The following is a 111,908-nucleotide window of genomic DNA, read 5'->3' as shown; positions in this document are numbered from 1 at the left end:
GCCTCTCAGCAGCCCAAGGCGGAAGAAGTGCCGCAGCCGGTAGATGATTCCAAGGCCCAGTCGATACCCAGGTAAAAGTGGAAAGAGGCTTTGCGCACCGCGCAAATAGTCGTATAATTATCTAGCTGTAACGAACAGCGAGCCGACGTGGTGAAATTGGTAGACACGCCATCTTGAGGGGGTGGTGGCGAAAGCCGTATGAGTTCGAGTCTCATCGTCGGCACCAGAATACTGAAACGCCCGCGTAAGCGGGCGTTTCTACAGGGACACTGAAAACAATAATGGCGATCTAGATAAATCGCCGGGCTCAAATAGGAGTAAATGGGCATGCTGGAAAATTATTTTCCTGTGTTGGTCTTCATTCTCGTGGGCTTGGGCTTTGGTGTCGCTCCTGTTGTCCTGGGGCGTGTTCTCGCCCCTTATCGCCCTGATGGCGAAAAACTTTCTCCTTATGAGTGCGGATTCGAGGCATTTGAAGATGCCCGGATGAAGTTTGATGTCCGCTACTATCTCATCGCCATTCTCTTTATCCTGTTCGATTTAGAAATCGCCTTTCTTTTTCCGTGGGCGACCGTCTTTCAGGAATTCATTGCCGCCGGCGAACTGGCTTGGTTTGTTTTCGGATCCGTAATGGTTTTTCTGGCCATTCTGGTCATCGGTTATATCGTCGAGTGGAAGAACGGCGCACTCGACTGGGAGTAAGGCATGAGCATTGAAGGCGTCTTTCGCGAAGGGTTTGTCACTACTTCGCTTGATGCGGTCATCAACTGGACTCGTACTGGTTCGTTGTGGCCAATGACTTTCGGGTTGGCCTGTTGTGCGGTTGAGATGATTCACGCGGGCTGTGCCCGTTATGACCTTGACCGTTTTGGTGTCGTTTTCAGGCCGAGCCCCAGGCAGTCCGACCTGATGGTTGTTGCTGGTACGCTCTGCAACAAGATGGCTCCGGCCTTACGCAAGGTCTATGACCAGATGGCAGAGCCCCGATGGGTCATTTCCATGGGCTCCTGTGCAAATGGCGGTGGCTACTACCACTATTCCTATTCTGTCGTGCGTGGTTGCGACCGCATCGTTCCGGTGGATGTTTACGTCCCGGGGTGTCCCCCGACGGCGGAGGCGCTCCTCTATGGAATCATTCAGCTGCAAAACAAAATCAAGCGCACGAATACTATTGCGCGCTGACAGGTAGGCTCGGAAATGAGTGCCAGACTTGAACGGCTCAATGAAAGGCTTCGCGAGGTTTTTGGCGAAGATCTACTTTCGCAAGTGCTCGAATGCGGTGAATTGACGATAGAGGTGTCCGCATCGAACTATCTGCGGCTCGCCTCTGCGCTACGAGACAACCCGGAGTTCAGTTTTGAACAGCTGATTGATTTGTCCGGGATTGATTATTCGGCCTACGGCAATGGTTCTTGGGAGGGGGCTCGTTTTGCTTCCGTAGCCCATCTGCTGTCGATCAAGAATAACTGGCGCTTGAGGCTGCGGGTTTTCGCAGATAGCGACGATTTCCCCGTTCTGGATTCCCTGGTTGACCTGTGGCCCAGTGCGAATTGGTATGAACGTGAATCTTTTGATCTCTATGGAATCATGTATTCCGGGCATCCGGATTTGCGTCGGATTCTGACGGATTACGGTTTTGTTGGTCATCCTTTCCGTAAAGACTTTCCTGTTTCGGGGTACGTCGAGATGCGCTACGACCCGGAATTGGGGCGCGTGGTCTATCAGCCTGTAACGATTGAGCCTCGGGAGAATACGCCGCGTATCGTGCGTGAAGAAAACTACGGGGATGTGGGTCATGGCTGAGATTCGCAACTACACCATTAACTTCGGTCCGCAGCATCCTTCTGCTCATGGCGTATTGCGCCTTGTTCTTGAGTTGGACGGGGAGGTCGTGGAGCGTGCGGATCCCCATATTGGTCTGCTGCATCGAGGAACGGAAAAGCTTGCAGAAACCCGGACTTGGGTACAGTCCGTTCCTTACATGGACAGGTTGGACTATGTGTCCATGATGTGCAACGAGCATGCCTATTGCATGTCCATTGAGCGGCTATTGGGCTTGGAGGTGCCGCTGCGTGCTCAATATATCCGGGTTATGTTTGACGAAATTACCCGGGTCTTGAATCATCTGCTCAATATTGGCACTCACGCGCTGGATATCGGTGCGATGACCATGGTGCTCTATACCTTCCGTGAGCGGGAAGATCTCATGGACGCGTATGAGGCTGTCTCCGGAGCACGCATGCACGCGGCCTACTATCGTCCAGGCGGCGTTTATCGGGACTTGCCCGATCGAATGCCCCAGTATCAGGTCAATAAATTCAAGAATGCAAAGGCGGTCGAGGAGTTGAATGGCAATCGGCAGGGGTCCTTGCTTGATTTCCTGGATGACTTTACGCAGCGCTTCCCGCGTTATTGTGACGAATACGAAACCCTGCTGACAGATAACCGTATCTGGAAGCAGCGCACCGTCGGAATTGGTGTGGTGAGCCCGGAACAGGCACTGGGTTGGGGGTTTTCCGGCCCGATGCTCAGAGGTTCCGGGATTGCCTGGGATCTTCGCAAGAAGCAGCCCTACGAAGTTTATGATCGATTGGATTTCGATATCCCGGTTGGAAAAAACGGGGACTGCTATGACCGTTATCTCTGCCGAATGGAGGAAATGCGCCAGTCGAACCGCATCATTCGTCAATGCATCGATTGGCTCCGGCAGAATCCAGGTCCGGTTATTACCGAAAATCACAAGGTTGCACCTCCTCCCCGTGAGCAGATGAAGGCGAATATGGAGGAGTTGATTCACCACTTCAAGCTCTTTACTGAAGGCATTCATGTCCCCAAGGGCGAGGTCTATGCGGCAGTCGAGCATCCCAAGGGTGAATTTGGTGTCTATGCGGTTTCCGATGGGGCAAACAAGCCATATCGATTGAAGTTGCGGGCCCCCGGTTTCGCACATCTGGCTGCAATGGACGAGATTGCGCGTGGCCACATGATTGCTGATGTCGTCGCGATTATTGGCACCATGGATGTGGTGTTCGGCGAAATCGATAGATAAATCGAGAATAATCCGCAACACGGGAATCGGCAGGCAAACGAGAAGATGAGTACGACATGCTGAGCCAAGAATCGCTGCAACAGATTGACCGAGAGGTCGCCAAATATCCGGCGGATCAGAAGCAGTCCGCGGTCATGGCGGCGCTCCGTATTGCACAGGTCGAGAAGGGATGGCTTCCCCAGGAAGTCATCGCTTTTGTCGCAGATTACCTGCAGATGCCGGCCATTGCTGCTTACGAGGTCGCCAGCTTCTACAACATGTACGATCTTGAGCCTGTCGGCAAACACAAGATCACCGTTTGTACCAATCTCCCCTGTGCCCTCTCCGGCGGCGTACATGCCGCCGACTATGTGAAGCAGAGGCTGGGGATCGGCTTCAACGAAACGACCGCCGATGGGAAGTTCACCTTGAAAGAAGGTGAGTGCATGGGGGCCTGCGGTGATGCTCCTGTGTTGTTGGTCAACAACCATCACATGTGCAGCTGGATGACCAAGGAGAAGATCGACCAGTTGCTGGCCGATTTGGAAAGCAAATGAGTGCGCAAGGAATGATCCTCGCCGGGGTGGACGGCGACCGTGCTTGGCGGCTGCAGGACTACCTCGCCCGGGGTGGTTACGCTGCGCTGAAAAAGATTATCTCCGAGAGGATTCCGCCGGAGACCATCATTGCGGAGCTCAAGACTGCAGTTCTGCGAGGTAGAGGTGGCGCGGGCTTTCCTACTGGGTTGAAGTGGAGTTTCATGCCTCGCTCTTTCCCGGGCGACAAGTATCTGGCGTGCAATTCTGATGAGGGTGAGCCTGGAACTTTCAAGGACAGGGACATCCTTCGCTACAACCCGCATTCAGTGATCGAAGGCATGACCATTGCCGCGTATGCGATGGGTTGTGCCCGTGGATATAACTACATCCACGGTGAAATTTTCGAGATATACCAGCGTTTCGAAGAGGCTCTGGACGAGGCGAGAGCGGCTAATTTACTGGGTACAGATATTCTCGGCAGCGGGTTTTCCTTCGAATTGTTCGCCCATCATGGTTATGGCGCGTATATCTGCGGTGAAGAGACGGCCTTGCTCGAATCCATCGAAGGCAAGAAGGGGCAGCCCCGCTTCAAGCCGCCATTCCCGGCAAGTTATGGTTTGTATGGTAAGCCGACGACCATCAACAATACGGAAACCTTCGCGTCTGTTCCCTTCATCATCAACATGGGCGGCGAAGCCTTCCTAAACCTGGGCAAACCGAATAACGGGGGAATGAAGCTTTTTTCCGTTTCGGGCCACGTCAACCGTCCTGGTAATTATGAGATTCCTCTCGGGACTCCTTTCTCCGAATTGCTAGAGATGGCCGGGGGAATGCGAGGTGGGCGCAAGCTGAAAGCAGTTATCCCAGGCGGGTCGTCCTCGCCGGTTCTGCCCGCCGACGTGATGATGGATTGCACGATGGATTACGACTCGATCTCCAAGGCGGGCTCGATGCTCGGTTCGGGTGCGGTCATCGTGATGGATGAAACCACCTGCATGGTGAAGGCGCTTGAGCGTCTGTCCTATTTCTATTTTGAAGAGTCTTGTGGGCAATGCACCCCGTGCCGCGAGGGTACGGGCTGGCTCTACCGCGTTGTGCACCGCATCGAAAATGGCTTGGGTAGAGCGGATGATCTCGATCTGTTGAATTCCGTTACCGGCAACATCATGGGTCGGACTATCTGCGCCTTGGGTGACGCGGCGTCCATGCCGGTTCAGAGTTTCATCAAGCATTTCGGTGCGGAGTTCCAGTACCACATCGAAAACAAGAAGTGTCTCGTCTCGCCTGAAGTGCAGTACGAAGGCAGCCAAATCTACGTGAGCCCCTCATGCTAGAGATTGAAATCGACGGCCAGCAGATACAGGTACCGGACGGCAGTACGGTCATGGATGCCGCCGCCAAGGTCGGCAGCTATATTCCTCATTTCTGCTACCACAAGAAGCTCTCCATCGCAGCCAACTGTCGCATGTGCTTGGTGCAAGTAGAGAAGGCGCCGAAGCCTTTGCCAGCCTGTGCGACACCGGTCACCAACGGCATGAAGGTGTGGACTCATTCCGAATCTGCGGTCAAGGCGCAGAAGGGGGTGATGGAGTTCCTTCTGATCAACCATCCGTTGGACTGCCCAATCTGCGATCAGGGGGGCGAGTGCCAGTTGCAGGATCTGGCGGTGGGGTATGGTGGAAGCCAGTCGCGCTACCAGGAAGAGAAGCGTGTCGTCCTGAACAAGAATCTCGGGTCCTTGGTGGCGACGGACATGACCCGGTGCATCAATTGCACCCGTTGCGTGCGTTTTACCACCGAGATTGCCGGTGAGATGGAGTTGGGACAGGCATTCCGGGGTGAGCATGCCGAGATCATGCCCTTCGTCGAAAAGACAGTTGATTCCGAACTGTCGGGCAACATTATCGACCTGTGCCCGGTTGGCGCCTTGACCTCCAAGCCTTTCCGTTTTGCCGCCCGTACATGGGAGCTTTCGCGGCGCAAGTCGGTGAGCCCACATGACTCGCTGGGGGCGAACCTGATTGTTCAGACCAAGCATGATGTCGTTAAGCGGGTGCTGCCGCTCGAGAACGAGTCCATCAACGAGTGCTGGCTGTCGGACAAGGACAGGTTCTCCTACGAGGCGCTCAATTGTTCGGAGCGGCTGCTGCGGCCGCAGATCAAGCAGGCAGGGGAATGGCGCGAGGTTGATTGGCAGACAGCACTCGAGTTTGCTGCGAATGGTCTTCGCGGGCTGGCGCAGCAGCACGGCGGTCAGGCGCTTGGTGCTTTGCTGTCTCCCCATTCGACGGTGGAAGAGTTGTATCTCGGCCAGAAGTTGATGCGAGGCCTGGGAGCGGACAACGTGGATTTTCGTCTGCGGCAAGCGGACTTCCGTGCTGACGGCGTGCGGTCCGGGGCCCCGTGGTTGGGTATGCCTATCACTGGGGTCAGCGAACTGGATCGGCTGCTGGTCATTGGGAGTTTTTTCCGCAAGGACGCGCCACTGCTCGCACAGCGGGTTCGTCAGGCTGCGAAGCGCGGCCTTCAGGTCGGCGTGGTCGGCCCGACGGCGGAGGAATGGCTGCTGCCTGTGCGTAGCCGGATGTTGGTCGCTCCGTCGGGCATGATTGCAGCCCTTGGTGAAGTCGTAAGGGCGCTGGCCGAGCAGAAAGGCATGGCTGTTTCGGACGCCGTCATGCCTTTCATGCCTGCTGCCGTTTCGGAAGAGGCTGCAACGCTGGCCAAACTAATTGGCAGCGGCGAGAAAACCGCGCTCTGGCTGGGGAACCTGGCGGTTCAGCATGCTCGAGCGGCGGAGTTGGAAGTCTTGGCTTGCGAGATTGGGCGTTTGTCTGGTGCTTGTGTGGGTGTGATCGGTGAGGCCGCCAACAGCGTTGGTGGCTATCTTGCAGGCGCGACACCAAGCGGGTCTGGGTTGAATGCCAGGGCGATGCTTGAGTCGCCGCGCAAGGGTTATATGCTGTTCGGAGCTGAGCCGGATCTTGATTTTGCTGATGCGCCCCGTACTCAGGCTGCTCTGCAATCTGCCGAGCTCGTGGTCAGCCTATCCGCATTCGATAGTCCGGCCTTACGCGAGTTTGCCGATGTACTGTTACCGGTCGCGCCGTTTTCGGAAACGTCTGGCACTTTCGTGAACTGTGAGGGCCGCGCGCAGAGTTTCAATGCCGTTGCCAGACCTTTGGGCGAGTGCCGCCCGGGCTGGAAAGTGCTGCGTGTTCTCGGCACCTTGCTGGGCCTGGATGATTTTGCATATGAGGATTCCGAGACGGTCTGCAAGGCGGCGCTTGCGGGCGACTATGCGCGCAAGCTGGCTACCGGGGCAGTATTTAAGGTTGCAACAGCGGCGGCTGTGGTTGGTAACGAAGCAGGGCTGGAGCGGGTCGCTGACGTGCCGATCTATTTTGCTGATCCGGTGGTGCGTCGGGCTGCTCCGCTTCAGAAAACGAAGGATGCGGCAGTTCCGGTCGCTCGCCTGAGTCCGGCCACGCTTGCGCAGTTGGGCGTCTCTGCCGGCGAGCGAGTGCGGGTGGGGCAGGGGAGTGAGGCTGTAGAACTGCTTGCAGCTGCGGACGAGACTCTGGCTGCCGGCTGCGTACGGATCGCGGCGGCGCATCGGACTACGGCTGCGCTCGGGGCGCTTGGCGGCCGACTCAGCGTGGAGCGTGCTTGATGGAAGCGATGCTGCAACCGGTGGCAAATTTGTTCGGGCCCGCATGGCCTCTGGTTTGGACCTTGGTGAAGATCATCGCGATCATCGCTCCACTGATGGTTTGCGTGGCTTATCTGACGCTTGCCGAGCGCAAGGTGATCGGTTACATGCAGGTGCGCATCGGCCCCAACCGGGTTGGCCCGATGGGGTTGCTGCAGCCCGTTGCTGATGGCGTGAAGCTCCTGCTGAAGGAGATCGTGATTCCTTCGGGCGCGAGCAAGGGACTTTTCATCGTTGGCCCCATCCTTGCGTTGGCTCCTTCCTTGGTGGCTTGGGCGGTAGTCCCTTTCGATGATGGTCTGGTCCTCGCCGACGTCAATGCAGGCCTGCTTTTTCTGCTCGCGGTGACATCGCTGGAGGTTTATGGGGTGGTTGTCGCCGGCTGGGCTTCCAACTCCAAATACCCCTTCCTGGGCTCGATGCGTGCTGCTGCCCAGATGGTGTCCTACGAAGTGTCGATGGGGTTTGCGCTGATCTGCGTGCTGCTGATCTCGGCCAGCTTGAATCTGTCGGATATCGTGGTTTCGCAGAGCACCGGCCGTTTTGCCAACATGGGGCTGGGTTTCCTGTCCTGGAACTGGCTGCCGCTGCTGCCGATGTTCGTCGTCTATCTGATTTCGGGAATCGCGGAGACCAACCGTGCGCCCTTCGACGTGGTAGAAGGCGAGGCTGAAGTCGTGGCCGGGCATATGGTCGAATACTCTGGCATGACGTTCGCGCTATTCTTCCTCGCCGAATACGCGAACATGATCTTGGTCTCCATCCTGACCTCGGTCCTGTTCCTGGGTGGCTGGCTGTCGCCGTTCGGTTTCCTGCCGGATGGTTTCCATTGGCTGGCGTTGAAGACCGCGGCCATCCTTTTCATCTTCCTGTGGGTACGTGCGACGTTCCCTCGCTTTCGCTACGACCACATCATGCGGTTGGGCTGGAAGGTGTTCATTCCGGTCACGCTGGTGTGGGTGGTCGTTGTCGCGGTGTGGATGATGTCTCCGCTCTCGATCTGGTCTTGAGGTAAGGGTGATGGGTGCTAGGGATTACATCGGCAGTCTTTTCCTGAAAGAACTGCTTAAGGGCATGGCCCTTACCGGGCGGCATTTCTTCGCTCGCAAGATTACCGTCCAGTTTCCGGAAGAGAAGACGCCGCAGAGCCCGCGTTTCCGCGGCCTGCACGCGTTGCGGCGCTATCCGAACGGAGAGGAACGTTGTATCGCCTGCAAGCTTTGCGAGGCGGTTTGCCCGGCGCTGGCGATCACTATCGAGTCCGATCAGCGAGACGATGGGTCCCGCAGGACAACGCGCTATGACATTGATCTGACGAAGTGCATCTTCTGCGGGTTTTGCGAAGAGGCCTGTCCGGTTGATGCCATCGTCGAGACGCGGGTGTTCGAGTACCACGGCGAGAAGCGCGGCGATCTGTACTACACCAAGCAGATGCTGCTGGCGGTGGGCGATCGCTACGAGGGTCAGATCGCGGCAGACCGCGAGCAGGACGCAAAGTACCGTTAAGGAGGGCGCGTCTGCGCTGCGAACGGAAAAAATGGAATTCAAGACCTTCGTCTTCTACTTTCTCGCCGTGATCCTTGTGTTCGCGGCGCTGCGAGTCATCACCGCACGTAATCCGGTGCATGCCGCGCTCTATTTGGTGCTGGCTTTCTTCAACGCCAGCGGGATCTGGTTGCTGCTGCAGGCTGAGTTTCTGGCTATCACCTTGGTGATGGTCTATGTCGGCGCTGTGATGGTGTTGTTCCTGTTCGTCGTGATGATGCTGGACATCAACCTCGACCGCTTGCGCCAGGGTTTCTGGAGCTATTTGCCGGTGGGGGCTCTGATCGGCGTGCTGATGGCGGTTGAAATGGCGATGGTGCTGGGGGGGCGTTACTTCGGGCTGGACGCCATGCCGGCGCCGCCGGCTCCCCAAGCGGGCTACAGCAACACCCGCGAGCTTGGGCGAGTGCTCTATACCGATTACGTTTATCCCTTTGAGCTGGCGTCTCTGGTGCTGCTGGTCGCGATGGTGGCCGCGGTAGCGCTTACCCTGCGCAAGCGCAAGGGTACGAAGTACGTCGATCCTTCCGAACAGGTCGCAGTCAAGCGGGAAGGCCGAATCGAGCTGGTGAAGATGCCGGCCGAGAAGGACTAATACAAGTCACGAATAAGAACCGCGGCGGCTGCGGCCGAAGCGATCAGGGAGTTGAAGATGCTATCCCTTTCCCATTACCTCATCCTGGGCGCGATCCTGTTCGCGATCAGCGTCGTGGGGATCTTTCTGAACAGGAAGAACCTCATCGTGCTGTTGATGGCCATCGAGCTGATGTTGCTTGCGGTCAATCTCAACTTCATCGCTTTTTCCCATTACCTGGGAGACATCGCGGGCCAGGTCTTCGTTTTCTTCATCCTGACGGTGGCTGCGGCCGAGTCCGCGATCGGCTTGGCGATCCTGGTGGTGTTGTTCCGCAACCTGCGGACGATACATGTGGATGATCTGGACAGCCTGAAGGGTTAAAGGAACGCACGCGATGACGGACATGCAGAAGCTCTATCTACTCGTGCCGCTGGCGCCGCTCGCTGGTGCCATCCTGGCAGGACTCTTCGGCAAATTGATCGGCCGTACCGGCGCTCATGTGGCGACCATCCTCGGCGTGGCGGTGGCATTCGTCGCCTCGATCTACATTTTTCGCGACGTCCAGGCGGGCAATACCTTCAACGGCACCGTATATACCTGGATGGAGGCGGGGGGGCTGACTTTCGAGGTCGGCTTCATGATCGACCAGCTCACGGTCATGATGATGCTGGTCGTGACCTTCGTGTCGCTGATGGTCCATATCTACACCATCGGCTACATGCACGACGACCCGGGTTACCAGCGCTTCTTCAGCTACATCTCGCTGTTCACCTTCTCCATGCTGATGCTGGTGATGTCGAACAACTTCCTGCAGCTGTTTTTTGGTTGGGAGGCGGTCGGCCTGGTTTCCTACCTGCTTATTGGTTTTTGGTACGAGCGTCCGACTGCGATCTATGCCAACCTCAAGGCATTCCTGGTCAACCGCGTCGGCGACTTCGGTTTCCTGCTGGGTATCGGTCTGGTTGCTGCTTATGCGGGCTCGCTGAATTATGTAGAGGTCTTCGCGCAGGCGGGTGATCTGGCTACGCAAGAGATGGCCTTTACCGGCTGGCCGCTGATCACCGCCATCTGTATCTGCCTGTTCATCGGCGCGATGGGCAAGTCGGCCCAGGTTCCGCTCCACGTCTGGCTGCCCGACTCCATGGAAGGCCCGACGCCGATCTCTGCGCTGATTCATGCGGCGACCATGGTCACGGCAGGTATTTTCATGGTGGCGCGCATGTCACCGCTGTTCGAGCTCTCGGATGTCGCGCTCTCCTTCGTGCTGGTGATCGGCGCCACGACTGCGTTGTTCATGGGCTTCTTGGGCATCGTGCAGAACGACATCAAGCGCGTGGTGGCTTATTCCACGCTGTCCCAGCTGGGATACATGACCGTCGCTCTAGGCGTTTCTGCCTATTCCGCTGCGGTGTTCCATCTGATGACCCACGCTTTCTTTAAGGCGCTGCTGTTCCTTGGTGCCGGCTCGGTGATCATGGGCATGCATCACGATCAGGACATGCGCAACATGGGTGGCCTCTGGAAGTACATGCCGGTCACCTGGATCACCTCGCTGCTTGGTTCGCTGGCGCTGATCGGTTTCCCGTTCTTCGCAGGCTTTTATTCCAAGGACTCCATCATCGAGGCTGTCCATGCCTCGCACATCCCGGGGGCCGGTTACGCCTTGTTCTGCGTGATGCTGGGGGTGTTCGTGACGGCGTTCTACTCCTTCCGCATGTACTTTCTGGTGTTCCACGGCAAGGAGCGTTTCGGCCAGGCTCATCATCATGAACACGAGGAAGATGCGCACGCTGGCGATCATCACCACGGGCTGGCACCGGGGCAGAAGCCACATGAGTCGCCCTGGGTTGTCACCCTGCCGCTGCTGTTGCTGGCCATTCCCTCGGTGTTGATCGGTTTCTTCACTATAGAACCGATGCTGTTCGGCTCTTGGTTCGACGGCGTGATCTATGTGGGTGATAACCACGTCGGACTTGACGAGCTGGCCGAGCATTTCCACGGTCCTGTAGCCATGGCGCTACATGGTTTGCAGACCGCGCCGTTCTGGCTGGCGATGGGGGGCGTGGCGGTGGCTTGGTTCTTCTACATGATCAAGCCGGGTATCCCGGCTGCCATCCAGCGCACCTTCAAGCCGATTCATACCTTGCTTGAGAACAAGTATTACTTTGACCGCTTCAACGAGATCTTCTTTGCTGGCGGTGCCCGCCTGCTCGGCAAGGGACTCTGGAAGGCGGGTGACCAGGGCGTAATCGACGGTGTCGCCATCAACGGCACCGCCAAGTTGGTGGGATGGATTGCCCAGATGTCGCGTCTGTTCCAGACCGGCCACATCTATCAGTACGCGTTCACCATGATCATCGGCGTGTTCATCCTGCTCACTTTCTGGTTCAACCGCGGATGAGCATGCCGGGGACGGATGCATAACAAGACTAAACGCGTCGCCAGCGACGTATAGAACGGAAAGCAACGATGACGGACATTCCCTTCCTCAGTCTCGCGATCTGGGTGCCGATTCTGGGCGGGCTGCTTGTGCTCGCTACCGGCTCCGACCGCAATGCTCCTTTGGCGCGCGGCCTGGCGCTGCTGGTTGCGAGCGCAGGCTTCATCGTCACGATTCCGCTCTACCTGGGTTTCGATGCTTCTACCAGCGCGATGCAGTTCGTCGAACTGCAGGCCTGGATTCCGCGCTTCAACATCAACTACCACCTCGGCGTGGATGGCATTTCGGTGCTGTTTGTCCTGCTGAACGCCTTCATCACCATCATGGTGGTGCTGGGCGGCTGGAAAGTGATCGAGGAGAAGGTGGCCCAATACATGGCCTGCTTCCTGGTGATGTCCGGCCTGATGAACGGTATCTTCTCCTCTCTGGACGGAATCCTTTTCTACGTCTTCTTCGAAGCCTCGCTGATCCCGCTCTATCTCGTCATTGGTATCTGGGGCGGCCCGAATCGCGTCTACGCGGCGATCAAGTTCTTCCTTTACACCCTGTTCGGCTCTCTGCTGATGCTCCTCGCCCTGCTCTACCTGTTCATGCAGGCGGATGGCAGCTTCAGCATCCTAGATTGGCACCAGCTGCCACTTAACATCACCGAACAGACGCTGATCTTCTTTGCCTTCCTGGTGGCCTTCGGGGTGAAGGTGCCGATGTGGCCGGTGCATACCTGGTTGCCGGATGCCCACGTCGAAGCGCCTACCGGCGGGTCCGTGGTGCTGGCCGCTATCGCACTGAAGCTGGGTGCCTACGGTTTCCTGCGCTTCTCGCTGCCCATCGTGCCGGATGCAGCGCAAGAGTATTCAGGCCTGATCATCGCGCTGTCTCTTATCGCGGTGATCTACATCGGCTTCGTCGCCTTGGTGCAGACGGACATGAAGAAACTGGTGGCCTATTCCTCCATTTCCCACATGGGTTTCGTGACGCTGGGTTTTTTCATGTTCAATCCGCTGGCAATCGAAGGCGCGCTGGTGCAGATGATCTCCCACGGCTTCGTCTCCGGCGCGATGTTCCTTTGCATCGGCGTGCTGTATGACCGCATGCACTCGCGCCAGATCGCCGACTACGGTGGCGTGGTGCACACCATGCCCAAGTTCGCTGCCTTCTTCATGCTGTTCTCGATGGCGAACGCAGGCCTGCCGGCCACCAGTGGCTTCGTCGGCGAGTTCATGGTGATTCTCGGCGCAGTCCAGTTCAATTTCTGGATCGGTTTTGGTGCGGCGATCACGCTGATCCTGGGCGCGGCCTACACCCTTTGGATGTACAAGCGCGTGGTGTTCGGCCCGGTTGCCAACTCTCATGTGGCCGAGTTGGAGGACCTCAGCGCGCGCGAATTTGCCTTTCTGGCGATTCTCGCGGTCTGCGTGCTGGCCATGGGCCTGTATCCCTTCCCCTTCACCGAAGTGATGCACGCTTCCGTCGATGAACTTCTACGTCACGTTGCCGTGAGCAAGCTGTAAGCGTAGGCGAGACACTTTACCGGACCGCTCAGAAGATGAACTTTGTCGTCCCCGACTTCTACCCCGCGGCAGCGGAGATCTTCGTCGCGATCATGGCGTTGGTTGTCATGCTCGCCAGCACCTTTGCCCGCGGCGTTCGCTGGCTGGCTTACGCGCTGACCCAATTCACGCTGATCGCAGCCGCTTTCGTCACCATCTACACCCTCAAGGGCGACGTGAGCTACACCTTCAGCAATCTCTTCATCGGCGATCTGCTGGGGGATTTGCTGAAGTTGCTGATCTACTTCTCCATGGCCATCGCCTTGCTATATGGTCGCGGCTACCTTGCAGACCGCAACATCGACAAGCCGGAGTATTACGTGCTGGCCCTGTTGATGACGTTGGGCATGATGGTGATGGTTACGGCCAACCACATGCTGCCGCTGTACATCGGCCTGGAGATGATGTCCCTCGGTCTGTATGCCATGGTGGCTTTCGATCGGGATTCCGCTCGCTCCACCGAGGCGGGCATGAAGTACTTCGTTCTGGGGGCGCTCGCTTCCGGTCTGCTGCTGTACGGGATGTCCATGATTTACGGTGCCACCGGCTCGCTCGAGTTCTCAGGCATCGCTAACGCGGTCTATCATCAGGCTGCGAACAAGACGGTGCTGCTGTTCGGCATCGTGTTCCTGATGGCAGGTATCTCCTTCAAGCTGGGCGTGGTGCCTTTCCATATGTGGGTACCGGACGTCTACCAGGGAGCGCCGTCGGCGGTGACCTTGATCATCGCTACTGCGCCGAAGCTGGCGGCGTTCGCGATGGCGGTGCGGTTGCTCATCTGGGGCCTGTTCGATGTCGCAGAGCAGTGGCAGAGCATGCTGATGTTTGTGGCTGTGCTCTCCATCATCCTCGGCAACCTCGCGGCAATCGCCCAGACCAACCTCAAGCGCATGCTGGCCTACTCGGGCATCTCTCATATGGGCTTCATGCTGCTCGGCTTGCTCTCCGGCGTGGTGGATGGCGATCGGCACTACGCGCTGAACGCTTACAGCTCGGCGATGTTCTACGCTGTGTCCTACGTGATCATGAGCCTGGCGTCCTTCGGCATGATCATCCTGCTCTCCAGGGCAGGTTTCGAGGCCGACTCCATTGACGACTTCAAGGGGCTGAACAAGCGCAGCCCCTGGTTCGCCGCGATGATGATGTTCGTGATGTTCTCGATGGCGGGCATTCCTTTCTTCATCGGCTTCTTTGCCAAGCTGTCGGTGCTTCAGGCTGTGGTTGCCGCGGGTTATCTGTGGATTGCGATCATTGCCGTCGTCATGTCGGTGATCGGCGCGTTCTACTACCTCCGCGTGGTCAAGGTCATGTATTTCGATCCCCCGGTGGATACCGCACCGATTCATGCGCCCGCCGAATTACGCGTGCTGTTGTCGGCAAACGGCCTGGCGATCGCCGCCCTGGGCTTGGCGCCGCAAGCGCTCATGTCGGTGTGTGCCTACGCGCTGCTTGCCTCGCTCTGAACATAGCGGGGAAAGGGGCGGAAGATGAGCGAGACCGCATCGGCGCAAGACCCGCTTGAGGAAATTCAGCTCGATAGCGAGTCTGTTTTTCAGGGCGGTCTGCTCAAGGTCTGGCGGGATCGGGTCCGCCTTCCGGACGGCAGCGAGAGTTATCGCGAATATGTTCGCCACCCGGGGGCGGTGGTGATCGTGGCTGTATTACCGGATGGCCGCCTCGTGTTCGAGCGCCAGTTCCGCTATCCGCTGCGCAGGGCTTTCCTCGAACTGCCTGCCGGCAAGATCGATCCCGGCGAAGATATCTTTGATTGCGCGCGCAGGGAGTTGCGCGAGGAAACGGGTTACGAGGCTGAGAAGTGGCAGTACCTTGGCGTGATGCATCCCTGCATCGGCTATTCGGACGAACGCATCGAGATCTTCTTTGCCCAGAGCCTCATTCAGGTGGGGCATGAACTGGATGAAGGGGAATTCCTGGAGATCCTGTCGCTCTCTGCTGATGAAGCTGAGGCCGCCGTTCATCAGGGTACGATCACCGATGGCAAGACCATTGCCGCCTTGTTTCGTGCCTTGCCCTTGCTGCGGCGGAGAAACGATGGAGACGAGCCGGCATTCGCGTGAACGCCTTGGCGCCCTTGTTTTTCCCCTGCCGTGACAACATGAAAGAGCCCGCAACTGCGGGCTCTTTCGTTTCAGGATGCGCTTGGTTTTACCCGCAGGTTCCAACAGCGCCGCAGGCGGTGCAGAAATCGCAGCCGTCCTTGCGGATCACGGTGTGGTTGCCGCACTCATTGCATAGGGCTCCTTGCATCAGCTTGGGCTCGCTTTCGTCACGGGGCGTCTCCAGGATGCCCATTTCGCGCCTCGGGTAGCCCTTCTCGTCCAGTACGCCCAGCATTGCATAGCGGTGGATCATCAGTTGGGCGATGTAGGCCACCGTGCTGGGATAGTTTTGCTGGCGTCGGGTGCCCGGGACGAAGGCCATGAAATCGCCGAGGGGCTCCGGATAATTGAGCAGCTTGCGCAACTTCATGCCTATCCAGGCCGGATCCATGACCCGCATGTCCAGCGACAGGATACGGGTGAGACCGTCCAGGGCGCGGGGATAATTGCCGGAGAGCCACACCGAGTAAGGCCGGGTGACACCGTCTGGCAGCGTGATCTCCTTCAGACCCAGGACGAAATCCTCGCCGGTGGCCGGGTTGTAGATGTCCACCGTCCACGACAGGGTGCCATCGGTGCCGGTCTTGGGTTCTTCCTGGCTGAAGAGGGTATCGAGCACAGGGCTGTTGCCTTCTTTGTCGAAGGCGCCGAGTCTCTCGCAGCGGTAGTTGACCACTTGGGCGAAGGCGGAGACAACACCCGGGAAGAGCTTCTTCTCGCCATGGGGAGGGAAGGGCATCTCGAAGGATTTTTCGCCGACGGTGCGGGCCAGGGTATCCAGCTTGAGCTTGAGCCAGCCCCTGTCGTTGGCGCGCATGTCCATGGACAGGGTCTTGGCCACCGCGCCCAGGCCGCGCGGCTGGTCGGCGCCGTTGACCCAGACTTCGAACGGGAAGGTGCCGCCGTTGGCGCCGAACTGGCCGACGAAGAGGGCGAAGTTGCCCGAAGGCGTGCCCAGCATGTAGGTCCAGGCCAGGTTGCCGTCCGGCAGTTCTGGCCGGCCAGGCCAGCGCAGCGAGGCGAGGACGGGCGCTGGCAGGCTCTTGATGGAGAGGCGCTTGTTGGCGTCGGACAACTCGACGTCGTGCGGCTGCTTCTGTTCGGCGCTGGGCGAGACCGACAGCACCGAGCCGAGTACCGAGTTGGGCCTATAGGTAGCCAACCCCTTCAGGCCGGCCTTCCAGGCGGTGAGGTAGAGATCCTCGAAGTCGGCGTAGGGATAGTCCTCGGGGACATTCACCGTCTTGGAGATGGAAGTGTCCACATAGGGGGCCACGGCGGCGACCATGTCCTTGTGCGCCTGGGCGGAGATCTCCAGCGCGGTCACGAAGTACGGCGGCAGTGCATTCACGTCTCCACCAGCATGCTTGTACAGCCGCCAGGCGTAGTCCTCGACCGCATATTCCTTGAAAGTGCCGTCCGCCATCCGCTTGCGCCGGGTGTAGGTATAGGAGAAGGGCGGCTCGATACCGTTCGACGCGTTGTCCGCGAAGGCGAGGGAAATGGTGCCGGTAGGGGCGATGGAAAGCAGGTGCGAATTGCGGATGCCGTGCTTGCGGATCTTCTCCTTCACGTCCGCAGGCAGGCGGGAGGCAAAGTTGCCCCCGGAGAGGTAGAGATCGGCGTTGAACAGGGGGAAGGCGCCGCGCTCCCGGGCGAGCTCAACCGAGGCCAGGTAGGCCCGGTTGCGCATGTACTCGGCGATCTTGCGCGCTTCCTCCTGGGCCGCAGGCGTGTCGTAGCGCTTCTGCAGCATGATCAGTGCATCGCCCAGGCCGGTGAAGCCCAGACCGACGCGGCGCTTGGAGTTGGCTTCCTGGTGCTGCTGTTCCAGCGGCCAGTGGGTGGCTTCGAGCACGTTGTCCAGCATGCGGATGGATACGTCGACAACCTTGCCGAAGGCGGCGTAATCGAACTCCGCCTGCTCGCTGAAAGGCTGCTTGATGAACAAGGTGAGATTGATCGACCCCAGGCAGCAGCAGCCATAGGGCGGAAGCGGCTGTTCGGCGCAGGGGTTGGTGGCCTCTATGGTTTCGCAGTAGTAGAGGTTGTTGTCCTGGTTCATGCGGTCCAGGAAGAGGATGCCGGGCTCCGCATGGTCGTAGGTGGAGCGCATGACTTGGTCCCACAGCGCCCGCGCCTTGACCTTGCGATAGACCCACAGGCCGTCTTCGCGCTGGTACGCGCCTGCGGCCTTGAGTTCCTCGGTGGGTTCTGCGCGATGGGCGAGCTCGACCTCAGCGTCGCTCTCCACCGCCCGCATGAAGGGATCGGTGACGCCCACCGAAATGTTGAAGTTGCTGAGATCGCCCTGGTCCTTGGCGTGGATGAATTCTTCGATGTCCGGGTGATCGCAGCGCAGGACGCCCATCTGTGCGCCACGACGGGCGCCGGCGGACTCCACCGTTTCGCAGGAGCGGTCGAAGACACGCATGTAGGAAACCGGGCCGGAGGCATTCGACAGTGTGCCGCGCACCAGCGCACCCTTGGGGCGGATGGAGGAGAAGTCGTAGCCGACGCCGCCGCCACGCCGCATGGTTTCGGCGGCCTGGGCGAGGGCGGTGTAGATGCCTGGGCGGCCATCCACCGCCTCGGTCACCGAATCGCCCACCGGTTGCACGAAGCAATTGATGAGCGTGGCGGCCAGCGTAGTGCCAGCGGCGCTGTTGATGCGCCCGGCAGGCACGAAACCCTTCTCCTGGGCTTCGAGGAACTTGGCTTCCCAGTGTGCGCGCTTGTCTTCTGGTTCGATGGCGGCCAGGGCACGTGCAACCCGCTGACGAACTTCAAGGATGCTGCGTTCTTCGCCCTTGGCGTACTTCTCGACCAGGACTTCGCCGGAAATCTCTTGTGCTACCAGGGTGGTGGCGTCGCGAAGGGTCTGGCCAGCGGCTGTCTTGCTCATGTTTAGTGCGGCCTCTTGGTGGGAATGATCCTTTGAAGGATAGCGCGCACAGGCAAAACGTGCAAAGATAAAAAGTTAATTAAAATCAAAGAATTATAAATTATTCTTGTATTTCAATTATTTGTTAAGTACTACATCTAGTATGGTTTTTGGTGTGTCCTGGCCGAAGCCAAGGACGCAGGGATGCCCGGCACCAAGAGGGCCGGTGGAAACCCGGTCCAGGTGCTCAACGTATCTTCAGGCTGGGGAAGAAGAGGGAGACGTAGGCGGCGAGGTTGAGTTCCGCTTCCTCGCGAATGCGGCTGAGGCTTTCGGGGGACATATTGAGTTGAGACCAGACCGAGGGCGCGATGCGTTCTGCGGCTGCGCTGCTGGCCTCGCCCCGGCGGTCGGCCTGCACCAGGGCGCTGGCGACATGAAGGATGGCGGCATCGAAGGAGTGGTCGCCGCCCAGTCGGGGCACGATCTGCGCCCCGACCACTTCGGCGAAGAGGGGCGGCAGGCGCCAGTGGTCCATCAGGGTGGCGCCCACTTCGGCGTAATCGCAGCCAACGATGCGTTGCTCAGCCATGTGCAGCGCTTCTTCGCCGCGGTCGGCACTGTTCTGCGCCTCGGCGGCCAGGGCTGGAACCGTCTGGTACATCACCAGATGGCCGAGGTCGGCCAGCAGGCCGATGACGAAGAGGCGCTCTGCCGATGGCAGGCCGCAGCCCTGGGCGATGGTACGGGCGGCCAGGGCGCACATCACGCTGCCGCGCCAGAAGCGCCCCATTTCCATGCGTTCCGGCTGGATGCCGGAAAAAACCGCGCTCACCGACATGGCGAGGACGAGGTCATGGACTTGTTGCAGGCCCAGGATCTGAACCGCACGGTTGACGGTATCCACCTGGCCGCCGTAGCCGTAGAGTGCGCTGTTTACCAGCCGGAGCAGACGTACCGTCAACGCCGGGTCGGCACTGACCAGGCGGGCGACTTCGATGACCGAGCCATCGGGGGAGTCCAACTGCTCGCGGATGCGTTGATAAACCGTGGGCAGCGATGCCAGTGCTTCTACGTGGCTGACCAGTTCCTGAGCCGAGTGCATGGTTGCGGTCCTTAGGGGAGCGCCCCGGATTATCCGTGATCGCCATCCTGCCGTGAACCGAGCGGCGTGAAGATCAGCGGCTCTGCGGGCGGGAGTTCAGGTTGCAAGGTGACGTGTTCGATGCCGAAGCGCCTAGCCAGCAATTGCTGCATCGCCGGCAGGATCTGCAGCCAGCGCTGCCAGTCGGCCACGACGACATGCGCCGATAGCGCCGAGCGCCTGGAGTCCAGGCTCCAGATATGGAGGTCGTGCACCGAGGCCACGCCTTTGACGCCTGCCATGGCGGTGCCAACTTCCTGCAGCGAGATGCCCTCCGGTACGCCCTCCAGCAGGGTATGTACCGCGCGCCGCATCAGGTTGATGGTGGAAGCGAGGATGAGGCCGCTGATCAGCATGGTCAGCAGCGGGTCGATAGGCGTCCAGCCGGTGAGCTGGATCACTAGCCCGGAACCGAGGGCGGCCACTGACCCGAGGAGGTCGCCCATCACGTGGATCAACGCGCCACGGGTGTTGAGGTCGCCCTCGCCGCGGGTGAGCAGCCAGGCCACCAGCAGATTGATGCCCAGTCCCGCCAGGGCTACCAAGGTGACCGCCTCGCCGGCGATTTCGCGCGGGGTGAGCAGGCGCAGCACCGCCTGCCACGCCAGCGCTGCGACGAGCAGCAGCATGAACACGCTGTTGGCCAGGGCGGCCAGGCTTTCCACCCGCTGCAGGCCGAAGGAATGCTGTGCGCTGGCCGGGCGCGTCGCCAGGCGTGCGGCGATGGCGGCGAGGCCGAGCGCCATCGAATCCGTCACCATGTGGCCGGCGTCCCCCAGCAGCGCGAGCGAGCCGGACCACCAGCCGGCGACCGCTTCCACCACCGCGAAGCTCAGGGTGAGCGTGAGGGCCAGGGGCAGCCAGCGGCTGGCGGCGTGGTCATGGTGATGATGGGCATGACCTGCATGGGCCTGGTGATCGTGCGCATGCTGGTGCCCGCGATGTTCGCCGTGGCCGGCGTGATGATGACTATGCTTCATGATGGAAGAGGTAGCGTGACGTTGGCCGATTATGAGGCCTCCCGCGGACGCGGAGGTATGCATGCAGGCGGGGTTGGCAACCAGGCAAGGAAGATGACGAGAATCGTAAGCTGGAACATCCAGTGGTGTCGTGGCGCGGACGGCGAAGTGCGGCCGGCGCGCACCATCGATGCGCTGCGTGAGATGGGTACGCCGGAGCTAATCTGCCTGCAGGAGGTCGCCCAGTGTTTTCCGGGGCTGCCAGGCGGTGCTGCCGAGGACGAGGTGGCGTTGTTGTGCGAGGCTTTTCCCGATCACCTGGCGATCTGGGGGCCAGCGGTGGATGTGCCCGGCGAGGACGGTGGCCGAGCACGCTTCGGCAACCTGCTGCTGTCGCGGCTGCCGGTGGGCCAGGTCTTCCATCGGCTGCTGCCGGCGCCAGCCGAGATCGCCTTGCCCAGCATGCAGCGGGCATGCATCGAGGCGGTGGTGACGCTGCCATGGGGTGCCGTCCGGATCATGACGACGCACCTGGAGTACTACTCCGCCCGCCAGCGCAGCGCGCAGGTGGCTGCGCTACGGGGAGTGCAGGCCGAAGCATGTGAGATTGCCCGCAATCCGGCGCCGACGAAGGAGGGCAACCCGGCATTTGCAGCCCGTCCGCGGCCGGCGTCCGCTTTGGTATGCGGCGATTTCAATTGCGAGCCGGGGTCGGATGACCACGCCGCCATGGTGGCGCCGGACGAAACGGGCGCAAGGCTGTGGCAGGACGCCTGGTCCGTTTTTCACGGCAGCCGCCCGCACGCGCCCAGCGTCGGCCTGCATGGTGCGGAGTGGCCCAAGCGGGCCTACTGCTGCGATTTCGCCTTCCTCACCGTCGACATGGCGAGCCGCCTGAGCGGAGTGGAAATCGTCGAGGCGACGGCGGCATCGGATCACCAGCCCCTGCTGCTGACCCTGGATGATTGATCTGCTCCGGTGGCCGCTCAGTGGGCAGCCGCCTCCGGCTCCACGATGTCGCGGTAGGCATGCCAGGTCGCATGGCCGATCCAGGGCATCAGCACCACTAGGCCGAGGTGGAAGGTGAGGAAGCCGAGCACCGTCAGGCCGACGATGAAGGCCGCCCACACCAGCATTGCGCCAGGATTGCGGGCAAGTGCGCCGATGCTGGCGAGCATGGCGGTGATGGCGTCCTGGTTGCGGTCCAGCATCAGCGGAATGGAGACCACGCTGACGGCGAACACGATGGTGGCGAACAGCAGGCCTACGCCGAAATACACCAGCAGGAACTCCAGGTTCTCCATCGCCAGTATCTGCTCCAGGAAACCGGTCAGGTTAGGCAGCTCGCTGGTATAGAAGAGCGCGAACACGATCAGCGAAGCACGCGCCCAGACGAGGAAGATCACGCCCAGCACGACAGCGAAGATGCCGAGGTTGCCGGCATTGCGCTTCCATACCGTCAATGTCGGCAGCAGGGCGCAAGGCTCGCCCAGCCCGCGGCGGCGGCTGAGTTCGTAAAGCCCCATCGCCAGGAAGGGACCGAGCAGCAGAAAGCCGGACGTCAGCGCCGAGGTGTACTCATAGGCGTGCTCGAACACCATGGTGATCAGCAGCCCCATGCCGGCGAAACAGAAGCCATAGAACAGGCTGGGGATGGGGCAGGCCCGCAAGTCGGCGAAACCGCGTGCCAGCCAGCGCAGCGGAGACGTGGCGGGAACGTCGCAGATGGTCGGGAAGGGCAGGCCCTCGGCCTGGGGTTGGAGCTGGCTATCGTTCGGCTGCGACATGTCTCTCTCCTGTCAGGGTTGTCGTCAGGCAGCAGAACGGGGGCGGACCAGGGGAATGCAAGCGCAGCTCGGCGCGAGAAGGCGCGCCGGAAAGCCTGGTCGGTGATCTTGTTCTAGGTGTCGGTGAAGAACCCCCGCAGCGCATCGCTTATCGCATCCGGGGTCTCCGCCATCAGTGCATGGCCGGCTCCCGGAATCTCCATCATACGCGCACCACCTTGGGCGTTGACCAGCGCATCGCGTAAGGGTTTTACCGCACGCGGCGGGGTCATCTGGTCGCGTTCGCCGCAGATTAGCAGGGTGGGGCAGACGACCCCGCCGGCAGTGGCCAGGCCGTCTTGCCAGGCGTTGCAGGCGGCCAGGTCGGTGGCCAGTACCCCTGGCGCCTGGCGTTCCATCAGGCTGCGGTTGGCGCCGGTCAGCCAGCTGCCGGGTGTCGGTGAGGCGCCCAACTGACCGCGGGGGGTATAGGACCACTGGTTGATCATGTCGTGGGCGCGAGCTCGGTCTTCCTTTGCGGCCTCTAGCAGTGCAGGCGCGACCGGCATGGGGGCGACGCTGCCGAGCAAGGCGAGGGCGGCGATGCGCCGTGGCGCCGCTGCGGCGGCGGCCAGCGCGATCAGGGAGCCCATGCTGTGGCCGGCGAGGCGGATGCGCGCTAGTCCCAGTGCGTCCGCCAGCGCCAATGTCCAGTTGGCCAGGGCCTCTATCGAAGCCAGTTGCGCGCCACCGGAGCGCCCGTGGGCGGGGAGGTCGGGGGCGATGACGGTGAAGCCGCGTTGGGCGAGATGGCGGGCCTGGAAGGTCCAGACGCTGTGATCATGGCCGGCACCGTGCAGCAGCAGGATTGCGGGCAAGTCTTTATTGAAGGGACGGCCGCCGTGGTAGAGGCGGACGGTGTCTCCTTGCAGCTGGATGTCCATGGCCTCAGCCCTTCAGAAGCTTGCCGACGGCGTACAGGCCACGTTCCAGATCGGCGAGCAGGTCGCCCGCCGACTCCAGCCCCACCGACAACCGGATGGTGCCTTCGCCGATGCCGGCGGCGGCGAGGTCGGCCGCGGACATGCGGAAATGCGTGGTGCTGGCAGGATGGATGACAAGCGACTTTGCGTCGCCCACGTTCGCCAGGTGGGAGAACAGCCGCAGCGCGCCGATGAAAACCCTGCCTGCCTCGCGGCCCCCGCGCAGCTCGAAGGAGAGAACGCCGCCGCAGCCATCCGGCAGTAGCCGGGCGGCAAGGGCGTGGTCGCGGTGGCTCTCCAGCTCCGGATAGGCGACGCGTTCCACCAGCGGATGCGCGGCCAAGTGAGTGGCAACGGCCCTGGTGTTGGCGACATGGGCGCGCATGCGCAGCGGCAGCGTCTCCAGGCCCTGCAGGATCTGGAAGGCGTTCATCGGCGACAGGCAGGCGCCGAAGTCACGCAGGCCTTCGCGCCGGGCGCGCAGCAGGAAGGCTGCCACCGGCGATTCCTCGGCGAAGTCCATGCCGTGGAAGCCGTCGTAGGGTTCGGTGAGGGTGGGAAAGCGCCCTGAGGCCTCCCAGTCGAAGCGGCCGCCATCCACCAGCACGCCGCCGACGGCGACGCCATGGCCGCCGAGGTACTTGGTGGCCGAATGCATGACCAGATCGGCCCCCAGCGCCAGCGGCTGCTGCAATGCCGGGCTGACCAGCGTCGCGTCGACCAGCAGCGGCAGCTTGTTCTCGTGAGCGAGGGCTGCGACGGCCGGGATGTCGAGTACATCCAGGCCGGGATTACCCACCGATTCGCCGAACAGCAGCGCAGTTTCCGGACGTATGGCCGCACGCCAGGCATCGATGTCGGCGGTATCGACGAAGGTCGTCTGGATGCCGAAGCGGGGCAGGGTGTAGCCCAGCAGGTTGTGGGAGCCGCCGTAGAGGGCGCGGGAGGCCACGACATGGCCACCGGCACCGGTCAGCGTGGCGATCGCGAGGTGCAGCGCGGCCTGTCCGCTGGCGGTGGCCAGGCCGCCGACGCCGCCCTCCAGCGCCGCCACCCGTTCTTCCAGCACCGCGGTGGTGGGGTTGGAAATGCGCGAGTAGACATGGCCGGGGCGCTCCTGGTTGAACAGGGCGGCGGCGTGCTCCGCGTCCGGAAAAACGTAGCTGGTGGTGAAGTGGATGGGCGTTGCGCGCGAGCCGTGCGCAGGGTCGGGAGACTGGCCTGCGTGCAGGGCCAGCGTCTCCCGGCCGAAACTGCCGGGTTGGGTCATCGGGAACTCCGGGGCGGCGCCTGGGGTCGGCGGCCAAAGGGAGAAGGATAGCCGGCGTGGCGCCTCTGGCGGCAGGACCGGCGATTGCTCAGGCGAGATCGTCCGGTTGCAGCATGCGTTCGACGACGGTGATGCGGTCCTTGATCGCGAGCTTGCGTTTCTTGAGCCGGCGCAACAGCAGTTCGTCGTCGGAGGGTGAGTCGGCCAGCCGGGCGATGGCTTCATCGAGATCGCGGTGTTCGCCGCGCAGGGCTTCGAGACGGGCCTGCAGGCTGGTCACCTCGTCGAACGCGTCATCGGTCATGGAAGAAGGCCTGGATATAGCGTACCCCGGGAGGATAGCGCCTATGGTGGAAGGGTCTTTGGCGAATGGTATGCGGGGCCCCGCGGAATGACAACTTTGGCGCGGGGGCTTGAAAGGCGGTGTCGGTGCGCCCATGTGGGAGGCGTCGACGCAGTTTTCCCGGCGCTTTGACCGGGACTGTCGTGACGGGAGCGAAAACCATGAACGTCGTCTGCAACAACCCCGTGCTGTATGTGGTGGATTACCCTGCGCAGGATGCGGTCGAGGTCATAGACAAGCGCAGCGGCCGTGGCACCCTCATCCGGGCCGAGGCGGCGCACCGTTTCCGCGAGGAACTGAGCCTGTTGGCCAACTCGGAGGAGGCGGACGACTTCGGCGAGTTCATCGATCACTACGATGCGTTGCTGACCCAGCCCGCGATCTATCACTGAGGCCGCGCTCCGCCGCGGCTTGGCCCGCCGGTGGCGCTTGCCGTACCATCGGCGGGATTCACCTGCAAGCGGAACACCCATCGTGAACAAGGCATTCGTCAAGGAAAACGAGGGTGGGGACGATGACGAAGAACTGTCCCCCACCCTGCGGCTGCCGCCCGGTAGCAAGAACTACATGACTCGGCGTGGCTACAACGTGCTGCGCGAAGAACTCGACCACCTGGTGCGGGTGGAGCGCCCCAAGATGGTCGAGACGGTGGCCTGGGCGGCCTCGAACGGCGACCGCTCTGAGAATGGCGACTACATCTATGGCAAGAAGCGGCTGCGCGAGATCGACCGCCGCATCCGCTTCCTCATCAAGCGCATCGAGAGCGCCGATGTGGTAGACCCCGAGCGGCAGCAGGGCATAGACCAGGTGTTCTTCGGCGCGACGGTGACCATCACCGACCTGGACGGCGGCAACGAGCAGCGCTGGCAGATCGTCGGCGTGGACGAGGCGGATGCCTCCGCCGGTCGCATCAGCTGGATCTCGCCGCTGGCGCGGGCGCTGCTCAAGGCCCGCGAGGGCGACGTCGTCCGCTTCATGAGCCCCGCTGGCATGCGGGAGCTGGAAGTCGCCGCCATCCAGTACGAGTGATTTCGGCCCGCATTTGCTTCCGGAGGCTTGAAATGCGCTCCGGTGGCCCCATCTCTGCGGGCGCGATTTACCGTTTCCCTTTATCCAAATGACACGCGGGGCCCGCCGGCCCCGGGAAACCTGTACGGAGTTGTTCCATGTCCGAAGCCAAAGCGGCGTCTGCCCAGACCCTCAACTTCCAGGCCGAAGTGAAGCAACTGCTTCACCTGATGATCCACTCCCTGTATTCGAACCGCGAGATCTTCCTGCGCGAACTCGTCTCGAACGCCTCCGATGCCTGCGACAAGCTGCGCTTCGAGGCGCTGGACGTGCCGGCGTTGTATGAAGCGGATTCCGAGCTGAAGATCCGCATCGACTTCGACAGCGCCGCCCGTACCATCACCATCGCCGATAACGGCATCGGCATGAGCTGGGATGAAGCGGTTGCCCACCTGGGCACCATCGCGAAGTCGGGCACCAAGGAGTTCTTCGGCAAGCTCACCGGCGACCAGAAGAAGGACGCCCACCTGATCGGCCAGTTCGGCGTCGGCTTCTATTCCGCCTTCATCGTCGCCGACAAGGTCACCGTGCTCAGCCGCCGCGCTGGCCTGGATGCTTCCGAAGGGGTGAAGTGGGAGTGCGCGATGACCGGCGAAAGCGCCGGCGAGTACACCATCGAAGCGGTGGAGAAGACCTCCCGTGGCACCGAAATCACCCTGCATCTGCGCGAAGGCCAGGAGGACCTGCTCTCCGGCTGGAAACTGAAGAGCCTGATCCGCAAGTACTCCGACCACATCGTCCAGCCCATCGTGATGCGCAAGGAAGAGTGGGACGAGGAAAAGAAGGAACAGGTACTGCGCGACGAGTACGAGACCATCAACCAGGCCAACGCGCTGTGGACGCGCTCCAGGAACGACATCAGCGACGATGAGTACAAGGCCTTCTACAAGCACGTCGGCCATGACTACGACGAGCCGCTGGCCTGGACTCACTCGCGCGTCGAGGGCCGCCATGAATACACCCAGCTGCTCTACGTACCGGCCCACGCGCCCTTCGACATGTGGGACCGCAATGCCAAGCATGGCGTGAAGCTCTATGTGAAGCGCGTCTTCATCATGGACGACGCCGAAAAGCTGCTGCCGGCCTATTTGCGCTTCGTGCGTGGCGTGGTGGATTCCGCCGACCTGCCGCTCAATGTCTCGCGCGAGATCCTGCAGGAGTCCAAAGACATCGACACCATTCGCGCCGGCTGCACGAAGAAGATTCTCGGCCTGCTCGAAGACCTGGCGACCAGCGATGAAGCCGGTGACAAGGAGAAGTACGCCACCTTCTGGAAGGAATTCGGCAAGGTGCTGAAGGAAGGCGTGGGCGAGGACTTCGCCAACAAGGACAAGGTCGCCGGCCTGCTGCGTTTCGCCTCTACCAAGGCCGACACGCCAGAAGAAACCGTCTCGCTGGCCGACTACATCTCGCGGATGAAGGAAGGCCAGGACAAGATCTACTACGTCACCGCCGAGACCTTCAACGCTGCCAAGAACAGCCCCCACCTGGAGATCTTCCGCAAGAAGGGCATCGAGGTGCTGCTGCTGTCCGACCGCGTTGACGAGTGGGTGATCGGCAACCTGCCGGAGTTCGACGGCAAGCCGCTGGTCTCCGTTGCCAAGGGCGGCCTGGATCTGGGCGCGCTGGAAGACGAGGCGGAGAAGAAGGAAGCCGAGAAGGCGGCCGACGACTACAAGGAGTTGCTGGAGAAGATGAAGGCCAGCCTGGGCGAGCGGGTGAAGGATGTGAAGGTGACGCTGCGGCTCACCGACTCGCCTGCCTGCCTGGTCGCCGACGAGCACGACATGGGCATGAACCTCGCGCGCATCCTGAAGGCGGCCGGCCAGTCGGCGCCCGTCTCCAAGCCCATCCTGGAGATCAACCCGAACCATCCGGCGGTGCTGCGCCTGAAGTACGAGGACAAGAGCTTCGACGACTGGGCGCAGGTGCTGTTCGACCAGGCCCTGTTGGCCGAGGGCGGCACGCTGGACGATCCGGCGACTTTCGTGAAGCGGATCAACCAACTGATGCTGGCGATGAGCAGCGCCAGCTGAGTACGGCAAATCGCCGGGCCGGTGCTGCCGGCCGGACGAGGCGTAGGGGCATGTCCTGCGAGGGACATGCCCTTTTTCTCATCGCTGCCCTGCCGCCGTCTCGTCCTGTGGCGGTACGGTGCGGCGTTCCGCCCGGCGGGAAGAAAGGTGGGCCAGCGCGTGATACAGGGGCACCGGCGATATCGACTTGGAGAAACCATGCGCCACCACCGCCGTTGCCATCAGCGGCAGCAACATCTGGTGATTGGCGGTCATTTCCATGACGATGACGAAAGAGGTGATGGGCGTCTGCGTCATGCCGGCGAGGAAGGCCACCATGCCCAGTACCAGCATGGCCGAGCCTTGCTCGCCGGGGAGCATCATGGCGATGTCCGTACCCAGGCCGGCGCCCACCGCCAGCGCCGGGGCGAAGATACCGCCGGGAATGCGGGAAACGAAGGCCAGCCAGATCACCGCCATCTTGGCGAGCAGGAAATACACCGGCAGGGCGGAGGTGCCTTCCAGCGCCGCCTTGGATTCCTCGTAGCCAGTACCGTAAGTGAGGCCGCCGGTGGCCAGGCCGATTAGCGCGGTGCCCAGGCCGCAGGCGGCGGCAAAGGCTACTGGCCGGTCGGTGGAAAACTTGCCGATCTGCCCCGGGAGACCGCGCGCGGAGGCGATCAGCAGGCGGGAGAAGCCGCCGCCCAGCAGGCCGCCGACCGCACCGCACATCAGGATCGGCCAGATGCTCTCGTGCCACTGGATGGCAGACGGCGTGCGGCCGAAATAGGTGTAGTTGCCCAGCAGCGCCAGCGACATCAGACCGGCGAAGATCACCGCGGTCAGCGTGGTGCTGTTGGCGCGGAAGGAGCGGTGGCGACACATCTCCTCGATGGCGAACATGATGCCGCCCAGCGGCGTGTTGAAGGCCGCCGCGATGCCGGCGCCGCTGCCGGCGACGATGAGATCGTGGCTGGAGGCGATGCGGTGCCGCCGGCGCCCAGCCAGCATGTGCATCATCGAGGCGCCAACCTGCACCGACGGACCTTCCCGGCCGACAGAGGCGCCCGACAGCAGTCCGCCCAGTGTCAGCAGCACCTTGGCGATGGCAATGCGGAAGGACAGCAGTTGGCGCCGGATGCGGCCGTCGTCCGACAGCGAGGCCGCGATCGCCTGCGGAATGCCACTGCCCTCGGTGCCGGGGAAGAAACGCTGCGAGAGCCAGGCCATCAACGCGAAGCCGGCGGGGGCGACGACCAGCGTCAGCCAGGGCGCCCAGTTCGTCACCCGGTGGTGGAAGGCGATTGCCAGTTCGGCGCCGATGGCGAAGAGGATGGCGATGAGGCCGGCGAGCAGCGCTGCGCCGACCAGCAGCAGGCGCTTGTGCCAGCGGCCTATGGATAACCAGGGCAGGGCGTAGCGCCGGCTGCCGCGGGCGAGTTGATTCAGGGTTCGGCGGGAATACGGCTCGTTATCCGGCTGGGGCTCGGTGGGCGGCATCTAAGGTCGGGGCGGAGATTGTTCTTCTGGAATCGGGGCGGGAAAATACTTTCGCCGGGTATTACATTTTCGCTAAACCTTTTTGCAGGGTGCTGCGTTTACCTGCCATGTCGCTGCCCTGATTCCGGTTCAGCGCGCAGGATCGACACAATACGCCACCCCGGACGGGATGGTAAATTTTTTGACAATGATGGTTTGAGCAAATATAGTCGGAGCCAATTTTCATGTCGCAGTCGAACACCGCCTTGAAGAAGTCCGGGGAGAAAGGGGCGCAGATCACACCGCTATCGGTTCTGCAGCGCTTCAGAGTCCTGATCCGGACGGCACAGCGCCATTCCCAGTGGATAGAGCGGCAAAGCGGCGTAACCGGGGCACAACTCTGGGCGCTGCAGGAACTTGCCGAGGTGCCTGGCCTGCGGGTGGGCGAGCTGGCCAACCGCATGGCGTTGCATCAGTCCACCGCCTCCAACATGGTGGACCGTCTGGAAACGTCCAAGCTTCTTCGCAAGGAACGCACCAGCGCGGACCAGCGGGTCGTCCGGCTCTACCTCACTGGCGAGGGCGAGGCTCTCCTGGGCCGGGCGCCTTCACCCGCCCGGGGCGTACTTCCTGAAGCGCTGCGCCTGCTCGATGAAGAAGCGCTGTTGCGCCTTCAACGGGAGCTGGATGTGCTGCTGCGACAAATCAAGGACTTGGACGAGGGCTTTGGCATGCAGCCTCTGCCTTTTACCGAGTGAGCTTCGTCTTGCTCTGCCATGGCCGCCCAGCGGTCGTGGCGTTGGATGGAAGCACGCCCGGGCCGGCGGGTATCCCGGTCACCGTTTCGCACTTGTGCGGACAGCAGCTTCAAGGCGGCCCCCGGGGCCGCCTTTTTTTCGCCTGAACGTTTTCTTAAGCGGCTCGCATGGAAAAAGGCGTCTGGTTTTGATCGACATCAAAGCCCGCGCTGATGTCCCGCTACGGGGCGTTGCGACTGCTGTAGAGTAGCCCGCCTCCCCATCCGGCCTTCCGCAGAGAGAGAAAAAATGGCAGTCGAGCTCTACAACGACGGCACCCATATTTGCCTTGCCTTCTACGATCTGGTGGACGAAGAGGCAGAGCATGCGGTGCAGTGCAACCAGTTCCTGATCGTGGATGGCGGCCACGGTGCACTGGTGGACCCTGGCGGCAACATGACTTACAACGGGCTGCTGATGGGCATGCAGCGCTATTTCCCCTCGCGCGACCTGGACTACATCCTGGCGTCGCACCCGGATCCGGACATCATCGCGTCGCTGAACAAATGGATGGTGACCACCCGCTGCCGCGTGCTCATCTCCAAGCTGTGGACCCGCTTCTTGCCGCATTTCACCACCGGCCGCGATTACTCCGATCGCATCATCGGCATCCCGGACGAAGGCATGCTGGTTCCGCTGGGCGGCAGCAAGCTCAAGGCTCTGCCGGCGCACTTCATGCACTCGGAAGGCAACTTCCAGTTCTACGATCCGGTGGCCAAGATCCTGTTCTCTGGCGACATGGGCGCTTCCCTGATCGACCATGTGCTGGCCGGCGAGCCGGTGAAGGACTTCGACGCCCATATCCCGTCGATGATGGGCTTCCACCGCCGCTACATGGTGTCGAACAAGATCTGCCGCTACTGGGTGAACATGGTGCGCACGCTGGATGTGGAGATGATCGTGCCGCAGCATGGCGCGCGCTTCGAAGGCAAGGAGATGGTCGGCCGCTTCCTGTCCTGGATCGAGAACCTCCCCTGCGGCATCGACCTGATGACGCAGGACAGCTACCGCGCCCCCTGAGCGACGCCGGCGCCGCGGTGCCAGGCCGCGGCGGCTCAGTGTTTGCGTGAAAGGGCTCGCATCGCGCGGGTCAGCCCATCCAGCGTCATCGGATACATCCTCTCCGCTACCAGTTGCCGGATCAGCCCGATGGACTGCCGGTACTCCCACAGGCGCTCCGGCTCGGGGTTGAGCCAGGCAGCGGCCGGATAGGCATCCAGCAGACGGCGTAGCCAGGCGGCGCCGGGCTCGGCGTTCATGTGTTCGATGGAGCCGTGGGGGTGCATGATCTCGTAGGGGCTCATGGTGGCGTCGCCGACGAAGATCAGCTTGTAGTCCGGCCCGTAGCGATGGATCACGTCGGCGAGGGCGGTGCGTTCGCTGTGCCGGCGGCGGCTGTCCCGCCACACGCTTTCGTATACGCAGTTGTGGAAGTAGAAGTACTCCAGGTGCTTGAACTCGCTGCGGCAGGCGGAGAACAACTCCTCGCAGACCTTGACGTGGTCGTCCATCGAACCACCGACGTCCAGGAATAGCAGCACCTTTACCGAGTTGTGGCGTTCCGGCCGCATCATCAGGTCCAGCCAGCCGGCGTTGCGGGCGGTGGCGGCGATGGTGCCGTCCAGGTCCAACTCCTGCGCGGCGCCGTCGCGGGCAAAGCGGCGCAGGCGGCGCAGTGCGACCTTGATGTTGCGGGTGCCAAGTTGCACCTGGTCGTCCAGATTGCGGAACTCGCGCTGCTCCCAGACCTTGACCGCGCTGCGGTTGCCGGCGGAGTCACCGCCGATGCGGATGCCCTCCGGGTGGGTGCCGTTGTTGCCGAAGGGCGAGCTGCCGCCGGTGCCTATCCACTTGGATCCGCCTTGGTGGCGCTCCTTCTGTTCTTCCAGGCGCTGGCGCAGCGTTTCCATCAGCTTGTCCCAGCCCAGCTTCTCGAGGCGGGCCTGCTCTTCCGGGCTGAGGTACTTGCGCGCGGCCGCCTTCAGCCATTCCTCCGGTAGTTCCTGCGCCAGCCCAGGCAGTTCGGTGACGCCCTTGAAGTACTCGCCGAAGGCCTGGTCGTAGCGGTCGTAGAGGGATTCATCCTTGATCAGGCAGATGCGTGACCAGTAGTAGAACTCCTCCAGCGACTGGCCGCATACATGTTGCCGCAGGCCATCGAGCAAATTCAGGTACTCACGGGTGGACACCGGCAGCTTGCGGGCCTTGAGGTGGAGAAAGAAGTCGATCAGCACGGCGGGCCTCCGGGCTCAGCGATTGTTCCGCGCCATGAACACCAAGCGTTCGAACAGATGCATGTCCTGCTCGTTCTTCAGCAGCGCGCCGGCCAGCGGCGGCATGGAGACCTTGCCATCCTTGCTGTGCAGCGCTTCGGCCGGAATCTCCTCCGCCACCAGCAGCTTCAGCCAGTCGATCAGTTCGGAGGTGGAGGGCTTCTTCTTCAGGCCGGGGACGTCGCGCAGGCCGAAGAACACCTCCAGCGCTTCGTTGAGCAGCGCCTGGCGGATGCCGGGGAAGTGCACATCCACGATGCGCTGCATCGTTTCCTTGTCCGGGAAGCGGATGTAGTGGAAGAAGCAGCGGCGCAGGAAGGCGTCCGGCAACTCCTTCTCGTTGTTGGATGTGATGAAGACGATGGGGCGGTGGCGGGCGCGGACCAACTCGCGCGTCTCGTAGACGTGGAATTCCATCCGGTCCAACTCGCGCAGCAGGTCGTTGGGGAACTCGATGTCCGCCTTGTCGATCTCGTCGATCAGCACCACTGTCGGCTGTTCCGCCTCGAAGGCCTGCCACAGCACGCCCTTGACGATGTAGTTGGAGATGTTGCGGACGCGGTCGTCGCCCAACTGGGAGTCGCGCAGGCGGGAAACCGCGTCGTACTCGTACAGGCCCTGCTGGGCCTTGGTGGTGGATTTGACGTGCCACTGCAGCAGCGGCAGGCCGAGGGCGGCGGCCACTTCCTCCGCCAGCATGGTCTTGCCGGTGCCTGGCTCGCCCTTGATCAGCAGCGGCCGCTGCAGGTTGATCGCGGCGTTCACCGCCAGCATCAGGTCCGGCGTGGCGATGTAATCCTTGGAGCCTTCGAAGCGCAGTTGGGGCTGGGAGCGGGACATCGGGGAATCCTCTGATTAGTAGTCGGCGATTATAGGACTAGGTTTAGACGGTACGCCGCCCGTCGCCGGACCCTGGTCCGAGAAGAAGCCGGGTGCGTCCAAGGTGCCGGAAACGGCATCCAACCCACACGGAGGAGGCTGCATGCTCAAGCGACATCTGCTTCTGGCCCTAGGCGTGGCACTCACCTGTAGTTCCGCGAACGCGGCCGAAGGAAATGCCGAAGCGGCGAAAGGAAAAATTTCGATGTGCATCGGCTGCCACGGCATACCGGGTTACCGTACTTCCTTTCCGGAGGTGTACCCGGTTCCCAAGTTGGGAGGACAGCATCCGGAGTACATCGTCCGGGCACTGCAGGCCTACAAGAGCGGCGCACGCAGCCATCCCACCATGCGGGGCATTGCCGGTGGACTCAGCGACCAGGACATGGCCGACCTCGCCGCCTACTACGGAGGTGGGAAATGAGCGCCCGCATCGTCCTCCCCCGACCAGTGCTCGCCCTGTCGGTTGCATTGTTGCCGGCCTGGCTTCACGCCTTGCCCGCGGAGGCTGCGGATCCGGCGGCTGGCAAGGAAAAGTCCGCGGTTTGCGCCGCCTGCCACGGGGCCGATGGCAACAGCCAGACGGTGGATTTCCCGCGCATCGCCGGCCAGCACGAGGGCTATCTGCTGCAGGCCTTGCATGACTACAAGTCGGGCAAGCGCAAGGATCCGATCATGGCGGCGCAGGTGCAGGCCCTGTCCGGGCAGGACATGGCGGATCTCGCCGCGTGGTTCGCGAGTCAGCAGGGGCTGTTCGTCAAGCGGTGATAAGAAGCCCTGCGGCAGCAGGGTTTTTTCGCGCCGGGGGGCGGATAATTCGTTCCTGGCCCGCCGCGTCTGCGCGCGCGGCGCGGTGGGGCGTGCCTGCGCCCGAATCCATCGATGGGTATGACGCAGTGCCCCGACAAGGGGGGCGGAAAGGCTTAGCCTGATCTTCTCTTCAGGTATTCCCTAAAGATGCCGATATTCAAGGCGTGCAGACGATCCCGGTGGGCGTCACGCGCCGTCGCCAGGCGGATGTGATGCTCATGCGGTGCATTGGCGAACTCGAGCAGACGCGCAATGGTGGTGTAGGTCGTATTCAGTGCGGCCGCGTCGCGTTCTATGGTCTGGGCGGCAACTTCAAGATCGGCTATCCGGCCTTCCAGAAAACGGGCGGCAGCGGATTCCGCGGAATTCGCATAGACCGCCATGAGTTGCAGCCCGTGCTGAACGACATTGCTCGGGCTCAGGTTCGTGCGCTCTGGCATGACGGTGCAGGACGGAATACTCCGGATGGGGGTTCCAAATAGCTTACGTAATTCAGATAGTGATACGCGAATGCGTACCTGTCAACTTCTTTCAGGATGTGAATGGGCTCCATCGGAGAACGGCTCAGGAGTGAGCGGTTGCGTCTGGGTATGAGCCAGGCCGACTTCGGCTCGCTTGCAGGGGTGCAGAAGCAAGCGCAATTGAAATACGAGAAAGGGGAGCGCCTACCTGGGGCGGCCTACCTGGCGGCGATTGCCGGTGAAGGTGTGGACGTGCTGTATGTATTGACCGGCCGGCGGGCGGTTGAGGTTGCGGCTGGCGAGCCGGTGATCGCGGTGGATCTGCTGGAGGCGTGCGTGGAGGCGGTGGAGCTGGAAGTAGCCAATCTGCCGCGCCAGCTCTCCCTGGCGACGAGGGCGCGGCTGATCGCGGTTGCCTACCAGCTGAGCCTTGCCGAGCACAAGGTAGAAATCGATTTGCTGCGCCCGCTGATCAAGTTGGCGATCTGAATCGCTGCGGCCGGCCGGACCGGCCTTGCCCTCAATGGATGATGCGGCCGCCGCTGCCTATCATCGCGAAGTCGACCAGCGCCGAGCCGGGGCGGCCAGGCGTGCCGAAGTCCAGCATGTAGCCGCCCAGATCCTGGCTGCGCATGGACTGCAGCGCCCGCAGCGGGTTGCCTGCCGAGCTGTTCTGGCGCAGGGCGGTGACCAGTGCCTTGGCGGCGATGAAGCCTTCGATGGAGCGGGCCGACAGATCGGGGTTTTGCGCCCCGGCCTTCAGCTTGAGGTACTCCCGGTTCACCGCCAGCGTGTGCTGGCTTTCCAGCGGCAGCACCACCGAGAAGGCAAAGCCGCGGGCCGTCTCCGGCCCCAGCTGGGTCAGCAACTGCTGGGTGTCGATGATGGAGAGCCCGTAGATCGTCGCCAGGCCGCCCCGGGCGCGGTATTGGCGGACGAATTCGATGGCGGCGGCGGTTGTGGCGCCGAGGAAGATGGCCTGCGGCTCCGCTTTCAGCATCTCGATCACCGCCGTGCTTACTTCGGTGGTATTGCGCGGGTATCCGACTTTGGCCAACAGCTGGATGCCGCGGTTGGCCGCGGCCTTGTCGGCGCCGGCGAGCACGTCCTGGCCGAGTGCATCGTCCTGGTAAACCAGGCCGACCCGAGTGATGGTGAGGTTGGAGAGTTTCTCGAACAGCCGGCTCACCTCGTCGTGGTAGCTGGCCTTGACCACGAATACTGCGGGCGCGCCGATGACCGCGCTGGCGCCGGACACCGCACCGACCAGCGGCAGCGAACTGCGCACCAGCACGCCGTCGTCGATCAGGGCCTTGACGTTGTCTGTTCCCACTGTGCCCAGCAGCGCCACCGGCGCTTCTTCCTGCACCAGGCTCTTCACCAGCCGCACGGTTTCCTGCGGCTTCTGGGCGTCGTCGCGGGTCACCAGTCGGATCTGCTGGCCATTGATGCCGCCCTGGCCGTTCACATGGTCGATATAGAGCTTGGCGCCGGCGTGGATGGCCTTGCCGGTGACAGCCTGCGAACCGGAGAAGGGTGCGACCTGGCCGACGACGATTTCCTTGGCCTGGGCGGGCAGGGCGGCGAAGGCGGTTGCGGCGATGGGTGCCAGGGCAAGCAGCCAGACACCGAAGCAAAGGCGGAATGAAGACATTGGCGTTTCCCCGGTGGAAAGGCTTTCATGCCCGGAGTGGGCGGCCGGCCATTCTTCATTCTGCCTTTTGGGATATGCAATTGCGGATATCCGAGGGGCGCTTCAGTGGCGCTGTGCCCGCCTCAGCACGCAGCTGACATAGGCCGCGCCATCCGGTTGGCCGCCCTTGCGCTGGGCGTCGAACAGCGTTTCGCCCAGGCATTCCAGCGCGTCGTGCATCGCATCGTGACGGCTACCGCGCTTTTCGCAAGCGGTATTGAAGGCGGCGCGTATGCCCGGCGGCTGGTCGATGGACAGCTGTTCCTCGATGGCAAGGTGCAGCGATAGATGGAGGAAGGGATTGAGCTGGCCATCGTCCGGGCTGAAGTCGCGGTCTATTGCGTCCGGGTCTTCCACCACGGCGTGGTACTCCGGATGCAGGCCGATGATGTCGGCGGCGATCGCTTCCAGCGGGGTCAGGACTTCATGCGCGCGGTGCTTGCGCCAGGCCTCGATGAAGAAGGAGCGGACCTGGTCGCGGCTGGGATTGAACATGGGGCAGTTCTCCTGGGGGGCGGCCGCCTTCAGGCGGTCTTGTCACGGAAACAGCACAGGTCGCGCACGATGCATTGTCCGCACAGGGGCTTGCGGGCGACGCAGACGTAGCGTCCGTGCAGGATGAGCCAGTGGTGGGCGTCCAGCAGGTAGTCCTTGGGAACGCGCTTCAGCAGCGCCTGTTCCACCGCCACCACGTCCTTGCCAGGCGCAAGGCCGGTGCGGTTGGCAACGCGGAAGATGTGTGTGTCCACCGCCATCACCGGGTGCCGGAACACGGTGTTGAGCACCACGTTGGCGGTCTTGCGGCCGACGCCGGGCAGGGCTTCCAGTGCCTCGCGCTGCTGCGGCACTTCGCCGCCGTGGCGCTCCAGCAGCAGGCGGGACAGCGCCACCACGTTCTTCGCCTTGTTGCGGAACAGGCCTATGGTCTTGATGTATTCGGTTACCCCGGCCTCGCCCAGGCTCACCATTTCCTCGGGCGTCGGCGCCGCGGCGAACAGCTTGCGGGTGGCGATGTTCACCCCCTTGTCCGTCGCCTGGGCGGAGAGGACGACGGCGACCAGCAGCTGATAGGCGCTGCCGTATTCGAGCTCGGTCTTGGGTTCCGGGTTGGCTTCGGCGAGGCGGCGGAAGAATTCACGTATCGCGTCGCGTTTCATCGTGGGCATCGTAGGCGGCGGTCAGGAAGTGAGCGGGGCGCTCGCGCCGGCCTGCTGACCGTCCGCCGATGGGGCGGGCGCTTGCAGGCGGCGGGCGGCACGGCGCTGGTTGATGGCGTTGTAAGCGGCGATCAGGCAGCCGAGGGTGAAGAAGGCGCCCGGCGGCAGCGCGGCGAGCAGGAAGCCGGGGTAGTCGTCGCCGAAGACCTGCAGCCCGCTGGCACCGGGCAACACCATCTCGATGCCGGCCAGCAGGGTGCCGCTGGCGGCCAACTCCCGCAGGCCGCCGAGGACGGCGAGTACGCCCAGCAGGCCGGTGCCCATCATGATGGCGTCCACTGTTGAGGTCAGTGCCGGGTTCTTGGCGGCGTAGGCCTCCACCCGGGCGAGCACGATGCAGTTGGTGACGATCAGCGGGATGAAGATGCCCAATACCAGGTAGAGGCTGTGGAAGTAGGCGTTGAAGGCCAGATCCACCACGGTGACCAGGGCGGCGATGATGAGGATGAAGACCGGGATGCGAATCTCGTAGGGGATGAAGTTGCGCAGGCAGGCCACCGCCAGGTTGGAGAGCGCCATCACCAGGATGGTCGCCAGCCCGAGGCTGACCGCATTGACCATGTTGGTGCTGATGGCCAGCAGCGGGCACAGGCCCAGCAGTTGAGCGAGGCCGGGGTTCTGCTTCCACAGTCCGTTGTGGGCGAGTTCGCGGAATTCCTGACGGGTCATGGTGCCTTCCTCAGGGTAGCCGGCTGCCGGCGGGGGCGTCGTAGAGCTGCCGGCCCTGGGCGCGGGCCCAGCCGGCTGCTCGGCCCACCGCCTGGCCGACGGCGCGGGCGCTGATGGTGGCGCCGCTGCGATAGGCCAGCGTGCCGCCGTCCTTGGTCGGCAGCCAGCTGGCGGGCTCGTCGCTGCGGCCGGCGAACTGGGCGATCCAGGGCGAATGCTTGTCGCGGTCCTTGCGCGGGTCGATGTAGTCGCCCAGGCCCGGCGTCTCCCTGTGGGCGGTGACGCGCACGCCGCTCACCCGGCCATCGGCGCCGAGGGCAACGAGCAGGGCGATGCGGCCAGCGTAGCCGTCCGGCGCCAGCGCCTCGATCACCAGCGCGACGGGCTCTCCGGCTCGGCGGGCGCGCCAGATGCGGGCGCCCTTGTCCACGCCAGGCGGCGGCCTGCTGCCGACGACCACGTAGTCTTCCAGCAAGGCGTTGTCATAGCTGCCCGGCGGCAGCACCTCATCCACCAGCCGCATCTGTTCCTGCTCCCGCGAGGCCTCGATGGCTGGCCGGGTGGCGTGATAGGTGTAGGCCATGACCGCGGTGAAGACCAGGGTGAACAGCAGCATGATGGCGGCGGTGCGCAACGCCGTCCGGGCCGCGTTCGGGCCCTTGCCGGGGAGCTCGGCGTTCATGGAGATTCGCCTCCGCGGTGGCCGAAGACCGGCGGTTGGGTCTTCATGTCGATCAGCGGCACGCAGATGTTCATCAGCAGCACGGCGAAGGCGATGCCTTCCGGATAGGCGCCGAAGCTGCGAATGAGCCAGGCCACCAGGGCGATGCCTGCGCCGAAGATGAGCTTGCCGCGCGGCGTGGTGGCGCCGGAAACCGGGTCGGTGATGATGAAGAAGGCGGCCAGCAGCGTGCCGCCGGAGGCGAGGTGGAACCAGGGCGGGGCGAATTGCGCGGGATGTATCAACCAGGCTACGCCGGACACCAGCGCCAGCGTGAGCAGGAAGGCCAGCGGCATGTGCCAGGTGATGACGCGGCGGGCGAGCAGCAGGAAGCCGCCGAGCAGGTAGGCCGCGCCCACCCACTCCCAGCCGCTGCCGCCGACGGCGCCGAAGGGCGAGGTCTGGCGCAGCGCATCCACCGTGGCGCCGGGCGTGCGCAGGCCGGTGCGCAGGGCATCCAGCACGGTGGCGCTGCTGATGGCGTCGATGTTCCGCGGGCCGCCGAGGATGAGATCCAGTTGCGCGCCGAAATCCAGCTGGCCGGGCGCCGGCCACTGCGACATCAACGCCGGATAGGCGACGATCATCGCGCAGTAGGCCGCCATTGCCGGGTTGAATGGGTTCTGGCCGAGGCCGCCGTAAAGGTGCTTGGCGGCGACGATGGCGATCAGCACCGCCAGCACCGTCAGCCACCAGGGCACCAGCGGCGGCAGCGACAGCGCGACCAGCCAGGCGGTGACCAGGGCGGAGAGATCGCCCACCGCCAGCCCGACGGCGCGGCCGCGCAGCCGCAGCATCGCGGCTTCGGCTGCCACCGCCGTGCAACTGGCGAGCAGCAGATTGACCAGGATGCCGGCACCGAACTGCCAGGCATAGACGGCGATGCCCGGCAGCAGCGCCAGCAGCACCGTCAGCATCACGCCGCGCACGCCTGGAGCGGGCCTCAGGAAGGGGGAGTGCATCATTTCGGTGGTTCCAGCGGCGGCTCTCGCGGCGGTTCCGGTGCAGGCTCGGGCGGAAGGCGGGCGGCTTGCTGGCGGCGGGCTTCGATGGCCGCGATCTCGGCCTGGGTTTCGGCGCTCAGCTTGTCGGTGTTGCGCGGCGGCGCGGCGGCCTGCTGCGCCTGGGCGCGGGCCAGGGCGGCGGCGATCAGTGCCTTCTTCTTGTCGGCCGCGGCGGGCATCGCCGTTGGCGTGGCGGAAGTCCCGGTGGCGTCGCCGCCGGCGATGTTGGCGGTGGTGGCGGGTTCCTGGCGACGGGCTTCGATGGCGGCGATTTCGGCTTGCGTTTCGGCGCTCAGGTCGTCGGTGTTGCGTGGCGGTGCAGCGGCCTGCTGCGCCTGGGCACGAGCCAGGGCGGCGGCGATCAGCGCTTTCTTCTGACCTTCGGCGGCTGGCTCCGCCGGCTCAGCGGCTGTCGCGCTGGGCGCAGGGCTGTCGGCAGCGGCGCGGGCGGCCGCTGCGGCGGCCGCGTTGCGCGCGGCCAGCTTGGCCGCTTTCTCGCTGTCCTCGCGTTCCTGGCGGAAGTTACGGAACTCGAAGCGCTGGCGGGCGGCGTCGGCGGCCTCCTTCTCGCGCTCGCGCGCCCAGACCTCGCTCTTGGCATAGCGGTAGTAATCCACCAGCGGGATGTGGGCTGGGCAGACGTAGGCGCAGCAGCCGCATTCGATGCAGTCGAACAGGTGGTATTCCTGCGCCTTGCCGAAGTTACGGGCGCGGCTGAACCAGTAGAGTTCCAGCGGCTGGAGGTCGGCCGGGCAGGCGCGGGCGCAGTCGCCGCAGCGTATGCAGGGTTGCTCCGGCGGCGCCGGCGGGAACAGCGTCGGGCTGCCGGCGAGGATGGCGTTGGTGGCCTTCACCACTGGCACGTCGAACCCGGGCATTGGCAGGCCCATCATCGGGCCGCCCATGATGTAGCGGTTGGTGTCCGGGCGGGGGCCGGCCAGTGCCACTACTTCCCGCATCGCCGTGCCGATCAGCACTTCGTAGTTGCGCGGCCGGGCGACGTTGCCGGCCACGGTGACGAGGCGCGAGATCAGCGGTTGGCCGTGGTCCAGTGCCTGATGGATGGCGAAGGCGGTGCCGACGTTGAAGCACTGCACGCCGTAATCGGTGGAGCGCCGGCCATGCGGCACCTCGATGCCGGTGAGTACCCGGATCAACTGCTTCGCGCCGCCAGCCGGATAGCGGGTGGGCACGGCGACGACCTCCGCCTCGCTGCCGGCTGCGGCCCGCATGGCGGCGAGGGCTTCGGGCTTGTTGTCCTCGATGCCGATGAGGATTTCCCGCGCCTGCAGGATGTGCTTCATCAGCATCGCCCCGCGCAGGACGCCGGCAGCGCGTTCCCGCATCAGCATGTCGTCGCAGGTGATGAAGGGCTCGCATTCGGCGCCGTTGATGATCAGCGTGCGGGTGCCATGCGCGCCGGGGCGCAGCTTCTGGTGGCTGGGAAAGACGGCGCCGCCCAGGCCGACGATGCCGGCGTCGCGCAGGATGTCGCGCAGGGCGTCCGGCGGCGTGCCGCCGACATTGACCGGCTCCAGCTCTGTCCAGCGCTCCTCGCCATCCGTCGCCAGCACGATGGCGGGTGCCAGCAGGCCGGATGGGTGCGCCATGGGTTGCGGGCCGATCTCCAGCACGGTGCCGGAGCTTGGTGCGTGTACCGCGACCGACAGGCCGCCGTCCGCCGCACCGATGCGCTGGCCCTTGAGTACCCGGTCGCCAGCCTGCACCAGTGGCAAGGCCGCCGCACCGGTGCTCTGCCACAGGGGCACCATCAACCGTTCCGGCAGCGGGGCGATGGCGATGGGCTCGGCGATGGAAGCCGCTTTGTGCGGTGCCGGCTTGACCCCGCCGTTGAAGGAGAACAGCTTGCGCAGCGCCCTCATGCCGCCCGTTTCCCTTCGACCCGCAGTGGCACCACCGGGTAGCGCCACTTCCAGGTCTGCACGGTTTCCGCCTGCGTCACCATGCTGATGCAGTCCACCGGACAGGGCGCCACGCACAGCTCGCAGCCGGTACACAGCTTCTCGACCACGGTATGCATCTGCTTCGCGGCGCCGACGATGGCATCCACCGGACAGGCCTGGATGCACAGGGTACAGCCGATACAGGTCTGCTCGTCGATCACCGCCACCGCCTTCGGCTTCTCGACGCCATGTTCTTCCGATAGCGGCTTGACCTCGCGGCCGAGGAGGTCGGCCAGCTTGCGTATGCCTTCCTCGCCGCCAGGCGGGCACTGGTTGATCTCCGCCTCGCCGCCGGCGATGGCCTGGGCGTAGGGCTTGCAGCCGGGGTAGCCACACTGGCCGCACTGCGTCTGCGGCAGGATGGCATCTATCTTCTCCACCAGCGGGTCGCCCTCGACGCGGAAGCGCACCGCGGCGTAGCCCAGCGCGGCGCCGATTGCCAGGGCGATACCGGTCATCACGAGCAGGGCGGAGAGCATGGCGGGATTCGTGGCGCGGGCCGTTCAGTGGAAATGGTCCAGCCCGGCAAAGCCCATGAAGGCGAGGCTCATGAAGGCGGCAGTGATCATGGCGATGGCGGTGCCCTTGAACGGCCCCGGCACGTCGGCGCCTTCCAGCCGTTCGCGCAGTCCGGCGAACAGGATCAGCGCCAGGGTGAAGCCAGCGGACGAGCCGAAGCCGAACAGCAGCGATTCCAGCAGGTCGTGGCCCATGCCGACGTTCAGCAGCGGAATGCCCAGCACCGCGCAGTTGGTGGTGATCAGTGGCAGGTAGATGCCCAGCACCTGGTGCAGCAGCGGGCTGCTTTTCTGGATGACCAGCTCGGTGAGCTGGACGATGGCGGCGATGACGACGATGAAGGACAGCGTGCGCAGATAGGCGAGGTCGTTCGGTTGCAGCAGGTAGTGGTCTATCAGGTAGCTGCTGCCGGCGCCCAGTGTGAGCACGAAGGTGGTCGCCAGCCCCATGCCGACCGCGGTCTCCAGCTTCTTGGATACGCCCATGAAGGGACAGAGGCCAAGAATGCGGACGAAGACGACGTTATTGACGAGCACGGCGCCAATGACGATGAAGAGGTAATGGCTCATGGCCCCGGGGCAGGCTGGAATCGGCGGATTATCGCGCCGCCGGGGCGGGCGGCTCAAGCCCGTGGCAGAGGAGGCCACGGGAGAGCGAGGCTGGCGATGGGCTCATCGGGCGGTCCGTGGGCTGGTTTGCGCCCTCGGTGGCCGGGCTCAGGCGGCCAGCGCTTCAGTAGTGGCGCGTACGCACTCGCGGACGAGGCCGGGGCCGCGGTAGATCAGTCCACTGTAGAGCTGGACCAGGGCTGCGCCGGCTTCCAGTTTGGCGCGGGCGCAGCGGCCGTCGGTGATGCCGCCGGCGGCGATGATGGGCAACTCGCCGCCGAGCGCTCGGGCCAACTGGGCGACCACCGCGGTGGAAGCTTCGAACACCGGCGCGCCGGATAGGCCGCCCTGCTGCTCGGCGTAGCGCAGTCCCTGCACCTTTTCGCGCGACACGGTGGTGTTGGTGGCGATGACGCCGTCGATGCGGTGGCGGCGCAGCGCGTCGGCGATCTCGACGATCTGGGCCGCATCAAGATCGGGCGCAATCTTCAGCGTCAGCGGCACATAGCGGCCGTGCTGCTCGGCCAGGCGCTGCTGCTCCGCCTTCAGCCGGCCGAGCAGATCGTCCAGCTCGCTGCCGCCCTGCAACTGGCGGAGGTTCTTGGTGTTGGGCGAGGACACATTGATGGTGACGTAGCTCGCCAGCGGATAGACCTTCTCCAGGCACAGGCGGTAGTCATCGAAAGCGTTTTCCAGCGGCGTGGTGAGGTTCTTGCCGATGTTTACGCCCAGGATGCCCTTGAACTTGGCGGCGCGGATGTTGGCCACCATCGCATCCACCCCGTGGTTATTGAAGCCCATGCGGTTGATGATGCCTTTCACCTCGGGCAGCCGGAATAACCGCGGGCGCGGGTTGCCCGGCTGCGGCCGCGGCGTCACCGTGCCGATCTCGAGGAAGCCGAAGCCGAGGCGGGCGAGGCCGTCTATCGCCTCGCCGTTCTTGTCCAGGCCGGCGGCGAGGCCGACGCGGTTGGGGAAGCGCAGGCCCATCACCTCTATCGGATCGGAGGCCTCGGTGCTGCAGGCGGGCAGGGCGCGGCCGGCGAGGTTGAGGGAGGCGATGGCCAGTTCGTGGGCTGTCTCGGCATCCAGCGAGAACAGCAGGGGGCGGGCGAGGTCGTAGAGCATCGCGGGATTGTAACGATTCGCGTCTTGCTCGGCGAACCACCGGCTACCGACGCTCAACTTTCGTGGGCGGAGGTGTCCAGCAGGCGCCAGTCGCCATCGCGATAGCCTTCCAGCGGCTGGAAGCGCGCCTTGTAGGCCATCTTGCGGCTCTCGCCTATCCAGTAGCCGAGATAGAGATAGGGTAGCCGCAGCCGCCGGCAGGCGTCGATCTGCCACAGGATGCCGTAAGTACCGTAGGCGCTGCCCGCCACCTCCGGGTCGTAGAAGGTGTAGACGCTGGAGAGTCCGTCGGTGAGGCGGTCGATCACGCTCACCATGCGCAGCACGCCGTCCTCGCGGAACTCCACCAGCCGGGTGTCCACATGGCTCTGCAGCAGGAAGTGGGCGTACTGCTCGCGGTTGTCCTGGTCCATGCCGCCGCCGGCATGGCGGGAGGCCTGGTAGCGCTGATACAGCGTGTAATGTTCTTCGGAGAACACCAGCGGATGTTCGTCGGTGACCAGGTCTGCGTGGCGCTTGCCGGCGCGACGCTGACTGCGGTCCGGCTCATAGCGGGCGATGGGGATGCGCACCGGCACGCAGGCGTTGCAGTGGTCGCAGTGCGGGCGATAGGTGAATACGCCGCTGCGGCGGAAGCCGCGGCGCACCAGTTCGCTGTAGACCTGTGGATCAATGAGGTGGCCCGGGGTGGCGACCTGTGATCGCGCCATGCGGTCGGGCAAGTAGGAGCACGCGTAGGGCGCGGTGGCGTAGAACTGGATCAGCGCATAGGGGTAGTCCTGCTGCATCGTTCTTCGCGCTCGGCCTCGAGCAATCTCCGTCAGGTCCAGTCGATGTCCACCAGCGCCTCGTTGTTCCAGCGTGCGGGCGGTTCTCCCTCGTGGGTCCAGCGGGCGAGGCCGGCGCAGAACTCACGCCGCGGCACTTCGCGCGCGCCCATGGAGAGCAGGTGGGCGGTGGTCATCTGGCAATCTATCACGGCATATTCCCGCCGCTCAAGGAAGCGCGCCAGGTGAGCCAGTGCCACTTTGGATGCGTCGCTTTCGCGCGAGAACATGGATTCGCCGAAGAAGGCGCGGCCCAGCGCCATGCCGTAGAGGCCGCCGACCAGCCTGCCGTCGCGCCAGCATTCCACGCTGTGGGCGTAACCAAGTTCGTGCATGTCGCAGTAGGCGGCCTGCATCTCCGATGTGATCCAGGTGCCGCCGCCCGGTTCGCGTGGGGCGGCGCATTCCCTCAGCACCGTTTCGAAGGAGGTGTCCACGCGTACTTCGAAACGATTGCTGCGCAGGACTTTGCGCAGCGAGCGGGAAATGCGGATGGCTGCGGGCTGCAGGACCAAGCGCGGGTTGGGGCTCCACCACAGCAGGGGCTCGCCGGCGCTGTACCAGGGAAAGATGCCGCGCCGGTAGGCCGCGAGCAGCCATTCCGGCGTCAGCCGGCCGCCGGCGGCGAGCAGGCCGTTGGGCTCCACCAGTGCGTGCTCGACCGGGGGAAAGAAGGGGCGGTCGGTAAGCCAGGGAATCATCGCTCACTCCGCTGACTGAAGGCTGGCGGCTGCGCTGAGCGCGGGCGGAAAGAGGCGAACATCAGGGCGTTGCGGTGGAAGAGGGGCATGGCGCAGCGAGGAGGATGCTCGTCTTGGGGATTATGCATCGGGTGCCTGCCGAGCATTTATCCCATTGTAAAAAAATGGTTTTTTCTCTCTGGCGCGCGCCTTGAACGGCGGGAAGGCAGGCCGGGAAAACACTCTAGTTGGTAATGATACAAATTCTCAGTTGCAATGGCTGGGGTTTGCGGTCATGATGCGGATGAGAATTGTTCGCATACAGGAAGATCGCATGAACGCACTGATCGTTGGCGCTGACCGCCTCGGCAATATCCCGGACGTCCTGCAGCAATTTGGCATCAGCATCGCTGCGCATGTGAGTGGCCGCGACAGCAGCCATCAGCGGCGCACAGCTCCGCTGCCCTCCGGCATCCAGATGGTGATCCTGTTCACCGACTTCCTCGGCCACAACGTGATGCAGCGCTTCCGCGAAGCTGCCAGCCGGGAAGGCGTGATGTTCGTTTGTTGTCGGCGTTCGGTGTGTGCGCTGCAGCAGGCCCTGGGCAAGCGCATCACCGAGGATTGCGGCGCATGCAATGGCAGCTGCAAGGGCAGCAAGCGCAAGAAATGAGGCGAAAGCCTTGAAAGGACTGAATGCGGGCAGCTGGAAGAGACGCTGCCGCTGGCCTCAATGGCCCAGCGGCAGCGTCTCTTCTTCGTTCACCAGCCGGCGGGCGCCGTTGAAACGCTTGGCCCAGTAGGCAGTGGACATGTTTTCGATGCGGACTTCGCCACCGCGGGCGGGGGCGTGGAGGAAGCGGCCTTCACCCATGTAGATGCCCACATGGGAAAAGGCCTTGCGCATGGTGTTGAAGAAGACGAGATCGCCCGGCTTCAACTCCTGCTTGTTTATCTTGTCGCCCAGCGAGGCCATTTCGCGGGCCGTGCGCGGAAGGTCAAGGCCGACCGCGTTGCGGAACACGTTCTGCACCAGGCCGCTGCAGTCCATGCCGGTTTCCGGAGAGGTACCGCCAAAGCGGTAGCGGATACCGAGGTAGCTCATGCCCTGGTTGACCAGGTCCTGGACCGCATCCGAGTACTCCGACATCAGCGTTCCGTGAGCCTCTTCCGGGGCCGGAACCGTGGCTTCATGGGCTTGCGCCGGTGAGAGCAGTGCCGCGGAAAGGACGAGGGTGAGGAGGGTTGGCCGGAAGCGCATCGGCCGGACTATACGCATCGGTGGCGTAGGTGTAAACGCTTACCCGCCGTGAAACAAATCCCCCGAAGTAGGTGGGCGGTGGCGTGGGAGGTGGCCGGTGCCACGGGGCGGCTATGCCTGCCGTCTTAGCTGTCGATACGTGTGCTCGGCCTCCGCCAGGGCACTGGCGGTGGCCAGTCCCTGGCTCAGCGCCCGGCCCTGGACGGCGAGGAAGAGCTGGGCAATGGCCCAAGCGTCGCCCAGCGCATGATGGCGCTGGAAGGTTTCGATTTCGAACAGTGCCATCCAGTCCGCCAGTCGGCTGGGCAGGTCACGTTTCTCGCCGAAGAGGGCAGGCAGCAAATAGTAGAGGTCCAGGTACAGCGGCTGCGCCAAGGCGTCCGCGCGATTGCCCAGGGCACGCCCGAGCAGCGCACGCTGGAGGTCGGCGTTGTAGGCGACCACCGGTTTTCCGTCAATGAAATCGAGCAGGCCGGCGAGGGCCGCGTCGGCGGACGGCGTGGTGGCCGCGTAGTAGCTGTCCTTGGGGTCGAGGACGCCGTCTTCGATCCCGAGAGCCGCGACCGCGAGCAGGCGGTCGCAGTCGGGATTCAGCCCGCTGGCCTCGGTGTTCATCACCACATAGCGGGTTTCGAAGTGCGGCAGCTCGGTGTTGGGGCGGGCGCTGCCGGACAGCAGGCGGGTGAGCCAGTTGCTCATAGCTGGTAATCCAGCTTGAGGCGCAGCTGGATCTTGCGCGCCTGGCGGAAGGCCTCCTTGAGGATGCGCCTGTCCAGTTCGTTGAGACTGTCGGGGTTGATCTTGTTGTCGCCGGGCGCGCCGTGTTCGGTTTCCAGGTGCTGGGAGCGTAGCCGCAGCAACTGGATGAAGTGGAAGCCGTCGAGGATGGCGGCGACTTCCTCCGGCTGCCCGCCCAGGCGGGTGGCAGCCTGGCGCAGGCGCTGGGCGGTTGAACTGGAGTCTACGCCGGTGCGCAGGGCTAGGATGCGGGCGGCGTCGACGAAGAGGCGGGCACCGCAGGTCTTCAGGTCTATGGTGCCATCGTCTTCCAGCACGAAGTCGCGGATGCGGCCCAGCGGTGGCGACACCTGCAGGGCATTGGAGGCCATCATGCGCAGGAAGGCGGGGGTGTTGCGGGCGTTGCGGTTGAGCCAGTGGCGCAGTTGGTCGCCCAAGCGTTCGTTGCCGTGGAGCACGCGGAAGTCGAAAAAGATTGAGGCATTGAGCAGGGCCTGGGGGTCGGGCTCGCGTATCCAGTGGCCGAAGCGCTCCTTCCATTCGTCCAGCGTCAGGCACAGTTCCGGGTTGCTGGCCATGATGTTGCCCTTGCACAGCGGGAAGCCACAGGCGGCGAGGCTCTCGTTGACCTCGCGGGCGAAGGCGATGAGGCGCTGGCGTATGCGCTCCACGTCCTGCAACTCGGGGCATTGCCAGATGATGCCGTTGTCCTGGTCGGTGGACAGCGTCTGCTCATGGCGGCCTTCGGAGCCGAAGGCGAACCAGGCGTGGTCTATGCCGTAGAGGTCGTGCCGTTCCAGCGCGAGGGCAATGATGCGGCGGGTGAGGGCGTCGTTCAGGGCGGAGATGAACTGGGTGAGCTGTTCCGCGCCCACGCCCTGGGCGATGAGGTTGAGCGCTAGCGCGCGGATGTCGCGACTGGCCCGCTGCAGCGCTTCCACGTCCTGTGCGCTGTCGATGCCGGCGCGGATCTGGCGCAGGCTGATGCGTTGCAGGGAGAAGAGATCCCGCTCCGACACCACGCCCTTCAGCTTGCCCTCGTTATCCGTCACCAGCAGGTGGCGCACGCCGTGCGTGGCCATCTCCAGCGCGGCGTCGTAGGCGGAGGCGCTGGCGGGGAGCTGGTGCGGATTGGCGGTCATGACTTCGCTGATGGGGCGCGACAGCTCGAAGCCCGGCAAGACTACCCGTGGCAGCAGGTCGCTCTGGGTGAGGATGCCGACCGGCCGGCTGTCCTGATCCGCCACCACGATGCAGCCGATATGGTGTTCGGCCATTTTCTCCAGCGCGCCGCGGGTGGGTGTTTCCGGCGCGACGTGGATGGGCGTTTGCTTCACCAGCTGGCCCAGCGGCGTGGTCATCGTCTGCTGTTCGGCGGCGCGCTGGGTGAAGGTTGTCTGCAATTGCTGCCGCGATTGGTTGAGCAGGCTGGCGATGTACTGGGTGCAGAAGAGGTGGAACACCGGGCTCATCTGCATCAGTTGCAGGAAATCCTCGGCGCCGATCTGGAAGCAGAAGCTGTCTTCCACCGCCAGGTAGCTGTTGGTGGAGGGGCGGGCGGCGGAGATGGCGCCGATGGGAAAACACTCGCCCGGCCCCAGCGTCATGCTGGCGTACTCGGTGACGGTGGTCGCCCCTACCTGGCGGGCCTGGACCTTGCCGCGCTGGACGATGTGGAAATTGCGCGCCTGGCCCATCTCGGGCGTGAGGATGGCGCTGCCCTTGGGGTGGAAGACGAGCACCGCGCGTTCGGCGAGGAAGGCCAGCGCATCCGCCTCCATGCGGTTGAAGGGGGAGAAGCGCTTGAGGAAGTCCGAACTGGCTCCGACCAGCATTTCGGCGGCGGTGGCGGTCATGGCGCGATCCGCAAATGGAATACGGCGGATTATAGGGTTGGCGCTCCCGCCTTGACTGATCTGGCGCAAGTTCCGGGCGGCGGAGCCGCGCAGCCGGATGAAGACACGATGCCGGCGGGGGCCGGCGTCACATGCGGCGCTCGAAGTGCCCGACCAGCAGCTGCAACTCGCGGGAGGTGGTTTCCAGTGCGCCGGCCGCCTGCTCGACCCGGCCGACCGCGTCCAGGTTGTCGTCGGTCAGGCTGCTCATCCGCTCCATGATGTTGGCAACTTCGGTGGAGGCTTGCTCCTGCTGCCGCAGCATGTGTTGGACTTCCACTGCGTTGCCGGCCACCGCGGTATTGGCCCGGGAGATGACCTCCAGCTCGGAAACCACCGTGCGTATGGTGCCGACGCTGTCGGCGACGCCCTCGCGCAGCGAGCGCATGCTGGCGATCACGTCTGCGCGGCGTTCGCTGATCTCCGCCACCAGGCTGGCGATACTCTCGGTACTTTGCTGCGTTTGGCCGGCCAGTTCGGTTACTTCTCCCGCCACCACCGCGAAACCGCGGCCCTGCTCGCCGGCGCGGGCCGCCTCGATGGCGGCATTCAGCGCCAGCAGGTTGGTGCGCTTGGCGATCTGGCTAATTGAGGCGGCCACCGCGCCTATTTTTTCCACCGACTCGGAAAGCGCGTCCAGCATGCGCTCGTTGTCCGCCACCGCGTCTGCCACCTTGTGGGTGGTGTCGGCCGCATGGTTCATGTTGCGCTGGCCGTCCTCGGTGACCCGCAACGCTTCCCCGGCTTCGCGCGCGCTGCTGTCGGTGGTGCCGGCGATCTCGCTGACGGATACCGCCAGCTCTTGCATGGCCGCGGCCGAGGATGAGATCTGGTCTGCCTGTTCCTGCGAGCCCTGCTGCAGGCGCCTGGCATTGCTGTGGAGCATTCCCGCCTCGCGGGCGGTATCGCCAGCGGAGGACACCACGTCGCCTATCAGGGCGCGCAGGCTGACCTGCATGGAGCGCACCGAGGTGAGGAGGGCACTCAGCTCGCGGCAGCCGCGGGCGGTGATTTCCGCCTTGAGGTCGCCTTCCGCGACCTGGCGGAAGAGCTGCAGCGCAGCCTGCAGCGGTGAGCTCACCGAGGCCCGCAGCAGCAGCCACAGCCCGACCGCCGCCACCAATTGAAGGGCCAGCAGGCTGAAGGAGACGAAGCCGGAGCTGAAGGCGCTGCCCGCGCCCAGCAAGGTGATCAGGGCCAGGCCGCCGCCGCTCAGCCAGCCCAGTGGCATGCCACTCTCCAGCGGGGTGGGCGGCAGGTGCTGCTTGCCTTTGGCAACCGCGGCATACAGCACGGCGGCGGCCTCCCGGTCCGCAGTGCTGGGGGCGTTGCGAACGGACATGTAGCCGATCGCCCTGCCGTTCTCCGTCAGGGGGGTGACATAGGCATCCACCCAGTAGAAATCGCCGTTCTTGGCACGGTTCTTCACCAGCCCACGCCAAGGATGTCCGGCCTGCACCGTGCGCCACAGGTCGGCGAAGGCCGCCTTGGGCATGTCCGGATGGCGAACGATGTTGTGATGGGCGCCGATGAGCTCTTCGCGGGAGAAACCGCTGATGGCGACGAAGGCCGGGTTGGCGTAGGTGATGCGGCCTTCCAGGTCGGTCTTGGTGACGATTGGGCGTTTCGGGTCGAGAAAGCGTTCCTGGGGCCAGGCCGCCTCGGGGGCGGCAGGCGGAGGACGTGTTGCGCGCATGTCCATGGGGTGCTGCAAACTCCAGTCAGGGGGCGGAGCAGCAAGCGCAGCCAATGGAGACGCGGCTTTCAGCGTTCTGGCAGCTCCGTCAATCGTAGTTTTACTTATGCGCGCGGATCATAACCCGAGGTGTAGCAGGGGAAAACAGGCGCTTCAGCGGGTTTCAGCGCCGAAAGTGTGCTTCTCGATTCTCAGGCTTTTGATTTTTATTTGATTTTTTGGATTTTGCTTTGTTGCGTAGTATTTTAGAAATAAAGCAGTTGCCCCCGGCGGCCCTTGCTCGCTTGCTGCCGGGGGCACTGCCTTACAGCACTTCCGCCGCGTGGTCGGCGAGACGGGAGCGCTCGCCGCGCTGCAGCGTGATGTGGCCGGAATGCGGCCAGCCCTTGAAACGATCCACCGCGAAGGTGAGGCCGGAACTGCCTTCGGTGAGGTAGGGCGTGTCGATCTGCGCGATGTTGCCCAGGCAGACCACCTTGGTGCCAGGGCCGGCGCGGGTGATCAGCGTCTTCATCTGCTTGGGCGTCAGGTTCTGCGCTTCGTCGATGATGAGGAACTTGTTGATGAAGGTGCGGCCGCGCATGAAGTTGAGGCTCTTGATCTTGATGCGGCTGCGGATCAGGTCGCGGGTGGCGGCGCGGCCCCAGTCGCCGCCCTCGCCGGTGGTGCCGTTGAGCACATCGAGGTTGTCCTCGAGCGCGCCCATCCACGGCGCCATCTTCTCTTCCTCGGTACCCGGCAGGAAGCCGATGTCCTCGCCCACCGGCACGGTCACGCGGGTCATGATGATCTCGGAGTAACGCTTAGTCTCCAGCACCTGGGTGAGGCCGGCGGCCAGGGTCAGCAGGGTCTTGCCGGTGCCGGCCTGGCCGAGCAGGGTGACGAAGTCGATTTCCGGGTTCATCAGCAGGTTGAGGGCGAAGTTCTGCTCGCGGTTGCGCGAGGTGATGCCCCACACGTTGTTCTTCTGGTGGCTGTAGTCGATCAGCGTTTCGATGACCACCGTGCGGCCGGTCTTCTCCTTGACCCAGGCCTCCAGCGGGGTTTCGCCATCCTGGTAGAGGAACTCATTGATCAGCAGGTTGGGTGCCAGCGGGCCCTTCAGCCGGTACAGGGTCCGGCCCTCGGTCTTCCACGACTCCATGCCCTTGCCGTGGGTCTCCCAGAAGTCCGCCGGCAGTTCGCGGGTGCCGGTGTAGAGGAGATCGGTATCCTCCAGCACCTTGTCGTTGAAGTAGTCCTGCGCGTCCAGGCCGAGGGCGCGGGCCTTGATGCGCATGTTGATGTCCTTGGACACCAGGATGACCGGCCGGCCGGGGAAGCGCTCGGCGAGGAACATCACCACTGCGAGGATCTGGTTGTCGCCCTTGGCGGTGGGCAGCGCCGCGGGGAGGGTGACGTTGATGGCCTCGGTCTGCAGGAAGAGCTTGCCGGTGGCCAGGTCGTGGGACGGCTCCTTGAGCGGGATGCCGGCCTCCATCTTGTCGAGGCAGGAGGACACGATCTCATCCATCATCCGGCTCGCCTGGCGGGCGTTGCGGGCGACTTCGGACATGCCCTTCTTGTTATTGTCCAGTTCCTCCAGTGTCATGATGGGCACGTAGATGTCGTGCTCCTCGAAGCGGTAGAGGCTGGTGGGGTCGTGCATCAGGACGTTGGTGTCGAGCACGAAGAGCTTGGTCTTCGCCGCGCCGGCCGTGCGCCGGGCACGGGGAGCGGCGGCTTTCTCTTTCTTGGACGTGGCTGCTGCTGGCATCGATGACCTCTGGCTGGCGGGAAGGGAGGGGCTGGCCGGGTCGTTTCTCCGTACGCGATCGGGGTGCTGCGTGCATGTGCGGCGGAGAGCTTCGCCCGGCCCAGGGGGACTCAGAGCGAGCGGACGAAGGCGAGGACTTCCTCTGCATGGCCGGCAACCTTCACGCCGCGCCATTCGCGGGCGATAGTGCCGTCGGCGGCGATCACGAAGGTGCTGCGTTCCACCCCGCGGACCTGCTTGCCGTACATGTTCTTCATCTTCATCACGCCGAACGCGTTGCAGGCGGTCTCCTCGGGATCGGAAATGAGGTCGAAGGGAAGTTCCAGCTTGGCCTTGAAGTTCTCATGCGACTTGAGGCTGTCGCGGGAAATCCCGAAGACCTTGCAGCCCGCCTCGGCAAAGGCGGGATGGAGCGCGCCGAAATCCTTGGTTTCGTTGGTGCAGCCGGGGGTGTTGTCCTTGGGGTAGAAGTACAGCACCACCTTGCTGCCGCGCAGCGCGGAGAGCGCCACGGTGCTGCCGCCGGTGGCGGCAAGGCTGAAATCTGGCGCGGACGTTGCGGTCATGTTGCCTCCTGTGATTGGCCTGACCGCAGCGTAATGGACAAAGGGCGCGGCTGACAATCGCGCCCCGGAGGCCTGGCGGAATGACGCCGCGTTCAGCCCGCCGGGTCGAACATCAGCGCCGCCGCCACCGAGCGGCTTTCGCCGACGAGGATGTTGTAGGTACGGCAGGCGGCCGCCAGGTCCATGATCTCGAAACCCACCCGGGCATCGATCAGCGGCCGCAGCAAGGCGGGGGAGGGAAAGCGCTGGCGCTCGCCGGTGCCGACGATGACGATCTCTGTGCCGAGGTCGCGTACTGCGGCGAAGTCTTCCGCGGTGAGGGCGGCGAAGCCGCCGGATGCCCAGCCGGTGACGACGCGGTCTGCGGTGAGCAACAGGTTGCCATCGTGGCGCACCTTGTTGATCAGCAGGTGGCCGGGGCCGTAGCCGGTGACGACGTTGGCCGTGGAATTGCGATCCAGATTGAGCTTCATGGCGGGTGGTCCGGGCGGAGTGCAGGGGGCTCCGCGTCAATTGCCGCGCTGCGGCGGGCGGGGCTAAGATAGCACTCTTTTCCCCCGATCCGGCGCGCGGCGCCCGCCGGGGGCGGCAGCTGCGATGCAGCGGCCGGAAGGCGGTCCGCGCTTTCCCGGCACCGATGCGTGCCAAACCTCCATGACACAGGACCCTACGGACATGAATGCGGCGAAGACTCTGAATCTGGCAATGGCACCCACGGAACCGGTGGTCAAGGCCGAGGCCGCCGCCGCTGCCGCAGTACCGCGTCCGGTCAAGAAATCCGCCAAGCTCGCCGACGTCTGCTACGACATCCGCGGCCCGGTACTGGTCCGCGCCAAGCAGATGGAGGACGAGGGCCTCAAGATCACCAAGCTGAACATCGGCAACCTCGCCTCCTTCGGCTTCGACGCGCCGGAAGAGATCCAGCTGGACATGATCCGCAACCTGCCGAATTCGGCCGGCTACTCGGATTCCAAGGGCATTTTCGCCGCGCGCAAGGCGATCATGCATTACACCCAGCAGAAGCACATCAAGGGTGTGACGCTGGAAGACATCTACATCGGCAACGGCGTGTCCGAGCTGATCGTGATGGCGATGAACGCGTTGCTGGATGCCGGCGACGAAGTGCTGGTGCCGGCGCCGGACTACCCGCTGTGGACCGCCGCGGTCAGCCTCTCCGGCGGCACGCCGGTGCACTACGTCTGCGACGAGGCCAACGGCTGGCTGCCGGATCTGGACGACATCCGCAGCCGCGTCACGCCGAACACCCGCGCGCTGGTGCTGATCAATCCGAACAACCCGACCGGCGCGCTGTATCCGGAAGAGACGCTGCGCGGCATCGTGGACATCGCCCGCCAGCACGGCCTCATCCTGTATGCGGACGAGGTGTACGACAAGGTGCTGTACGACGGCGCCAGCCACACCTCGCTGGCCGCGGTGTCGGACGAAGTGCTCACCATCGTCTTCAACGGCCTGTCCAAGAACTACCGCTCCTGCGGCTACCGCGCCGGCTGGATGGTGGTGTGCGGCGACAAGCGCCACGCCCAGGACTACATCGAAGGCCTGAACATGCTGGCCTCGATGCGCCTGTGTGCCAATGTGCCCGGCCAATACGCCATCCAGACCGCGTTGGGCGGCTACCAGAGCATCGACGACCTGGTCGGCCCCGGCGGCCGGCTGCGCCGCCAGCGCGACCTGGCGCACGAGCTGATCACCGCCATCCCCGGCGTCAGCTGCGTCAAGCCCAAGGCCGCGCTGTACATGTTCCCGCGGCTGGATCCCGAGATGTACCCGATCGCCGATGACCAGGCCTTCATCGCCGAGCTGCTGGAGGCCGAGCGGGTACTGCTGGTGCAGGGCACCGGCTTCAACTGGATCAAGCCCGACCACTTCCGCCTGGTCTTCCTGCCGCATGAGGATGACCTGCGGGATGCCATCGGCCGCATTGCCCGTTTCCTCGACGGCTACCGCAAGCGCCACGGCACCTGAATCACTCTCAACGACACACACGGAAGCACTGAATGAAACCGATCAACGTTGGCCTGCTGGGCATCGGAACCGTAGGTGGTGGCACCTACACCGTCCTCAAACGCAATGCGGAGGAAATCACCCGCCGCGCCGGGCGCCCGATCCGAATTACCACGGTGGCCGACAAGAACCTCGAGCTGGCCCGCAGCGTCGCGGCCGGCGACGAGGTGAAGCTGAGCGATGATGCCTTCGCCGTGGTCGCCGACCCGGAAGTGGACATCGTCGTCGAGCTGATCGGTGGCTATGGCATTGCCCGCGAGCTGGTGCTGAAGGCGATCGAGAACGGCAAACATGTCGTCACCGCCAACAAGGCGCTGCTCGCGGTGCATGGCAACGAGATCTTCGCCGCGGCGCAGAAGAAAGGCGTGATGGTTGCCTTCGAGGCGGCGGTCGCCGGCGGCATTCCCATCATCAAGGCGCTGCGCGAAGGCCTGTCGGCCAACCGCATCCAATGGCTGGCCGGCATCATCAACGGCACCACCAACTTCATCCTGTCGGAGATGCGCGACAAGGGCCTGCCCTTTGCCGACGTGCTGAAGGAAGCCCAGGCCCTGGGCTATGCCGAAGCCGATCCCACCTTCGACATCGAGGGCGTGGACGCCGCGCACAAGGCGACCATCATGAGCGCCATCGCCTTCGGCATCCCGATGCAGTTCGACAAGGCTTATGTGGAAGGCATCACCAAGCTGCAGGCGGTGGATATCGCCTACGCCGAACAGCTGGGCTACCGCATCAAGCTGCTGGGCATCGCCCGCCGCCGCGACGAAGGCGTGGAGCTGCGGGTGCACCCAACGCTGATCCCGGAGAAGCGCCTGATCGCCAACGTCGAAGGCGCGATGAACGCGGTGCTGGTGCAGGGCGACGCCGTCGGCGCCACGCTGTACTACGGCAAGGGCGCCGGCGCCGAGCCGACCGCCTCGGCCGTCATCGCCGACCTGGTGGACGTCACCCGCCTGCACACAGCCGATCCGGAGCACCGCGTGCCGCACCTGGCCTTCCAGCCCGACCAGATGCAGGACGTTGCCGTGCTGCCGATCGAAGAGGTCGTGACTTCCTACTACCTGCGCCTGCGGGTGGAAGACAAGCCGGGCGTGCTCGCCGACATCACCCGCATCCTGGCCGACAGCCAGATTTCCATCGATGCGATGATCCAGAAGGAGCCGGCCGAGGGCGAAGCCCAGACCGACATCATCATGCTGACCCACCAGACGGTGGAGAAGAACGCCAACGCCGCCATCGCCAAGATCGAGGCGCTGCCGGTGGTGCAGGGCAAGGTCACCCGGCTGCGGCTGGAAAACCTCTGATCCCCGCGCGGGCAGGGGCCGAAAGCCGTTCAGGCTGCGGCTTTTGCTTCTAGGCGGATGAATGGAACAACGCCGGCGTGAAGCCGGCGTTGTCGTTTCTGCGTGCTGGCGCCGGGGGCATCCCGGCGCCAGCCAGGCCGGGCGTGGGCTGAACTCAGGCCGCCATGCGCTTGCCGCCCAGGCACTGGCGCAGCGCATCCGCGCAGCGCAGCACGTTTTCCTCGCGGGCGGAGTGGCCCATCAGGCCGATGCGCCAGATTTTGCCGGCCATGTCGCCCAGGCCGGCGCCGATCTCCAGGTCGAACTCCGTCAGCAGGCGGGCGCGGATGGCCGCCTCGTCCACGCCGGCCGGCACATGCACCGCGTTCAGCTGCGGCAGGCGGTCCTGCTCGGCGACGACGAAGCTCAGGCCCAGCGCTTCCAGCTCCGCCTTCAGCCGCAGGTGCATCGTGCGGTGGCGGGCCCAGGCGTTCTCCAGGCCTTCCTCGCGCAGCATCACCAGCGCCTCGTGCAGTGCATACATCGGATTCACCGGCGCGGTGTGGTGATAGGTGCGGCGGCCGCCGGATTGCCAGTAGCCCAGCACCAGGCTGAGGTCCAGGAACCAGCTCTGCACCGGCATGCGGCGGGCGCGCACTCGTTCCACCGCGCGCTCGGAGAAGGTCACCGGCGACAGGCCGGGCGTGCAGGAGAGGCATTTCTGGCTGCCGGAGTAGGCGGCGTCTATGCCCCATTCGTCGACCCGCACCGGCGTGCCGCCCAGCGAGGTCACGCAGTCCATGATGGTCAGCGCACCGAACTCGCGGGCGATGGCGGCCAGCGCCGCGGCGTCGGACTGGGCGCCGGTGGAAGTTTCGGCATGCACGAAGGCCAGCACCCGCGCCTGCGGATTGGCTTCGAAGGCGGCGCGCACCTTGGCGGGATCCACCGCGGTGCCCCAGGCGTCATCCACCACCACCGGCACGCCGCCGCAGCGCTTCACGTTCTCCAGCATGCGGCCGCCGAATACGCCGTTGCGGCAGACGATGACGGTATCTCCCGGCTCGACCAGGTTCACGAAGCACATCTCCATGCCGGCGGAGCCAGGCGCGGAAACCGGGAAGGTCAGCGCGTTCTCGGTCTGGAAGGCGTAGCGCAGCAGGGTCTTGGTCTGCTCCATCAGTTCGGCGAAAGCCGGGTCCAGGTGGCCTATGGTGGGGCGCGCCATCGCGTCCAGGATGCGTTGCGGCACGTCTGAGGGGCCGGGGCCCATCAGGATGCGTTGCGGCGGGGTGAAGCTGGAGATCATGGTGGGGTCGCCAGGGAAAGGAAAAGTCGAGGCGGGCGATTCTAAGGGCTTTGGACGAGGGATGCGCTCGGGGTGAACCCGCCGCGCGGGGAACGGAGTCGACCTTCACCCGAAAGTCATGATGACGGAGTGATTGCGGCGGCGTATCTTCTCGCCTTTGCTCTTGTCCTTGCGGCTTTCCTCGGTTGTTCTCTTAGCGTCTTCTTTTTCCACGGATTCCACATCATGTCCCTGCGCCTGTTCGGCAACGGCCTGGCCGCCTGCCTTTCTTCCCTTGCCCTGCTGCTTGCATCTCCCGCTTTCGCCGAAACTCCGCCCGCCGCCGCGGCTGCGACCTCCCAGGCCAGCGAGCTGGAAGCCGCCTCCGAGGCCGCTTCTGCGGCGCAGCAACACGGCCCGGCGCAGATTTCCCTGGGCGACCAGGGCGCACTCGACCTGCCGGCCGGCTTCTCCTTCATCCCCAAGGTAGAAGCAGCCCGGCTGATGCACGCCATGGGCAATCTCACCGACGGCGATTTCCTCGGCCTTGTCATCGGCGAGCAGATGAACGGCTTTGTCAGCGTGCGCTTCGAGCGCGCCGGCTATGTGAAGGACGACGACGCCAAGGACTGGGATGCCGACGAACTGCTGCAAAACCTCAAGGACGGCACCGAGCAGGCCAACGAGCAGCGCGCCGCCCGCGGCATCGCCGAATTCGTCGTCGCCGGCTGGGTGGAGAAGCCCGCCTACGATGCCAGCACCCACAGGCTGGTGTGGTCGGCGGAGGTACGGGACAAGCACCCCGCCGAGGATAGCGGCGCCGGGGTGAACTACAACACCTACCAGCTCGGCCGCGAAGGCTATTACTCGATGAACCTGGTGACCGACCTCGCCAGCGTCGAGGCGGAAAAGCCGATCGCCCGCCAGTTGCTCGCCGGCCTCAGCTTCAACGAGGGCAAGCGCTACGGCGATTTCGACAGCAGCGTGGACAAGGTGGCCGAGTACGGACTGGCGGCGCTGGTGGGCGGCGCGGCGGCGAAGAAGCTGGGCCTGCTGGCGGTGATGGGTGCCTTCCTGGCCAAGTTCGCCAAGGTGATCGCACTGGCCGCGCTGGGGGTGGGCGCGGCGGTGAAGGGCTGGCTGGGGCGCAAGAACAAGAGCGTCTGAGTACCGGGCGGGTAATCGCCACCGCCGGGTGCACCGGCGGCGGCGATTACCCGAAGCCGGCCCTCTCGACTGCCGTCCCGGGCCCATGTACCGCGGCCGCGCTTTCCTGCCTTACCCTTGGGCGCCGTGCCCAGATCGAGGAACAGCAGATGGAACTGAACCGCAAGGCGCTCCAGGACGCGAGCGCCGCCGGCGTGCTGAGCGAGAGCCAGGCCGAGGCGCTGTGGCGCTTCCTGGAAACGCGCAACCAGGACGTGCCGCGCTTCAAGGCGGCGCACATTCTCTACTACCTCGGCGGCATGCTGGCGATAGGCGCGATGTCGCTGTTCATGAACTTGGGCTGGGAGCGCTTCGGCGGCTGGGGGCTGATGGCGATCGCTCTGGGCTACGGCGCTGCCGGCCTGGCCTTCGTCGAATTCCTGCTGCACAGGCGGCTGGCCATTCCGGCCGGCATCGTCGGCGCCTTCGTCGTGGTGCTGGTGCCGCTGGCGGTGTATGGGTTGCAGGTCGGCCTGGGCTGGTGGGCGGATGGCCGGCCCTTCCGCGCTTACCACACCCATATCGACTGGCGCTGGTTGATGATGGAGCTGGCGACGCTGGCAGCCGCCGCCATCCTGCTGTGGCGCTACCGCCTGCCTTTCATGGTCATGCCGGTAGCGGTGACGTTGTGGTACATCAGCATGGACGTGGTGCCCTACCTCAGCCTGGATGGCGACTACGACTGGCAGTTGCGCAAGCTGGTGTCGCTGTGGTTCGGGCTGGCGATGGCGTTGTTCGCCTTCTGGGTGGATGTGCGCACCCGGCAGCAGCGCGACTTCGCCTTCTGGCTCTACCTCTTCGGCGTCGTCGCCTTCTGGGGCGGGCTGAGCGCCATGGACTCCCATGACGAGCTCGGCAAGTTCCTCTACTTCTGCATCAACCTGGCGATGATAGGCATAGGCGCGGCGCTGGCGCGGCGGGTCTTCGTCGTCTTCGGCGGCCTGGGCGCCTCCTTCTACCTCGGCCACCTCGCCTACGACGTGTTCAAGGACAGCGTGCTCTTCCCCTTCGTGCTCACCGCGCTCGGCCTGCTGGTGATCTGGTTGGGCATCCTGTGGACGCGCAAGGAGGAAGCCATCGTCGCCCGCCTGCGCGCCCTCCTGCCAGTGCCGCTGCGCGAGATGCTGGACGCGCGGCACTGAAGGAGAGGTGGGGCGCTTCAGGGCAGCAGGAAGGAACTCTGCTCGACGATGCGTACCGCCGGATCATCCACCGCGCTGATGTGGAAGCGCACCGGCTGGGCGCCGGAGCGCGAAGCGTCCGGCGCGGCGGCCACGGTGACCGACACCGGCAGCACGCTGCCCGCCGGCACGTCGAAGCTGCTGTTGCCGACGAGGCGGGCGCCGGCCGGGCCATCCACCGTCACCGCGAAGCGGCGCGGCGCTTCCACCAGGTTCATCAGCTTCAGCGTGTAGCTGTTCTCTATGCTGCCGTCTGCCGCCTCCTGCAGCAGCACCGCGCGGTCGCGCAGCACGTCGGCCAGCAGCGGAATACGTTGCGACAGCGTCCACGCACCGAGCGCGGTAAATACCACCAGCAGGCTGGCGTAGATCTGCACCCGCGGCCGCAGCCACACCGCCTTCGCCTGGCCGCCGGCCAACTGCCGCTCGGAGGCGAAGCGGATCAGGCCGGTGGGGCTGCCGACCTTGTCCATCACCTTGTCGCAGGCATCCACGCACAGGCCGCAGTTGATGCACTGGTACTGCAGGCCCTCGCGGATGTCGATGCCGGTGGGGCAGACCTGCACGCACAGGCTGCAATCCACACAGTCGCCATGCGCGCCGCCGGTGCGCTTGGCCTTGCGCGGTTCGCCGCGGCGGGCGTCGTAGGACACGGTCGAAGTGTCGGCGTCGATCATCACCCCCTGGAAACGGGAATAGGGGCACATGTGTTGGCACACCATCTCCCGCGCGAAACCGGCCTGCAGATAGGTGAAGAGAGCGTAGAAGCCCACCCAGAAAGCCGCCCAGCCGCCCAGCGAAAGCTGCGCTATCTCCGCCAGCAAACCCTGCAGCGGGGTGAAGTAGCCGACGAAGGTGATGCCGGTCCATAACGAGATCGCCAGCCAGGACGCGTGCTTGGCCGCTTTCAGCGCCAGCTTGCGCGGGCCGGCCGGCGCCTGGTCCAGGCGCATGCGGGCGAGGTGGTCGCCTTCGATGCGCGCCTCCACCCAGCGGAAGATGGCGGTATAGACCGTCTGCGGACAGGCGAAGCCGCAGAACAGCCGGCCGGCTACCGCCGTGGCCAGGAACAGCGCGGTAGCGGAGATGATGAGCAGGATGGCCAGCAGCAGCGCGTCCTGCGGCCACAGCACCAGGCCGAAGAAGTAGAACTTGCGCTCGGCGATGTCGAACAGCAGCGCCTGACGGCCGTCCCAGCTGAGCCAGCAGGCGCCGTAGAACACGATCTGGGTGAGCCAGACCATGGCCCAGCGCAAGCTGTCGTAGTAGCCGCGGACTTCGCGGGGATGGACCTTGCCGGTCTTGGTGTAGAACAGGATGCGGGCATCGTGGGCCCGGCTGGTGGATGCTGACATGGTGGTGTTTTCCTCGTCGCGCCGCCTGCCCGGACGCCGGAGTCGAGCGCCGGAGGAACGGCAGCGGGAGTACACCATCGGGCACCGTTTCGTAACAGTGTCAGCCTGTTCGATTTCTGAGCGTAACAGTTTGCCGGCAGGGAAAAACATCCTCGGCTTGATTTTGTAGACGATCGGTCTAATATTCCGGGCATGAGCTCATCAGCCCCGACCGACCTCCCAGTGGATAGCGCGACCGACCCGGCCGCCAGTCCTCCGATGCGCCGCAAGCCTGGCCGCCCGCCGCGCGCGGAGGGCGCCCGTGATACTCGGGGAGCCCTGCTGCGCGCCGGGCTGGAGGTCCTCACCGAGAAGGGCTTTGCCGCCAGCGGGCTGGACGAACTGCTGCGCCGGGTCGGCGTGCCCAAGGGCTCCTTCTATTACTACTTCGACAGCAAGGAAGCCTTCGGCGCGGCGCTGATAGAGCGCTACGCCGCCTACTTCGCCCGCAAGCTGGATCGCCATTTCCTCGACGAGGCGCTGTCGCCGCTGGCGCGGCTGCAAGCCTTCGTGGATGACGCTTGCGCCGGCATGGCACGCCACGCCTTCCGCCGCGGCTGCCTGGTCGGCAACCTGGGGCAGGAGATCGCCGCGCTGCCGGAGGCCTACCGGGAGAGCCTGCGCGCGGTGCTGGCCGACTGGGAGAGCCGCCTGGCCGCTTGCCTGGAAGCAGCGAAAGAGGCCGGCGAACTGGCGGCGGGCGCCGACTGCACCCGTCTTGCCGCCTATTTCTGGACCGGCTGGGAAGGCGCGGTGCTGAGGGCCAAGCTGGAAGGCAACGAGCGGGCGCTGCGCCTGTTTGCCGAGGGCTTCGTCGCTACCTTGCCGCGCCGCTGAAGCGGCCGGCCCCATGCCCGGCGGCGCCGGGCGACATCATGGAGGAAGGCAGGATGTTCAAGGCAATCCGGATCGACAAGGACGAAGCGGGCTACCGTGCCGTGCTGACGGAGCTGGACGAGGGCGCGTTGCCCGAGGGCGACGTGACGGTGGATGTTGCCTATTCCACTCTCAATTACAAGGACGGCCTTGCCATCACCGGCACCAACCCGGTGGTGAGGCGCTTTCCGATGGTGCCCGGCATCGACCTCGCCGGCACGGTGACGCACAGTGGCCACCCGGAGTACAAGCCGGGCGACCAGGTGGTGCTCAACGGCTGGGGCGTGGGCGAGGTGCATTGGGGCGGGCTGGCGCAGAAGGCGCGCCTGAAGGGCGACTGGCTGGTGCCGCTGCCGGCAGCCTTCTCGCCGCGCCAGGCGATGGCCATAGGCACCGCCGGCTATACCGCGATGCTGTGCGTGCTGGCGCTGGAGCGTCACGGCGTGACGCCCGGCTGGGGCGAAGTGCTGGTGACTGGCGCCGCCGGCGGCGTCGGTAGCGTGGCGGTGGCGGTGCTCGCCCGCCTGGGCTACACCGTGGTTGCTTCCACCGGCCGGCCGGCGGAGGCGGACTACCTGAAGAAGCTGGGCGCTTCCTACATCATCGACCGCGCCGAACTCTCCGCGCCGGGCAAGCCGCTGGGCAAGGAGCGCTGGGCGGCGGCGGTGGACACCGTAGGCAGCCACACTTTGGCCAACGTCTGCGCCAGCCTGCGCTACCGCGGCGTGGTGGCGGCCTGCGGCCTGGCGCAGGGCATGGACCTGCCGGCCTCGGTGGCGCCCTTCATCCTGCGCGGCGTGACCTTGGCCGGGGTGGACAGCGTGATGTGTCCGCGGCCCGACCGCCTGCAGGCCTGGGAACGCCTGGCCCGCGACCTGGACCCGGCGCTGCTGGAGGTGATGACGCAGGAGGTTGGCCTCAGCGAGGCCATTCCGCTTGCCGGCGAACTGCTGGCCGGCCGGGTGCGCGGCCGCGTGGTGGTGGATGTGAATCGCTGAAGCGTTGAATCGTCGCCGCACTGGCCTCGCCCAGGCGCGGGTCCAGTTGCGCGGAGCCGCAGCCTTGCTTCCTCCCCCTCGCGGGAGGGCAGGGGAGAAACTCCTGCGAGGGGCGGTTGCCTGGATCTTCCCCAAGCGCCCGAGCGCGCTCGAGGCGCCACGATCAAGCCGGGCGGCCTGGCGGCTCAAGCGCCGCCTGGCTGCAGCACTACTTGCACTTCCCGTGTCTTGCCGTCGCGCTCCAGCGTCAGCGTCACCGTGTCGCCGACCCGGTAGTCGTCGAGCCGCGCGCTGAAGCGCCCCACCGAATCCACCTTCTTGCCGTCGATGGCGACCACGATGTCGCCCGGCAGCACTGCGCCCTCCGGCGTCAGCCGTACGCCGGCGAGGCCGGCCTGGGCGGCGGCGGAGCCGGGGTTCACCCGCAGAACGAACACGCCCTCGCGGCCGAAGGCGGCGGCCAGCCGGCGGTTGAGGGTGTCGTCTATCTCCACGCCTACTGCCGGCCGGCTGTAGCGGCCGCGGGCGATCAGCTCCGGCACCACCCGGTTCACCGTGTCCACCGGTACCGCGAAGCCGATGCCGGCGCTGGCGCCGCTGGGGCTGTAGATGGCGGTGTTGATGCCGATCAGCCGGCCGGCGGAATCCAGCAGCGGGCCGCCGGAGTTGCCAGGGTTGATGGCGGCGTCGGTCTGGATGAGATGAGAGATGGTGTTGCCGTCGCCGCCGTCCAGCGAGCGGTCCAGCGCCGAGACGATGCCGGTGGTCAGCGTCCAGTCGAGGCCGAAGGGGTTACCGATGGCAAATACCTTCTGCCCCACCTTCAGGTCGTGGCTGCTGCCTATGGGCACCGGCCGCGGGCGCTGGAAGCCGGTGGCGATGCGCAGTACCGCGATGTCGTGCGCCGGACTGGCACCGACCAGCACCGCGCGGTAGTCGCGGCCATCGGCCAGCTTCACCATGGCTTCGCTGGCGCCCTGGATGACGTGGAAATTGGTTACCACATGGCCGTCCTCGTCCCAGATGAAGCCGGAGCCGGTGCCGCGCGGCACCGAGAAGACGTTGCGCGTCCACGGGTCCCGCACCTGGCTGCGGGTGGTGATGTAGACCACCGAATCCCGGCTGTTCTCGAACAGGGCGATGCTGGCCTGCTCGTCGGCGGCGAGGTCGCCGCGGGCGGTGATGGCGCGGGGTTCGGCTGCCGGCGTGCTCAGCAGGGCATAGCCCTGCCACAGCAGCAGGAGGATTCCGATGAGTGCCAGTAGCTGCAGGGCGCGGGCGGCGGAGTTGGGGCGGCGGTTCATCTGAACTCCCGGGAGGGCGGCATGAAGAAGGCTGTTCCGTGGCCGGAGCCGGTGGACGGCAACCCGCCCTCAGCCCTGGCTGCGCGCCCAGCGCACGATATCCGCGCTGCCCATGGCACCGGCCTGGCGCGCCACTTCGCGGCCGTGGCGGAACAGGATCAGCGTGGGAATGCTGCGGATGCCGAAGCGGGCGGCCAGCTGCGGCACCGCCTCGGTATCCACCTTGGCGAGGCGGAAGGCTGGCTCCAGCGTGGCCGCGGCAGCGGCGAAGGCCGGCGCCATGCTGCGGCAGGGGCCGCACCAGGGGGCCCAGAAATCCACCAGCAGCGGTATCTCTTCGCGCTGCAGATGGCGGTCGAAGCCTTCCTCGTTCAGCGCCAGCGGCTGGCCGGTGAACAGCGCCTGGTGGCAGCTGCCGCAGGCCGGCTGCTGGCTCAGGCGCTGCGCTGGCAGGCGGTTGATGGCGGCACAGTGGGGACAGGCGAGATGCAGTTTGTCGTTCATGAGGGCTCCTGGCCGGCGGGTGATGTCATGGCTTGCTGGCGCCGGTAGCCTGCAGATTGGGGCTGCAAGGCCGGCTTCCAAGTGCCTGCCGGTGCTGCCGCGCCGGCCTTGCCCCGGTGCGCCGTTCAGGCCAGGCCCGCGCGGCGCAGGCGGGCGCGCAACCGGTCCATCTCCTCCAGCATGTCGGCCACCAGGGCGGCGAGCTCCGGCACCGCGTCGAAGTTGCGTTCCAGTTCGCGCATGCGCCGGGCCCTGGCGAGGCCGATGGTGGAGAAGCGCCAGGTGCCGCCGACGCTGGCCATGCCGACGAAGAGGCCGTCCTCGATGTGGCGCAGCAGCCATTCCGGCTCGACCGCGCAGGCCGCAGCCACCTGTTCCAGCGGCAGCCAGCAGTCCTCCAGCGCGCTGCCGGTGGGGATGTCCTTGTCGTTGTGCATGGTCAGCTCCTCGCTTCGGCGCGCGGGTCGAAAGCCATGTCCCGCGCCATGGTTTCATACAGCGCCTTCGCCTGCGGGGTGTCCGCCGGCGGCAGCACGATGCGCAGATCCAGCAGCAGGTCGCCGGGCGGATCGCCGGGCAGGCCCTTGCCGCGCACCCTGAGCTGGCGGCCGTGCTGGGCGCCGGCGGGAATGCGCACTTTCAGCGTGCTCTCCGGCAGCGCCAATTCCACCACCGCCCCCAGCGCTGCTTCCCAGGGCGCCACCGGCAGGCCGAGGTGCAGGTCGCGGCCCTCGGCACGGAAGCGCGGATGCGGGCGGAAGCTCACCTCCAGCAGCAGGTCGCCGGCCGGCGCATTGCCGAAGGCGGGCGCCCCCTGGCCGGCGAGGCGGATGACCTGCCCTTCGCGCACGCCGCGCGGTATGCGCACCTCCAGCGTACGGGTGCGCAGGGCGACGTGGCCGTCGGCGGTCAGCTCCGGCACGCGCAGCGAGATCTGCCGGGTGGCGCCGGTAAAGCTGTCCTCCAGGTCCAGCACCACCCGGGCGTGGTGGTCTTCGCCGCGGTGGCGCCCGTTCGGCCCGGCGCCGCTGCCGGCGTTCATGCGGCCGAACAGCTCGGCGAAGAAGTCGCTGAAATCGGCGTTGCCGAAGGGCGAGCCGCTGGAGAACTCGAAGCCGGCGTCCCAGTCCGGTGGCGGGCGGAAGTCCTCGCCCGGCCGGCGGCCCTGCGACAGCTGGTCGTAGGCGGCGCGGCGCTGCGGGTCGGACAGCACCGCATAGGCCTCGTTGACCTCTTTCATGCGTTGCTCGGCATCCGGCTCCTTGGAGACGTCCGGATGGTATTTGCGCGCGAGCTTGCGGAAAGCCTTCTTGATGTCCTCCGCGCTGGCTTCCCGTGTCACTCCCAGCGCCTGGTAGTAGTCCTGGAACTGCATGCTCAGACTCCCTGCGGCAAACCGGGGAATTCCCGTCCCCCTTTAAATGGCTGCGGCGGCGCGGAATATCAAGCGCCGCGGCGGCTCGGTGGCGCGCCGCCGGGCCGGCGTCATCGGGGTGTCAGGCCGGGGCGGAGGGGGCTTCGGCGGCGAGCTGGCCCAGGGTGGCCATCGCCTGCTCCAGCGGAGCAGACCAGGGGTGGCCGAAGTTCAGGCGGATGCAGTGGCCGTATTCCCGCTTGGCGGAGAAGATGGGCCCGGGGGCGATGCTGATGCCGCGGGCGAGGGCGGCGCGGTGCAACGCCAGCGCGTCGCTGCCAGCCGGCAGCTCCACCCAGCTGAAGTAGCCGCCGCGCGGCCGCGTCATCCGGGTGCCGGGCGGGAAGTGGCGCTCCACCGCGGCGGCCATGTCGGCTTCCTGCAGTTCGAGCGCGCCGCGCAGCCGGCGCAGGTGGGTGTCGAAGGCGCCCTGGCGCATGAAATCGGCCAGGGCGATCTGCACCGGCACCGTGGTCGCGAGGCTGGTGGCGAGCTTGAGGCGCTGCACCGCGCGGGCGTAACGGCCGGCCGCCACCCAGCCGATGCGGTAGCCGGGCGCCAGGCTCTTGGAAAAGCTGGAGACATGCAGCACCAGGCCCTGGCGGTCCAGCGACTTCAGCGCCAGCGGCGCCTCCTTGCCGAAGTACAGCTCGGCATAGGTGTCGTCCTCCACCAAGGGCACCTGGTGGCGGGCGAGCAGGGCGACGAGCTCGCGCCGGTGCGCCTCCGGCATCAGGCTGCCCAGCGGGTTCTGGAAATTCGCCATCAGCAGGCAGGCTTTCACCGGATGGCGCTGCAGCGCCTCGGCCAGCGCCGGCAGGCTGATGCCGTCGCGCGGATGGGTGGGGATCTCCACCACCCGCAGCCCCAGCCGCTCTATCGCCTGCAGGCCGGCGTAGAAGCTGGGCGATTCCACCACCACCAGGTCGCCCGGCCGGGTCAGCGCCTGCAGGCAGAGGTTGAGCGCCTCCATGGCGCCGGAGGTGATGACGATCTCGTCCGGCGATAGCGCACCGCCGTGGGCGATGTAGCGCAGGGCGATCTGCCGCCGCAGCTCCTCGTTGCCCGGCGGCAGGTCGGTGACGGTGGCCAGCGGGTCCATGTGCCGGGCGGCGGCGGCGAGGAAGCGGCCGAGCCGGGCCAGCGGAAAGAGGAAGGGGCTGGGGAAGCTGGAGCCCAGCGGTACCACCGCCGGATCCTTCACCGACTCCAGTATCTCGAAGATGAAGTCGCTCACCTCCAGCGCGGTGGAAGTGGCCGGCGGCCGCGTCATCTCCGGCTCCGGCAGCGGCCGCGAGAGCCGCGCCTTCACGTAGTAGCCGGATTGCGGCCGCACCTCGATCAGCCCGCGGCTCTCCAGCAGGTAGTAGGCCTTGAGCACGGTGGAGGGGCTCAGGCGCAGGCTGTGGCAGGCCTTGCGCACCGAGGGCAGGCGCTCGCCGGCGCGCAGCAGGCCGTCGCGGATGCGCTGCTCGGTTTCCAGGGCGAGGCTTTCGTAGCGGGTCATGACATGGGCGGGAAGCGGGCAGGGCGCAGTGTAAACGCTGGCTGGCCGCGGGAGTGCCTCTCGCTGCCAGCTGGCGGGCGATACGGCAAACAACTACCCGCCGGCACTACCCGCTAGAATTCCGCCTTTGCACCGCGACGGTGCCCCGGACGCCGGCGCAGGCCGCGTTCCCTTCCTTCCGACTCCGAGGATCGTTCCGTGAAGTACATCTCCACCCGCGGCCACGCCGGCCAGCCCGCCAACCCCCAGTTCTGCGACATTCTGCTTGGCGGCCTGGCGCCGGACGGCGGCCTCTACCTGCCGGAGACCTATCCGCAGGTGACGCGGGCCGAGCTGGACGCCTGGCGCTCGCTGTCCTACGCCGAGCTGGCCTTCGCCATCCTGTCCAAGTTCATCACCGACATCCCGGCGGCCGACCTCAAGGCCATCTGCGACAAGACCTACACCGCCGACACCTATCGCCACGCCCGCACCGGCGACGACCCGGCCGACATCACTCCGGTGCGCTGGCTGGAACAGGGCCGCCTCGGCCTGCTGGAGCTGTCCAACGGCCCGACGCTGGCCTTCAAGGACATGGCGATGCAGCTGCTCGGCAACCTGTTCGAGTACGTGCTGGACAAGCGCGGCGAGACCATCAACATCCTCGGCGCCACCTCCGGCGACACCGGCTCCGCCGCCGAATACGCCATGCGCGGCAAGCACGGCGTGCGGGTGTTCATGCTCTCGCCCCACGGCAAGATGAGTGCCTTCCAGCGCGCGCAGATGTACTCGCTGCAGGACGACAACATCCACAACATCGCCGTCACCGGCATGTTCGACGACGCCCAGGACATCGTGAAGGCGGTGTCCAACGACCACGCCTTCAAGGCGAAGTACAAGATCGGCGCGGTCAACTCCATCAACTGGGCGCGGGTCGCGGCGCAGATCGTCTACTACTTCAAGGGCTACTTCGCCGCTACCGAGAACAACGACCAGCAGATTGCCTTCTGCGTGCCCTCGGGCAACTTCGGTAACATCTGCGCCGGCCACATCGCCCGGCAGATGGGCTTGCCGGTGGCGAAGCTCATCCTCGCCACCAACGAGAACGACGTGCTGGACGAGTTCTTCCGCAGCGGCATCTACCGCCCGCGTAAGACCGCCGAAACCTACGTCACTTCCAGCCCGTCGATGGACATCTCCAAGGCCTCCAACTTCGAGCGCTTCGTCTACGACCTGGTCGGCCGCAACCCGGAGATCGTCGCCTCGCTGTGGAAGCAGGTGGATGCCGGTGGCGCCTTCGACCTCACCAGCACGCCGCATTTCGGCCGCCTGGGCGACTTCGCCTTCGCCTCCGGCCGCAGCACCCATGCCGACCGCCTGGCCACCATCCGCAAGGTCTACGCCGACTACGCCACCATGGTGGACACCCACACCGCCGATGGTCTCAAGGTCGCCTTCGAGCAACTGCCGTCGCTGCCGGCCGGCGTACCGCTGCTGGTGCTGGAAACCGCGCTGCCGGTGAAGTTCGCCGAAACCATCCGCGAAGCGCTGGCCCAGGAGCCGGAACGCCCGGCCGACCTCGCCGGCATCGAAGCCTTGCCGCAGCGGGTGGAAGTGATGGCGCCGGACGTGGATGCGGTGAAGGCCTTCATCGTCGCCCACGTGTGAGCGGAATCACATAGCCAGCTAATGGCTGGCTTGCCATTAACTGCATAGGCAGGTATTGTCCGGCCTCGTAATCCCGTTTTCCGTTGAAACGCTGTGCCGGACTCCCAAGCCCCATCCTCCGATTCGAAGCCGCTGTACTCCGTGGAAGGCTACCAGGCCGAAGAAAGCCTGGGCTTCTACATCGGCTCGGTGCGCTCGCGCATGATCAACGCCTTGGACGTGAAGCTGGCGCCCCTGGGCCTGACCAGTGCGCAGTGGCTGGTGCTGGTGCGGGTGCAGGCCCGCCCCGGCTGTACCGCCGCCGAGCTGTGCCGCTGCACCAACACCGACACCGGCTCGATGACGCGGATGATAGACCGCCTGGAAGAAAAGGGCTTCATCCGCCGGGTGCGCAGCCAGGAAGACCGCCGGGTGGTGCACCTGGAGATGACCGAGGCCGGCAAGGCGCTCTATCCCCAGGTGATTCCGCCGGTGGTCGATCTGCTCAACGCCCATCTCCAAGGCTTCAGCCAGGAAGAGCTGGATACGCTGATCGGTTTCCTCAAGCGCATCGTGGCGAATAATGAAATCAGCTTTTCTGGAAGCTGAATTTTTTTAAGCAAATACCTGCATAGGCAGTAACGTGCTAAACAGCAAAAATACAATTCAATCGGTATCCGGGCAGGCTGAATGCTCCGGCCCGGACGGCTTTCGAGGCGGCCCTGGCCTGGTCCCGGCGGGTTTCTCCCGCCTCCGCCGCGGACGTCGCCTGCTGGCCCTGGCGGTAACGCTCGCGCTGGCCGCATGTGCATCGCCCGGCGGCCTCGGTCCGAATGCCAGTCTGCACGATACCGCCGGCATCGGCACCCAGCTCGCCACCGGCGCCCACGGCGCAGCGGTGGAGGAGGGCTGGTGGCGGGGCTACGGCGATCCGCAGCTGGATGCCCTGGTGCAGGAAGCGCTGCAGGGCAGTCCCGACCTGCGGGTGGCGGAAACCCGCATCGCCCAGGCGCGCGCCCAGGCGGCGCAGGCCGGCGCCGCGCTGCAGCCCTCGGTTTCCGCCACTGCCTCGGCCACCCGCCAGCGCTACAGCGCCTATGGCATGGTGCCGGCGCCCTATGCCGGCAACTACGCCAACACGCCGGAAGCGACGCTGGACTTCAGCTTCGAGCTGGATTTCTGGGGCCGCAACCGCGCCCGCCTGCAGGCGGCCATGAGCGGTGTCGAGGCGGCGCAGCTGGAGCGCAGCCAGGCTGGGCTGGTGCTGGCCGCCGCGGTGGTGCGCACCTACGGCGAGCTGGATCACCATTACGCGCTGCGCGATCTGGCGGCCGCCACCGTGGCGCAGCGCAGCCGCATCGGCGAATTGACCGCGGCGCGCCAAGCGGCCGGCCTGGAGACGCGGGTGGAGCTGCGCCAGTCCGAGTCCGCGGTGTTCGCCGCACGCACCACGCTGGCGGCGGAGGACGAGCAGATCGCCCTGCTGCGCAACCAACTGGCGACGCTGGTGGGCGCCGGGCCCGAGCGCGGCCGCCAGCTGAGCCGCCCGGCGCTGGCGCCAGTAGCCACGCTGCCGCCGGAAGTGCCGGCAGACCTCGTCGGCCGCCGGCCGGACCTGCAGGCCCGCCTTGCCCGCGCCCGTGCCGCCGGCGCCAGCGTGGATGCCGCCAAGGCCGCCTTCTACCCGAACGTGAATCTGTCCGCCTTCGTCGGCCTGCAGGCGGTGGGCTTCGACCACTTCCTGCGCAGCGACAGCCGCATCGTCGGCATCGCCCCGGCGCTCAGCCTGCCTATCCTGGACGGCGGCCGCCTGCGCGCCGGTCTCGCCCAGGCTTACTCGGAGCAGGACGAAGCGGTGGAGCAATACAACGGCGCGGTGCTGGGCGCGCTGCAGGACGTGGCGGACCGGCTGGTGTCCTGGCAGGCGCTGGATCGCCAGCGCGCCGAGCAGCAACAGGCGCAGGCGGCGGCGGAGGAGGCGTATCGCCTTGCCCTGCTGCGTTACCGCGAAGGGCTTTCCAACTACCTCACCGTGCTGAGCGTGGAAACCCAGGTGCTGGAGCAGCGCCGCCAGGCGGTGGAACTGGCCGCCCGCAGCCGCGACAACGCCATCGAACTCAGCCGCGCCCTGGGCGGCGGCTTCTCGGCCACGCCGGCCGCAGCCCAATCCTGATTCCCGGAGACATCATGTCCGACACGGAAAACCCTTCTCCCGCCAGTTCCGCGCCGCGCCGGCGCCCCGCCATGCTGCTGCTGACCGCCTTGGTGTTCGGCACCATAGGCATCGCCTGGGGCGCCTGGTGGGCGCTGGAGGCGCGCCACCATGTGGATACCGACGACGCCTACGTGGCTGGCGACGTGGTGCAGATCACCCCGCAGATCGCCGGCACCGTGCTGGCCATCCATGCCGACGACACCGACCAGGTGCAGCCCGGTACCGTGCTGGTGGAACTGGACCCGGCCGACGCCCAGGTGGCGCTGGACCAGGCGGAAGCCGCGCTGGCGCGCACCGTGCGCGATGTGCGCACGCTGTTCGCCACCGGCGCCTCGCTGGACGCCACCGTGGCGCAGCGCGAGTCCGATCTCGCCCGCGCCCGCGACGACCTGCGCCGGCGCGAGGCGCTCACCGGCACCGGCGCGGTGTCCGGCGAAGAACTGCAGCACGCCCGCAGCACGGTGAACGCGGCCGAGGCGGCGCTGGCGAATGCCCGCGAGCAGCGCGCCTCCAACCATGCGCTGATCGACAACACCACGGTGGAGCAGCACCCCAGCGTGGCCCAGGCCGCCGCCAAGGTGGAAGAGGCCTGGCTGGCGCTGCAGCGCGCCAGGCTGCCGGCGCCCATCGCCGGCCAGGTGGTGAAGCGCAGCGTGCAGGTGGGCACCCGGGTGTCGCCGGGGCAGCCGCTGATGGCGGTGGTGCCGCTGGACAGCCTGTGGGTGGAGGCCAACTTCAAGGAATCCCAGCTGGGCGGCATGCATCCCGGCCAGCGCGCGGTGCTTACCGCCGACCTCTACGGCAGCAAGGTGGAGTACCACGGCCGTGTCGTCGGCCTGGCCGCTGGCACTGGTTCCGCCTTCGCCCTGCTGCCGGCGCAGAACGCCACCGGCAACTGGATCAAGGTGGTGCAGCGGGTGCCGGTGCGCATCGCGCTGGACCCGGAGGAGCTGAAGGCGCACCCGCTGCGCATCGGCCTCTCCATGGTGGTGGATGTGGATAGGCGCGATCCGGGCGACGGCCAGCCGCTGGCCAGCGCCGGGGTGACGGCGCGCCGCAGCAGCGAAGCCATGCCCGCGCTGCCCGATGGCGCGCGCCAGCGGGTGAAGGCCATCGTTGCCGCCAACCTCGGCGCCGCGGTGTCGCGCGGCAGTCCGGTGGCCGGCACTCCGGCGGCCGGCCATGCGCCGCTGGCCGCGCTGCGCTGAGCGGAGACGCTGCCATGCAGGCCGCCGCGCCTACACCGACGCCGCCACCGCCGCTGAGCGGCCGCACCTTGGCCGTCGCCACGGTGTCGCTGTCGCTCGCCACCTTCATGAACGTGCTGGACACGACGATTGCCAACGTGTCCATCCCAGCCATCTCCGGCGACGTCGGCGTCAGCCCCAGCCAGGGCACCTGGGTGATCACCTCCTTCGCGGTGGCGAACGCCATCTCCATGCCGCTCACCGGCTGGCTCACCCAGCGCTTCGGCCAGGTGCGGCTGTTCGTCGGCTCGGTGCTGTTGTTCGTGCTGGCTTCGCTGCTGTGCGGTCTCTCCAGCAGCCTGGAAATGCTGATCGCCTTCCGCGTGCTGCAGGGCCTGGTAGCCGGGCCGATGATTCCGCTGTCGCAGGCGCTGCTGCTGCAGAGCTTTCCGCGCGCCAGGGCGGGCGCGGCGCTGGCGGCCTGGTCGATGACGACGCTGATCGCGCCGGTGCTGGGGCCCATCCTCGGCGGCTGGATCTCGGACAATATGTCCTGGCCGTGGATCTTCTACATCAACGTGCCCGCCGGCCTGCTCGCCGGCCTGGTCACTTGGCGCATCTTCCGCCACCGCGAGTCGCCCATCCGCAAGTTGCCGATAGATGTGGTCGGCCTCGGCCTGCTGGTGCTGTGGGTAGGCGCGCTGCAGGTGATGCTGGAGAAGGGCAAGGAGCTGGACTGGTTCGCCTCCGGCCAGATCGTCGCCCTGGGGGTGACCGCGGTGGTGGGCTTCTGCTTCTTCCTGATCTGGGAACTGGGTGAGAAACATCCCATCGTCGATCTATCGCTGTTCAAACGGCGCAACTTCTCCACCGGCGTGGTGGCGATCGCGCTCGGCTACGGCATGTTCTTCGGCAGCGTGGTGCTGATGCCGCTGTGGCTGCAGCAATACCTGGGCTACACCGCCACTTGGGCGGGGCTGGTGACCGCGCCCATCGGCATCTTCGCCATGATCCTGTCGCCAGTGGTGGGCAAGACGCTGCACAAGACCGATCCGCGGCTGTACGCGAGCGCCGCCTTCATCCTGTTCGCGGTGGTGAATTTCATGCGCTCCGAATTCACCCTGGGCGTGGGGCCGTGGCAACTGGTGCTGCCGCAGCTGATCCAGGGCGCGGCGGTGGCGGCCTTCTTCATTCCGCTGACTTCGCTGACCCTGTCCGGCCTGTCGCCGGATCGCATTCCGGCGGCGTCCGGCCTGTCCAACTTCCTGCGCATGGTGGCGGCGGCGGTGGGCGCTTCGGTGTCCACCACCACTTGGGAGAACCGTGCCTCCATGCACCACGCCCAGCTGGCGGAACATGTGAATGCCTACGAGCCGGCGGCGCGCAGCTACCTGGACAGCCTGATGTCGCTGGGTATGAGCCGGGACGCGGCGCTGGCGCAGATCGAGCGCCAGCTCAACGCCCAGGCCTACATGCTGTCGGCCAACGAGTACTTCTGGCTGTCCGGCCTGTTGTTGCTGGGGCTGGCGGCGCTGATCTGGCTGGCCAAGCCGCAGCGCCAGCCAGCGGGCGGTGGCGGTGCGGCGGCGATGGACGCCGGCCATTGAGTGATGGCCATTGAGTGATGGTGCCGGCGGACGGTTCGCCCGGCGCTGAAAAACGGAACGGCCCGCAGGTGCGGGCCGTTCTGCTTTGCGGGAGCCGGCTCATGCCAGCCGCCTCATTCCTCGACGTGGCGCAGCGAGAGGTCCAGCGCGGTGACGTCCTTGGTCAGGCTGCCGATGGAGATGCGGTCCACCCCGGTTTCGGCGATGGCGCGCACCTTGTCGAAGCTGACGCCGCCGGAGGCTTCCAGCTCGGCGCGGCCATTGGTGATGCGCACCGCCTCGGCCATTTCCTCCAGGCTCATGTTGTCCAGCAGTACCATGGTGACGCCCGCATCCAGCGCCTCGCGCAGCTCTTCCAGGTTCTCCACCTCGACCTCGATGAAGACGTTGGACGGCGCGATGGCGCGCGCCTGTTCCACCACCTGGCGGATGCCGCCGGCGGCGATGATGTGGTTCTCCTTGATCAGGATGCCGTCGTACAGGCCGATGCGGTGGTTGGTGCCGCCGCCCACCGCCACCGCGTACTTCTGCGCCAGGCGCAGGCCGGGCAGGGTCTTGCGGGTGTCGATGATCCGGGCGCGGGTGCCGGCCACCGCGTCCACGAAGCGGCGGGTGACGGTGGCGGTGCCGGAGAGCAGCTGCAGGAAGTTCAGCGCGGTGCGTTCGGCGGTGAGCAGGGTGCGGGCGCCGGCCACCACGTCGCACAGGGTCTGGCCGGCTTCGACGCGGTCGCCGTCGCGCACATGCCAGAGCACGGTGGAGGCCGGGTCCAGCGCGGCGAAGGCGGCGTCGAACCAGGCCGTGCCGCACACCACCGCGTTCTCGCGGGTGATGACGCGGCCGCGGGCATCTGTATCGGCGGGGATGAGGCGGGCGGTGAGGTCGCCGGTGCCGATGTCCTCGGCCAGGGAGGTGGCGACGTTGCGCTGGATCTCGACGCGGAGCTGCTCGGAAAGAGTCATGAGTGGAGTCGCTTCTAGGTTGACCGGGCGATTTTAGCACCGGCCCCCGGCCGCAACGGACCCGGCCGGCCTCAGCCCGGCTCCACCGCGGGCCGCAGGCGGCGGCTGTCCAGCGCGATGATGGCGCCGGCCACGGCGATGGTCAGGATGCCGCCAAGCGCGGCGCCGTCCGGCACATGGTCGAACACCAGCCAGCCGAACAGCGTCGCCCACACCAGTTGCACGTAGAGGATGGGCGACAACACCGAGGCCGGCGCGTCGCGGAAGGCGCGGATGAGCAGGAAGTGGCCGAGGCCGCCATACACACCCATGGACAGGAACAGCAGCCCGTCCACCAGCCCCGGCATCGGCCCGCCCCAGATCCAGGGCAAGGCCAGCGACATGCCGGCGCTGCCGATGAGCGCGGTGTAGAACAGCATGGTCACAGGGTTCTCGGTGGGCGAGAGCTGGCGGGTGAGGATCTGGTAGATGGCATAACTGACTGCGCCGCCCAGGGCGAAGGCGATGCCTTCCGCCACCAGGCCGCTACCGGGGCGGGCGATGAGCAGCACGCCGACGAAGCCGACGGTGACCGCCACCCAGCGCAGCGCGCCGATGCGTTCTCCCAGCACTGGCCGGGCGAGCAGGGTGACGATGAGCGGCGCGGCGAAGACGATGGCGGTGGTTTCCGCCAGCGGCATGCGCGACAGCGCCGCCATGGCACAGAAGGTGGTGCCCAGCAGGCAGAGCGAGCGCACCACCTGGCGGGTCGGGCGCCGGGTGTTCACCAGCCGCAGCCGCATCGACGGCGCGAGGAACACCACCATCAACAGGAAATGCACCACGTAGCGCGTCCACACCAGCATGGGCACCGGGTAGTTGCGGCCGAGGTACTTGGAGGTGGCGTCCAGCAACACGAAGAGAACGAGCGCGCCGAGCAGCAGCAGGACGGCGCGCAGCAGGTGGGTAGGGGAGTCGGGCATGGTCCTTGTTCTTGTTATCGGCGGGAGCGGGCCCGGCCGGTGCAGCGATGGAGAAAGCGCGCGGGTGAGTGCTCAGCCGCTGCCCTCGACGTAGTAGTCCACCCGGCCGCGCGGAGCGAGGTACTCCACCACTTCCACCGGCAGCTTGGCCGGGCTGAGGGCGCTGGCGACCTTGAGGTCCACCTCCTTCAGGTCCAGCAGCATGGCTTCGTTGCGCGGCACATCGGCGTCGTGGAGCATCACCAGCGGCCGCAGCAGGTCGTCCGAGTGGGTCTCCACCACCAGGCCGACGGCGCCGTTGGAGAGGGCGACGAAGCTGCCTGGCGGATACACGCCCATGGTGCGGACGAAGAGCTGCAGCAACGCCGGGTCGAAGTGGGCGGCTTCGCTGCGGAACATCTGCCGCAGCGCTTCGGCCGGCGTCTTGGCTTCACGCAGGTCGAAGGGGTTGCACAGATTGTCGTAGCGGTTGCCGATGGCGGCGAAGCGCGCCAGTCGCGGGATCTTCTCGCCGGCCAGGGCGTTGGGAAAGCCGCTGCCGTCCCAGTGCTCATGGTGGCAGGCGATGATGTTGCGCACCGGTACCGGCAGTTCGCGCACTGCCGCCACCGCCTTGATGCCGTAGCCGATGTGGGCGCGATAGAACGCTTCCTCGGGCGGGGTGCGGGCATGGCTGCGCAGCACGCGGGCGGGGATCTCCGCCTTGCCGATGTCGTGGAGCAGCGCGCCCAGGCCCAGCAGCTTCAACTCTTCCTCGCTCAGCTTGGCGGCGCGGCCCAGCAGCAGCGACAGCACCATGACGTTGAGCGAGTGGAAGGCGATGCCGGCCTCGCGGCTTTTCTGGTTCACCAGGTGGATGACCATGCTCTCGCTTCCGACCAGTCCGCTGACCACGCCACCCACCAGGTTCCTGGCCTTGGCGTGGGATTCCGCCGGCTTGGCGGCGAAGCCTTTGAGGATCTCGCCGGCGGCGATGGCTTCCTGCTCGTACTGGCGCTCGCGCCGGGCGAGGCCCTCGCGCTGCTGGCGCAACTGGGCGGCGCGCTCGCGCTTCTCGTCCAGCATGCCGGCCAGGGCGGCGCTGCCGAAGTCTTCCTCGTCGGCGGGGCCGCCCTGGGCAGCGGCGCCGGCACGCTCAGGCAGGGGCTGGGCGCTGCTGCGCGCCGGGTCCCAGGCGATCTCGGTCAGGCCCATCTCGCGCAGCGTCTGGATCTGCTTCTCGCTGGAGAGCCGGAACTCGTTGATCAGGAAGGGATGGCGCAGCCAGCCCACGGAGGCGAGGGAAATGAAGATGCCGGGCTGGAGGCGGTCGATGCTGAGTTTCTGCATGAACTCTGGCTGCTTGGGGTTGCATCGATTGTAATCCGCGTCGGCGCGCCGGCAAGCGTTGCGAGGCTTCCGCTTGCCCGGCAGGGCCGGCGGGCCGTGAGATTGGCCCGCCGGCGGCGTCCTTGCCGCTCAGAACGGCAGCTGGCGCTGGCCGAGCTGCACGGTGATCCACTTCAGCTCGGTCATGTCGGCCACCGAATAGCGGCCGTTCTCGCGGCCGTAGCCGCTGTCCTTCTGGCCGCCGAAGGGGGCGTTGGGATCGTCGTCGAAGGAGTTGTCGTTGATGTGCACCGCGCCGGCTTCCACCCGCAGAGCGAAATCGAAGGCCTTCTGCAGGTCGTTGGTGACGATGCCGGAGGAGAGGCCGTAGGAGGTGTCGTTGGCCAGCTCCACCGCATGCTCGTAGTCGCGCGCTTCCAGGACGGAGGCCAGCGGGCCGAAGCTCTCCTCGTTGTACACCTCCATGCCGGGCCTGACGCCAGCCAGCACCGAGGGCTCGAAGATGGCGCCGTGGCGTTCGCCGCCGGTGAGCAGGCGGGCGCCCTTGGCGAGGGCGTCGTCGATGTGGCCGCGGATGAAGTCGCACTGCGCCGGGTTGATCAGCGGGCCGACCGCGGTGCCGGGGTTGGCCGGGTCGCCGTAGGGCACGGTGCGAACCTTGGCGGCGAAGGCTGCGCAGAAGCGTTCGTAGATGGGCGCCTCGACGATGATGCGGGAATTGGCCATGCACACCTGGCCCTGGTTGAAGAAGATGCCGAAGGCGGCGGCGCGCACCGCGTAGTCCAGGTCGGCGTCGGCGAGGATGACGATGGGGCTCTTGCCGCCCAGTTCCAGCACGATGCGCTTCATGTAGCGGCCGGCCAGCTCGGCGAGGATGCGGCCGGTTCTGGCCGAGCCGGTGAAGGTCACCAGCTTCACCCGCGGGTCGGCGAACAGCTTGTCGCCCAGCGCTTCGTTGGTGGTCGGGATGACGTTGAACACGCCCGGCGGCAGGCCGGCTTCTTCCAGGATTTCGGCGAACTTCAGCGCCGCCAGCGGGGTGTAGGGCGAGGGCTTGAGCACGAAGGCATTGCCGGCGGCCAGCGCCGGCGCGAGCTTCTTGCCGGTGAGCAGGAAGGGGGCGTTGAAGGGGCCGATGCCGGCGACCACGCCCAGCGGCTGGCGCACCGTCATCGAGATGCGGCCCGGCGCGTCCGCCGGCATGGTTTCGCCGCGCACGTCGCGTGCCTGGCCGGCGGCGATGCGGAAGGTGCTGATCATGTAGTCGCACTCGAACATCGCCTTGCCGAAGACGTTGCCGCCTTCCTCGATCAGCACCTTGGCGATCTCCATGCGGCGCTTCTCGACGATGTCGGCGGCGCGGCAGAGGATGGCCTCGCGCTCGGAGGCCAGGGTCTTGCCCCAGGCTTTCTGCGCTTCCTGTGCGGCGGTGATGGCGGCGTCGATGTCGGCGGCGGTGGCCTGCCGCACCAGGGCGATGGGTTTCCGGGTGTAGGGGTTGATCACCGGCGTGACCGGTTGATCGGCGGACTCCCAGGTGCGGCCGCCAATGTAGGGAGCGTAGGTCTGCAGTTGCGGATCGTGCGGGGCGTTCATCTTCGTGGGCCTCTCTCTGTCGATACGGGTCGGGGCGCCGCGACGTTTCGTCGATGCAAGAAGCGGATAGCGTGCGGGCAGGCTTCGCGCAATCGTTGCGGGATGCGTCTTGGCGTCAGGCAGTATCGGCAGCCGCCGGTGGCCGGTCTTGGACGGAGGCGCATGGCGGATTGTCCTGATCCGCCGCCTGGGCTTGCCAAGGGGAGTCGTCATGGGCGTGATGCGGACCTGGAGTACCGAAGGCTTGTCGGAGCGTGACGGCGTGGCGTTCTGGAACGACGCGGTGTGCGACGCCTTCCTGCGGGTGCGCACTGAGCGTTCCGGCGGCGGCCGCCCCTTCCGCGCACGGCTGCGGGCGCTGGACCTGGGCACGTTGGCGGTGAACAGCCTGGAGGCGGAGTCCTACCGGGTGAGGCGTGGCGGCAGCGGCGGCGAGAGCGGCTGGGCCTTCATCAATCTGCACCATCGCGGCCGCTGCCGGCTGCGGCAGAACGGGCGGGAGCAGTTGGTTGCCCGCGCCGGCGTCAGCATCAACTTCGGCATCTCACCCTTCGAGCTGGATTTCCAGGAAGAAGTGAGCATGACCTGCTTCCGCGTGCCGCTGGCCGGCCTGGCGGCGCGGAACGCCGAGCTGGGCGAGGCGGTGGCGCGGCCGCTGGTGCCCGGCGGCGCGAGCGAACTCTTCCTCGGCTATGCCGGCACGCTGGCGCGCACCGCGGCCTCGCTGGACGCGACGGCGGCTGATCACGCGGCGGGCTGCTTCATGGACCTGCTGGCGGTGGCCATCGGTGTGCAGGAGCAGGCCGGGGAGGCGGCGCGGGCGGCGGTGCGGCGGGAACTGTTCCGCCGCGGCTGCGCCTACATCCGTGCCCGCCTGGGCGAGCCGGCGCTGGACCTGGCGGCGGTAGCGGGCTACCTGAACCTGGCGCCGCGCACGCTGCAGGCGTTGTTCAAGGAGCAGGGCCAGACCTTCACCGGCCATCTGCTGGAGCAGCGCTTGCTGGCGGCGGAGCGGCAACTGGCCTGCAACGGCCGGGCGCGGGTGGGCGAGATCGCCTATGCGGTCGGCTTCTCCGACCTGTCCTACTTCAACCGCGCCTTCCGCCGCCGCTTCGGCATGACGCCGGGCGAGCGGCGGGGCGCTTGATCAACGGCCGCGAGTAGCCTCGATGAGCCAGCCGTTGTAGACGCCGCGGGCGGCATCGATGACTTCGCCGGCGGTGAGGCCGATGGGGCCTATGCCTTCCCGCGCCAAGCGGTCGGCGGCGGCGCCGTGCAGGTGGACTGCGGCGATCAACGCCGATTCCGCCGGCCAGCCCTGGGCCAGCAGGCTGACGACCAGGCCGGTGAGCACGTCGCCCATGCCAGCGGTGGCCATGCCCGGGTGGCCGGTGCCATTCACATACCAGTTGCCCTCGGGCGTGGCGATGAGACTGCCGCAACCCTTGAGCACCACCAGCGAGTGGAAGCGGCGGGCCAGTTCCAGTGTGGCGGCGAGGCGGTCGCGCTGCACGCTGGCGGTGTCGCTGCCCAGCATGCGGCCGGCTTCGGCCGGATGGGGCGTGAGCACGGTGGGCGCGCTGCGCTGGAGCAGGGCGTCGCGCAGGCTGGCGTCCTGGCCCAGCAGGTTGAGGGCATCCGCATCCAGCACCAGCGGAATGTCACGCGCCAAGGCGGCTGCCAGCAAGGGCGCGGCTTCCGGCCGGGTGCCGAGGCCGGGGCCGACGGCCAGGGCGGTGAGCCGCTCGGGCAGGGCGTCGGCCTTGCGCAGCATGAGTTCAGGGTGCAGCGGATCGACGGCGGGCGCCTGGGCATCCAGCAGGCCGATCAGCACCCGGCCGGTGCCCAGCCACAGCGCGGCGCGGCCGGCGAGCAGCGCGGCGCCCACCATGCCGGCGTCGCCGCCCAGGATGCCGACGTCGCCATGCAGGCCCTTGTGGGTGTTGCGCGGTCGCGGCACCAGGTGCTCGCGGAACAGGCTGGGGCGGATGGCGCGGCCCAGTGCCGGCACCCAGGCGGGGCCGTCGACCTCCAGCCGCTGCACCGAGATTTCGCCGCAGTGGTCGGGGCCGTCCAGCGTCAGCAGGCCGGGCTTGAGGGCGATGAAGGTGGTGGTGTGGGTGGCGTGGAAGGTGGCGCCTAGCAGGCGGCCGGTGTCCGCATCCAGGCCACTGGGCACGTCCAGGGCCATGCGCGGCGCTTGCTGGGCGTTGAGGGTATGGATCCAGGCGGCGAGGCGGCCTTCGACGGGGCGGGTGAGACCGATGCCGAACAGGGCGTCCACCACCAGTGCCCAGCCCTGCGCCGGTGCGGCCGGCAGATCGCATACGGTGCTGCCGCCAGCGGCAAGATAGTCGTGATGAGCCTTGGCGGCTTCCGGCGGCAGGCTTTCCGCGTTGCCGGCGAAGGCGACGGTGACGTCGCGCCCGGCCTGGCGCAGCTGCCGCGCCATGACGAAGCCGTCGCCGCCGTTGTTGCCGGGGCCACAGGCGATGAGGATGGGGCCGGGGCGATCCATGATGAGCCGCACCGCATCCTCCGCCGCGGCGCGCCCGGTGCGTTCCATCAGGGAGGGGCGGGCGGTGGGTACGAGGGTCTTCTCGATCTCGCGGATGCCGGCGACGGAATAGATGGGGAGAACAGGCGAGAACATGGCGGCGTCTTTCGGCCTATCGGAGAGGGAAGAGCCTGGATTCTAAGCGCTGGACCCCCGCAGTGGGCCGTCGTCGGCGTGCTTGCAGCCGCGACGGGGGCGGGCTGCTGCCCTTCCGGGGCGCATCGGGCGGCCCGGGCGCCGCCCGTGGCCGGTGCCTTCAGCGCTCGCCGTTGCGGCGCTTCTCCAGCCGGGTCTCGTGGATGAGATCGACGTCGCCGTCTTCGTCGACCGCTTCCAGCCGAACGGTGAAGCCCCACAGCCGGGCGATGTGCTTCATCACTTCCTCGGTGCTGTCGCCCAGCGGCCGGCGGCGATACTCCTGCAGGCGCAGGGTGAGGGAGCGGTCGCCGCGCAGATCCACGTTCCACACCTGGATGTTGGGCTCGCGGCTGCCGAGGTTGTAGTGCTCCGACAGCACCTCGCGCACCCTGCGGAAGCCGGAATCGTCATGGATGGCGGAGACCTTGAGCTTGTCCTCGCGGTCGTCGTCCAGCACCGCGAACATGCGGAAGTCGCGCATCACCTTGGGCGAGAGGTACTGGGCGACGAAGCTCTCGTCCTTGAAGTTCTTCATCGCGAAGTCGAAGGTCTCGCGCCAGTCGCTGCCGGCGACTTCCGGGAACCAGCGACGGTCTTCCTCTGTGGGCGACTCGCAGATGCGGCGTATGTCCTGCCACATGGCGAAGCCCAGCGCGTAGGGGTTGATGCCGTTGTACCAGCGGGTGTTGTAGGGCGGCTGATAGACGACGTTGGTATGCGACTGCAGGAACTCCAGCATGAAGCTGTCCGCCAGCAGGCCCTCGTCGTACAGGGTATTGAGCAGGGTGTAGTGCCAGTAGGTGGCCCAGCCCTCGTTCATGACCTGCGTCTGCCGCTGCGGGAAGAAATACTGGGCGATCTTGCGCACGATGCGGACGATCTCGCGCTGCCAGGGCTCCAGCAGCGGCGCGTTCTTCTCGATGAAGTAGAGCAGGTTTTCCTCGGGCTCGTCGGGGAAGCGGCGTTCCACCGCGGCGCTGCTGTGGGTGTCGTGGGCGGGCAGCGTGCGCCACAGGTCGTTCACCTGCGTCTGCAGGTACTCCTCGCGTTCCTGCTGGCGCAGCTTCTCCTTGGCCAGCGACAGCTTGGGCGGACGCTTGTAGCGGTCCACGCCCAGATTCATCAACGCGTGGCAGGAGTCGAGCAGCAGTTCCACCTCCTCCTCGCCGTAGCGTTGTTCGCAGTGGGCGATGTAGTTCCGGGCGAAGATGAGGTAGTCGATGATGGCGTCCGCATTGGTCCAGGTGCGGAACATGTAGTTGCCCTTGAAGAAACTGTTGTGGCCGTAGGCCGCATGGGCAATCACCAGGCCCTGCATCGGCAGGGTGTTTTCCTCCATCAGGTAGGCGATACAGGGGTTGGAGTTGATGACGATTTCGTAGGCCAGCCCCATCTGTCCACGGCGGTAGCCCTTTTCGGTCGCCAGGAACTGCTTGCCGAAGGACCAGTGGTGGTAGTTCACCGGCATGCCGACCGAGGCGTAGGCGTCCATCATCTGCTCGGCGGTGATGACCTCGATCTGCACCGGATAGGTGTCCAGGCCGTATTGCGCGGCGACGCGGGCGATCTCGGTGTGATACCGCTCTATGCTCTCGAAGGACCATTCCGAGCCGCCGGGCAGGGGCTTTTTCTTTTCTGTCCGCTTCATGCCAGATTCTTCTTGAAGAGTTCTCTGAACACCGGATAGATGTCGGCCGGTTCCTCGATCCGCTGCAAGGCGAAGTTGGTGTGCGCGCCCTGCAGTTTTTCGTATTCGCGCCAGAGGTTCTGTGGTTCCCCGGGCGTGATCTCGATGTAGGCGAAGTACTGGCACCACGGCAGGATGGCTTCGCTCAGCACCTCGCGGCAGATGGGCGAGTCGTTGTCCCAGTTGTCGCCGTCCGAGGCCTGGGCACCGTAGATGTTCCATTCGCCACCGGTGTAGCGCTGGTGGATGACGTCGCGCATCAGGTTGAGCGCACTGGACACTACCGTGCCGCCGGATTCCCGCGAGTGGAAGAACTCATCTTCGTCCACCTCTTTTGCCACCGTGTGGTGACGGATGAAGACGACCTCGATGTGCTCGTAGCTGCGGTTGAGGAAGAGGTAGAGCAGCATGAAGAAGCGTTTGGCGGTGGCCTTTTTCTCCTCGTCCATGGAGCCGGAAACGTCCATAACGCAGAACATCACTGCCTGGGTGGTGGGGCGTGGCACCTTTATCCGGTTGTTGTAGCGCAGGTCGAAGCTGTCGATGAAGGGGATGCGCTCGATCTTGGCGCGCAGCTTGCCCATCTCTTCCCGCAGGGCGCGTACCTCGTCGCTATCTTCGCCCTGCTCCTTCAGCAGGGCTTCGAGTTCCTTGTGCAGCTCGCGCAGCCGTGAGTTGTAGGGCGAGCCGACCGCCAGCCGGCGGCCGAGTGCGCCGCGCATCGAGCGCACGATGTTGATGTTGGCGGGCACGCCGTCCGAGGTGAAGCCGGCGCGCTGTGTCTTGTAGTCGGTAATACGTGCGAGCTGGGTGCGGACGAGATTGGGCAGGGCAAGATCGTCGAAGAAGACGTCGAGGAATTCCTCGCGCGAGAGCTGGAAGACGAAATCATCCTCCCCTTCGCCCTCGTTGCTGGCCTTGCCGCCGCCCGAGCCGCCGGCGCCACCCCCCATGGGACGGTTGATGAGGTCGCCACCGGAGAACTGGTCGTTGCCGGGGAAGACCTGCTCCCACTCGCCGCCACGGCCATGCTGGAAATGCGGTTCGGAGAGGTCGCGGGTGGGAATGGAGATCTTCTCACCATTGTTGAGGTCGCGGATGGAGCGCCCCTGGATCGCGTCCGAAACCGCGCGACGGATCTGCTGCTTGAAGCGCCGCATGAAGCGCTGGCGATTAACCGCACTCTTGTTCTTGCTGTCGAAGCGCCGATCGATGATGCGCACCTTGTCTTCCTCCGGTGGCAGCCCACGATGCGTGGGGAAGGTGTTGCCTGGGGGTGACCGGACTGCGGCGCAGTTCCGCGTGTGCGGCTATGTCCGGACACGGCAGCGCCGTCACAGGCGCTGCAGCAATGCCGTAAGGCGGCGTTCCGTCCTCCCGGGGCGCGGAACGCCGTACTGCGTCAAGAAGACTTGCGCACCCGCAGGTACCACTCGCACAGCAGCCGCACCTGCTTCTCCGTGTAGCCCTTCTCGATCATGCGGTTGACGAAATCTTGGTGCTTCTTCTGCTCATCGGCGCTGGCCTTGGCGTTGAAGCTGATGACCGGGAGGAGGTCCTCGGTGTTGGAGAACATCTTCTTCTCGATCACCGCCCGCAGCTTCTCGTAGGAGGTCCAGCTCGGGTTGCGGCCCTCGTTCTTGGCGCGCGCGCGCAGTACGAAGTTGACCACCTCGTTGCGGAAATCCTTCGGGTTGCTGATGCCGGCCGGCTTCTCGATCTTTTCCAGTTCGTCGTTGAGTGCGGAACGGTCAAGGATTTCGCCGGTATTCGGGTCGCGGAATTCCTGGTCCTGGATCCAGAAGTCCGCATAGATCACATAGCGGTCGAAGATGTTCTGGCCATACTCGGAATAGCTCTCGAGGTAGGCGGTCTGGATTTCCTTGCCGATGAACTCGGCGTAGCGCGGCGCCAGATACTCCTTGATGAAGCCAAGGTAGCGGGCTTCGACTTCCGGCGGGTACTGCTCCTGCTCGATCTGCTGTTCCAGCACATACATCAGGTGCACCGGGTTGGCGGCGACCTCGCGGTGGTCGAAGTTGAAGACCTTGGACAGCACCTTGAAGGCGAAACGGGTGGACAGACCGGTCATGCCTTCGTCGACGCCGGCATAGTCTCGATACTCCTGGAAACTCTTGGCCTTGGGGTCGGTGTCCTTCAGGTTCTCGCCGTCATAGACCCGCATCTTGGAGTAGATGCTGGAATTCTCGGGCTCCTTGAGCCGAGACAGCACCGCGAACTGGGACATCATCTTCAGGGTGTCGGGTGCGCAGGGCGCCTCCGACAGGGAACTGTGGGTGAGCAGCTTCTCGTAGATGCGGATCTCGTCCGACAGCCGCAGGCAGTAGGGCACCTTCACCGTGTAGATGCGGTCGAGGAAAGCCTCGTTGTTCTTGTTGTTCTTGAACGACACCCATTCCGACTCGTTCGAGTGGGCCATGATGATGCCGTCGAAGGGAATCGCGCCGAAGCCTTCCGTGCCCTTGTAGTTACCTTCCTGGGTGGCCGTCAGCAAGGGGTGCAGCACCTTGATCGGCGCCTTGAACATTTCAACGAACTCGAGCAAGCCGCGGTTGGCCAGGCAGAGGCCGCCGGAATAGCTGTAGGCGTCCGGGTCGTCCTGGGAGTATTCCTCCAGCTTGCGGATGTCGATCTTGCCGACGAGCGAGGAAATGTCCTGGTTGTTTTCGTCACCCGGCTCGGTCTTGGCCACCGCAATCTGGCGCAGCACCGATGGGGTCAGCTTCACCACCCGGAACTTGGTGATGTCGCCGCCGAATTCGTGCAGGCGCTTGACCGCCCACGGACTCATGATGGTGTTCAGGTAGCGGCGGTGAATGCCGTAGTCGTCCTCCAGGATGTGACCGTCCTCGGTGACGTCGAAGAGGCCCAGCGGCGATTCATGCACCGGCGAGCCCTTGATCGCATAGAAGGGAACCTTCTCGATCAGGGTCTTCAGCTTCTCGGCCAGCGAGGACTTGCCGCCCCCCACTGGGCCGAGCAGGTACAGGATCTGTTTCTTTTCCTCCAGCCCCTGAGCGGCGTGTCGGAAGTACGACACGATGTGCTCTATCACTTCCTCCATGCCGTAGAAATCGCGGAAGGCGGGGTAGAGCTTGAGGACCTTGTTGGAAAAAATGCGGGAGAGGCGAGGGTCCAGGCGGGTATCGACAAGTTCCGGCTCGCCGATCGCCATGAGCATCCGTTCGGCTGCCGTGGCGTACGCGGAGCGGTCGGCCTTGCACAGCTCCAGGTATTCCTGGATCGACATCTCCTCTTCACGGGCGGCTTCGAAGCGGGCTTGGTAGGCGTTGAAGATGCTCATGGGGACGTCTCCTAAACTAGCGGGCTCCAGGTGCCCGGCGCAGGTTCGTCGAAGCGTCGGCGCTGCTGGCCTGCCGGCCTGCAAGGAACGCCGTGCCTTGCATTCTCACCCTTCAGAGGGCCACGCGATAGAGCGAGTTCCACGCCCAAGTGCGCATTTTTTCACCGGCCCGCGCGCATTTTCCGGCCGGATGGCCGCTGGAAGGAAGACCCGCCCCCTGTGCTAGAATTGCAGTTTGCTTGAAACAAGCCCGAGTCGCACGCAAGCCCCGGATTTAATAGGAAGTAAGCCGGGCTGGTGGGCGTTCGGGCGGTATTTTTGACCACTCAGGATCGATTTAATGCAGACCAACCAGGAAATCCCGAGCGCACTGGAGCGCCGCATCGACATGTCCGTTCCCATGGCGGAAATCGACAAGGAAGTGGAATCGCGCCTGAAGCGGATGGCTCGCACCGTGAAGATGCCGGGTTTCCGGCCGGGCAAGGTGCCGATGAAGATCGTCGCCCAGACCTATGGTGCTCAGGCCCGCTCCGAGGCGATTGGCGCTGCGGTGGAGAAGGTGTTCGGCGAAACCGTTCGGGAACAGAATTTGCGTGTGGCTGGTTACCCGCGTATCGAGCCGAAGGATGTCGCGGGTAGCGATGCGCTGGAATTCAGCGCGGTGTTCGAGGTCTATCCGGAGGTCGTGCCGGGTGATCTGTCCGAGCAGCAGATCGAGCGGCCGGTCCTGAGCGTCGGCGATGCCGAAGTGGACAAGACCATCGATGTGCTGCGCAAGCAGCGCACCACGTTCCAGATTGCTGAGCGTGCTGCAGCGGAAGGTGACCGTGTCGTGATCGATTTCGCCGGCCGCAAGGATGGCGAACTCTTCGACGGGGGGCAGGCGAGTGACTTTCCCTTCGTTATCGGCGCCGGCTCGATGCTGAAGGATTTCGAAGCCGCGGTGACCGGTCTGAAGGCGGGCGAGAGCAAGACTTTCGACATGACCTTCCCGGAGGACTACCACGCCAAGCATCTGGCGGGTCAGACGGTGCAGTTCGAAGTGACGGTGAAGGCGGTGGAGGCACCGGTGCTGCCGGAAGTCGATGCGGATTTCGCCAAGGCGCTGGGCGTGGCAGACGGTGACGTCGCCAAGCTGCGCGAAGAAGTGAAGGGCAACCTGGAGAGGGAAGTGAAGCGCCGCATCCAGGCCAAGGTGAAAGAGCAGGTGATGGACGCGCTGCTGGCGGTCACCCCTATCGAAGTGCCGAAGGCGCTGGTCGAGGCGGAATCGCGGCAACTGGCGGACAACGCCCGGCGGGATCTGGAAATGCGCGGCATGAAGTCGCAGGACATTCCGGTCGAGCCCGCGTGGTTTGCCGAGCAGGCGGTGCGTCGTGTGAAGCTCGGTCTGATCATGGCCGAGTTGGTCAAGGACCAGGAATTGCACGCCAAGCCGGAGCAGATCCGCGCCCTGGTGGAAGAGATGGCGCAAAGCTACGAGGATCCCTCGGAGCTGGTACGCTGGTATTACGCTCAGCCCGAAAGGCTGGCGCAGGCTGAAGCAGTGGTGATCGAGGACAATGTCGTGGGCTGGGTGGTCGACAAGGCCAAGGCTACCGACAAGCCGGTCGCTTTCGATGAACTGATGGGCAATGCGGCGTAAGCCGCGGAAGAACTGACGATGAACAACGGAACACCACAGCACAGCACCTGGGATCCGGTCGGCCTTGGCCTGATTCCGATGGTGGTAGAACAGAGCGGTCGCGGCGAACGGTCGTACGACATCTACTCCCGCCTTCTCAAGGAGCGAGTGGTGTTCCTCGTCGGCCCGGTGAACGACGTCACCGCCAACCTCATCGTTGCCCAGCTGCTGTTCCTGGAGTCGGAGAACCCCGACAAGGACATCCACTTCTACATCAATTCCCCGGGCGGCTCGGTGACGGCCGGCATGGCGATCTACGACACCATGCAGTTCATCAAGCCCCACGTCAGCACGCTGTGCATCGGCCAGGCGGCCAGCATGGGCGCTTTCCTGCTGGCGGCGGGCGAGAAGGGCAAGCGTTTCTGCCTGCCGAACTCGCGCGTGATGATCCATCAGCCTCTGGGTGGCTTCCAGGGTCAGGCGTCCGACATCGAGATCCACGCTCGCGAGATCCTGCATCTGCGTGCCCGCCTTAACGAGATGCTGGCGTCCCACACCGGCCAACCCATCGAGCGGATCGAGAAAGATACCGACCGTGATAATTTCATGTCTGCCGCAGCTGCCGTCGAGTACGGCCTCGTCGACAAAGTGCTGACCAGCCGGGCAGATACCTGAGGAGAATCAGACCATGACGGAAAAGAAGACGGGTGGCGAAAAGCTGCTTTACTGCTCGTTTTGCGGCAAGAGCCAGCATGAAGTGCGCAAGCTCATCGCGGGTCCGTCCGTCTTCATCTGCGACGAATGCATCGAGCTCTGCAACGACATCATCCGTGATGAGATTGCAGGCGACGTCGAGACTGAGGGCGTCAAGGGCAAGCTGCCCACGCCGCATGAGATCTGCGAGATCCTCGATCAGTATGTGATCGGTCAGCCGCAAGCCAAGCGCAGCCTGGCGGTGGCGGTGTACAACCACTACAAGCGTCTGCGCCATCTGACGGGCCGGCAGGACGAAGTCGAGCTGTCCAAGAGCAACATCCTGCTGATCGGCCCGACCGGTTCGGGCAAGACGCTGCTGGCACAGACCTTGGCTCGTCTCCTCAACGTCCCCTTCGTGATGGCTGACGCCACTACGCTCACCGAAGCAGGTTATGTCGGCGAGGATGTCGAGAACATCATCCAGAAGCTGCTGCAGAAGTGCGATTACGACGTCGATAAGGCTCAGCAGGGCATTGTTTACATTGATGAGATCGACAAGATTTCCCGTAAGTCGGACAACCCTTCCATCACCCGTGACGTGTCGGGCGAGGGGGTTCAGCAGGCGCTGCTGAAGCTGATCGAGGGCACGGTGGCGTCCATCCCCCCGCAAGGTGGTCGCAAGCATCCCAACCAGGATTTCATCCAGGTCGATACTACCAACGTGCTGTTCATCTGCGGCGGTGCTTTCGATGGCCTAGACAAGGTCATCCGCAACCGGACCGAGAAGGCGGGCATCGGTTTCGGGGCCGAGGTGAAGAGCCGGGAGGCCAAGAACCTCTCCGAGACCTTCCGCAACGTCGAGCCGGAAGACCTTATCAAGTTCGGCCTCATCCCCGAGTTCGTCGGTCGTCTGCCGGTGGTGGCCACCTTGCAGGAACTCGACGAAGATGCGTTGATCAAGATCCTCATCGAGCCCAAGAATGCGCTGGTTAAGCAGTACCAGAAGTTGTTCTCGATGGAGGGCGTGGAACTCGAGATCCGGCCAGGCGCGTTGCATGCCGTCGCGCGCAAGGCGATTCGCCGCAAGACGGGCGCGCGTGGCCTGCGCTCCATCCTCGAAGCTGCATTGCTTGATGTGATGTATGACCTGCCCACACTGGAGTCGGTGGAGAAGGTCGTGGTGGACGAGGGCACGATCGAGGACGCCGCCAAGCCGCTGCTTATCTACGCTGAACAGCAGAAGGTTTCTGGCTCCAACTGAACTGTCTTTAACCCGCCGCTTGAATTTCCAGGTCACGCCCGCATATGGGTGTGACCTTTCTCGCAAGGAAAATGAAAATGTCGGGCCATCCTGAACTCCCCAACGACCAGATGGAACTGCCGCTGCTACCGCTGCGTGATGTAGTAGTGTTTCCTCACATGGTCATTCCGCTTTTCGTGGGCCGCCCCAAGTCCATCAAGGCGCTGGAAAATGCGATGGAAGCGGGCAAGAGCATCCTGCTCGTCGCCCAGAAGTCGGCGGCCAAGGATGAGCCCTCGGTCGAGGATCTCTATTCCATCGGCTGCGTTGCCAATATTCTGCAGATGCTGAAGCTGCCGGACGGCACCATCAAGGTGCTTGTTGAAGGCGTTCAGCGTGCGCGCATCGATTCGGTCGAGGATCTGCGCAACCTCTTCGTTGCCAAGGTGACGCCAGTTCCGGTGCCCGAGATCGATAACAATGAAGTCGAGGCGATGCGCCGGGCGATCATTGCTCAGTTTGATCAATACGTTAAGCTCAACAAGAAGATCCCGCCCGAGATCCTGACCTCCCTCGCGGGTATCGAGGAGCCGGGGCGCTTGGCCGACACCATTGCAGCTCACCTGCCGCTCAAGCTGGAGCAGAAGCAGGAAGTGCTGGAAATGTTCGATACCGGCGAGCGTTTGGAGAAGCTGCTCTCGCAACTTGAGACCGAGTTGGACATCCTCCAGGTCGAGAAGCGCATTCGGGGCCGTGTAAAGCGCCAGATGGAGAAGAGCCAGCGCGAGTATTACCTCAACGAACAGGTCAAGGCGATCCAGAAGGAACTCGGGGAAGGTGAAGAAGGTGCCGATCTCGAGGAGATGGACAAGAAGATCAAGTCCTCGGGCATGCCCAAGGATGCGATGGCCAAGGCGCAGGCGGAGTTCAAGAAGCTGCGGTTGATGTCCCCGATGTCGGCCGAGGCGACGGTGGTTCGCAATTACATCGAGACCCTGATTGGCCTGCCCTGGAAGAAGAAGTCCCGCGTCAGCAAGGATCTGGCTGAAGCCGAAAAGGTGCTGGACAAGGATCACTACGGGCTGGAGCGGGTCAAGGAACGCATCCTTGAATACTTGGCCGTGCAGCAGCGGGTGGACAAGGTCAAGGCTCCCATTCTTTGCCTCGTCGGCCCTCCGGGCGTAGGCAAGACCTCGCTCGGACAGTCGATTGCCAAGGCGACAAACCGCAAGTTCGTACGAATGGCGCTGGGTGGCGTGCGCGACGAGGCCGAGATCCGTGGTCACCGCCGGACTTACATTGGCTCCATGCCGGGCAAGATCCTGCAGAACATGAGCAAGGTTGCGGTGAAGAACCCGTTGTTCCTGCTGGATGAAGTGGACAAGTTGGGCATGGACTTCCGCGGCGATCCTTCCTCTGCTCTGCTGGAGGTGCTTGACCCGGAGCAGAACCATACCTTTCAGGATCATTACGTGGAGGTCGATTTTGACCTCTCCGACGTGATGTTCGTGGCGACCGCGAATACGCTGAACATTCCGCCCGCCTTGTTGGACCGGATGGAGGTCATTCGCCTCTCGGGCTACACCGAGGATGAGAAAGTCAATATCTCCCAGCGCTACCTGTTGCCGAAGCAGATGAAGAACAACGGGTTGAAGCGGGATGAGTTGTCCGTGACCGAGGAAGCGCTGCGGGATGTTTGCCGTTACTACACCCGTGAAGCGGGCGTGCGTAGCCTCGAGCGTGAAATCTCGAAGATGTGCCGCAAGGTGGTGAAGTCGTTGGTGCTGAAGAAGCGCTCCAGCAAGATCGTCATCAATGCAAAGAACCTGGATAAGTATCTGGGCGTTCGCAAATACAGCTTCGGTATTGCGGAAAAGGAGAACCAGGTCGGGCAGGTGACAGGTCTCGCTTGGACCGAGGTCGGCGGCGAGCTCCTGACCGTGGAGGCGGTCGCGCTGCCGGGTAAGGGCAAGGTGATGACCACCGGCAAGCTCGGCGAGGTCATGCAGGAGTCCATCCAGGCTGCCTTGTCCGTAGTCCGCAAGCGTTCGCGCTCACTGGGAATTGATGAGGATTTCTATCAGAAGAGCGATATCCATATCCACTTGCCGGAAGGTGCAATTCCCAAGGACGGACCATCTGCCGGTATTGCGATTTCGACCGCGCTGGTATCCGTGCTGACCGGTATCCCTGTGCGTTGTGATGTCGCGATGACAGGGGAAATCACCCTGAGGGGCGAGGTTCTCCCGATCGGCGGACTGAAGGAAAAGTTGCTGGCAGCAGTGCGAGGTGGAATTCGGACGGCCCTGATTCCCGAGGAGAATGTAAAGGATCTCGTGGACATTCCGGACAATATCAAGAATGCGTTGGAGATCGTCCCGGTAAAGTGGATCGACCGTGTTCTCGAACTGGCCTTGGAGCGTAAGCCTGAGCCGTTGCCGGAGAAGGTCGAGGTGGAAGGCGCGGTGCCTTCTTCAGAGGATGCTGCTTCGGCGCAGAATATCCGCGCGCACTGAGTTTGATTCTCTTCCGATTGTTGTTGTGACGACGCCGCACCCTTGTATTACATGGGTGCGGCGTTTTCTTGACATGCTCGAATTTCGCACGCTATAAAGCCCTTGCAGCTTGCAACGCATTTGGAATGGTCTGGAATCCCGCGCCATTCCTGGGTTTGGCAGAGATAGTCCCGTCGCAATTCCATCGAGAAGGGGGTTTACGTGAACAAATCCGAACTGATCGAAGTCATCGCCAAGCAGGCCGAAATCTCAAAGGCTTCTGCGGGCAAGGCGTTGGATGCAACCGTAGCGGCAGTCAAGCAGGCATTGAAGAAGAAGGATAGCGTGACCTTGGTCGGATTCGGCACTTTTTATGTCGGGGACAGAGCAGCGCGTACCGGGCGCAATCCTCGCACCGGGAAGAGCATCAAGATCAAGGCAGCCAAAGTTCCGAAGTTCCGCGCTGGCAAAGGCCTCAAAGATGCAGTAAACTAACGGGCTTGCTTGAAGCGGTTGCCGATAAGGTAATCGTTTCCAGCGCGGGTGCTTAGCTCAGTTGGTAGAGCGCTAGCCTTACAAGCTGGATGTCGGCGGTTCGATCCCGTCAGCACCCACCAAGAATTCAAAAAGCCGATCCGTTTGATCGGCTTTTTCATTCCAGAGTTGTAGATGCTGCTTGACGCAGTACGCGTGCAACTCCTACAATCCGGCCTCTTTCGCGAGGGGCGGTTAGCTCAGCGGTAGAGCACTGCCTTCACACGGCAGGGGTCACTGGTTCGATCCCAGTACCGCCCACCACACTGGGCCTCGGCGAAAGACCTGAAAAGCTGCGTGTTCCAAGCGCGCTGATCGGGCGGTTAGCTCAGCGGTAGAGCACTGCCTTCACACGGCAGGGGTCACTGGTTCGATCCCAGTACCGCCCACCACGAATATGAAAGCCCTGAAACGATGCTTCGTTTCGGGGCTTTTGCTTTTCGGCGGCGTGATGTGGGGACCATCGTCTAGAATTGCGCCTTTACCGTTTGCTTCGCCTTCCAAATGTCTTCCAGCCTTACTGTTCGTACCCGCTTTGCTCCCAGCCCGACCGGTTTTCTCCATATCGGTGGCGCCAGAACCGCGTTGTTCTCCTGGGCCTATGCCCGTCGTCATGGTGGGCAGTTCGTGCTGCGCATCGAGGATACCGACGTGGCGCGCTCCACGCCGGAGGCGGTGCAGGCCATTCTGGATGGCATGCAGTGGCTGGGGCTGGAGCATGACGAGGGGCCGTTCTACCAGATGCAGCGCATGGACCGCTACAAGGAAGTGATCCAGCAGATGCTGGCAGCGGGGACTGCGTATTACTGCTACACCTCGGCCGAGGAACTGGAGCAGATCCGCGAAGAACAGCGTGCCCGGGGAGAGAAGCCGCGCTACGACGGCCGCTGGCGGCCTGAGGCGGGCAAGACCCTGCCGATGCCGCCGACGGGTGTGGTGCCTGTCGTGCGCTTCCGCAACCCGATGGATGGCAGCGTGGCTTGGGACGATTTGGTCAAGGGCCGGATCGAGATCGCCAACGCCGAGCTGGACGACTTCATCATCGCCCGCGGCGATGGCACGCCGACCTACAACTTCTGCGTGGTGGTCGATGACTGGGACATGGGGATCACCCAGGTGATCCGCGGCGATGACCATGTCAACAACACCCCGCGCCAGATCAATGTGCTGAAGGCGCTCGGTGCAACGGTGCCGCAATACGCGCACCTGTCCATGATCCTCGGCGACGACGGCACCAAGCTCTCCAAGCGCCACGGCGCGGTCAGCGTCATGCAATACGACGAGGAAGGCTATCTGCCGGACGCGGTCATCAACTACCTCGCGCGGCTGGGCTGGAGCCACGGCGACGATGAGGTTTTCAGCCGCGAGCAGTTCGTCGAATGGTTCGACCTCGATCACATCACGCCGTCGGCGGCCCAGTTCAACACCGAGAAGCTCAATTGGCTGAATGCCCAGTACATCAAGAAGGCGGATGACGGCTATCTGGCTGCGCAGATCGCCAGCCGTCTGGCCCGGCGTGGCGTCGACCCTGAGGCGGGGCCGACGTTGGAGCGTGTGATCGCCCTGTACAAGGATCGCGCCACCAACCTGAACGAACTTGCCGACGCGGCCGAGTTGTTCTGCGTCGAACTGCACCCGGCGCCGGAAGTGCTGGCCCAGCACCTGACGACGGCTGCCGTCGCTGCGCTGAAGAGTCTGCATGGCCGCTTGGCTGTGGTCGATTGGGAGAAGGCCGCGCTCAACCAGGCGATCAAGGACACCATGGCGGAGCATGGCTTGAGGATGCCGCAGGTGGCGATTCCGCTGCGGGTGGCGGTGCTCAGCGTGCCGCAGACGCCTTCCATCGACGCCGTGCTAGAAGTGCTGGGCCGCGAACGCGTGCTGAAGCGCCTCGCGCGCTACCTCGGCTGAACTCCGCCGCGGGCTCGCGGGAGGTTCATTCCTCCCGCAGGGGTTGGCGCAGGGGACGCAGCAGATAACGGGCAGGATCCACCGCCTCCCACAGATCCTTCTCCAGGGGCATGGGCTCATTCTCTAGCCGCGCGGCCAGGGCTTCCGCCATCAGCGAAGCCCATACCAGTCCGCGGGCGCCGAAGCCCGATACCGCGTAGAGCCCGTGATGGCGCGGGATCTGCGCCAGCGGCGTGCTCGGTGCATAGGTGCCAGGCGCGGGCAGGGCGCCGACCATGGGGAGCCGGTCTGGAGAGGCCGGGCGAAAACCGACGCGCCCGGCAGCCGGGCTGCCCTGGAAGGGCCGGGTGTAGCCGGGCAGCATCGCCTCCAGCTTTTCCAGGTTTTCGAGATGGTCTGCGTCCCGCAGGCGGGTTTCCTCGTCATCCACGCTGAAGGTGGCGCCGGCGCAGCGCAGGCCGTCCACCTCCGGGCTGACATAGCCGCCACGGCAAACCACCACCTTGGGCGGGGAGCCCGCCGAGGCTGGCAGCAGGCTCACCTGGCCGCGGGCTGAGACCACCGGCAGCGCTGCCGCCTCGGGGAAGGCGGTTATACCAACGCCGCTGGCGAGGATGGCGACCGGCGCGCTGGCAATGAGCCCGCCGTCCGCCGACAACAAGCGCCAGCCCTCGGCCTCAGTGTCCCGCTCCAGGCGGACCGCCTGCACGCTGAAGTGAGCCCGTATCTTCTCTGGATGCGCCGCCAGATTAGCGCGGCACAGCGAAGGCGGCTGTACCCAGCCGCTGGAGGGGAACCACCAGCCGCCGCTGGACACCGGCCAGCCGGCGATGCCGGAAGCCTCCTGCGCATCGACGAAGCGCAGGAAGGACGGCGGTGGCACATGGCGTTCCACGACTGCTGCCATCTTCTGCTCTTGCTTCTCGTCACGCCCCAGATGAAGCACGCCGTTGGCGTTCCAGCGGGGTGACAGGCCGCGCTGGCCGAGTGCGGCGATGTGACGCAGTCCATAGAGGCTACCGGCCCGAGTCAGGCGGCTCATGCGGTTGTCGTCCAGACTGGGTAAGGGGCGGAGCACGCCGGCGTGGTTGCCGGAGGCGCCTTGGCCCGGGCCGCTGGCGGCGTCCACGATGTCCACCGTCCAGCCGCGGGCGGCGAGGCGTTCGGCGAGGGAGGTGCCGGCCACGCCAGCGCCCAGGATCAGCGCATGCCGGGCGTGAGCCGCGGTGTCCCCAGCGGCTTGCGGGGCGGGGTAGTCGCGTCCGCCGTAGCTGCCCAGCAGCATCTGGCGCTTGCCGCCGAAGCCAGGCGCTTTTGCAACTTCGAAGCCCGCGCGCCGTAGGCCTTCGCGGACTTCGCCGGCTACCGACCAGGTCGCCAGCGTCGCCCGCGGCGAGGCCAGGCGGGCGAGTTGATGGAACAGGCGTGGCGACCACAGCTCGGGGTTCTTCGCCGGGGAGAAGCCATCCAGATAGAAGGCGTCGGCCTGGAGGTCGAACTGGCCGAGCAAGTGGGTGGCGTCGCCCAGGCCCAGCGTGAGGGTGACGCGGCCCTGGTCCAGATGCAGGCGGTGCAGTCCTGGCACCAGGGTTGGCCATGCACCCTGCAGTTCCTCGGCGAGTGCAGCGAATTCCGGCCAGCGTTGGTGCAGCTGGACGAGGTCATGCCGCTCGAAGGGATGCAACTCGCAGGAGACGAAATGCAGTCGCTCGCACCGCGCCGGGTCGTTCCGCCAGGCCTGCCAGGTGGCGAGGAAGTTGAGCCCCAGGCCGAAGCCGGTCTCCAATACGGTGAAGTGCCGCCGCCCCTGCCAGCGTTGCGGCAGCTGGTTGCCGGCAAGGAAGACGTGGTGAGCCTGCCCCAGGCCGCCGTCGCTGGAGTGATAGACGTCGCCGTAGGCGCTGGAGTAGGGCGTGCCGTCCGGGGCGTATTCGAGGCGGGCTGGCTGTATCGGCATGGTGGATCGCTCGAAGCTGATCTGTGTTCTCGGGGCTCCGGCAGCTTGGGCTGCAGCGGGCTGCAAAAGGACAAAACCCGCTGTGCGGAAGCAGCAGCGGGTTTCGGGCGCGACAGCGGGCGGCAGCCTTATTCGGGACGCATCTGCGGGAACAGGATGACGTCGCGGATGGAGGGGCTGTCGGTCAGCAGCATCACCAGGCGGTCGATGCCGATGCCGCAGCCGCCGGTGGGTGGCAGGCCGAATTCCAGCGCGCGGATGTAGTCGGCGTCGAAGTACATGGCCTCCTCGTCGCCGGCTTCCTTGGCCTTTACCTGCTCCATGAAGCGGGTGGCCTGGTCCTCCGGGTCGTTCAGCTCGGAGAAGCCGTTGGCGATCTCGCGGCCGACGATGAAGAGCTCGAAGCGCTCGGTGATGTCCGGGTTGGCATCGTTGCGGCGCGCCAGCGGGGACACTTCGGCGGGATAGTCGATGATGAAGGTCGGCTCCCACAGCTCGGCTTCGGTGGTCTCTTCGAACAGGGCGAGCTGCAGGCTGCCCAGGCCCATGCCGGCACGGGCCGGCGCCTTCAGGGCTGCCAGCTTGGCGCGGATCCACTCGGCGTCGTTCAGCTGTTCCAGGCTGTAGCCCGGATGGTACTGGTGGATGGCTTCGGTGATGGTGAGGCGGGCGAAGGGCTTGGACAGGTCCAGCTCGCGGCCTTGGTAGACGAAGCTCTCGGTGCCCAGTGCCTCGCGCGCGGCGTTGCGGATCAGGCCCTCGGTGAAGTTCATCAGGCTGCGGTAGTCCGCGTAGGCCTCGTAGAACTCCATCATGGTGAATTCCGGGTTGTGGCGCGGGCTCAGGCCTTCGTTGCGGAAGTTGCGGTTGACTTCGAACACCTTCTCGAAACCGCCGACCACCAGGCGCTTCAGGTACAGCTCGGGCGCGATGCGCAGGAACAGTTCCATGTCCAGCGCATTGTGGTGGGTGACGAAAGGCTTGGCCGCGGCGCCGCCGGGGATGGGGTGCATCATCGGCGTTTCGACTTCGAGGAAGCCGTGGCCGGTCATGTAGTTGCGGATGGACTGCACCATGCGGCTGCGGGCGACGAAGGTGAAGCGCGTCTGCTCGCTGACGATCAGGTCCAGGTAGCGCTGGCGGTACTTCTGCTCGACGTCGGTGAGGCCGTGGAACTTGTCCGGCAGCGGGCGCAGGCTCTTGGTCAGCAGGCGGATCTCGGAGGCCTGCACGGTGAGTTCGCCGGTCTTGGTCTTGAACAGGGTGCCGACGCAGCCGACGATGTCGCCGATGTCCCAGTGCTTGAAGTCGGCGTAGATGTCCTCCCCCACCGCGTCGCGCTTCACGTAGAGCTGGATGCGACCGGACAGGTCCTGGATGGTGATGAAGCTGGCCTTGCCCATCACCCGCTTGAGCATGACGCGCCCCGCAACCTTCACCTCGACCGGCGTGGCTTCCAGCACTTCGGCTTCTTTCTCGCCGTAGAGCTCGTCGAGCTTGCCGGCGGTGTTTTCGCGGGCGAAGTCGTTCGGGAAGGCGCGGCCGGTCTGGCGCCATTGCGCCAGCTTTTCGCGGCGCTCGGCGATGATGTGGTTTTCGTCCTGGGGGGTAAGCGGGGCGTTCTGGTCGGACATGATTCGTCGGCGCTGTGGTCAAGAGCGCAATTGTCGCAGGCGCGCCACGCGGCGGCAAATCGAGCTTGCATGGAAGCGGGCGCAACCACGCGGGAAAACCGGCGCCGGATGTGCTCCGGCGCGGTCCTTGCATCGCTTTCCGCCATCCAAACCCTGGAGTGCCGGATGAGCCCCGAACAGATCGCCGACTGGGCACGTGCCCAGCTTACCGACCCGCTGGATGTGGATTGCACCACCACGGTCATGCTCAAGATCCTGGACGGCAAGTGCAAGATGGGGCCGCGGGACAAGGACGTGATCCCGCTGCTGTACGCCGCATTGCGCGGCCGCCCGGGCCGCCTGCTGGGCGAGGACATGCACACGCTGATCGCGCGGGCTGGCGCTGGCGAGCGCGAGGCGCTGGTGGCGGAGATCTACGAACACCGGGTGCTGGCGGAAACGGCGATCTCCCGGCCGGTGATGAAAGCTTACAAGGCGCGCTTGCGGGAAGCCGGAGTGCTGGGGGCTGGCGTGGATTGAGCGTTTGCTCTTTCCCTGTGCTGGCGCCGGCGATGCCTCAGCGCTCCGAGAAGGCCAGCCTCGCTCCGAGTACCGCGAAGGCGCCGGCGAAGCCGCGCCGCAGGGCGTGCTGCACCCGGCGGGAATTGATAACCAGGCGGCGGAAGCCGTGGGCGAGCAGGCCGTAGATGACGAAGACGACGAAGGTCATGGCCATGAACACGGCGCTGAGCAGGGTGAGGTCGGCCAGCGGCGTTGCCGAGTCGGCGGCGACGAACTGGGGCAGGAAGGCGAGGAAGAACAGCGTCAGCTTGGGGTTCAGGATATTGAGCAGGAAGGCGCGCAGCATGATGGCGCCGGGCGTGGCCGCGGCATTGCGCGCCGGCTCGAAGGCGGTGGTGTCGCGCCAGGTGGCGTAGGCGAGAAAGAGCAGGTAGGCGACGCCGGCGAATTTCAGCGCCTGGAAGGCCAGCGCGCTGGTGTGGAGCAGGGCGGCGAGCCCGGCCGCGGTGGCGAGCAGATGGGGCAGGATGCCGGCGGTGCAACCGAGCGCCGCATAGCAGGCCGCCAGCCGGCCGGCGAAGAGCCCGGTGGAAATGGTGAACAGCACGCCGGTGCCGGGAATCAGCACGACGACCAGGGCGGTGAGGAGGAAATCGGCTGAGATCATCGGCTTTGCTCGCTGCGTGGGGGTTGGGGCCTGCGTCGGGGAGGGAAACGCCACCAGGTGGCGGCGACCAGCAGGCCGAACAGGGTATAGGCGCAGATGAAGACCCAGGGCGGCGCCTGGAAGAACAGCAGCCGCTGAAGCCAGTATTCGATGAAGCCAGGCCCCGGGCCGCTCTGGCCGGCCTGCTCCCGCAGCCAGCCTTCCAGCGTGGTCAGCGGACAGGTTACTCCTAGCCAGGCTTCGGCGGCGACCACGGCGATGGTGGCGAGATGGGCGAGGCGGAACCAGAAGCGATTCACCCAGCGCCAGCCGGCCAGGTTGCCGGCGAGGATCAGCGGCAGGCCGCCGACGACGAAGAGCACCAGGGCGAAATGGGTGCTCAGCACCAGGTCGGCGAGCAGTCCATAAGGGAGGGCATTGTTCATCGGTGGCCGCGCAGTGCTCGCTTGGCGGGCGCCTGGCTGGAAGTGCAGCGCCCGGATTGGAGTGAGAGGCAGGCCGCGATGATATCGGACTATTTGCGCCTGTTTGCCAGAGACAGGGCGATGCCGAGCGCCAGCCCGATGCCTATGCCCAGGCCGATGTTGTCCAGCGCCAGACCGATGGCAACGCCGGCGACCACGCCCAGCCCGACGTTCGATGACGGTGTTCCTGACATGCCAGCCCTCCGCAGCCGAAGGTGAATCCAGGGGCCGGCCTGCGCGCAAAGACCGGCGCAGGCCGGTGCTCATGGGTTGTAGGTCTTCTTTGGCAGCGGATGGTTCGCGGGATGGCTGCCCGGCCCGGCGTGGGTGCGGCGAGCGAGTTGAACGGGAATCAAAGCCGCGTGGAAGCCGCTGCGGGCTTGTTCAAACCCGCAACCCAAACCCGCAACCCTCTCCGGCATGCAGTTGATGGGGCCCAAGCGCGGAGCGGAAGAAGATCGCGGCGGACATAGACATAGCTGCGTCTCGCGGGGCGCTCCCGGTCCGTGCCAACGCCCCGCGGCTTGCCGGCCACAGGGCGTTCCAGCGGATGAGGCAGCGCTTCTTCTTCCACTTTCCACCCATGCTCCGCGAGCGAGCAGGGCGTAGGGCGGCGGTTCCTGGGCCGGGCCGGTTCATCCGACCGCGCCGGTCCTAAACCGCGCGCTGCAGCACCCCGATCGGCGGCGCCCAGTTCTCTGCGGGCGGCTTCTTCCGCGTCACCAGCGTCAGCTGCGCCGGGGCGAACACATTGGCGTTGTGCGTCACCGGCGTGGTGATGAGGTATTGCGCGCGGGTGGCGCGCAGGAAGGTGCCGACGCGGTCGATGTTGGCCACGTCCAGGTGGGCGAAGGGCTCGTCGATGAAGACGAAGCCGCCGGGGCGGGCTTCGTCCATCAGCAGCGCGATCAGCAGGATCAGCGACTTCATCACCTGCTGGCCGCCGGAGGCCTCGCCGTCGTTGAGGCCGACCGCGCCCTTGCGGTCGAAGTCGAAGCGCACTTCCAGGCCGGCCTGGCCGAGGGAAAGGTCGTCGTTCTCCAGGTGCGGCATCGCGCAATCCACGCTGACGTTGGCGAGATCGCCCAGCGCCTTCAGGTTCTTGCTGTATTCGCGCACGGTGGCGCGCAATTTGGCGATGTAGGCGGCGCGGGCGTTGTCGGTGTGGTTGCGGGCGGTGACGCAGTAGCCCTGGCGGTCCAGGTAGTCGCGCTCGCGCAGGGCGACGTCGGCGCCCAGGCGGTCGCGCACCACCAGCACCGCCGGATCGGTGATCCACTCGCCTTCGTCCAGGTGGCGGCGCAGGCGCTCGGCCTGCAGGCGGGCGCCGCGGGCGTCGCCGTACTTCTCCGCCAGCAGGGCGAGTTCGTTCTGCTCCAGCCAATGCGCCGGCATGCCGCGACGGCGGCGGCGCAGCTTCACCAGGCGCTGGGCCTGGGCGTGGCGGCGCGGGCCGTGTTCGCGGGCGATGTCGGCCAGCCGCAGTTCGATGGCCTTGAGCTCGCGGCCGCGGCGGTCGGCTTCGATCTCGATGCCGCGCAGTCGCTCCACCAGCTCGTCCAGCGCGCCGCGGCTCTGGGCGCGTTCGGCGATGGCGGCGGTGAGCGCCTTGCGTGCCTGCGGCAGCTCGGTTTCGGCGTCGTTGTAGCGCTCGGTGTTGGCAGCCAGCAGCTGGGCGGATTGCAGGCCGAGCAGGCGCTGGCGCACGCCGCTGAGGCGCTTCTCGGCTTCGTCCAGCTTGGGGCGCAGGGCCTGCAGCTGCTTGTCGAGCTGGGCGATTTCGTCCTGCAGGCCGGCGAGGCGCGACTGGCGGGCGAGTTCGCCGAAGTGGAATTCGTTCGGCCGGCCGAGGTGGCGGGCGCCGCGGCGCTCGCGGTGGTAGCCGTCCTGGGTGATCCATTCCTGCTCGCGCGGCAGGTCGCGCGCGGCGTCGGCATCTTTCACCCGGCGGATGCGGTTCAGCAGATCGCTGAGCCAGCGCGGCACCGGCGCGCTGAAGTTCACCACCTCCGCCAGGCTCATCGGCCGCGGCGGCGGTGCGGTTTCGCGTTCCGGCACGATGAAGTGGCGGAAGCGTTCGCGCTCGCCCAGCGACCAGGCGAGGTGGCGGTCGGACTCCCGCTCCAGCAGCACCATATGGCGATAGGGCCGCAGGATGGCTTCCAGCGCCGCCTGCCAGGCGGGGTCGGTGACTTCCACCACTTCCGCCAGCCCTTGGTGGGCGATGCCCTCGGCGGCGAGGCGGGCGCGGAAGCGGGCAACTTCGCCATCGGTGGGCGGGCCGTTGCGATTGCGCTCGCTGCGCAGGGTGTCGGTCTTGTCCTCGAAGGCGGCGACCAGCTCGCGCTCCTTGCGCTTGAGGGCCACGACGGCGGCATCCGCCGCTTCGTGCTCCTTTTCCAGCGACAGTGCGTCGGCGCCATGCTCGGCGGCGAGCTGGGCGCGCAGGGCATCGCGTTCGGCCAGCAGCTTTTCCAGGTCGCGCACGCGGTCGTGGGCGGCGAGGTGGCGCTGTTCGGCCTCGCCGTCCTGTTCCTTCAGGCGCTTGCGCTCGCTGGCGCCGGCTTGCTGCTCGGCCTGCACCATGTCCAGGCGGGCGCGGGCGTCGCGTTGTTCGGCCAGCTTCTCGATGCGCTCGCGGTTTACGCGCTGCAAGTCCTCGCGCTCGGCCACCGTCTCGCGCGCCAACTCGGCGGTTTCCAGCCGCGGCACGATCTCCGCTTCCAGCGCCTGCACTTCGTCGGCCAGCTGCTTCCATTCGAGGAAACGGTTGGCCTCGGCCTTTTTCTCCTCGGCCTGGGTCTTGAGGCGTTCCAAGTCCAGCCCGAGTTCGTCCAGCTCGCGCTCGGCGCTCTTCTGTTCCTCGCGAGCGGCCTGGTAGTTGTCCAGTACCTCCTTGTCGCCGAAGACGTCGAACACCAGTTCCAGCAGGGCCTTGGGCGAGTATTCGCAGAGCTTGTCGGTGTCGCCCTGTTCCAGCGCCAGCACCTTGGTGATGGCGGGCGTCAGCCCGCCCCAGGCGAGGCGGTGCTGGTAGTCGCGCAGGCCTATCCAGTCGCTGGTTTCTTCCAGCGCTTCAATAGGCTGGTTGCCGTCCACGATGGTGTAGTCGCGTATCCAGTCGCCGCCGGCCTTGCGGATGCGGCAGGCCAGCGTGACTTCGTCCGACAGGCAGGGGAAGAAGGGGCGCTTGCCGGTGCTGCCCGGCAGGTTGGCGACGATGGCGCGTATCCAGGCGTAGCTGCGGTCGGCGCGGCGCACGTAGCGGCGGAAGTCGCGCTTGCCGGAGCAGCGCAGCGCGAACAGGGTGCGCAGGGCGTCGAGCAGGGTTGTCTTGCCGGAGCCGTTGGGGCCGACGATGGTGATGATCTGGGCGTCCAGCGGCAGCGAGAAGCGGCGCCAGAAATCCCAGTGCACCAGTTCCAGGGTCTTGATGTGGAACATCAGCGTTGTTCTCCGTTGTCGTCCTCGTCGCCGGCGTCTTCATCCGGCAGCACGTCGGCCATCTCGAAGGCGTTGGCTTCCGGTACTTCGTGGCCGGCAGCGGCCAGGATCTCGCCCAGGGTGCCGTGGATGATGCGGTCGGCCATGGTGCGGTAGTCCAGCGCCACGTCCAGCAGCGGGCCCTCACTGACGACGCCGTTGCGGCGTTCGAGGAAGCCGAGGCGGGCGAGCTTGCCGAAGGCGATGTTCATCTTGGTCTTGCCGCCGAGGCGGGGGCCGAAGTCGGCGATCAGCGAGGCCTCGGTGAGGCCGGCGGAAACGCTGTCGCCGTGCGCCACCGGCTTGTCGCCGCCGAACAGGTCGGTCTGGCCGTCGCCGGCGAGGTCGCGGCGGGTGACCTGGCGTTCGCGCTTGGGCAGCACGATGAGCGCCCACACCACCACCAGCAGCGCGATTTCGTCGCGGTTGAGGCCGAGGTTGCTGGCGGCGTACTCGCGGCCGGCGCCGAACACCGGCTCGGCCAGTTCCGGCTGCAGGGCGATGCCGACGTGGGCGGCGTAGGGGTTGTCCAGCAGCTGCATGCCGATGTCGCCGAGGCGGCGGTCCAGCTCGAAGCGGAAGGTTTCATCCACCAGCGCGCGGCGCACCAGGCGGTCGCCGCGCGGCAGCCAGCGCAGGGCCAGCAGGCGGGCGATCAGGGTCTTGAGTTCGTGTTCCATGTGCGGCTCAGGGGGAAATCAGCGGGGCGCCGTCGGCATCGACGGCGTCGGTGGCGGGCACAGGGCTTGCCGCGCCGCGCGGCCGTACTTCGCCCAGGGTCATCGCGGCGATTTCGTCTTCACCCACCGGTGTCAGCGTGTCGTTGAAAACCACGTCAAGCGGCAGGCGCATGAAGTCGCCGACCGGGCCTTCTTCCGGGCTGGCGTCCTCGCCGTCCGCCAGCAGGGCGAGCAGCGACAGGCGGTAGCTGGCCGGGCCAAAGCCGCCGCCGGCGATCACCGCATGCAGCGGCTGCGGCGCCGGCAGGCCTTCCAGCCGGCCGGTGAAGTGTTCCAGCAGGGCGAGATCCTCGGTGGGCGGCGCGCTGGCCACCGGCGCGAGGTCGGCCGGCGGCAGGGGGGCAGCGGCGTCGATGGCGTTGGCCTGGCCGTCCAGCACCGCTTCGGCGCGGTCCAGCAGCTCGTGGCCGCCGGCCAGCAGCGCCGGGTCGGGAATCGCCGCCACCGCGTCGGCCAGCAGGCCGGCGAGGCTGGCGGCATCCTGCTTGCGCAGCCAGGCGGCAACGTCCGACGACGAGATGCCGGAGCCGCCCAGCGTGACCCGCTGCGATTCGATCTTGTTCAGCGCGCGCTGGAAAGCGGCATCCACCCGCGCCAGGCGGGACTGGGCGAGGCCGATGCGCTGGGCGATGCGGGCGATGTCGAAGGACACCTCCGGATCGGCCAGCAGCTGGTTGAGGATGTCGGTGCCGCGCTCCAGCCAGCGGCCGTTGGCGGAGAGCCGGCGGCGGGCATCGACGATGCGGAATTCCGAGCCGGAGGCGATGGCTTCCTCGAAATGCCAGGACAGGTCGTTGAGCTTGGACAGCAGGTGGCCGAGCGCTTCCGGCGTGAGGCTGCCGACCGCTTGCAGGCCGGCGAGCTGGGCGGTGAGGAAGCCCAGCTCCGCATCCTCTTCCTCGCCGAAGCGCAGCAGCATCACCAGCGCCGCCACCGCGTTGCGGCCGATGTCGGAGAGGAAATAGTTGCCGTCCTCGCCGATGGAAAGCAGGGCGTTGTCGCGCAGGCGCTTGAGCACCGTTTCCAGCTTCACCGGGTCGAGGTAAGCGAAGCGGGCGCGCAGCGCTTCCGGCGACCAGCGCGGCATCTCGGCCTCCTGGCCGATCTCGCGCAGCACCAGCAGGCGCATCAGCACCTCCGCCTCGGTGCCGCGGAACAGGGTGATGAAGGCGTCCAGCATCGGCCGCGCGGCGGAGAGCGCGGCCAGTTCGGGCACTTCGTCGGCCTCCACGCCGGAGGCGAGGAAGTCGGAGAGCAGGTTGGGGTTGTCGTTCAAGGGCCTGGCCTGGCTGGATTGAAGAAACCCGCCCGCGGCTGGGCAGCGGGCGGAGGCAGGGGCCGTTGTTCGGCGTTGCGGGTGTTCGTGCTGCGGCTCGGGCGGCGCGGCGGACGGGCCACAACCCAGCAGCGGAGCGGCGGGCGCGAGCGCGGCGACCGCTGCATGCCGGCCGCCGCGTCCGCGCCCGGACTCACACGCCCTGCTTCAGGCTGGCGGCGATGAAATCGTCCAGATCGCCGTCCAGCACCGCCTGGGTGTTGCCCACCTCGTAGCCGGTGCGCAGATCCTTGATGCGGGACTGGTCCAGCACGTAGCTGCGGATCTGGTGGCCCCAGCCGATGTCGCTCTTGGCGTCTTCCAGCTTCTGCTGCTCGGCCTGGCGCTTGCGCAGCTCCAGCTCGTACAGCCGCGCCTTCAGCATGGACATGGCTTCGTCCTTGTTGCGGTGCTGGGAGCGGTCGTTCTGGCACTGCACGACGATGCCGGTCGGCGCGTGGGTGATACGCACCGCGGAGTCGGTCTTGTTGATGTGCTGGCCGCCGGCGCCGGAAGCGCGGTAGGTGTCGATGCGCAGGTCGGCCGGGTTGATCTCCACTTCGATGGAGTCATCCACTTCCGGATACACGAACACCGAGGTGAAGCTGGTGTGGCGGCGGGCGTTGGAGTCGAAGGGGCTCTTGCGCACCAGGCGGTGGATGCCGGTTTCGGTGCGCAGGTAGCCGTAGGCATAGTCGCCGCTGAACTTGATGGTGCAGTTCTTGATGCCGGCCACTTCGCCTTCGGTCTCTTCCATCAGCTCGACGGTGAAGCCCTTCTTCTCGCCGTAGCGCAGGTACATCCGCTCCAGCATGCCGGCCCAGTCCTGCGCCTCGGTGCCGCCGGCGCCGGCCTGGATTTCGATGAAGCAGGCGTTCGGGTCCATCGGGTTGGCGAACATGCGGCGGAATTCCAGCTTTTCCACCTGCGCGCCCAGCTCGCCGAGATCGGTCTCCACGGCGACGAAGGTGTCCTCGTCGTCTTCCGCGTCGGCCAGCTCGTACAGATCCTTCAGATCGGTGGATTGCTGTTCGATGTTCCGCAGCGTGAGAACCACGTCCTCGAGCTGGCGCTTTTCCTTGCCCAGTTCCTGGGCACGGGCGGCGTCGTTCCAGACGGCCGGGTCTTCCAGGGCGCGATTGACTTCTTCGAGCTTCGACGATTTCTCGTCGTAGTCAAAGATACCTCCGGAGTTCCCGGCCCCGCTCCGCGAGGTCGGCGAGTTTCAGGGCGATGGCGTTCTTGCGTTCGGCTTCCATGGAGGGGCTCCGGGGGATTTCGGAAAACCGGGCATTATACCGGCGAGCAGCTCGCCCGCCCTCGCCGCTGCCATGTTTTCCGCCGTGGGCGGCCGTCCGGGGGCGATCCCCGGTACTGAAGCCGTTTGCGGATACGCTGGGCAGCGGTTTCCGGCTGCGCCCGCCGGCCGCCGGAGAACCCCGCAAAACCGCGCATTGCCCCGCGGCGGCTGGCGACACGATAATCCGCCTTCGACCGGCAAGGCCCGCGGGAAGCCCTCCCGGCACGGCGCAAGCACTCCGCGGCTGCGCGGCCGGGAATGGAAGGTCGGCCAGCACTCTCACTGCAGCTTCTTACCGCCCAGGACATATGGACATCACCACTCCGGCGCTGCTGTTTCCCGCCATCTCGCTGCTGCTGCTCGCCTACACCAACCGTTTCCTGACGCTGGCGCAGGTCATCCGCCAGCTGCATGCCGCACCGGCCCAGGACAGCGCGGTGGTGATGCGGCAGATTCCCGGCCTCAAGCGGCGCATCCACCTGATCCAGTACATGCAGTCCTTCGGCGTGCTCAGCTTCCTGTTGTGCGCGCTGGCGATGCTGGCGCTGTTCATGCACGGCGAGATGGCCGGCAAGGTGCTGTTCGGCGTCAGCATCGTCGCGCTGGCGGTGTCGCTGGTGTTGTCGTTGCTGGAGGTGTTGATTTCCACCAATGCCCTGTGGGTGGTGGTGGAGGACATGCAGCGGCGCGGCGGCGGGCCGCAGGACTGAGTCGCGCGCCGCTGGCCGGAGGGCTGGCTCAGGCCGCCTCGAAGTGCTCCAGCATCAGTTGCACGCTGGAGACGCCGTTGTACTCGTTCACCGCCAGGCGGAAGGCGGCGTGGATGGTGTCCGGCGCGCCGTCAGCGTGGTTGAAGCGGACGGCCTCGTAGCGGCTGCCCTGCTTGCCCAGCTCCAGTTTCAGGTGGCGGTCCTTCAGCAGGCGCTGGCGTTCGACGCGGAACACGTCGTTGAACACCGGCGCCGGGAAGCCCTGGCCCCAGATTTCCTGGTCCAGCAGGCGGGCGGAATCCAGGCTGAGGTAGCCGGTTTCCAGCGCGCCGTCGGTTTCGATGCGGCGCTGCAGGTCGGCCGGCTCCAGCAGGCCAGAGACGATTTCCTCGAAGGCCTCGCGGAAACGCGGGTAGTCGGCCTCGCGTATGGTCAGGCCGGCGGCCATGGCGTGGCCGCCGAAGCGCACGATGAGGTCGGGGTGGCGCTTGGTCACCAGATCCAGCGCGTCGCGCAGGTGCAGGCCGGGAATCGAGCGGCCGGAGCCTTTCAGCTCGCCCTCGTTGCCGCGGGCGAAGGCCACCGTCGGCCGGTGCAGCTTTTCCTTGACGCGGCCGGCGACGATGCCGATCACGCCCTGGTGCCAGTCCGGCTCGAACAGGGCGATGGAGGCGCTGCCCTCGGCGTCGAAGCCTTCCAGCCGGGCGGCGGCTTCTTCCTGCATTTCGGCCTCGATGCTGCGCCGCTCGCGGTTCAGCTTGTCCAGCTCCTGGGCGATGTTGAGGGCGCGGCCGGGGTCGTCGGTGATCAGGCATTCGATGCCCAGGCTCATGTCGGACAGGCGGCCGGCGGCGTTCAGGCGCGGGCCGAGGGCGAAGCCGAGGTCGAAGCCGCTGGCGCGCGCCGGGTCGCGGCCGGCGGCGGCGAACAGGGCGCGGATGCCGGGCTGCATGCGGCCGGCGCGCATGCGCTGCAGGCCCTGGGAGACGAGGATGCGGTTGTTGTGGTCCAGCTTCACCACGTCGGCCACCGTGCCCAGCGCCACCAGGTCCAGCAGGTCGCCCAGGTTGGGCTCGCGGCCGTTCTCGAAGGCGCCGCGTTCCCGCAGCTCGGCGCGCAGCGCGAGCATGGTGTAGAACATGGCGCCGACACCGGCCAGGCATTTGCTGGGGAAGTCGCAGCCGGGCTGGTTGGGATTGACGATGACGTCCGCCTCCGGCAGCTCGTCGCCCGGCAGGTGGTGGTCGGTGATCAGCGTGGCCATGCCGTGGGCGCGGGCGGCGGCGATGCCTTCCACGCTGGCGATGCCGTTGTCCACCGTGATGAGCAGGTCCGGCTCCAGCCGGGCGGCGATCTCCACCATGGCGGGGGTGAGGCCATAGCCCAGGGTGACGCGGTCCGGCACCAGGTAGTGCACATCGGCGCCAAAGGTGCGCAGCGCGCGGATGCCGACCGCACAGGCGGTGGCGCCGTCGCAGTCGTAGTCGGCGACGATGACCATGCGCGCGCCGGCCTCGATGGCATCGGCCAGCAGCACCGCCGCTTCGCGGGTGCCGGTGAGGGCGTCCGGCGGTAGCAGGGCGCGCAGGCCGTAGTCCAGCTCGTTGCGGGCGCGGATGCCGCGGGCGGCGTAGAGGCGGGCGAGCAGGGGATGAATGCCGGCGTCCATCAGGGCGGCGACGGTGCGCTGGGAAATGGCGCGAGGCTGGATCTGGATCATGGGTTCTCGGGCGGCGGCTCGGTGGGCAGGGCCGCGGGCGGCGGGGCCAGGGTTTTCAGGAGGGCATCCAGCGGCTGCGGCCGGCGCCAGAACTTCCAGCGCGCCTGCCGGCCCAGGCGCAGCGTCAGCGTGTGGCGGTCGCCGGGGGCGTTGAGGGTGAGGGCGGCGAGGCGGCCCTGGTCCAGCGCGGCGGCGAGTGGGGCGAACCAGCGCGCTTCCACCTCGGCCAGCGCGGCGCGCCAGGCGTCGAGGTCCAGCTGCAGCGCCGGGCGGCGCAGGCTGTCCAGCACCACCAGCGTGTCGGTGGCGGGAGCAGCGAGGGCGGTGTCTGGATCGGGGTCGGCGGGGTTGAGGCCGGCGGCGCGGGCGAGGCCGCGCAGCAGGGGATCGCTGGCCTGCACCCTGGGCTGCGGCGCCTTCAATGCGCCGGGCAAGGCGCCCGCGCCCCACAGCCACAGGCTGTTCACCGTGCGCCGGCCGGCGGCTTCGCGGGCCTGGTTCACCGGGTGGTTGTGCAGGACGATCTGCAGCTCGTTCATGGTCCGGTGCCAGATCAGGCCGTCGCGGCCCTCGGGCAGGAAGGGCGCGATCGGCCGGCCAATGACATCGTTGAGCGGGTACAGCGTGGCCTCGGTGGGCGCGGCCAGGCGCAGGTACCAGCGCGCCGGCGTCGGCGCCTCGAAGCGGCCGAGGTCGGCGAAGGTGTCGTTGAGGCTGGCGAGCAGCGCGGCGGTTTCGTCCGCATCCGGCGGATCGCCCTCGGCGGGGAAGTCGCTGAGCAGCATGCGGTCGCGCGCGAAGTGCAGATGCACCGGGTCGGCGCACAGCCAGTGGGCGGGCGGCTCGCCGGTCGTGGCGTCCGCCGGCGCGTCGGCTTCGCCGTGGCGGCGCAGCGCGGCCAGCGGCAGCTCGCCCTCGTTCAGGCCGAACAGGGCGGCGAGCTGGCGGTCCAGCGGCACGAAGTCGGCGATCTGCTGCTCGCCGCGGCCGAGCAGGCGCGATAGTGCCGGCAGCGCGAGGCCGGCGACCGGAGAAATCGCGGGAGCGCCCGGCCACAGCAGGCCGGGGAGAACGAGGTGGATCTGCATCTAGGGATGTCGCCCGGGGCGGGTTTGGGCCTGTCTCTTATCTGTCTCTTATACACCTCTGACGCTAGACCGGG

General features: G+C 65.5%; 102 protein-coding genes and 4 tRNA genes (1 of these 106 running past the window's edge). 50 read left to right on the top strand and 56 right to left on the bottom strand.

What is annotated here, in order from left to right; all coding sequences use genetic code 11:
- From secG to GRF61_RS02465, 17 genes are all read left to right on the top strand, one after another.
- Positions 1 to 75 carry the end of a preprotein translocase subunit SecG gene (gene secG / locus GRF61_RS02545; RefSeq protein WP_169149157.1) on the top strand. Its footprint begins 291 nt before the window's first position, so the window shows 75 of its 366 coding nt (coding positions 292–366); the start codon falls outside the window, past its left edge; it ends in the stop codon at positions 73 to 75.
- A gap of 66 nt (positions 76 to 141) precedes the next feature.
- Positions 142 to 226, top strand: a tRNA-Leu gene (locus tag GRF61_RS02540).
- A gap of 101 nt (positions 227 to 327) precedes the next feature.
- The gene (ndhC, locus tag GRF61_RS02535) at positions 328 to 702 is read left to right on the top strand and encodes an NADH-quinone oxidoreductase subunit A (protein ID WP_169149156.1); all 375 of its coding nucleotides are present in this window, start codon (positions 328 to 330) and stop codon (positions 700 to 702) included.
- A 3-nt stretch (positions 703 to 705) separates the two neighbouring features.
- On the top strand, positions 706 to 1,182 hold the full coding sequence (locus tag GRF61_RS02530) for an NADH-quinone oxidoreductase subunit B (RefSeq protein ID WP_133587856.1): 477 nt from the start codon (positions 706 to 708) through the stop codon (positions 1,180 to 1,182).
- A gap of 15 nt (positions 1,183 to 1,197) precedes the next feature.
- Complete coding sequence (locus tag GRF61_RS02525; RefSeq protein ID WP_169149155.1) at positions 1,198 to 1,803, top strand: NADH-quinone oxidoreductase subunit C; 606 nt, start codon at positions 1,198 to 1,200, stop codon at positions 1,801 to 1,803.
- Positions 1,796 to 3,049 (top strand): NADH-quinone oxidoreductase subunit D, encoded by a 1,254-nt coding sequence (locus GRF61_RS02520; RefSeq protein WP_169149154.1) that lies wholly within the window; start codon positions 1,796 to 1,798, stop codon positions 3,047 to 3,049. The genes GRF61_RS02525 and GRF61_RS02520 overlap by 8 nt, the downstream gene beginning before the upstream one ends.
- 56 nt (positions 3,050 to 3,105) lie before the next feature.
- Positions 3,106 to 3,585 carry an NADH-quinone oxidoreductase subunit NuoE gene (nuoE, locus tag GRF61_RS02515; RefSeq protein ID WP_169149153.1) on the top strand — a complete coding sequence of 160 codons (480 nt, stop codon included), beginning with the start codon at positions 3,106 to 3,108 and terminating at the stop codon, positions 3,583 to 3,585.
- Between the two features lie 11 nt (positions 3,586 to 3,596).
- Complete coding sequence (gene nuoF / locus GRF61_RS02510; protein ID WP_169149178.1) at positions 3,597 to 4,901, top strand: NADH-quinone oxidoreductase subunit NuoF; 1,305 nt, start codon at positions 3,597 to 3,599, stop codon at positions 4,899 to 4,901.
- Positions 4,895 to 7,240, top strand: a complete 2,346-nt coding sequence (gene nuoG, locus GRF61_RS02505; protein ID WP_169149152.1) for an NADH-quinone oxidoreductase subunit NuoG — start codon at positions 4,895 to 4,897, stop codon at positions 7,238 to 7,240. Before nuoF ends, nuoG begins: the two co-directional genes overlap by 7 nt.
- Entirely contained in the window at positions 7,240 to 8,289 is a 1,050-nt protein-coding gene (nuoH, locus tag GRF61_RS02500) for an NADH-quinone oxidoreductase subunit NuoH (protein ID WP_169149151.1), read from the top strand. The genes nuoG and nuoH overlap by 1 nt, the downstream gene beginning before the upstream one ends.
- 10 nt (positions 8,290 to 8,299) lie before the next feature.
- On the top strand, positions 8,300 to 8,785 hold the full coding sequence (nuoI, locus tag GRF61_RS02495) for an NADH-quinone oxidoreductase subunit NuoI (protein ID WP_133587844.1): 486 nt from the start codon (positions 8,300 to 8,302) through the stop codon (positions 8,783 to 8,785).
- 31 nt (positions 8,786 to 8,816) lie between these two features.
- Entirely contained in the window at positions 8,817 to 9,419 is a 603-nt protein-coding gene (locus tag GRF61_RS02490) for an NADH-quinone oxidoreductase subunit J (protein WP_169149150.1), read from the top strand.
- Between the two features lie 57 nt (positions 9,420 to 9,476).
- Complete coding sequence (gene nuoK, locus GRF61_RS02485) at positions 9,477 to 9,782, top strand: NADH-quinone oxidoreductase subunit NuoK (protein WP_133587840.1); 306 nt, start codon at positions 9,477 to 9,479, stop codon at positions 9,780 to 9,782.
- Positions 9,783 to 9,795: 13 nt separating this feature from the next.
- Positions 9,796 to 11,802 (top strand): NADH-quinone oxidoreductase subunit L, encoded by a 2,007-nt coding sequence (gene nuoL / locus GRF61_RS02480; protein ID WP_169149149.1) that lies wholly within the window; start codon positions 9,796 to 9,798, stop codon positions 11,800 to 11,802.
- 68 nt (positions 11,803 to 11,870) lie between these two features.
- Complete coding sequence (locus GRF61_RS02475; protein ID WP_169149148.1) at positions 11,871 to 13,352, top strand: NADH-quinone oxidoreductase subunit M; 1,482 nt, start codon at positions 11,871 to 11,873, stop codon at positions 13,350 to 13,352.
- 35 nt (positions 13,353 to 13,387) lie between these two features.
- Positions 13,388 to 14,854: an NADH-quinone oxidoreductase subunit NuoN gene (gene nuoN, locus GRF61_RS02470; RefSeq protein WP_169149147.1), complete on the top strand. Its 1,467-nt coding sequence runs from the start codon at positions 13,388 to 13,390 to the stop codon at positions 14,852 to 14,854.
- 24 nt (positions 14,855 to 14,878) lie between these two features.
- A complete protein-coding gene (locus GRF61_RS02465; protein WP_169149146.1) occupies positions 14,879 to 15,469 on the top strand; it encodes an NUDIX hydrolase in 591 nt (196 codons plus the stop codon).
- 88 nt (positions 15,470 to 15,557) lie between these two features.
- Here the strand turns inward: GRF61_RS02465 and GRF61_RS02460 are convergent, their stop codons facing one another.
- From GRF61_RS02460 to GRF61_RS02450, 3 genes are all read right to left on the bottom strand, one after another.
- Positions 15,558 to 18,416 carry an adenosylcobalamin-dependent ribonucleoside-diphosphate reductase gene (locus tag GRF61_RS02460; RefSeq protein ID WP_169149145.1) on the bottom strand — a complete coding sequence of 953 codons (2,859 nt, stop codon included), beginning with the start codon at positions 18,414 to 18,416 and terminating at the stop codon, positions 15,558 to 15,560.
- Positions 18,417 to 18,642: 226 nt separating this feature from the next.
- Positions 18,643 to 19,500, bottom strand: a complete 858-nt coding sequence (locus GRF61_RS02455) for an HDOD domain-containing protein (protein ID WP_169149144.1) — start codon at positions 19,498 to 19,500, stop codon at positions 18,643 to 18,645.
- 29 nt (positions 19,501 to 19,529) lie between these two features.
- On the bottom strand, positions 19,530 to 20,519 hold the full coding sequence (locus GRF61_RS02450; protein WP_169149143.1) for a cation diffusion facilitator family transporter: 990 nt from the start codon (positions 20,517 to 20,519) through the stop codon (positions 19,530 to 19,532).
- 93 nt (positions 20,520 to 20,612) lie between these two features.
- On the opposite strand from GRF61_RS02450, the gene GRF61_RS02445 reads away from it, so the two are divergent.
- Positions 20,613 to 21,467: an endonuclease/exonuclease/phosphatase family protein gene (locus GRF61_RS02445; RefSeq protein ID WP_169149142.1), complete on the top strand. Its 855-nt coding sequence runs from the start codon at positions 20,613 to 20,615 to the stop codon at positions 21,465 to 21,467.
- A 17-nt stretch (positions 21,468 to 21,484) separates the two neighbouring features.
- Here the strand turns inward: GRF61_RS02445 and GRF61_RS02440 are convergent, their stop codons facing one another.
- From GRF61_RS02440 to GRF61_RS02425, 4 genes are all read right to left on the bottom strand, one after another.
- Positions 21,485 to 22,285 (bottom strand): DUF2189 domain-containing protein, encoded by an 801-nt coding sequence (locus tag GRF61_RS02440; protein ID WP_169149141.1) that lies wholly within the window; start codon positions 22,283 to 22,285, stop codon positions 21,485 to 21,487.
- Positions 22,286 to 22,398: 113 nt separating this feature from the next.
- Positions 22,399 to 23,208: an alpha/beta hydrolase gene (locus tag GRF61_RS02435; protein ID WP_169149140.1), complete on the bottom strand. Its 810-nt coding sequence runs from the start codon at positions 23,206 to 23,208 to the stop codon at positions 22,399 to 22,401.
- Between the two features lie 4 nt (positions 23,209 to 23,212).
- Positions 23,213 to 24,517 carry an O-acetylhomoserine aminocarboxypropyltransferase gene (locus GRF61_RS02430; RefSeq protein WP_169149139.1) on the bottom strand — a complete coding sequence of 435 codons (1,305 nt, stop codon included), beginning with the start codon at positions 24,515 to 24,517 and terminating at the stop codon, positions 23,213 to 23,215.
- Positions 24,518 to 24,605: 88 nt separating this feature from the next.
- Positions 24,606 to 24,821: a DUF465 domain-containing protein gene (locus tag GRF61_RS02425; protein WP_133587817.1), complete on the bottom strand. Its 216-nt coding sequence runs from the start codon at positions 24,819 to 24,821 to the stop codon at positions 24,606 to 24,608.
- A 200-nt stretch (positions 24,822 to 25,021) separates the two neighbouring features.
- Here GRF61_RS02425 and GRF61_RS02420 point away from each other — a divergent pair, with 200 nt between their 5' ends.
- The 3 genes from GRF61_RS02420 (at position 25,022) to htpG (ending at position 27,964) form a co-directional block, all read left to right on the top strand.
- A complete protein-coding gene (locus tag GRF61_RS02420) occupies positions 25,022 to 25,252 on the top strand; it encodes a DUF3567 family protein (protein WP_133587815.1) in 231 nt (76 codons plus the stop codon).
- 82 nt (positions 25,253 to 25,334) lie between these two features.
- On the top strand, positions 25,335 to 25,889 hold the full coding sequence (gene greB / locus GRF61_RS02415; protein ID WP_169149138.1) for a transcription elongation factor GreB: 555 nt from the start codon (positions 25,335 to 25,337) through the stop codon (positions 25,887 to 25,889).
- A 137-nt stretch (positions 25,890 to 26,026) separates the two neighbouring features.
- Positions 26,027 to 27,964, top strand: coding sequence for a molecular chaperone HtpG (htpG, locus tag GRF61_RS02410; RefSeq protein ID WP_169149137.1), 1,938 nt, complete (start codon positions 26,027 to 26,029; stop codon positions 27,962 to 27,964).
- A gap of 78 nt (positions 27,965 to 28,042) precedes the next feature.
- Here htpG and GRF61_RS02405 read toward each other — a convergent pair whose 3' ends face one another.
- A complete protein-coding gene (locus tag GRF61_RS02405; RefSeq protein ID WP_169149136.1) occupies positions 28,043 to 29,443 on the bottom strand; it encodes a chloride channel protein in 1,401 nt (466 codons plus the stop codon).
- Positions 29,444 to 29,667: 224 nt separating this feature from the next.
- Here GRF61_RS02405 and GRF61_RS02400 point away from each other — a divergent pair, with 224 nt between their 5' ends.
- Together GRF61_RS02400 and GRF61_RS02395 are read left to right on the top strand one after the other, a co-directional pair.
- Positions 29,668 to 30,180: a MarR family winged helix-turn-helix transcriptional regulator gene (locus GRF61_RS02400; protein ID WP_169149135.1), complete on the top strand. Its 513-nt coding sequence runs from the start codon at positions 29,668 to 29,670 to the stop codon at positions 30,178 to 30,180.
- Positions 30,181 to 30,468: 288 nt separating this feature from the next.
- On the top strand, positions 30,469 to 31,239 hold the full coding sequence (locus GRF61_RS02395; protein ID WP_169149134.1) for an MBL fold metallo-hydrolase: 771 nt from the start codon (positions 30,469 to 30,471) through the stop codon (positions 31,237 to 31,239).
- 35 nt (positions 31,240 to 31,274) lie between these two features.
- Here the strand turns inward: GRF61_RS02395 and GRF61_RS02390 are convergent, their stop codons facing one another.
- Complete coding sequence (locus GRF61_RS02390) at positions 31,275 to 32,453, bottom strand: VWA domain-containing protein (RefSeq protein WP_169149133.1); 1,179 nt, start codon at positions 32,451 to 32,453, stop codon at positions 31,275 to 31,277.
- Between the two features lie 15 nt (positions 32,454 to 32,468).
- Positions 32,469 to 33,332 carry a MoxR family ATPase gene (locus GRF61_RS02385; protein ID WP_169149132.1) on the bottom strand — a complete coding sequence of 288 codons (864 nt, stop codon included), beginning with the start codon at positions 33,330 to 33,332 and terminating at the stop codon, positions 32,469 to 32,471.
- A 142-nt stretch (positions 33,333 to 33,474) separates the two neighbouring features.
- Between GRF61_RS02385 and GRF61_RS02380 the strand changes: the two genes are divergently transcribed.
- Both GRF61_RS02380 and GRF61_RS02375 read left to right on the top strand, forming a co-directional pair.
- Complete coding sequence (locus GRF61_RS02380) at positions 33,475 to 33,795, top strand: cytochrome c (RefSeq protein ID WP_169149131.1); 321 nt, start codon at positions 33,475 to 33,477, stop codon at positions 33,793 to 33,795.
- Positions 33,792 to 34,139, top strand: a complete 348-nt coding sequence (locus tag GRF61_RS02375; RefSeq protein WP_169149130.1) for a cytochrome c — start codon at positions 33,792 to 33,794, stop codon at positions 34,137 to 34,139. Before GRF61_RS02380 ends, GRF61_RS02375 begins: the two co-directional genes overlap by 4 nt.
- 155 nt (positions 34,140 to 34,294) lie before the next feature.
- Here GRF61_RS02375 and GRF61_RS02370 read toward each other — a convergent pair whose 3' ends face one another.
- A complete protein-coding gene (locus tag GRF61_RS02370; protein ID WP_169149129.1) occupies positions 34,295 to 34,621 on the bottom strand; it encodes a hypothetical protein in 327 nt (108 codons plus the stop codon).
- 102 nt (positions 34,622 to 34,723) lie between these two features.
- Between GRF61_RS02370 and GRF61_RS02365 the strand changes: the two genes are divergently transcribed.
- Positions 34,724 to 35,131, top strand: a complete 408-nt coding sequence (locus GRF61_RS02365; protein ID WP_169149128.1) for a helix-turn-helix transcriptional regulator — start codon at positions 34,724 to 34,726, stop codon at positions 35,129 to 35,131.
- Between the two features lie 31 nt (positions 35,132 to 35,162).
- On the opposite strand, the gene GRF61_RS02360 is transcribed toward GRF61_RS02365, so the two are convergent.
- The 12 genes from GRF61_RS02360 to aat all read right to left on the bottom strand — a co-directional run bounded on the left by GRF61_RS02360 (position 35,163) and on the right by aat (position 45,693).
- Positions 35,163 to 36,296 (bottom strand): ABC transporter substrate-binding protein, encoded by a 1,134-nt coding sequence (locus GRF61_RS02360; protein WP_169149127.1) that lies wholly within the window; start codon positions 36,294 to 36,296, stop codon positions 35,163 to 35,165.
- 102 nt (positions 36,297 to 36,398) lie between these two features.
- Positions 36,399 to 36,830, bottom strand: coding sequence for a DUF1841 family protein (locus GRF61_RS02355; protein WP_169149126.1), 432 nt, complete (start codon positions 36,828 to 36,830; stop codon positions 36,399 to 36,401).
- A 29-nt stretch (positions 36,831 to 36,859) separates the two neighbouring features.
- Complete coding sequence (gene nth, locus GRF61_RS02350) at positions 36,860 to 37,492, bottom strand: endonuclease III (RefSeq protein WP_169149125.1); 633 nt, start codon at positions 37,490 to 37,492, stop codon at positions 36,860 to 36,862.
- Between the two features lie 21 nt (positions 37,493 to 37,513).
- The gene (locus GRF61_RS02345; RefSeq protein ID WP_169149124.1) at positions 37,514 to 38,221 is read right to left on the bottom strand and encodes an electron transport complex subunit E; all 708 of its coding nucleotides are present in this window, start codon (positions 38,219 to 38,221) and stop codon (positions 37,514 to 37,516) included.
- Between the two features lie 10 nt (positions 38,222 to 38,231).
- The gene (locus GRF61_RS02340) at positions 38,232 to 38,903 is read right to left on the bottom strand and encodes an RnfABCDGE type electron transport complex subunit G (protein WP_169149123.1); all 672 of its coding nucleotides are present in this window, start codon (positions 38,901 to 38,903) and stop codon (positions 38,232 to 38,234) included.
- Entirely contained in the window at positions 38,900 to 39,907 is a 1,008-nt protein-coding gene (locus GRF61_RS02335; RefSeq protein WP_169149122.1) for an RnfABCDGE type electron transport complex subunit D, read from the bottom strand. The genes GRF61_RS02340 and GRF61_RS02335 overlap by 4 nt, the downstream gene beginning before the upstream one ends.
- Positions 39,904 to 41,829, bottom strand: coding sequence for an electron transport complex subunit RsxC (gene rsxC / locus GRF61_RS02330; RefSeq protein WP_169149121.1), 1,926 nt, complete (start codon positions 41,827 to 41,829; stop codon positions 39,904 to 39,906). The genes GRF61_RS02335 and rsxC overlap by 4 nt, the downstream gene beginning before the upstream one ends.
- Positions 41,826 to 42,389 carry an electron transport complex subunit RsxB gene (gene rsxB / locus GRF61_RS02325; RefSeq protein ID WP_169149120.1) on the bottom strand — a complete coding sequence of 188 codons (564 nt, stop codon included), beginning with the start codon at positions 42,387 to 42,389 and terminating at the stop codon, positions 41,826 to 41,828. The genes rsxC and rsxB overlap by 4 nt, the downstream gene beginning before the upstream one ends.
- 24 nt (positions 42,390 to 42,413) lie before the next feature.
- Positions 42,414 to 42,998, bottom strand: a complete 585-nt coding sequence (gene rsxA, locus GRF61_RS02320; RefSeq protein ID WP_169149119.1) for an electron transport complex subunit RsxA — start codon at positions 42,996 to 42,998, stop codon at positions 42,414 to 42,416.
- 147 nt (positions 42,999 to 43,145) lie between these two features.
- Positions 43,146 to 44,165, bottom strand: a complete 1,020-nt coding sequence (locus GRF61_RS02315; RefSeq protein WP_169149118.1) for a quinone-dependent dihydroorotate dehydrogenase — start codon at positions 44,163 to 44,165, stop codon at positions 43,146 to 43,148.
- A 53-nt stretch (positions 44,166 to 44,218) separates the two neighbouring features.
- The gene (locus tag GRF61_RS02310) at positions 44,219 to 44,953 is read right to left on the bottom strand and encodes an arginyltransferase (protein ID WP_169149117.1); all 735 of its coding nucleotides are present in this window, start codon (positions 44,951 to 44,953) and stop codon (positions 44,219 to 44,221) included.
- Positions 44,954 to 44,985: 32 nt separating this feature from the next.
- Complete coding sequence (aat, locus tag GRF61_RS02305; RefSeq protein ID WP_169149116.1) at positions 44,986 to 45,693, bottom strand: leucyl/phenylalanyl-tRNA--protein transferase; 708 nt, start codon at positions 45,691 to 45,693, stop codon at positions 44,986 to 44,988.
- Positions 45,694 to 46,006: 313 nt separating this feature from the next.
- Between aat and GRF61_RS02300 the strand changes: the two genes are divergently transcribed.
- A complete protein-coding gene (locus tag GRF61_RS02300) occupies positions 46,007 to 46,345 on the top strand; it encodes a DUF2325 domain-containing protein (RefSeq protein ID WP_169149177.1) in 339 nt (112 codons plus the stop codon).
- A 57-nt stretch (positions 46,346 to 46,402) separates the two neighbouring features.
- Here GRF61_RS02300 and GRF61_RS02295 read toward each other — a convergent pair whose 3' ends face one another.
- The 7 genes from GRF61_RS02295 to GRF61_RS02265 form a co-directional block, all read right to left on the bottom strand.
- A complete protein-coding gene (locus tag GRF61_RS02295; protein ID WP_169149115.1) occupies positions 46,403 to 46,933 on the bottom strand; it encodes a C40 family peptidase in 531 nt (176 codons plus the stop codon).
- Positions 46,934 to 47,044: 111 nt separating this feature from the next.
- Entirely contained in the window at positions 47,045 to 47,632 is a 588-nt protein-coding gene (locus GRF61_RS02290) for a 3'-5' exonuclease (RefSeq protein WP_169149114.1), read from the bottom strand.
- Positions 47,629 to 49,527, bottom strand: coding sequence for a DUF294 nucleotidyltransferase-like domain-containing protein (locus tag GRF61_RS02285; RefSeq protein ID WP_169149113.1), 1,899 nt, complete (start codon positions 49,525 to 49,527; stop codon positions 47,629 to 47,631). The genes GRF61_RS02290 and GRF61_RS02285 overlap by 4 nt, the downstream gene beginning before the upstream one ends.
- 127 nt (positions 49,528 to 49,654) lie before the next feature.
- Positions 49,655 to 51,268, bottom strand: coding sequence for a PAS domain-containing methyl-accepting chemotaxis protein (locus tag GRF61_RS02280; protein ID WP_169149112.1), 1,614 nt, complete (start codon positions 51,266 to 51,268; stop codon positions 49,655 to 49,657).
- Between the two features lie 298 nt (positions 51,269 to 51,566).
- Positions 51,567 to 53,018: a PhoH family protein gene (locus GRF61_RS02275; RefSeq protein ID WP_211165689.1), complete on the bottom strand. Its 1,452-nt coding sequence runs from the start codon at positions 53,016 to 53,018 to the stop codon at positions 51,567 to 51,569.
- Between the two features lie 110 nt (positions 53,019 to 53,128).
- Positions 53,129 to 53,584 carry a peroxiredoxin gene (locus tag GRF61_RS02270; protein WP_169149111.1) on the bottom strand — a complete coding sequence of 152 codons (456 nt, stop codon included), beginning with the start codon at positions 53,582 to 53,584 and terminating at the stop codon, positions 53,129 to 53,131.
- A gap of 92 nt (positions 53,585 to 53,676) precedes the next feature.
- On the bottom strand, positions 53,677 to 54,057 hold the full coding sequence (locus GRF61_RS02265; RefSeq protein WP_169149110.1) for an Mth938-like domain-containing protein: 381 nt from the start codon (positions 54,055 to 54,057) through the stop codon (positions 53,677 to 53,679).
- Positions 54,058 to 54,259: 202 nt separating this feature from the next.
- Here GRF61_RS02265 and GRF61_RS02260 point away from each other — a divergent pair, with 202 nt between their 5' ends.
- Entirely contained in the window at positions 54,260 to 55,570 is a 1,311-nt protein-coding gene (locus GRF61_RS02260) for a pyridoxal phosphate-dependent aminotransferase (RefSeq protein WP_169149109.1), read from the top strand.
- Between the two features lie 32 nt (positions 55,571 to 55,602).
- A complete protein-coding gene (locus GRF61_RS02255; protein WP_169149108.1) occupies positions 55,603 to 56,913 on the top strand; it encodes a homoserine dehydrogenase in 1,311 nt (436 codons plus the stop codon).
- A gap of 154 nt (positions 56,914 to 57,067) precedes the next feature.
- Here the strand turns inward: GRF61_RS02255 and GRF61_RS02250 are convergent, their stop codons facing one another.
- Complete coding sequence (locus tag GRF61_RS02250; RefSeq protein ID WP_169149107.1) at positions 57,068 to 58,201, bottom strand: alanine--glyoxylate aminotransferase family protein; 1,134 nt, start codon at positions 58,199 to 58,201, stop codon at positions 57,068 to 57,070.
- 225 nt (positions 58,202 to 58,426) lie between these two features.
- Here GRF61_RS02250 and GRF61_RS02245 point away from each other — a divergent pair, with 225 nt between their 5' ends.
- Complete coding sequence (locus GRF61_RS02245; RefSeq protein WP_169149106.1) at positions 58,427 to 59,347, top strand: DUF2167 domain-containing protein; 921 nt, start codon at positions 58,427 to 58,429, stop codon at positions 59,345 to 59,347.
- 149 nt (positions 59,348 to 59,496) lie between these two features.
- Positions 59,497 to 60,528 (top strand): DUF2157 domain-containing protein, encoded by a 1,032-nt coding sequence (locus GRF61_RS02240; RefSeq protein WP_169149105.1) that lies wholly within the window; start codon positions 59,497 to 59,499, stop codon positions 60,526 to 60,528.
- 17 nt (positions 60,529 to 60,545) lie between these two features.
- Here the strand turns inward: GRF61_RS02240 and ccoG are convergent, their stop codons facing one another.
- Positions 60,546 to 61,922: a cytochrome c oxidase accessory protein CcoG gene (gene ccoG, locus GRF61_RS02235; protein WP_169149104.1), complete on the bottom strand. Its 1,377-nt coding sequence runs from the start codon at positions 61,920 to 61,922 to the stop codon at positions 60,546 to 60,548.
- A 258-nt stretch (positions 61,923 to 62,180) separates the two neighbouring features.
- On the opposite strand from ccoG, the gene GRF61_RS02230 reads away from it, so the two are divergent.
- A complete protein-coding gene (locus tag GRF61_RS02230; RefSeq protein WP_211165688.1) occupies positions 62,181 to 62,798 on the top strand; it encodes a TetR/AcrR family transcriptional regulator in 618 nt (205 codons plus the stop codon).
- A gap of 53 nt (positions 62,799 to 62,851) precedes the next feature.
- Positions 62,852 to 63,835 carry an MDR family oxidoreductase gene (locus tag GRF61_RS02225; protein WP_169149102.1) on the top strand — a complete coding sequence of 328 codons (984 nt, stop codon included), beginning with the start codon at positions 62,852 to 62,854 and terminating at the stop codon, positions 63,833 to 63,835.
- Between the two features lie 185 nt (positions 63,836 to 64,020).
- On the opposite strand, the gene GRF61_RS02220 is transcribed toward GRF61_RS02225, so the two are convergent.
- The 5 genes from GRF61_RS02220 to GRF61_RS02200 form a co-directional block, all read right to left on the bottom strand.
- Positions 64,021 to 65,139 carry a trypsin-like peptidase domain-containing protein gene (locus GRF61_RS02220; protein WP_169149101.1) on the bottom strand — a complete coding sequence of 373 codons (1,119 nt, stop codon included), beginning with the start codon at positions 65,137 to 65,139 and terminating at the stop codon, positions 64,021 to 64,023.
- A 69-nt stretch (positions 65,140 to 65,208) separates the two neighbouring features.
- Positions 65,209 to 65,643 (bottom strand): thioredoxin TrxC, encoded by a 435-nt coding sequence (trxC, locus tag GRF61_RS02215; protein ID WP_169149100.1) that lies wholly within the window; start codon positions 65,641 to 65,643, stop codon positions 65,209 to 65,211.
- Between the two features lie 125 nt (positions 65,644 to 65,768).
- A complete protein-coding gene (locus GRF61_RS02210) occupies positions 65,769 to 66,080 on the bottom strand; it encodes a chaperone modulator CbpM (protein WP_169149099.1) in 312 nt (103 codons plus the stop codon).
- A gap of 2 nt (positions 66,081 to 66,082) precedes the next feature.
- Positions 66,083 to 67,018 (bottom strand): DnaJ C-terminal domain-containing protein, encoded by a 936-nt coding sequence (locus GRF61_RS02205; RefSeq protein ID WP_169149098.1) that lies wholly within the window; start codon positions 67,016 to 67,018, stop codon positions 66,083 to 66,085.
- Positions 67,019 to 67,139: 121 nt separating this feature from the next.
- Positions 67,140 to 68,564 (bottom strand): PLP-dependent aminotransferase family protein, encoded by a 1,425-nt coding sequence (locus GRF61_RS02200; protein ID WP_169149097.1) that lies wholly within the window; start codon positions 68,562 to 68,564, stop codon positions 67,140 to 67,142.
- Between the two features lie 198 nt (positions 68,565 to 68,762).
- On the opposite strand from GRF61_RS02200, the gene thrC reads away from it, so the two are divergent.
- From thrC to GRF61_RS02175, 5 genes are all read left to right on the top strand, one after another.
- Entirely contained in the window at positions 68,763 to 70,211 is a 1,449-nt protein-coding gene (thrC, locus tag GRF61_RS02195; protein ID WP_169149096.1) for a threonine synthase, read from the top strand.
- Between the two features lie 141 nt (positions 70,212 to 70,352).
- Positions 70,353 to 70,799, top strand: a complete 447-nt coding sequence (locus tag GRF61_RS02190; protein WP_169149095.1) for a MarR family transcriptional regulator — start codon at positions 70,353 to 70,355, stop codon at positions 70,797 to 70,799.
- Positions 70,800 to 70,833: 34 nt separating this feature from the next.
- On the top strand, positions 70,834 to 72,363 hold the full coding sequence (locus GRF61_RS02185; RefSeq protein WP_348982333.1) for an efflux transporter outer membrane subunit: 1,530 nt from the start codon (positions 70,834 to 70,836) through the stop codon (positions 72,361 to 72,363).
- A 14-nt stretch (positions 72,364 to 72,377) separates the two neighbouring features.
- Positions 72,378 to 73,613: an HlyD family efflux transporter periplasmic adaptor subunit gene (locus tag GRF61_RS02180; RefSeq protein ID WP_169149094.1), complete on the top strand. Its 1,236-nt coding sequence runs from the start codon at positions 72,378 to 72,380 to the stop codon at positions 73,611 to 73,613.
- A 14-nt stretch (positions 73,614 to 73,627) separates the two neighbouring features.
- Positions 73,628 to 75,199 (top strand): DHA2 family efflux MFS transporter permease subunit, encoded by a 1,572-nt coding sequence (locus GRF61_RS02175; RefSeq protein WP_169149093.1) that lies wholly within the window; start codon positions 73,628 to 73,630, stop codon positions 75,197 to 75,199.
- 113 nt (positions 75,200 to 75,312) lie between these two features.
- Here GRF61_RS02175 and nadC read toward each other — a convergent pair whose 3' ends face one another.
- The 4 genes from nadC to GRF61_RS02155 form a co-directional block, all read right to left on the bottom strand.
- Positions 75,313 to 76,161 carry a carboxylating nicotinate-nucleotide diphosphorylase gene (nadC, locus tag GRF61_RS02170; RefSeq protein WP_169149092.1) on the bottom strand — a complete coding sequence of 283 codons (849 nt, stop codon included), beginning with the start codon at positions 76,159 to 76,161 and terminating at the stop codon, positions 75,313 to 75,315.
- A gap of 71 nt (positions 76,162 to 76,232) precedes the next feature.
- Positions 76,233 to 77,123: a DMT family transporter gene (locus tag GRF61_RS02165; RefSeq protein ID WP_211165687.1), complete on the bottom strand. Its 891-nt coding sequence runs from the start codon at positions 77,121 to 77,123 to the stop codon at positions 76,233 to 76,235.
- A gap of 72 nt (positions 77,124 to 77,195) precedes the next feature.
- On the bottom strand, positions 77,196 to 78,452 hold the full coding sequence (locus GRF61_RS02160) for an HD-GYP domain-containing protein (RefSeq protein WP_169149091.1): 1,257 nt from the start codon (positions 78,450 to 78,452) through the stop codon (positions 77,196 to 77,198).
- Between the two features lie 129 nt (positions 78,453 to 78,581).
- Positions 78,582 to 80,048 carry an aldehyde dehydrogenase family protein gene (locus GRF61_RS02155; RefSeq protein WP_169149090.1) on the bottom strand — a complete coding sequence of 489 codons (1,467 nt, stop codon included), beginning with the start codon at positions 80,046 to 80,048 and terminating at the stop codon, positions 78,582 to 78,584.
- Positions 80,049 to 80,259: 211 nt separating this feature from the next.
- On the opposite strand from GRF61_RS02155, the gene GRF61_RS02150 reads away from it, so the two are divergent.
- Positions 80,260 to 81,195 (top strand): AraC family transcriptional regulator, encoded by a 936-nt coding sequence (locus GRF61_RS02150; protein ID WP_169149089.1) that lies wholly within the window; start codon positions 80,260 to 80,262, stop codon positions 81,193 to 81,195.
- On the opposite strand, the gene GRF61_RS02145 is transcribed toward GRF61_RS02150, so the two are convergent.
- The 4 genes from GRF61_RS02145 to GRF61_RS02130 all read right to left on the bottom strand — a co-directional run bounded on the left by GRF61_RS02145 (position 81,196) and on the right by GRF61_RS02130 (position 87,755).
- Positions 81,196 to 82,701: an NAD(P)H-hydrate dehydratase gene (locus GRF61_RS02145; protein ID WP_169149088.1), complete on the bottom strand. Its 1,506-nt coding sequence runs from the start codon at positions 82,699 to 82,701 to the stop codon at positions 81,196 to 81,198. It abuts the gene before it with no gap.
- Positions 82,702 to 82,861: 160 nt separating this feature from the next.
- A complete protein-coding gene (locus tag GRF61_RS02140; RefSeq protein ID WP_169149087.1) occupies positions 82,862 to 84,391 on the bottom strand; it encodes a SpoVR family protein in 1,530 nt (509 codons plus the stop codon).
- Entirely contained in the window at positions 84,388 to 85,653 is a 1,266-nt protein-coding gene (locus tag GRF61_RS02135) for a YeaH/YhbH family protein (RefSeq protein ID WP_169149086.1), read from the bottom strand. The genes GRF61_RS02140 and GRF61_RS02135 overlap by 4 nt, the downstream gene beginning before the upstream one ends.
- A gap of 179 nt (positions 85,654 to 85,832) precedes the next feature.
- Entirely contained in the window at positions 85,833 to 87,755 is a 1,923-nt protein-coding gene (locus GRF61_RS02130; protein ID WP_169149085.1) for a PrkA family serine protein kinase, read from the bottom strand.
- Between the two features lie 340 nt (positions 87,756 to 88,095).
- Between GRF61_RS02130 and tig the strand changes: the two genes are divergently transcribed.
- From tig to gltX, 9 genes are all read left to right on the top strand, one after another.
- Positions 88,096 to 89,400, top strand: coding sequence for a trigger factor (gene tig / locus GRF61_RS02125; RefSeq protein ID WP_169149084.1), 1,305 nt, complete (start codon positions 88,096 to 88,098; stop codon positions 89,398 to 89,400).
- Between the two features lie 18 nt (positions 89,401 to 89,418).
- Positions 89,419 to 90,054, top strand: a complete 636-nt coding sequence (gene clpP, locus GRF61_RS02120; RefSeq protein ID WP_169149083.1) for an ATP-dependent Clp endopeptidase proteolytic subunit ClpP — start codon at positions 89,419 to 89,421, stop codon at positions 90,052 to 90,054.
- 13 nt (positions 90,055 to 90,067) lie between these two features.
- The gene (gene clpX, locus GRF61_RS02115) at positions 90,068 to 91,336 is read left to right on the top strand and encodes an ATP-dependent Clp protease ATP-binding subunit ClpX (protein ID WP_133587711.1); all 1,269 of its coding nucleotides are present in this window, start codon (positions 90,068 to 90,070) and stop codon (positions 91,334 to 91,336) included.
- Between the two features lie 77 nt (positions 91,337 to 91,413).
- Complete coding sequence (gene lon / locus GRF61_RS02110; protein WP_169149082.1) at positions 91,414 to 93,831, top strand: endopeptidase La; 2,418 nt, start codon at positions 91,414 to 91,416, stop codon at positions 93,829 to 93,831.
- Positions 93,832 to 94,032: 201 nt separating this feature from the next.
- A complete protein-coding gene (locus GRF61_RS02105; protein WP_133587709.1) occupies positions 94,033 to 94,305 on the top strand; it encodes an HU family DNA-binding protein in 273 nt (90 codons plus the stop codon).
- Positions 94,306 to 94,351: 46 nt separating this feature from the next.
- Positions 94,352 to 94,427, top strand: a tRNA-Val gene (locus tag GRF61_RS02100).
- 106 nt (positions 94,428 to 94,533) lie between these two features.
- Positions 94,534 to 94,608: transfer RNA gene (locus tag GRF61_RS02095), tRNA-Val, on the top strand.
- A 53-nt stretch (positions 94,609 to 94,661) separates the two neighbouring features.
- A tRNA-Val gene (locus tag GRF61_RS02090) sits at positions 94,662 to 94,736 on the top strand.
- Between the two features lie 112 nt (positions 94,737 to 94,848).
- Complete coding sequence (gene gltX / locus GRF61_RS02085) at positions 94,849 to 96,255, top strand: glutamate--tRNA ligase (protein ID WP_169149081.1); 1,407 nt, start codon at positions 94,849 to 94,851, stop codon at positions 96,253 to 96,255.
- 25 nt (positions 96,256 to 96,280) lie between these two features.
- Here the strand turns inward: gltX and mnmC are convergent, their stop codons facing one another.
- Positions 96,281 to 98,212, bottom strand: coding sequence for a bifunctional tRNA (5-methylaminomethyl-2-thiouridine)(34)-methyltransferase MnmD/FAD-dependent 5-carboxymethylaminomethyl-2-thiouridine(34) oxidoreductase MnmC (gene mnmC, locus GRF61_RS02080; protein ID WP_169149080.1), 1,932 nt, complete (start codon positions 98,210 to 98,212; stop codon positions 96,281 to 96,283).
- 128 nt (positions 98,213 to 98,340) lie between these two features.
- Entirely contained in the window at positions 98,341 to 99,846 is a 1,506-nt protein-coding gene (lysS, locus tag GRF61_RS02075; protein WP_169149079.1) for a lysine--tRNA ligase, read from the bottom strand.
- Positions 99,847 to 100,011: 165 nt separating this feature from the next.
- On the opposite strand from lysS, the gene GRF61_RS02070 reads away from it, so the two are divergent.
- Positions 100,012 to 100,365: a hypothetical protein gene (locus GRF61_RS02070; RefSeq protein ID WP_169149078.1), complete on the top strand. Its 354-nt coding sequence runs from the start codon at positions 100,012 to 100,014 to the stop codon at positions 100,363 to 100,365.
- Positions 100,366 to 100,402: 37 nt separating this feature from the next.
- Here GRF61_RS02070 and GRF61_RS02065 read toward each other — a convergent pair whose 3' ends face one another.
- From GRF61_RS02065 to prfB, 7 genes are all read right to left on the bottom strand, one after another.
- A complete protein-coding gene (locus GRF61_RS02065; protein WP_169149077.1) occupies positions 100,403 to 101,014 on the bottom strand; it encodes a LysE family translocator in 612 nt (203 codons plus the stop codon).
- Positions 101,011 to 101,439, bottom strand: coding sequence for a DUF2784 domain-containing protein (locus GRF61_RS02060; protein WP_169149076.1), 429 nt, complete (start codon positions 101,437 to 101,439; stop codon positions 101,011 to 101,013). The genes GRF61_RS02065 and GRF61_RS02060 overlap by 4 nt, the downstream gene beginning before the upstream one ends.
- A gap of 89 nt (positions 101,440 to 101,528) precedes the next feature.
- On the bottom strand, positions 101,529 to 101,672 hold the full coding sequence (locus GRF61_RS02055; RefSeq protein WP_169149075.1) for a hypothetical protein: 144 nt from the start codon (positions 101,670 to 101,672) through the stop codon (positions 101,529 to 101,531).
- A 460-nt stretch (positions 101,673 to 102,132) separates the two neighbouring features.
- Positions 102,133 to 104,922 (bottom strand): AAA family ATPase, encoded by a 2,790-nt coding sequence (locus GRF61_RS02050; protein WP_169149074.1) that lies wholly within the window; start codon positions 104,920 to 104,922, stop codon positions 102,133 to 102,135.
- Positions 104,922 to 105,641, bottom strand: coding sequence for a hypothetical protein (locus GRF61_RS02045; RefSeq protein WP_169149073.1), 720 nt, complete (start codon positions 105,639 to 105,641; stop codon positions 104,922 to 104,924). Before GRF61_RS02045 ends, GRF61_RS02050 begins: the two co-directional genes overlap by 1 nt.
- Before the next feature lie 7 nt (positions 105,642 to 105,648).
- On the bottom strand, positions 105,649 to 106,977 hold the full coding sequence (locus tag GRF61_RS02040) for a hypothetical protein (RefSeq protein WP_211165686.1): 1,329 nt from the start codon (positions 106,975 to 106,977) through the stop codon (positions 105,649 to 105,651).
- 193 nt (positions 106,978 to 107,170) lie between these two features.
- A protein-coding gene (gene prfB, locus GRF61_RS02035; RefSeq protein WP_169149072.1) for a peptide chain release factor 2 occupies positions 107,171 to 108,275 on the bottom strand; the annotation gives its coding sequence in 2 pieces (ribosomal slippage) (positions 107,171 to 108,193 and positions 108,195 to 108,275; 1,104 coding nt in all).
- 349 nt (positions 108,276 to 108,624) lie between these two features.
- On the opposite strand from prfB, the gene GRF61_RS02030 reads away from it, so the two are divergent.
- Positions 108,625 to 109,026: a DUF2721 domain-containing protein gene (locus GRF61_RS02030; RefSeq protein ID WP_169149071.1), complete on the top strand. Its 402-nt coding sequence runs from the start codon at positions 108,625 to 108,627 to the stop codon at positions 109,024 to 109,026.
- A 28-nt stretch (positions 109,027 to 109,054) separates the two neighbouring features.
- Here GRF61_RS02030 and recJ read toward each other — a convergent pair whose 3' ends face one another.
- Both recJ and GRF61_RS02020 read right to left on the bottom strand, forming a co-directional pair.
- Positions 109,055 to 110,746, bottom strand: a complete 1,692-nt coding sequence (gene recJ / locus GRF61_RS02025) for a single-stranded-DNA-specific exonuclease RecJ (RefSeq protein ID WP_169149070.1) — start codon at positions 110,744 to 110,746, stop codon at positions 109,055 to 109,057.
- Complete coding sequence (locus GRF61_RS02020) at positions 110,743 to 111,834, bottom strand: hypothetical protein (protein WP_169149069.1); 1,092 nt, start codon at positions 111,832 to 111,834, stop codon at positions 110,743 to 110,745. The genes recJ and GRF61_RS02020 overlap by 4 nt, the downstream gene beginning before the upstream one ends.
- Between the last annotated feature and the right edge of the window lie 74 nt (positions 111,835 to 111,908).

This window comes from Azoarcus sp. TTM-91 (genome assembly GCF_012911025.1).
In the GTDB taxonomy this organism is placed as follows: Bacteria; Pseudomonadota; Gammaproteobacteria; order Burkholderiales; family Rhodocyclaceae; genus Azoarcus.
Note: the sequence above shows the minus strand (reverse complement) of the source record. Positions and strands in the feature narration are given on the sequence as shown.

Excerpts from the sequence above, each read along its gene's own strand:
- tig (WP_169149084.1), top strand. The coding sequence starts at position 88,096 with ATGCAGACCAACCAGGAAATCCCGAGCGCACTGGAGCGCCGCATCGAC.
- nuoH (WP_169149151.1), top strand. The coding sequence starts at position 7,240 with ATGGAAGCGATGCTGCAACCGGTGGCAAATTTGTTCGGGCCCGCATGG.
- nuoF (WP_169149178.1), top strand. The coding sequence starts at position 3,597 with ATGATCCTCGCCGGGGTGGACGGCGACCGTGCTTGGCGGCTGCAGGAC.
- GRF61_RS02455 (WP_169149144.1), bottom strand. The coding sequence starts at position 19,500 with ATGCACTCGGCTCAGGAACTGGTCAGCCACGTAGAAGCACTGGCATCG.
- GRF61_RS02285 (WP_169149113.1), bottom strand. The coding sequence starts at position 49,527 with ATGACCGCCACCGCCGCCGAAATGCTGGTCGGAGCCAGTTCGGACTTC.
- GRF61_RS02260 (WP_169149109.1), top strand. The coding sequence starts at position 54,260 with ATGAATGCGGCGAAGACTCTGAATCTGGCAATGGCACCCACGGAACCG.
- lon (WP_169149082.1), top strand. The coding sequence starts at position 91,414 with ATGTCGGGCCATCCTGAACTCCCCAACGACCAGATGGAACTGCCGCTG.
- aat (WP_169149116.1), bottom strand. The coding sequence starts at position 45,693 with ATGATTCCCTGGCTTACCGACCGCCCCTTCTTTCCCCCGGTCGAGCAC.
- GRF61_RS02230 (WP_211165688.1), top strand. The coding sequence starts at position 62,181 with ATGCGCCGCAAGCCTGGCCGCCCGCCGCGCGCGGAGGGCGCCCGTGAT.
- GRF61_RS02130 (WP_169149085.1), bottom strand. The coding sequence starts at position 87,755 with ATGAGCATCTTCAACGCCTACCAAGCCCGCTTCGAAGCCGCCCGTGAA.
- GRF61_RS02295 (WP_169149115.1), bottom strand. The coding sequence starts at position 46,933 with ATGCGCTTCCGGCCAACCCTCCTCACCCTCGTCCTTTCCGCGGCACTG.
- GRF61_RS02465 (WP_169149146.1), top strand. The coding sequence starts at position 14,879 with ATGAGCGAGACCGCATCGGCGCAAGACCCGCTTGAGGAAATTCAGCTC.
- GRF61_RS02240 (WP_169149105.1), top strand. The coding sequence starts at position 59,497 with ATGGAACTGAACCGCAAGGCGCTCCAGGACGCGAGCGCCGCCGGCGTG.
- rsxA (WP_169149119.1), bottom strand. The coding sequence starts at position 42,998 with ATGAGCCATTACCTCTTCATCGTCATTGGCGCCGTGCTCGTCAATAAC.
- GRF61_RS02360 (WP_169149127.1), bottom strand. The coding sequence starts at position 36,296 with ATGTCTTCATTCCGCCTTTGCTTCGGTGTCTGGCTGCTTGCCCTGGCA.
- GRF61_RS02370 (WP_169149129.1), bottom strand. The coding sequence starts at position 34,621 with ATGCCAGAGCGCACGAACCTGAGCCCGAGCAATGTCGTTCAGCACGGG.
- GRF61_RS02020 (WP_169149069.1), bottom strand. The coding sequence starts at position 111,834 with ATGCAGATCCACCTCGTTCTCCCCGGCCTGCTGTGGCCGGGCGCTCCC.
- GRF61_RS02145 (WP_169149088.1), bottom strand. The coding sequence starts at position 82,701 with ATGTTCTCGCCTGTTCTCCCCATCTATTCCGTCGCCGGCATCCGCGAG.
- GRF61_RS02050 (WP_169149074.1), bottom strand. The coding sequence starts at position 104,922 with ATGTTCCACATCAAGACCCTGGAACTGGTGCACTGGGATTTCTGGCGC.
- GRF61_RS02405 (WP_169149136.1), bottom strand. The coding sequence starts at position 29,443 with ATGCCGCCCACCGAGCCCCAGCCGGATAACGAGCCGTATTCCCGCCGA.
- GRF61_RS02225 (WP_169149102.1), top strand. The coding sequence starts at position 62,852 with ATGTTCAAGGCAATCCGGATCGACAAGGACGAAGCGGGCTACCGTGCC.
- GRF61_RS02270 (WP_169149111.1), bottom strand. The coding sequence starts at position 53,584 with ATGACCGCAACGTCCGCGCCAGATTTCAGCCTTGCCGCCACCGGCGGC.
- nuoL (WP_169149149.1), top strand. The coding sequence starts at position 9,796 with ATGACGGACATGCAGAAGCTCTATCTACTCGTGCCGCTGGCGCCGCTC.
- lysS (WP_169149079.1), bottom strand. The coding sequence starts at position 99,846 with ATGTCCGACCAGAACGCCCCGCTTACCCCCCAGGACGAAAACCACATC.
- GRF61_RS02430 (WP_169149139.1), bottom strand. The coding sequence starts at position 24,517 with ATGACCCAACCCGGCAGTTTCGGCCGGGAGACGCTGGCCCTGCACGCA.
- gltX (WP_169149081.1), top strand. The coding sequence starts at position 94,849 with ATGTCTTCCAGCCTTACTGTTCGTACCCGCTTTGCTCCCAGCCCGACC.
- htpG (WP_169149137.1), top strand. The coding sequence starts at position 26,027 with ATGTCCGAAGCCAAAGCGGCGTCTGCCCAGACCCTCAACTTCCAGGCC.
- GRF61_RS02250 (WP_169149107.1), bottom strand. The coding sequence starts at position 58,201 with ATGATCTCCAGCTTCACCCCGCCGCAACGCATCCTGATGGGCCCCGGC.
- nuoG (WP_169149152.1), top strand. The coding sequence starts at position 4,895 with ATGCTAGAGATTGAAATCGACGGCCAGCAGATACAGGTACCGGACGGC.
- GRF61_RS02300 (WP_169149177.1), top strand. The coding sequence starts at position 46,007 with ATGAACGCACTGATCGTTGGCGCTGACCGCCTCGGCAATATCCCGGAC.
- GRF61_RS02345 (WP_169149124.1), bottom strand. The coding sequence starts at position 38,221 with ATGACCCGTCAGGAATTCCGCGAACTCGCCCACAACGGACTGTGGAAG.
- GRF61_RS02155 (WP_169149090.1), bottom strand. The coding sequence starts at position 80,048 with ATGAACGCCCCGCACGATCCGCAACTGCAGACCTACGCTCCCTACATT.
- nth (WP_169149125.1), bottom strand. The coding sequence starts at position 37,492 with ATGAAACGCGACGCGATACGTGAATTCTTCCGCCGCCTCGCCGAAGCC.
- GRF61_RS02385 (WP_169149132.1), bottom strand. The coding sequence starts at position 33,332 with ATGTCCCGCTCCCAGCCCCAACTGCGCTTCGAAGGCTCCAAGGATTAC.
- GRF61_RS02310 (WP_169149117.1), bottom strand. The coding sequence starts at position 44,953 with ATGCAGCAGGACTACCCCTATGCGCTGATCCAGTTCTACGCCACCGCG.
- rsxB (WP_169149120.1), bottom strand. The coding sequence starts at position 42,389 with ATGCTCTCCGCCCTGCTCGTGATGACCGGTATCGCCCTGGCAATCGGC.
- GRF61_RS02315 (WP_169149118.1), bottom strand. The coding sequence starts at position 44,165 with ATGCTCTACGACCTCGCCCGCCCCCTGCTGTTCTCGCTGGATGCCGAG.
- nuoI (WP_133587844.1), top strand. The coding sequence starts at position 8,300 with ATGGGTGCTAGGGATTACATCGGCAGTCTTTTCCTGAAAGAACTGCTT.
- mnmC (WP_169149080.1), bottom strand. The coding sequence starts at position 98,212 with ATGCCGATACAGCCAGCCCGCCTCGAATACGCCCCGGACGGCACGCCC.
- GRF61_RS02140 (WP_169149087.1), bottom strand. The coding sequence starts at position 84,391 with ATGAAGCGGACAGAAAAGAAAAAGCCCCTGCCCGGCGGCTCGGAATGG.
- GRF61_RS02265 (WP_169149110.1), bottom strand. The coding sequence starts at position 54,057 with ATGAAGCTCAATCTGGATCGCAATTCCACGGCCAACGTCGTCACCGGC.
- GRF61_RS02400 (WP_169149135.1), top strand. The coding sequence starts at position 29,668 with ATGTCGCAGTCGAACACCGCCTTGAAGAAGTCCGGGGAGAAAGGGGCG.
- GRF61_RS02255 (WP_169149108.1), top strand. The coding sequence starts at position 55,603 with ATGAAACCGATCAACGTTGGCCTGCTGGGCATCGGAACCGTAGGTGGT.
- GRF61_RS02340 (WP_169149123.1), bottom strand. The coding sequence starts at position 38,903 with ATGAACGCCGAGCTCCCCGGCAAGGGCCCGAACGCGGCCCGGACGGCG.
- GRF61_RS02045 (WP_169149073.1), bottom strand. The coding sequence starts at position 105,641 with ATGGAACACGAACTCAAGACCCTGATCGCCCGCCTGCTGGCCCTGCGC.
- nuoE (WP_169149153.1), top strand. The coding sequence starts at position 3,106 with ATGCTGAGCCAAGAATCGCTGCAACAGATTGACCGAGAGGTCGCCAAA.
- GRF61_RS02490 (WP_169149150.1), top strand. The coding sequence starts at position 8,817 with ATGGAATTCAAGACCTTCGTCTTCTACTTTCTCGCCGTGATCCTTGTG.
- GRF61_RS02030 (WP_169149071.1), top strand. The coding sequence starts at position 108,625 with ATGGACATCACCACTCCGGCGCTGCTGTTTCCCGCCATCTCGCTGCTG.
- trxC (WP_169149100.1), bottom strand. The coding sequence starts at position 65,643 with ATGAACGACAAACTGCATCTCGCCTGTCCCCACTGTGCCGCCATCAAC.
- GRF61_RS02210 (WP_169149099.1), bottom strand. The coding sequence starts at position 66,080 with ATGCACAACGACAAGGACATCCCCACCGGCAGCGCGCTGGAGGACTGC.
- GRF61_RS02395 (WP_169149134.1), top strand. The coding sequence starts at position 30,469 with ATGGCAGTCGAGCTCTACAACGACGGCACCCATATTTGCCTTGCCTTC.
- clpX (WP_133587711.1), top strand. The coding sequence starts at position 90,068 with ATGACGGAAAAGAAGACGGGTGGCGAAAAGCTGCTTTACTGCTCGTTT.
- GRF61_RS02205 (WP_169149098.1), bottom strand. The coding sequence starts at position 67,018 with ATGCAGTTCCAGGACTACTACCAGGCGCTGGGAGTGACACGGGAAGCC.
- GRF61_RS02425 (WP_133587817.1), bottom strand. The coding sequence starts at position 24,821 with ATGACCGATGACGCGTTCGACGAGGTGACCAGCCTGCAGGCCCGTCTC.
- GRF61_RS02335 (WP_169149122.1), bottom strand. The coding sequence starts at position 39,907 with ATGATGCACTCCCCCTTCCTGAGGCCCGCTCCAGGCGTGCGCGGCGTG.
- nuoK (WP_133587840.1), top strand. The coding sequence starts at position 9,477 with ATGCTATCCCTTTCCCATTACCTCATCCTGGGCGCGATCCTGTTCGCG.
- GRF61_RS02420 (WP_133587815.1), top strand. The coding sequence starts at position 25,022 with ATGAACGTCGTCTGCAACAACCCCGTGCTGTATGTGGTGGATTACCCT.
- GRF61_RS02070 (WP_169149078.1), top strand. The coding sequence starts at position 100,012 with ATGAGCCCCGAACAGATCGCCGACTGGGCACGTGCCCAGCTTACCGAC.
- GRF61_RS02375 (WP_169149130.1), top strand. The coding sequence starts at position 33,792 with ATGAGCGCCCGCATCGTCCTCCCCCGACCAGTGCTCGCCCTGTCGGTT.
- GRF61_RS02160 (WP_169149091.1), bottom strand. The coding sequence starts at position 78,452 with ATGCAGAAACTCAGCATCGACCGCCTCCAGCCCGGCATCTTCATTTCC.
- recJ (WP_169149070.1), bottom strand. The coding sequence starts at position 110,746 with ATGATCCAGATCCAGCCTCGCGCCATTTCCCAGCGCACCGTCGCCGCC.
- GRF61_RS02365 (WP_169149128.1), top strand. The coding sequence starts at position 34,724 with ATGGGCTCCATCGGAGAACGGCTCAGGAGTGAGCGGTTGCGTCTGGGT.
- GRF61_RS02475 (WP_169149148.1), top strand. The coding sequence starts at position 11,871 with ATGACGGACATTCCCTTCCTCAGTCTCGCGATCTGGGTGCCGATTCTG.
- GRF61_RS02530 (WP_133587856.1), top strand. The coding sequence starts at position 706 with ATGAGCATTGAAGGCGTCTTTCGCGAAGGGTTTGTCACTACTTCGCTT.
- GRF61_RS02165 (WP_211165687.1), bottom strand. The coding sequence starts at position 77,123 with ATGCCCGACTCCCCTACCCACCTGCTGCGCGCCGTCCTGCTGCTGCTC.
- clpP (WP_169149083.1), top strand. The coding sequence starts at position 89,419 with ATGAACAACGGAACACCACAGCACAGCACCTGGGATCCGGTCGGCCTT.
- GRF61_RS02435 (WP_169149140.1), bottom strand. The coding sequence starts at position 23,208 with ATGGACATCCAGCTGCAAGGAGACACCGTCCGCCTCTACCACGGCGGC.
- GRF61_RS02060 (WP_169149076.1), bottom strand. The coding sequence starts at position 101,439 with ATGAACAATGCCCTCCCTTATGGACTGCTCGCCGACCTGGTGCTGAGC.
- GRF61_RS02280 (WP_169149112.1), bottom strand. The coding sequence starts at position 51,268 with ATGGACATGCGCGCAACACGTCCTCCGCCTGCCGCCCCCGAGGCGGCC.
- GRF61_RS02290 (WP_169149114.1), bottom strand. The coding sequence starts at position 47,632 with ATGAGCAACTGGCTCACCCGCCTGCTGTCCGGCAGCGCCCGCCCCAAC.
- GRF61_RS02460 (WP_169149145.1), bottom strand. The coding sequence starts at position 18,416 with ATGAGCAAGACAGCCGCTGGCCAGACCCTTCGCGACGCCACCACCCTG.
- GRF61_RS02245 (WP_169149106.1), top strand. The coding sequence starts at position 58,427 with ATGTCCCTGCGCCTGTTCGGCAACGGCCTGGCCGCCTGCCTTTCTTCC.
- GRF61_RS02055 (WP_169149075.1), bottom strand. The coding sequence starts at position 101,672 with ATGTCAGGAACACCGTCATCGAACGTCGGGCTGGGCGTGGTCGCCGGC.
- GRF61_RS02520 (WP_169149154.1), top strand. The coding sequence starts at position 1,796 with ATGGCTGAGATTCGCAACTACACCATTAACTTCGGTCCGCAGCATCCT.
- nadC (WP_169149092.1), bottom strand. The coding sequence starts at position 76,161 with ATGACTCTTTCCGAGCAGCTCCGCGTCGAGATCCAGCGCAACGTCGCC.
- GRF61_RS02440 (WP_169149141.1), bottom strand. The coding sequence starts at position 22,285 with ATGTCGCAGCCGAACGATAGCCAGCTCCAACCCCAGGCCGAGGGCCTG.
- GRF61_RS02175 (WP_169149093.1), top strand. The coding sequence starts at position 73,628 with ATGCAGGCCGCCGCGCCTACACCGACGCCGCCACCGCCGCTGAGCGGC.
- ndhC (WP_169149156.1), top strand. The coding sequence starts at position 328 with ATGCTGGAAAATTATTTTCCTGTGTTGGTCTTCATTCTCGTGGGCTTG.
- GRF61_RS02150 (WP_169149089.1), top strand. The coding sequence starts at position 80,260 with ATGGGCGTGATGCGGACCTGGAGTACCGAAGGCTTGTCGGAGCGTGAC.
- GRF61_RS02180 (WP_169149094.1), top strand. The coding sequence starts at position 72,378 with ATGTCCGACACGGAAAACCCTTCTCCCGCCAGTTCCGCGCCGCGCCGG.
- GRF61_RS02380 (WP_169149131.1), top strand. The coding sequence starts at position 33,475 with ATGCTCAAGCGACATCTGCTTCTGGCCCTAGGCGTGGCACTCACCTGT.
- rsxC (WP_169149121.1), bottom strand. The coding sequence starts at position 41,829 with ATGAGGGCGCTGCGCAAGCTGTTCTCCTTCAACGGCGGGGTCAAGCCG.
- GRF61_RS02525 (WP_169149155.1), top strand. The coding sequence starts at position 1,198 with ATGAGTGCCAGACTTGAACGGCTCAATGAAAGGCTTCGCGAGGTTTTT.
- nuoN (WP_169149147.1), top strand. The coding sequence starts at position 13,388 with ATGAACTTTGTCGTCCCCGACTTCTACCCCGCGGCAGCGGAGATCTTC.
- GRF61_RS02220 (WP_169149101.1), bottom strand. The coding sequence starts at position 65,139 with ATGAACCGCCGCCCCAACTCCGCCGCCCGCGCCCTGCAGCTACTGGCA.
- GRF61_RS02355 (WP_169149126.1), bottom strand. The coding sequence starts at position 36,830 with ATGTTCAATCCCAGCCGCGACCAGGTCCGCTCCTTCTTCATCGAGGCC.
- ccoG (WP_169149104.1), bottom strand. The coding sequence starts at position 61,922 with ATGTCAGCATCCACCAGCCGGGCCCACGATGCCCGCATCCTGTTCTAC.
- GRF61_RS02445 (WP_169149142.1), top strand. The coding sequence starts at position 20,613 with ATGACGAGAATCGTAAGCTGGAACATCCAGTGGTGTCGTGGCGCGGAC.
- GRF61_RS02275 (WP_211165689.1), bottom strand. The coding sequence starts at position 53,018 with ATGCCAGCAGCAGCCACGTCCAAGAAAGAGAAAGCCGCCGCTCCCCGT.
- GRF61_RS02065 (WP_169149077.1), bottom strand. The coding sequence starts at position 101,014 with ATGATCTCAGCCGATTTCCTCCTCACCGCCCTGGTCGTCGTGCTGATT.
- GRF61_RS02200 (WP_169149097.1), bottom strand. The coding sequence starts at position 68,564 with ATGACCCGCTACGAAAGCCTCGCCCTGGAAACCGAGCAGCGCATCCGC.
- GRF61_RS02450 (WP_169149143.1), bottom strand. The coding sequence starts at position 20,519 with ATGAAGCATAGTCATCATCACGCCGGCCACGGCGAACATCGCGGGCAC.